The organism is Tissierella carlieri (genome assembly GCF_018917285.1).
GTDB classification, from domain to species: Bacteria; Bacillota; Clostridia; order Tissierellales; family Tissierellaceae; genus Tissierella; species Tissierella carlieri.
The window spans coordinates 1-103,761 of sequence record NZ_JAHLOH010000032.1 but is presented as its reverse complement, the minus strand read 5'-3'; the positions used below and the strand labels follow the sequence as shown (position 1 = coordinate 103,761).

The 103,761-nt window shown below is 32.5% G+C and carries 76 protein-coding genes and 1 riboswitch; of the genes, 20 read left to right on the top strand and 56 right to left on the bottom strand.

Annotation, left to right across the window (positions count from 1 at the left end):
- Positions 1–347: 347 nt before the first annotated feature.
- From kce to KQI38_RS10145, 4 genes are all read right to left on the bottom strand, one after another.
- The gene (gene kce, locus KQI38_RS10160; protein WP_094899593.1) at positions 348–1,166 is read right to left on the bottom strand and encodes a 3-keto-5-aminohexanoate cleavage enzyme; all 819 of its coding nucleotides are present in this window, start codon (positions 1,164–1,166) and stop codon (positions 348–350) included.
- A gap of 169 nt (positions 1,167–1,335) precedes the next feature.
- The gene (gene kal / locus KQI38_RS10155) at positions 1,336–1,719 is read right to left on the bottom strand and encodes a 3-aminobutyryl-CoA ammonia lyase (RefSeq protein ID WP_094899592.1); all 384 of its coding nucleotides are present in this window, start codon (positions 1,717–1,719) and stop codon (positions 1,336–1,338) included.
- An 83-nt stretch (positions 1,720–1,802) separates the two neighbouring features.
- Positions 1,803–5,324 (bottom strand): UvrD-helicase domain-containing protein, encoded by a 3,522-nt coding sequence (locus KQI38_RS10150; RefSeq protein ID WP_216558990.1) that lies wholly within the window; start codon positions 5,322–5,324, stop codon positions 1,803–1,805.
- The gene (locus KQI38_RS10145; protein ID WP_216558987.1) at positions 5,314–8,016 is read right to left on the bottom strand and encodes a PD-(D/E)XK nuclease family protein; all 2,703 of its coding nucleotides are present in this window, start codon (positions 8,014–8,016) and stop codon (positions 5,314–5,316) included. The genes KQI38_RS10150 and KQI38_RS10145 overlap by 11 nt, the downstream gene beginning before the upstream one ends.
- A 237-nt stretch (positions 8,017–8,253) precedes the next feature.
- On the opposite strand from KQI38_RS10145, the gene KQI38_RS10140 reads away from it, so the two are divergent.
- The 3 genes from KQI38_RS10140 to KQI38_RS10130 are packed head-to-tail and all read left to right on the top strand — an operon-like array spanning position 8,254 to position 12,343.
- Positions 8,254–8,967, top strand: coding sequence for an ABC transporter ATP-binding protein (locus KQI38_RS10140; RefSeq protein WP_235601217.1), 714 nt, complete (start codon positions 8,254–8,256; stop codon positions 8,965–8,967).
- Positions 8,968–11,052, top strand: coding sequence for a COG1361 S-layer family protein (locus KQI38_RS10135; RefSeq protein ID WP_094899589.1), 2,085 nt, complete (start codon positions 8,968–8,970; stop codon positions 11,050–11,052).
- Positions 11,045–12,343 (top strand): ABC transporter permease, encoded by a 1,299-nt coding sequence (locus KQI38_RS10130; protein WP_216558984.1) that lies wholly within the window; start codon positions 11,045–11,047, stop codon positions 12,341–12,343. Before KQI38_RS10135 ends, KQI38_RS10130 begins: the two co-directional genes overlap by 8 nt.
- A gap of 78 nt (positions 12,344–12,421) precedes the next feature.
- Here KQI38_RS10130 and KQI38_RS10125 read toward each other — a convergent pair whose 3' ends face one another.
- From KQI38_RS10125 to murJ (KQI38_RS10080), 10 genes are all read right to left on the bottom strand, one after another.
- On the bottom strand, positions 12,422–12,766 hold the full coding sequence (locus tag KQI38_RS10125) for an FMN-binding protein (protein WP_094899587.1): 345 nt from the start codon (positions 12,764–12,766) through the stop codon (positions 12,422–12,424).
- A 223-nt stretch (positions 12,767–12,989) separates the two neighbouring features.
- Complete coding sequence (locus KQI38_RS10120) at positions 12,990–14,915, bottom strand: S-layer homology domain-containing protein (protein WP_216558981.1); 1,926 nt, start codon at positions 14,913–14,915, stop codon at positions 12,990–12,992.
- Positions 14,916–15,176: 261 nt separating this feature from the next.
- On the bottom strand, positions 15,177–16,772 hold the full coding sequence (locus KQI38_RS10115; protein WP_216558978.1) for a CTP synthase: 1,596 nt from the start codon (positions 16,770–16,772) through the stop codon (positions 15,177–15,179).
- A 189-nt stretch (positions 16,773–16,961) separates the two neighbouring features.
- Positions 16,962–17,543: a LysM peptidoglycan-binding domain-containing protein gene (locus KQI38_RS10110; protein WP_094899585.1), complete on the bottom strand. Its 582-nt coding sequence runs from the start codon at positions 17,541–17,543 to the stop codon at positions 16,962–16,964.
- A 119-nt stretch (positions 17,544–17,662) separates the two neighbouring features.
- Entirely contained in the window at positions 17,663–19,015 is a 1,353-nt protein-coding gene (locus KQI38_RS10105) for an amidohydrolase (protein ID WP_216558975.1), read from the bottom strand.
- The gene (locus KQI38_RS10100) at positions 19,005–20,132 is read right to left on the bottom strand and encodes a M20/M25/M40 family metallo-hydrolase (protein WP_094899584.1); all 1,128 of its coding nucleotides are present in this window, start codon (positions 20,130–20,132) and stop codon (positions 19,005–19,007) included. The genes KQI38_RS10105 and KQI38_RS10100 overlap by 11 nt, the downstream gene beginning before the upstream one ends.
- Before the next feature lie 44 nt (positions 20,133–20,176).
- Positions 20,177–20,845 (bottom strand): hypothetical protein, encoded by a 669-nt coding sequence (locus KQI38_RS10095; protein WP_216558972.1) that lies wholly within the window; start codon positions 20,843–20,845, stop codon positions 20,177–20,179.
- 20 nt (positions 20,846–20,865) lie between these two features.
- Positions 20,866–21,576: a DUF5058 family protein gene (locus KQI38_RS10090; RefSeq protein WP_094899582.1), complete on the bottom strand. Its 711-nt coding sequence runs from the start codon at positions 21,574–21,576 to the stop codon at positions 20,866–20,868.
- A 440-nt stretch (positions 21,577–22,016) separates the two neighbouring features.
- Positions 22,017–23,300 (bottom strand): hypothetical protein, encoded by a 1,284-nt coding sequence (locus KQI38_RS10085; RefSeq protein WP_094899581.1) that lies wholly within the window; start codon positions 23,298–23,300, stop codon positions 22,017–22,019.
- 143 nt (positions 23,301–23,443) lie between these two features.
- The gene (gene murJ, locus KQI38_RS10080) at positions 23,444–24,961 is read right to left on the bottom strand and encodes a murein biosynthesis integral membrane protein MurJ (RefSeq protein ID WP_216558969.1); all 1,518 of its coding nucleotides are present in this window, start codon (positions 24,959–24,961) and stop codon (positions 23,444–23,446) included.
- Positions 24,962–25,084: 123 nt separating this feature from the next.
- On the opposite strand from murJ (KQI38_RS10080), the gene KQI38_RS10075 reads away from it, so the two are divergent.
- The 13 genes from KQI38_RS10075 (at position 25,085) to KQI38_RS10015 (ending at position 40,777) form a co-directional block, all read left to right on the top strand.
- The gene (locus tag KQI38_RS10075; RefSeq protein WP_094899579.1) at positions 25,085–26,575 is read left to right on the top strand and encodes a spore germination protein; all 1,491 of its coding nucleotides are present in this window, start codon (positions 25,085–25,087) and stop codon (positions 26,573–26,575) included.
- Positions 26,568–27,719, top strand: coding sequence for a Ger(x)C family spore germination protein (locus KQI38_RS10070; protein ID WP_216558965.1), 1,152 nt, complete (start codon positions 26,568–26,570; stop codon positions 27,717–27,719). Before KQI38_RS10075 ends, KQI38_RS10070 begins: the two co-directional genes overlap by 8 nt.
- A gap of 30 nt (positions 27,720–27,749) precedes the next feature.
- Entirely contained in the window at positions 27,750–28,826 is a 1,077-nt protein-coding gene (locus KQI38_RS10065) for a GerAB/ArcD/ProY family transporter (protein WP_094899577.1), read from the top strand.
- 242 nt (positions 28,827–29,068) lie between these two features.
- Entirely contained in the window at positions 29,069–30,703 is a 1,635-nt protein-coding gene (locus tag KQI38_RS10060) for a peptide ABC transporter substrate-binding protein (RefSeq protein ID WP_094899576.1), read from the top strand.
- A 107-nt stretch (positions 30,704–30,810) separates the two neighbouring features.
- On the top strand, positions 30,811–31,740 hold the full coding sequence (locus tag KQI38_RS10055; RefSeq protein WP_216558963.1) for an ABC transporter permease: 930 nt from the start codon (positions 30,811–30,813) through the stop codon (positions 31,738–31,740).
- Positions 31,740–32,675: an ABC transporter permease gene (locus KQI38_RS10050; protein WP_216558960.1), complete on the top strand. Its 936-nt coding sequence runs from the start codon at positions 31,740–31,742 to the stop codon at positions 32,673–32,675. Before KQI38_RS10055 ends, KQI38_RS10050 begins: the two co-directional genes overlap by 1 nt.
- Before the next feature lie 14 nt (positions 32,676–32,689).
- Positions 32,690–33,694 carry an ABC transporter ATP-binding protein gene (locus KQI38_RS10045; RefSeq protein ID WP_216558956.1) on the top strand — a complete coding sequence of 335 codons (1,005 nt, stop codon included), beginning with the start codon at positions 32,690–32,692 and terminating at the stop codon, positions 33,692–33,694.
- Positions 33,694–34,686 carry an ABC transporter ATP-binding protein gene (locus KQI38_RS10040; RefSeq protein WP_216558953.1) on the top strand — a complete coding sequence of 331 codons (993 nt, stop codon included), beginning with the start codon at positions 33,694–33,696 and terminating at the stop codon, positions 34,684–34,686. The genes KQI38_RS10045 and KQI38_RS10040 overlap by 1 nt, the downstream gene beginning before the upstream one ends.
- 296 nt (positions 34,687–34,982) lie before the next feature.
- Entirely contained in the window at positions 34,983–36,800 is a 1,818-nt protein-coding gene (locus KQI38_RS10035; protein WP_216558950.1) for a peptide ABC transporter substrate-binding protein, read from the top strand.
- Positions 36,801–36,915: 115 nt separating this feature from the next.
- Complete coding sequence (locus tag KQI38_RS10030; RefSeq protein ID WP_094899571.1) at positions 36,916–37,845, top strand: ABC transporter permease; 930 nt, start codon at positions 36,916–36,918, stop codon at positions 37,843–37,845.
- A complete protein-coding gene (locus tag KQI38_RS10025; protein WP_094899570.1) occupies positions 37,845–38,801 on the top strand; it encodes an ABC transporter permease in 957 nt (318 codons plus the stop codon). The genes KQI38_RS10030 and KQI38_RS10025 overlap by 1 nt, the downstream gene beginning before the upstream one ends.
- Before the next feature lie 12 nt (positions 38,802–38,813).
- Complete coding sequence (locus tag KQI38_RS10020; RefSeq protein ID WP_216558947.1) at positions 38,814–39,815, top strand: ABC transporter ATP-binding protein; 1,002 nt, start codon at positions 38,814–38,816, stop codon at positions 39,813–39,815.
- On the top strand, positions 39,815–40,777 hold the full coding sequence (locus KQI38_RS10015; protein WP_216558944.1) for an ABC transporter ATP-binding protein: 963 nt from the start codon (positions 39,815–39,817) through the stop codon (positions 40,775–40,777). Before KQI38_RS10020 ends, KQI38_RS10015 begins: the two co-directional genes overlap by 1 nt.
- Before the next feature lie 149 nt (positions 40,778–40,926).
- On the opposite strand, the gene murJ (KQI38_RS10010) is transcribed toward KQI38_RS10015, so the two are convergent.
- The 8 genes from murJ (KQI38_RS10010) to KQI38_RS09975 all read right to left on the bottom strand — a co-directional run bounded on the left by murJ (KQI38_RS10010) (position 40,927) and on the right by KQI38_RS09975 (position 50,714).
- Positions 40,927–42,456 carry a murein biosynthesis integral membrane protein MurJ gene (murJ, locus tag KQI38_RS10010; RefSeq protein WP_216558941.1) on the bottom strand — a complete coding sequence of 510 codons (1,530 nt, stop codon included), beginning with the start codon at positions 42,454–42,456 and terminating at the stop codon, positions 40,927–40,929.
- Positions 42,449–44,485, bottom strand: coding sequence for a sensor domain-containing protein (locus KQI38_RS10005; RefSeq protein WP_216558938.1), 2,037 nt, complete (start codon positions 44,483–44,485; stop codon positions 42,449–42,451). The genes murJ (KQI38_RS10010) and KQI38_RS10005 overlap by 8 nt, the downstream gene beginning before the upstream one ends.
- A gap of 469 nt (positions 44,486–44,954) precedes the next feature.
- On the bottom strand, positions 44,955–45,827 hold the full coding sequence (locus tag KQI38_RS10000) for a protease complex subunit PrcB family protein (protein WP_216558935.1): 873 nt from the start codon (positions 45,825–45,827) through the stop codon (positions 44,955–44,957).
- Positions 45,828–46,104: 277 nt separating this feature from the next.
- Positions 46,105–46,815, bottom strand: coding sequence for an ABC transporter ATP-binding protein (locus tag KQI38_RS09995; protein ID WP_216558932.1), 711 nt, complete (start codon positions 46,813–46,815; stop codon positions 46,105–46,107).
- A complete protein-coding gene (locus KQI38_RS09990; RefSeq protein ID WP_094899563.1) occupies positions 46,815–47,582 on the bottom strand; it encodes an ABC transporter ATP-binding protein in 768 nt (255 codons plus the stop codon). The genes KQI38_RS09995 and KQI38_RS09990 overlap by 1 nt, the downstream gene beginning before the upstream one ends.
- Positions 47,569–48,633 (bottom strand): branched-chain amino acid ABC transporter permease, encoded by a 1,065-nt coding sequence (locus KQI38_RS09985; protein WP_216558929.1) that lies wholly within the window; start codon positions 48,631–48,633, stop codon positions 47,569–47,571. The genes KQI38_RS09990 and KQI38_RS09985 overlap by 14 nt, the downstream gene beginning before the upstream one ends.
- Positions 48,634–48,636: 3 nt before the next feature.
- Positions 48,637–49,530 carry a branched-chain amino acid ABC transporter permease gene (locus tag KQI38_RS09980; RefSeq protein ID WP_094899562.1) on the bottom strand — a complete coding sequence of 298 codons (894 nt, stop codon included), beginning with the start codon at positions 49,528–49,530 and terminating at the stop codon, positions 48,637–48,639.
- A gap of 23 nt (positions 49,531–49,553) precedes the next feature.
- Positions 49,554–50,714 carry an ABC transporter substrate-binding protein gene (locus KQI38_RS09975; protein WP_094899561.1) on the bottom strand — a complete coding sequence of 387 codons (1,161 nt, stop codon included), beginning with the start codon at positions 50,712–50,714 and terminating at the stop codon, positions 49,554–49,556.
- A 401-nt stretch (positions 50,715–51,115) separates the two neighbouring features.
- Between KQI38_RS09975 and KQI38_RS09970 the strand changes: the two genes are divergently transcribed.
- A complete protein-coding gene (locus tag KQI38_RS09970; protein WP_216558926.1) occupies positions 51,116–53,197 on the top strand; it encodes a methyl-accepting chemotaxis protein in 2,082 nt (693 codons plus the stop codon).
- 109 nt (positions 53,198–53,306) lie between these two features.
- On the opposite strand, the gene KQI38_RS09965 is transcribed toward KQI38_RS09970, so the two are convergent.
- The 11 genes from KQI38_RS09965 to KQI38_RS09915 form a co-directional block, all read right to left on the bottom strand.
- Positions 53,307–54,935: an amidohydrolase gene (locus tag KQI38_RS09965; RefSeq protein ID WP_201259664.1), complete on the bottom strand. Its 1,629-nt coding sequence runs from the start codon at positions 54,933–54,935 to the stop codon at positions 53,307–53,309.
- A 91-nt stretch (positions 54,936–55,026) separates the two neighbouring features.
- Entirely contained in the window at positions 55,027–56,373 is a 1,347-nt protein-coding gene (gene allB / locus KQI38_RS09960) for an allantoinase AllB (RefSeq protein WP_216558924.1), read from the bottom strand.
- Positions 56,374–56,411: 38 nt separating this feature from the next.
- The gene (locus KQI38_RS09955) at positions 56,412–57,752 is read right to left on the bottom strand and encodes an NCS1 family transporter (protein ID WP_216558921.1); all 1,341 of its coding nucleotides are present in this window, start codon (positions 57,750–57,752) and stop codon (positions 56,412–56,414) included.
- Between the two features lie 299 nt (positions 57,753–58,051).
- Positions 58,052–59,266 carry a pyridoxal-phosphate-dependent aminotransferase family protein gene (locus KQI38_RS09950; RefSeq protein WP_246565751.1) on the bottom strand — a complete coding sequence of 405 codons (1,215 nt, stop codon included), beginning with the start codon at positions 59,264–59,266 and terminating at the stop codon, positions 58,052–58,054.
- 13 nt (positions 59,267–59,279) lie between these two features.
- Positions 59,280–59,438: a hypothetical protein gene (locus KQI38_RS09945; RefSeq protein WP_158220005.1), complete on the bottom strand. Its 159-nt coding sequence runs from the start codon at positions 59,436–59,438 to the stop codon at positions 59,280–59,282.
- Between the two features lie 385 nt (positions 59,439–59,823).
- A complete protein-coding gene (locus tag KQI38_RS09940) occupies positions 59,824–61,188 on the bottom strand; it encodes an NCS1 family transporter (protein WP_094899557.1) in 1,365 nt (454 codons plus the stop codon).
- A gap of 15 nt (positions 61,189–61,203) precedes the next feature.
- Positions 61,204–62,562 (bottom strand): allantoinase AllB, encoded by a 1,359-nt coding sequence (allB, locus tag KQI38_RS09935; protein WP_216558918.1) that lies wholly within the window; start codon positions 62,560–62,562, stop codon positions 61,204–61,206.
- Positions 62,563–62,819: 257 nt separating this feature from the next.
- The gene (gene allC, locus KQI38_RS09930; protein ID WP_216558914.1) at positions 62,820–64,058 is read right to left on the bottom strand and encodes an allantoate deiminase; all 1,239 of its coding nucleotides are present in this window, start codon (positions 64,056–64,058) and stop codon (positions 62,820–62,822) included.
- Positions 64,059–64,256: 198 nt separating this feature from the next.
- The gene (locus KQI38_RS09925; RefSeq protein ID WP_216558911.1) at positions 64,257–65,396 is read right to left on the bottom strand and encodes a pyridoxal-phosphate-dependent aminotransferase family protein; all 1,140 of its coding nucleotides are present in this window, start codon (positions 65,394–65,396) and stop codon (positions 64,257–64,259) included.
- A 28-nt stretch (positions 65,397–65,424) separates the two neighbouring features.
- Positions 65,425–65,772 carry a cupin domain-containing protein gene (locus tag KQI38_RS09920; RefSeq protein WP_094899553.1) on the bottom strand — a complete coding sequence of 116 codons (348 nt, stop codon included), beginning with the start codon at positions 65,770–65,772 and terminating at the stop codon, positions 65,425–65,427.
- Between the two features lie 172 nt (positions 65,773–65,944).
- On the bottom strand, positions 65,945–67,183 hold the full coding sequence (locus KQI38_RS09915) for a dicarboxylate/amino acid:cation symporter (protein ID WP_216558908.1): 1,239 nt from the start codon (positions 67,181–67,183) through the stop codon (positions 65,945–65,947).
- A gap of 191 nt (positions 67,184–67,374) precedes the next feature.
- Between KQI38_RS09915 and allE the strand changes: the two genes are divergently transcribed.
- Positions 67,375–68,139 (top strand): (S)-ureidoglycine aminohydrolase, encoded by a 765-nt coding sequence (gene allE, locus KQI38_RS09910; protein WP_216558905.1) that lies wholly within the window; start codon positions 67,375–67,377, stop codon positions 68,137–68,139.
- A gap of 56 nt (positions 68,140–68,195) precedes the next feature.
- Here allE and KQI38_RS09905 read toward each other — a convergent pair whose 3' ends face one another.
- The 4 genes from KQI38_RS09905 to KQI38_RS09890 all read right to left on the bottom strand — a co-directional run bounded on the left by KQI38_RS09905 (position 68,196) and on the right by KQI38_RS09890 (position 74,356).
- Positions 68,196–69,851 (bottom strand): PucR family transcriptional regulator, encoded by a 1,656-nt coding sequence (locus KQI38_RS09905; RefSeq protein ID WP_094899550.1) that lies wholly within the window; start codon positions 69,849–69,851, stop codon positions 68,196–68,198.
- 13 nt (positions 69,852–69,864) lie between these two features.
- Positions 69,865–71,520, bottom strand: coding sequence for a M20/M25/M40 family metallo-hydrolase (locus tag KQI38_RS09900; RefSeq protein WP_246565749.1), 1,656 nt, complete (start codon positions 71,518–71,520; stop codon positions 69,865–69,867).
- Between the two features lie 13 nt (positions 71,521–71,533).
- Complete coding sequence (locus tag KQI38_RS09895; protein WP_158220004.1) at positions 71,534–72,385, bottom strand: transposase; 852 nt, start codon at positions 72,383–72,385, stop codon at positions 71,534–71,536.
- A 144-nt stretch (positions 72,386–72,529) separates the two neighbouring features.
- Positions 72,530–74,356: a 5'-nucleotidase C-terminal domain-containing protein gene (locus KQI38_RS09890; protein ID WP_216558902.1), complete on the bottom strand. Its 1,827-nt coding sequence runs from the start codon at positions 74,354–74,356 to the stop codon at positions 72,530–72,532.
- Between the two features lie 198 nt (positions 74,357–74,554).
- Positions 74,555–74,639, top strand: a riboswitch (cyclic di-GMP riboswitch).
- Between the two features lie 153 nt (positions 74,640–74,792).
- Here KQI38_RS09890 and KQI38_RS09885 point away from each other — a divergent pair.
- Complete coding sequence (locus KQI38_RS09885) at positions 74,793–76,493, top strand: MSCRAMM family protein (RefSeq protein ID WP_216558899.1); 1,701 nt, start codon at positions 74,793–74,795, stop codon at positions 76,491–76,493.
- 42 nt (positions 76,494–76,535) lie between these two features.
- On the opposite strand, the gene KQI38_RS09880 is transcribed toward KQI38_RS09885, so the two are convergent.
- The 18 genes from KQI38_RS09880 to KQI38_RS22620 form a co-directional block, all read right to left on the bottom strand.
- On the bottom strand, positions 76,536–78,539 hold the full coding sequence (locus tag KQI38_RS09880) for a methyl-accepting chemotaxis protein (protein WP_216558896.1): 2,004 nt from the start codon (positions 78,537–78,539) through the stop codon (positions 76,536–76,538).
- 246 nt (positions 78,540–78,785) lie between these two features.
- Positions 78,786–80,846: a 5'-nucleotidase C-terminal domain-containing protein gene (locus KQI38_RS09875; protein WP_216558893.1), complete on the bottom strand. Its 2,061-nt coding sequence runs from the start codon at positions 80,844–80,846 to the stop codon at positions 78,786–78,788.
- A gap of 317 nt (positions 80,847–81,163) precedes the next feature.
- A complete protein-coding gene (locus tag KQI38_RS09870; protein ID WP_216558890.1) occupies positions 81,164–83,167 on the bottom strand; it encodes a methyl-accepting chemotaxis protein in 2,004 nt (667 codons plus the stop codon).
- Positions 83,168–83,366: 199 nt separating this feature from the next.
- Positions 83,367–84,530, bottom strand: coding sequence for a MalY/PatB family protein (locus tag KQI38_RS09865; RefSeq protein WP_216558888.1), 1,164 nt, complete (start codon positions 84,528–84,530; stop codon positions 83,367–83,369).
- A gap of 32 nt (positions 84,531–84,562) precedes the next feature.
- Positions 84,563–85,510, bottom strand: a complete 948-nt coding sequence (locus KQI38_RS09860; RefSeq protein WP_216558885.1) for an ABC transporter ATP-binding protein — start codon at positions 85,508–85,510, stop codon at positions 84,563–84,565.
- A gap of 2 nt (positions 85,511–85,512) precedes the next feature.
- Positions 85,513–87,177 carry an ABC transporter permease gene (locus KQI38_RS09855; RefSeq protein WP_338114460.1) on the bottom strand — a complete coding sequence of 555 codons (1,665 nt, stop codon included), beginning with the start codon at positions 87,175–87,177 and terminating at the stop codon, positions 85,513–85,515.
- The gene (locus KQI38_RS09850) at positions 87,167–88,249 is read right to left on the bottom strand and encodes an extracellular solute-binding protein (RefSeq protein WP_201259660.1); all 1,083 of its coding nucleotides are present in this window, start codon (positions 88,247–88,249) and stop codon (positions 87,167–87,169) included. Before KQI38_RS09850 ends, KQI38_RS09855 begins: the two co-directional genes overlap by 11 nt.
- Before the next feature lie 307 nt (positions 88,250–88,556).
- Entirely contained in the window at positions 88,557–89,522 is a 966-nt protein-coding gene (locus KQI38_RS09845; RefSeq protein WP_216558880.1) for a PepSY domain-containing protein, read from the bottom strand.
- Positions 89,523–89,688: 166 nt separating this feature from the next.
- Positions 89,689–90,381: a PepSY domain-containing protein gene (locus KQI38_RS09840; RefSeq protein ID WP_216558877.1), complete on the bottom strand. Its 693-nt coding sequence runs from the start codon at positions 90,379–90,381 to the stop codon at positions 89,689–89,691.
- A complete protein-coding gene (locus KQI38_RS09835; protein WP_216558874.1) occupies positions 90,378–92,288 on the bottom strand; it encodes a helix-turn-helix domain-containing protein in 1,911 nt (636 codons plus the stop codon). Before KQI38_RS09835 ends, KQI38_RS09840 begins: the two co-directional genes overlap by 4 nt.
- 147 nt (positions 92,289–92,435) lie before the next feature.
- The gene (locus KQI38_RS09830) at positions 92,436–93,587 is read right to left on the bottom strand and encodes an amidohydrolase family protein (protein WP_216558871.1); all 1,152 of its coding nucleotides are present in this window, start codon (positions 93,585–93,587) and stop codon (positions 92,436–92,438) included.
- Positions 93,578–94,729: an amidohydrolase family protein gene (locus KQI38_RS09825; protein ID WP_216558868.1), complete on the bottom strand. Its 1,152-nt coding sequence runs from the start codon at positions 94,727–94,729 to the stop codon at positions 93,578–93,580. Before KQI38_RS09825 ends, KQI38_RS09830 begins: the two co-directional genes overlap by 10 nt.
- A 13-nt stretch (positions 94,730–94,742) precedes the next feature.
- Positions 94,743–96,131: a M14 family zinc carboxypeptidase gene (locus tag KQI38_RS09820; protein ID WP_216558865.1), complete on the bottom strand. Its 1,389-nt coding sequence runs from the start codon at positions 96,129–96,131 to the stop codon at positions 94,743–94,745.
- Positions 96,132–96,200: 69 nt separating this feature from the next.
- Positions 96,201–97,799: an ABC transporter substrate-binding protein gene (locus KQI38_RS09815; RefSeq protein ID WP_216558862.1), complete on the bottom strand. Its 1,599-nt coding sequence runs from the start codon at positions 97,797–97,799 to the stop codon at positions 96,201–96,203.
- A gap of 19 nt (positions 97,800–97,818) precedes the next feature.
- Positions 97,819–98,808 carry an oligopeptide/dipeptide ABC transporter ATP-binding protein gene (locus KQI38_RS09810; protein WP_216558859.1) on the bottom strand — a complete coding sequence of 330 codons (990 nt, stop codon included), beginning with the start codon at positions 98,806–98,808 and terminating at the stop codon, positions 97,819–97,821.
- Positions 98,809–99,777 (bottom strand): ABC transporter ATP-binding protein, encoded by a 969-nt coding sequence (locus KQI38_RS09805; RefSeq protein ID WP_094899532.1) that lies wholly within the window; start codon positions 99,775–99,777, stop codon positions 98,809–98,811.
- A gap of 2 nt (positions 99,778–99,779) precedes the next feature.
- The gene (locus tag KQI38_RS09800) at positions 99,780–100,637 is read right to left on the bottom strand and encodes an ABC transporter permease (protein WP_216558856.1); all 858 of its coding nucleotides are present in this window, start codon (positions 100,635–100,637) and stop codon (positions 99,780–99,782) included.
- Positions 100,638–100,649: 12 nt separating this feature from the next.
- Positions 100,650–101,612, bottom strand: coding sequence for an ABC transporter permease (locus tag KQI38_RS22620; protein WP_216558853.1), 963 nt, complete (start codon positions 101,610–101,612; stop codon positions 100,650–100,652).
- Positions 101,613–101,856: 244 nt separating this feature from the next.
- Here KQI38_RS22620 and KQI38_RS09790 point away from each other — a divergent pair, with 244 nt between their 5' ends.
- Positions 101,857–102,453, top strand: coding sequence for a TetR/AcrR family transcriptional regulator (locus KQI38_RS09790; RefSeq protein WP_094899530.1), 597 nt, complete (start codon positions 101,857–101,859; stop codon positions 102,451–102,453).
- A gap of 78 nt (positions 102,454–102,531) precedes the next feature.
- Here the strand turns inward: KQI38_RS09790 and KQI38_RS09785 are convergent.
- Positions 102,532–103,761 (bottom strand): hypothetical protein (locus tag KQI38_RS09785; RefSeq protein WP_216558849.1); only part of this gene is annotated, 1,230 nt, incomplete at its 5' end.

The following is a 103,761-nucleotide window of genomic DNA, read 5'->3' as shown; positions in this document are numbered from 1 at the left end:
ATATTATACTATATATACTAAATAGATATAGTTAATTTAATAATTTCACTTTATAAAAAATATAGTGAATAAATAGTTATATTAAACTATCTATTCACTATTAATTATACTATATTTAAATTAAAGAGATTGCTTGAAATGTACTCATATCACACCACCTCCTTTCTTTTATGAAATGAGATGGTATCACACCCTGCATATCGATTGCCTTGCCCTAATAATATCATAGAAGATATTTATCTTTCAATATTAATTAAATAAAAATAAGTATCAAAATCAGTACAGCCTTAACCCTTAGCATATTGATTAACTAAAACGGCCACTAATTTTGATACTTACTCAATTATCTATCTCTTCTTTAATCCTAATATTTCTCTTGCTTCATCTGGAGTAGCTATTTCTCTACCTAGTTCTTTAGCTATTCTTACAACCTTTTCAACTAATTCACCATTTGACTTAGCTAATACTCCCTTTTCTATATATACATTATCTTCAAAACCTACTCTAACATGTCCACCCATAGTAATGGCAACTGCTGCTAATGGGAATTCATGTCTACCTATTCCTGCTACAGTCCAAGTAGATCCTGCTGGAATACTATCTACCATAAATGATAAGTCTCTAACAGTTGCAGCCATTTGCACGCCTAATACAAAATCAAAGTGCATTGGCTCTTTTATGAAGCCTTGCTTAGCATATTTGATTGCATAGTCAACCATACCTTTATCAAATACTTCTACCTCTGGCTTAACTCCTCTTTCAATCATAAGTCTGCCAAAGTTTTTAATAGTATTTTCAGTATTTACAAATACTTCATCCCCGCCAAAGTTACAAGTACCACAATCTAAAGTTGCCATTTCTGGCCCTAGCTCTGTTGGTTGAAGTCTTTCTTCATCAGTCATACCAACTGCTCCACCTGTAGAAGGTTGGATAATAACATCAGGACATCTCTTATAGATTTCATCCATACAAGCTTTAAATCTAGATTTATCTTGAGTTGGAGTACCATCATCTTCTCTAACATGAAGGTGAATTATACTTGCTCCAGCCTTATATGCTGCTTCTGCTTCTCTACCAATTTCCTCTACAGTATAAGGAACAGCTGGATTGTGCTCCTTAGTTACTTCTGCACCGCAAATAGCAGCAGTGATAATTAATTTTTCCATATAAACGCCCCCCTATTATTCAATTAACAATTCACAATGCACGATGCACAATTAAATTCTCAGATTCTTCGCCTATTTTGTTTATCTAGTGATAAGATAATTGTCACACTGAATAAAACATTTGGATTTTAATCTTTTCAATTGTGAATTGTGAACTGTGCATTGTGCATTACTTCCTTATCTTATCCTTTGGAACTACGCAAGTTCCCTCTGCTCTACAAACTACTACCGGTTCTTCTAGTACATCACAAGCTGATGGACTAATATCTGGTCTAGGTATTATAACCTTTCTAGCCTCAAATACCATTTTTCTAGAAGTATTCCCTACCTTTACAATTTCTCCTACTGCCTCGATATAATCTCCTGCATATACTGGAGCTGTAAACTCTACCTTGTCATAAGCTACAAATAGTCCTTCATCCCCGTCATGTCTAATAAGTAATTCTGTAGCTACATCTCCAAATAACGCCAACATTCTAGCACCGTCTACTAAATTCCCACCATAATGAGCATCTTGAGTACTCATTCTAAGTCTAATCATTGCCTTTTCCATAATGTCCCCTCCATTGCTTATGTATTTGGATTTATTATATCATATTGATAATATAGTAACAAGATATTGAATCTATACTCTTATTAAATTAATACCTTACCATATATATCAATTACTCTATCATTAAATGTTGAATAAAACAATAAATTATCTACTTTTATATTTTTATCTCTCATAATCTCTTCAAATAATATTTTATAACCCTCTAATTGTGAAGTATAGTCTCTCCTCAGCTTTCTATCCATGTCTTTACTAAAGCAAATATCTGTCTTATAATCAACGATTGTCCAGTTATCATTCTCAGACTGAATTACCAAATCCATTGTTCCATTAATAAGTATGGTTTTATTACCTTTCTCTGCAAGTTTAGTCTCATCTTTAAATAAAAAGCTTAATATCCTATTTAAAGCAGCTTCGTTCTTCTCATCTATTGCTATGGTGAAGGATAATTCAGGAAATACTTTTTTTGCATTTCTAAAAAGTTCTAAGATATCTTCATTGTTTATAAAATTATTTAATATTTTTCTGGCATATTTGTAAATCCTTCTTTTAATTATATCCCTAGCCTCTTTGTTTCCTTTTTCAATTGCAATATTAAGTATTTCTTCAACTCTATTATTAGCAATAGAATAGAATAATCCAATATTTGTTTTATTAATTTCTAAATTGTCCATACCTTCATTAATTGATATATCTAAAGCATAATCAATAATATCTTCACTAACATTATTTAATTTATTACTTTTATTAATTAGAATTTCTATGGCTCTATGTATAATACTGCCATATATCTTCCCCCTAGGCCCCATAACTTTCGGTTTTAATATTCTAGTATTTCTAAGTCTAGGGCTTATATATTTTTTTCTTCTCCTCTCGTAGCCAGATTCTCTAACATCATCTCTCGCTAATTCAAACTGGGATGGAGTAACTTTTAAATAGCTAGGATTAGATATCTCTTTTATTACTCTTGAATCCTTAGTAATATCTAATTCTCTTTTCTTTTCTTCAGATATCATTAAATCTTCTATTTTAGTTTCTATTTCATTTTCTAGCTTTATTTCCTTATTTATATTTTTAGATAGAGGATATAAGAAACTTCTCTCATCAATAGCATCAGCTACAATCAATACTGATTTTCCCCTAGTAGCTGCTACATATAAAATCCTATCAACTTCTGCTTCCATAAAGAGTTTTTCTTTCTCTTTTCTTTCCATTTCCTTTGGTCCAAGGATATTATGGCTTCCTGCATAAACTATGAATCCAATACTTCTATTATTCTCATCCTTTTGAACATAGTGAGTACTAGAAGAAATAGTTCTTTTTTTGTGTGCACCAACTAGTATAACTATATTAGCTTCCAACCCCTTTGATTTATGAATATTCATTATTCTTACAGCATTTTCTGCTTCTTCTTTACTTACAGGCAATTCATAATTTACCTTAGCTCTTATTAAATTCTTTAATTCTTCTCTTATTTCATATATACTGCCACAGTTTTTCGACTTTAAAATTTCTATAGTTTGCCTAAGAGCAGAATCTGCATCTCTTCTTTCCAACCTCTCATATTGTCTATGAATATCATAAACACCAATCTGACTCTCTACAACTTTTTCAATAAAGGCTATTGGGCTAAGTCCTCTTGATAAATCAACAATTTCATTCATATGGGTAAATGCCTTTTTAACGCTCAGGTGTTTAATTTCATCAATCTTATTTTTTAAGAAAATAAATTGTGATAAATTTTTATTATCCTCCATAAACAATTCTATAGTTTCTAAATCTAAATAAAAGGAATTTCTCAGAGCTGATACTATTTTTATGTTATCTCTATAATCAACTAAGGAATCTATCAAAATAAATAGATTCAGAACCTCTCTAGTGTCTCCAAGGTTTTTCTCTCCTGCCAATACAGCAGATATCCCTCTATCCTTCAATGATTTAAGATAAAATCCAGTTTCCTCATTGGTCTTTGTGAGGATCATTATATCTCCTTCTTTTACTTTTCTATTGATATTATAATAATCCTTCTCCCCATCTATTATTTCTTCTTTTCTTTTTCTAACTTTTTCAGTAATATAGTAATTCCTTAAGATATCTCCTACAATATTAGCTACATATTCTTGATCTTCCTTTTCTGGATAATTGTATTTATAAATTCCTCTTACTGTTCGTTCTTCTAAATTCTCGTTATTCCATAAGCTCAATATACCTGTGAATCCAGCCTGCACATCAGTAGAATATTCGTCAAATCCGAAGCTAATATTATCTTTATTCCTAAATGTAGATTCCACCCAGTTACATATATCATCAGATGACCTAAAATTAATATCTAAGTGTATTACCTCTCCATTATTTGATATTATTTCTTTTACTTGATTATATATTGTAATATCTGCTCTTCTAAATCTATATATAGACTGTTTGGGATCACCTACTACAAATAGAGAACCTGCCACGGGCTTACAATCCTGCCACCGCCTTACACCATTATACTCCGTTTCCTTATCAGTTAAGTGAAGTACTAATTCAGCCTGCATAGGATCTGTATCTTGAAACTCATCTATATAGAAGTACTTATATTTATTTTTAAAATGTTTTCTAGCTGTTGAAGATTCCCTAATTAATTTAGAAGCCCTATACAATAACTCATTGAAGGTAAGTTTCCCTTGATATCTTTCTTTTTTATAATCTACAGCCATATTGATAAACTCTGTGCAATAATTATATACCATAGCATTTAGTTTATAATATATACCATAAATTCCTTCGATTAAATTCTTATATTCATGAGCATTATCTAAGTTCCAGTACTTTTTAGCAATGATTTTTTCAAATATCACTTCTATATCAAACTCTTCCTTACCATATTCCTTTAGAATACTATCTAGATAATTTATTAGACTTTGTTTTTCTTCTAATATGGAGCGAAACAGTTTCGCTAGATTAGAATTATTCTTAAAAGGCTCTATATTTAAATACCCATAATCCTTCTTTATATCTTCAAATTCCTTTTCGATTTCCTCAAATTTATAATCATCATCTTCATAGCCACTAAATCTAATGTCTGGATTTTCAAGAGCTAAAATTGCCTTACTTCTCAATTCTTTATAATCAATATTTACCTTTGACAGTAAATCTATAATCATTTTATATTCTTCTTCTCTATCCCTTAAAAACCTATACCATATTTCATTATGAAACTCTTCATCATCTTCTATTATTTGGTAATCCGGAGTGATGTCAGCATCAAAGGGCATTTCTCTTAAAATTAACTCACAAAAGGAGTGTATGGTTCCGATAAATATCTTATCTACGGCTTTGAGCCTTTGAATTATTTCTGGATTAGTTTCTCCTTTAAGATATTCCAGAGCCTTTAATTGAATCCTTTCTGCTAATTCAGTTGCCGCTGCTTTAGTAAATGTAATTGCTACTAAATTAGCAGGATTTATTTCTGATGTAATAATATGATTGATAATCCGTTGCACAATTATAGTGGTCTTCCCTGCACCGGCTCCCGCTTCTAAAATATAATTTTTATCAAAGATGTTTATTATTTCTTCTCTCTTTTTCATTTCTTCTCTTATTAGTCCCTCTTTATTTACCATATCCTCCCTCCTCTTCTACTTTAGTTAACCCCTTGTCCACCATACATATAGGACTATAATCGCAATATCTGCATATACCCTCTGAATCAAATATTACTTGAGATTGTTCCTCTAATATATCCATATCTAATAAAGTCTTTATTCTATTTTCTATTACATTTATAAATTCTTCACTGAAATCCAAATCAATAATCCCATTCTTTTCATGACCTTCAAATATATAAGTAAATTTGCATACTTCTGGTCTTAAAGATATATCTTTTTTAGATTCTAATATTTTCTCTAATGTTTTTTTATAAATATAATACTGAAGTTTTTGTGTTTTTGAATAATCGTAGTCTTTATTTTTACCTCTACCTGTGGAAAACCTTAATCTTTTTTCAAAGTTATCCATACTTCCTGTTTTATAATCCACAATTCTGAATACATTCTTATCTATATTATTTATATCCACCCTGTCTATAGATCCTGATATATCTAATTCTAATCCCATAATATCTATCCTCTGTTTAGGAAGTACACCAAATATTTTATTATTCTTCCTTCTTTTATCTCCAAAGGATAATTCATTTACCAGTACTGTCCATTCACTATCATTATCTGCAATATCTATTATATTTCCACATGCATTTATTAAATTTTGTTTTTCTCTTAGATATACCTCTTGAAGCAGACAGACATTATCTCTCGCTGATTCAATACACTGTTTCTCCACTAATTCCACTATTTTCTCTTTAGTCTGTTCTTCTTCATTTAAATTAAAATAACTATCTAATACTTCATGTACTATGATGCCCTTTGTTTTTCCATCAAGCCATCTATCAACTCTGATATCTGCATCTTCTTTAGGACTTAAGCCCATTATATTTTTAAGATAAAATTTCCTAGGGCATTCAGCCAAGGTCTCCAGTGAGGTTGCAGATTTAACCATATCTCTCCCTTGAATTACTCTTTTCTTCTCCTCATATTTCTCCTGTTTTCTTTCTCCCATTATATCCTTTAACTCATTATATATTTGAGATGGCGATTGTACTTTTATGTTGACCGTATCGAAGTTTGAATAACCTATGGATATGTTCTCAAAATCAGCCGTTAATAATTCTCTTACCTTATATTTTTTATATTCATAATTATCATTTGCAAAGGAAATCTTGTCAGATATTTTAGTTCTGATCGTATCAAGCAGAATAGGTGATTCTACTGCCTTATTAGATAAGCTAGTACTATCTAACCCTATTAAATAAAGATTCTTTCTTCCCGTATATCCTGCACTTTTAAGACTTGTAATAAATATACTTCCCGGCTGAGGTTGGGATCTAAGTATCTTACTTTGTTTAATATAGGATAGAACTATATCAAAATACTCATGCCTACTAACTTCCATATTAATATCTCCAATTTTATCCAGAATTTCTAAGACTACTTGTTTCGCAGCTCCATCATATTTATTTACATTCTTTACATACCTTGTTATTAAACTCATAAACTTTGGAATACATTGATCAAATCTAATATAATCATCTCTTGGTATAGCTTCAAATATCCCCCTAAAAAATTCTCTTAGCCAGATTCTTTTCTCTGCTTGAAATTTATTTAAATTCTTATCTCTTTCTATGGCTATATTAGTATCATCTTCTAATTTTAATACTCTATCATAGTTTTTCTTTAAGGATACAATCTTACATTCTACTAGTTCCTCATACATTTCAGGAGCAGAAAATTTATCTATTTTAATGTCATCATTGATAAAAATAGGTTTTATTTCCTTCACATTATAATAATTTACAGCCCATGTAAAAATAGTATTTATAAATCTATAAACACTGCTGAATTCAATATCTAAACCCCCACCAAAGTTTCCAGGTATTCCATGTATGTCCAATTCAATATTAATTAAATTGACATATTTACTATTGGTATATGCTATAACTACTTCATCAAGCGGGATTATTTTTCTCTTGATGTCCTCTAAAATAATCCCTATTTCTTCCTTTGTTCCATAGCCTTCATAAAACTTAATATTTTTATTTTCAAATTCTGTCTTCCCTGAATTCTCTTTATAATAATAATTCTTTGGACGGCCTTCAACTGATTTAACAGGCATTTTAATCCTTGTACAATTTTTGAATTTCTTAAATAGTATTTCTTCTGCATTATTAAATTCAATATTAGATGCTATAGCTATTTTCTTTTCCCGATATAGATTTATATTTGATGAATTTGATGCTTCAATAATTATGTCACAGTAGTCTACAGCATTTAATTTCTTTAGTCTGGCTTTGTATTCCATATATATTTTGTCTAGATTCTTTACTTCTGGAAAATGTTCTAATCCACTGTATTTTAACTCCATTATTACCTTATATACTTCTTCAGCAGTTTTTGAATCTATTAGATTTGATCTGAAGAAAAAACTGTCCGAATCTAACTTAGATAAATCCTTAAGTATGCCTATGATCAAATTGTTTCCTAGAATATCGTCAATTATCAATTTATTGTTATTTGCAATATATTCTTCACACATCTCAAAAGCTAAACCCTTTAGGGTCACTGTCCTAAGATTTATAGAAGGATAGCCATCTCTAGCCATCTTATTTACGATTTGCATTCCTATGGTTCTTGTTGGAACTATAAATATCTTTTCATCTAAAATATTTTCTTTACAAAATTCCCTTAATTCTATAAGTTTCATACCCTCACCCTCTTTTATCTTCTTATGGTATATAAATATTCGACATAAAAAATAAAAATCCTTTAATTTAACAAAAATATAGACTCCTAAAAGTCAACTTTAGCCATATATGCGCCTTCACCGCTTCTTACAAAACTGTAAGATAGATATATAAACTTTAATAATATTGTAACTATTTAATAAACTATATTATGGTAAAATGGAATTAGCAATAATTACATGGGGGTGAACTAATTTTTGGAGGATCTAATTGTATTAAGCAATTTAAGAAAGGTATATAGAATGGGAGATGAAAAAATTATTGCCCTTGATAATGTATCTCTGTCCATTAAAAAAGAAGAATTTATATGTTTACTTGGCACATCTGGATCTGGTAAGTCTACATTATTGAACATGATGGCAGGTTTGGAAAAACCCACAAAGGGTGAAATCACCATAGGTAAATATCCAATACACAAGATGAATGAAAGAGATGTAACTAAATTTCGTCAGAAATATGTGGGCTTTGTATTTCAATCCTATAATCTAATCCCTACTCTTTCAGCTTTAGAAAATGTAAGTCTAGGTCTTACTTTCCAAGGCATACCAAAAGCTAATAGAGAGAAAATGGCAAAACAAATGTTAATTGATGTAGGACTAGAAAAGAGACTTCACCATAAACCTTCCGAGATGAGTGGTGGACAGCAGCAAAGGGTAAGTATTGCAAGAGCATTTGTAGGTAAGCCACAAATAGTATTTGCTGATGAGCCTACAGGAAATCTAGATACAAGAACTACACTTGAGATTATGAATCTAATCACTGGAATGGCTTACGAATTTAAACAAACCCTAATTATAGTAACTCACGACGTAGAGATCGCTGATTATGCACATAGGGTAGTATATCTAAGGGATGGACATATAGAAAAGATTACAGAAAATGAAAACATAATAAAGGGGGCAGTAAATTAGATGAAAAGAGTTTTAAGTATTTTTTTAGCAGTATTATTAGTTATACTTCAAGTACCAAATATAGGATTTGCCTATGGTGAAGGAAATCCTAATTTAGTAATCAGTAATTCAAATACCTATACTGCAAAGGCAGGAGAAACTGTCTCTGTATCAGTGAAACTTACAAATACTGGAAATGGTTATGCAACTAATATTTCTGGAAGCTTAAGTGGTGAATCCACTGGAGTAGTCTATATCGATGGCTCTTCACATGATAGTATCAGAAATCTTAGGGATGGCAGTACAGGAACCTTATCTTTTAGAGTAAAAGTAGATGAATCAGCTGATGGTAAAAATTATTCATTACCACTAAATATAACTTATTATAGTGAAGAATATGGGTGGCCTGGAGAAGAAGGATATGTACCACCACAGAAATTCACATTAACAGAAAATATCAACATCAGAGTGGCACAAGATAAGACTTCACCGCAATTAGTAGTCAATAGAGTAGATATCATGCCTTCTTCTACTGTTAATGCAGGGGAAACTATTGCCGTAGGCTTTGAGATAGGAAATATAGGCAGTGCCATTGCAAAGGATCTAAGAGTAACTCTAGAAGGTCTAACCAATGAAGGATTTACATTAGCAAACGGTGTAAACTATAAGACAGTTCAATCTCTAGAAGCTGGTAAGAAAACCTATATATATTTTGAATTGAAGTCTTCAAAAACATTAGCAGGCGGAAGTTATGAGCTAAAATTAGACTTATCCTATAAAGATGTAAAAAATCAAGCTATACAAGATAAAAGTAACTTCTTTATAACTGTTGCTGGAAATAAAGGTCAATCTTCTAATCTAATAATAGAGAACTTAGTTTCCCCTACAGGCTCCATTGGCCAAAATAAAGAAGTAGATATAAGTTTTGATATAAGAAATCAAGGGCAAGCAGATGCAAAGAATGTGGTCATCACAGCTAGCAGTGAAGACCAAAGTGGAGTAGTACCTAAAACAGTAAGCACTATAAAACTTAATTCCTTAGCTAAGGGTGCTACAGAAAAAGTTAATTTTAAATTTTTAACTACAAAAGCCTCTGAAACTAAAAACTACCCTATTAAAATCACAGTAAAATATGTAGATGATTTAGGAAAAGAAGATACAGTTGAACAATTCGTAGGTGTATTTGTAGTAGCACCAGAAACTGGAGATTCTACTAAGGGCAAACCAAAGTTAATCATAGATAAATATAGTTTCGAGCCACAACTTGTTAAAGCTGGAGAAAATTTTGAGATGACTCTTTCCTTCTATAATACTTCTAGCAACAAGGCTGTAAAAAACATAAAAATATTTTTAACAGCAGAATCTGGTGCTACCAAGGATACTGAAAAGGCTGGTAACTCTGCATTTACACCAGTAGATAGCTCAAATACTTTCTATATCGACTCTATACCACCTAAAGGTAGAGTTGAAAAAACTATTACTATGTTTACTGTACCAGATGCCATTGCAAAGACTCATACTATAACAGCAAACTTTGAATATGAAGATAGTGAAGGTACTGAATTAAAAGATATTGAGTTAATTGGAGTTCCTGTAGTCCAACAATCAAGACTAGAAACTGCAGAATTACAGCTTTATCCTGATGCAATGGTAGGTCAGCCACTTCCAGTATCATTGGAGTTCTATAATACCGGTAAAGTTACTCTATACAATATGATGGTTAAATTAGAAGGAGATTTCCAAACTGAAAACGGAAGCTATTATGTTGGTAATTTCGATAGTGGTAGTAGTGAATTTTTTGAAGGAATGGTAATACCATCTCAGCCTGGTGAATTAACAGGTGCTGTACTATTTACCTACGAAGACTCCACAGGTCAAAAACAAGAACTAAGAAAAGAATTTACACTAAATGTAACAGAAATGCCTCCAATGGAGGAATTCCCTGGTGAAATGCCAACTCCAGATGATATGAAACCTGGTGGGATCAAGGGAATTCTCAAATCTAAATGGCTATGGATTAGTTTAATAATCATAGGAGCTGGAGTAGGAGGTTTTATTTTCTACAAGAAAAAGAAAAAAGAAAAGGAAATGGCCCTAGATGAGTAATTTAGACTTATTTAGAATGGGAATAAAAAATCTGTGGAGAAGAAAACTAAGAACCTTTCTTACAGTCCTTGGAGTAATCATAGGAGCTAGCTCCATCATAGTAATGCTTAGCCTTGGCTTTGGAATGAGTAAATCCTTTGAGGAGCAAATAGCTCAATGGGGCAGCTTGACTACTATAAATGTTCAAAAGAGTTGGGTAGAACAGCCTGGACAAAAGCAAGCAGTCTTAGATGACAAAGCTGTAGCCTCATTTAAATTAATACCTAATGTTGCAGCTGTAAGTCCAATGCTAGAAGCCTATGGTTCCATAATTAATGGGAGATACCTATCCAATGCTCCTATTAGAGGAATAGATCCTGATTCTATGGAAGCCTTTGGATTCGAAGTAGCAGAAGGCAGACTCCTAAGTAAAAATGATGAGTTAACAGTAGTATTTGGCGGGCGAATGAAAGATAGTTTCTATGAACCGAAGTCAAGGGTTTGGAGAGAACCAAAAATAAACCTTATGAAGGATAGAATGACCCTTACCTTAGACCCAAATTATGGTTGGTCTAGTCCTGGAGAGAAGAAACCAAGCTATAAAGAATATAAAATTAAGGTTGCAGGTGTATTAACTGAGGGTGATTGGCAAACAGGATATGGAATCTATATGCCTATTACAGAAGTTCAAAAACTTCTAAAAGAAAAAGAAAAAGCTGAAAATCAAAAACCTCAGCCAGGCAGAAAAAAAGAAACTGGATACAATAAAGTAGATGTTAAAGTCAACGATATGAAAAATGTTCAGGAAGTTCAAAAACAAATCAAAGAAATGGGATATGAAGCCTATAGTTTGAACGATGAGCTAGAATCCATGAAAAAACAAGCTGCAGTAATCCAAGCTGTACTAGGCGGTATCGGTGCAGTATCACTTTTAGTAGCAGCTATAGGTATTACAAATACCATGGTAATGAGCATATATGAAAGAACTAAAGAAATTGGAGTAATGAAGGTAATAGGTGCTTCCCTTAAGGATATAAAGAGACTATTCTTATTTGAATCGGCACTTATAGGCCTTACGGGAGGTGTTTTTGGAGTAGGATTTTCCTATTTGATATCCTTCCTTATAAATAAATTTAGTGGACAATTTGGTCAGGCTATAGGTGCATATGGAGCTACAAAGATATCTATAATCCCAATATGGTTAATCTTTGCTGCCATGGCATTCTCAGCCCTTATAGGAATAATGTCAGGATACTTCCCAGCTAGACGTGCTATGAATTTATCCGCATTGGAAGCTATAAGAACAGAATAGACTAAAAAAGAGACTAATTAGTCTCCCTTTGTAAAATGCTGCTTTCATATATAAAAGCAGCATTTTTTATTCTATTTATTATTTTGCACCTTCAAGTGCAGCCTTTACAGCTTCTATAATACCGTTACTAGTATTAGTAGCTCCTGATACTGTATCAACCTCCGTTGAATTTTTCTCTACTATACTTGCAGGTACTTGTTCTATTGCAGGCTCACAGATTCCTTCTGTCTCTTCATGAGATAATACCTCTACATTTGCAATCTTTCCATCCTTTACTTCTACTGAAACTGTGATATCTCCATTATTTCCCTGTCCAGTACCTTCATATGTACTATCATTATATACTGGAGCCTTTTCACCACAGCCAACTAGAGTAAGCATCATAGCTAAAACTAGAGCAACTGCCAATATTGACTTCTTCATCTTCTCTACCCCCTTTTTTGCATATTTAGCATATCTTAAGATATGCCAGACATATATCATTATATAACAAATTATGAAAAATTTCCATTTTCTTTTAAGTATAATAAGAAAAAGCCTCCAAGAGAAGCATTAGGAGTCGATTTCTTGGAACTCCTATCCACTATAAAAAATAGTCCATTGGTTTAAACTTACAACCCAATGGACTATTTTAATTAGTTTAATATTATCTCAATTGTATAGTATTTGCTATAAATGAAGAACCATCATAGCTACCAATTACATTTATCCTATCTCCTCTTCGTAAATCTGAAAAAGATATTGACCTTAGGTTTCTATCAGCAACTACTACATCTGATTTAACATAGACAGTTATTTCATCACCATATTTTGAACCATCTAAATCAAAATATTCAATTATTAATGTTATATCTCCAGTTCTGGAATTTATATAATCAATCTTACCTATTACAGTGGCCTCTAATCCTCTAGAATCTGCCTCTATTTCAGTAATCTCATCACCTTCAGTAACTACTTCAACATAGAATCCAGTCCTTAAGTCTAGAGAATTAGTAATCTTTTTATCTACTCTAATATATACATCTTTACCAAGAATATAAGTTTCTTCCTTCTTAGTATCTTGGTTTAAGATTACAAGTTCAGTATTTTGATGAAGTACAGTAGTCATCTTAACTATAAGACCCTTAATGTTTTTCTTAACTACTTTTGCCTCTATATCTGTAGCTACATCGTATTCAGCTATGATATGGGCTTCATCTTTTACCTTTAAATCCTCTGGTTTTGTCACTCTATTATTCCTAGTTATATAAGTTTTACTATTAATTAAAAATTTATATGTGTTATCTTTAGAATCAACTATAGTGATATTATATTCTTTATCTTTACTATCTTTAACAGGAGTTATTTCCTTTATGATACCTTCTACCTTCTTTTCTTTACTCTCAGCTTCAATATCATATATTACTCCATTTTTAACCTTTAACTCTACTAAATCTCCTTCTTTTAAATTCTTTAAATATGCAGACTTACCATCTAAATATATATCTGCATTTTTATCTACAGTAAGATCTTTAGATACAGTTTTCTTGTTCTCTGTATATTCAACAGTCATTTTAGATGTAGTAGAGTTTAAATATTTTATTTTACCTGATATTTCTTCTTCAAGGGATGTTGCTTTAACTGATATAAGTTCTTTAGTCCCCTTCTTAATACTCAACTCTACTTCTTGCCCCTCGGCCAATCCAAGATAAGTAGTTGCCTTTCCATCTACAGTTATAGATGTGTTATTCATTACTTGATAAGCAACTTCTCCACCATTAGTATCTTCTACCATTAGGAATTTATATACTCCTACATCTGAAATCTTTATCATTACAGTTCTTAATGTCTCAGTCTCATTCTTCGGCGTTTCGGGAGTTGTAGGAGTTGTTGGAGTTGTAGGATTGCCTTTCATATAATCATAAGCTGTGGACATCATCTTAGCCATTACAGCTCTTGTCAGTTGAGTATTAGGACCAAATGTACCATCTCCCTGTCCCTTAGGATCTAATACTCCAGCATCTATTAAAACAGATACATATTTAGTTTGAATAGCAGACATACTCATTACATCTTTATAAGTCAATGATACTATTTGTTTGTTTTTAGCAGTATCTTCTAAACCCATAGCTTTAACTAAATATTCACATGTATTTATTTTACTAATTGGCTTTTTGATTTGTCCATTCTTGGAGATAGTTCTCAGTTGTGATTCTGTAATTATATTTTTATATAAAGCAATAGCTAGTCCTTCCTTAGCCCAATCTTCTATCTTAAGTTCATTCAATAACGCATTATAAGCATAGGAAGCATTAGTTTTCTCTGTTGTTGTAGGATTAGTTAATCTTGCCATCAGCGACATAGCTGCATCAAAGTTTAATATACCTTTAGGTGCATCAGGCAAAAATTTTCCATCACCTGTTCCAGCTATATATCCTAAGCTTGCCATTTCTTCAATATAAGTATAAGCCCAATGACTAGCAGATACGTCTTTAAATCTAGGTGCTGCACCATAGCTTGGGATAGATGATACTAATATTGCTGAAGCTAAAATTGTAGTAACTCCCTTTTTCCAGCCTTTTCTAATTTTCACATATAGCCCCCCTTTAATCAATTCACAATTTACAATTCACAGTTCACAATTGTTTAAGTCTAGCTATTGGGTCTTTTGTCCGACCTGTGGTCGCTTTTTTAATTGTGCATTTAAGCAGGGTACCAAAATTGTGATTTTCAATTTTGTGTACATCGCTTAGCTACTGATATTTGCCCCGCAGGGTATAATTCGGTAGTCCTTTAGGGTTTGTTCACCTAGTGCATTGTGAATTGTGCATTTGTTTTCATTTTGAATTGTGCATTATTTTATCGCTGCTTTAATAAATTCTCTAAACAATGGATGAGCTTTCGTTGGTCTAGACTTAAATTCTGGATGATATTGAACTGCTACAAACCAAGGATGATCTTTTAATTCAATCATCTCAACTAATCTTTCATCAGGAGATACTCCAGCTATAACAAGTCCTTCTTCCTCTAGCTTATCCCTATATTCATTATTAAACTCATATCTATGCCTATGTCTTTCATATATAATTTCATCATTATATATTTCAAAAGCCTTAGTGTCCTCTTTAATCTTACATGGATATAAACCTAATCTCATGGTTCCGCCAAGAGTATCTATATCCTTTTGCTCTGGCATCAAATCTATTACTGGATAATCGGTGCTTGAATTAAGTTCAGAGCTGTGAGCTCCTTTGAGATTTGCTACATTTCTAGCAAATTCTATAACAGCTAACTGCATACCTAAACATATGCCTAAATAAGGAATCTTATTTTCTCTTGCATATTTAATAGCTGATATCTTACCTTCTACTCCCCTATCACCAAATCCACCTGGAACTAAAATTCCATCTACATCAGACAATAACTCATTACAATTATCATTGTTTATTTCCTCAGCATGTATCCACTTAATCTCAACTTCCACATTATTTGCTATGGCACCATGATTTAAGGACTCGGATACAGAAATATAAGCATCTTTTAATTCAACATATTTACCTACTAAAGCAATTTTCACCTTACCTTGTGGATTATTTACTCTATCAACGATTTCATTCCACTCAGATAAATCTAGTTCTCCGCATTTTAAATTAAGATGATCTATGACTAATTGCGGAAGACCTTCTCTCTCTAACATTAGAGGAATCTCATATATAGTAGAAGCATCGCTATTTTCGATGACTTCTGATGGAGCTAAGTCACAGAATAAAGCAATTTTCTCTCTCAAATCCCTAGCTAGAGGAACCTCTGTCCTACAAATAAGTACATCAGGCTGAATACCAAGGCCTCTAAGCTCCTTCACGCTATGTTGTGTAGGCTTAGTCTTTAACTCTCCTGCCTTAGATAAAAACGGTACTAGAGTTACATGGATATACATTACATTTTCTTTGCCTACATCATATTTTATTTGTCTAATAGCTTCCAAAAAAGGTAAGGATTCTATATCTCCTACAGTTCCACCTATCTCAGTAATTACAATATCTACATCTCTTTCCTTAGATGCTCTTATAATTCTTTCTTTGATTTCATTTGTAATATGAGGAATTACCTGAACAGTTCTACCGTTGTATTCCCCCTTTCTCTCTTTGTTAAGTACAGACCAATAGATCTTACCAGAAGTTACCGAACTATATTTACTCAAATTTACATCAATAAATCTCTCATAATGACCTAAATCTAAATCTGTTTCTGCACCATCGTCGGTAACAAACACTTCGCCATGTTGATAAGGGCTCATAGTCCCTGGATCAACATTTATATATGGATCAAATTTTTGAATAGTAACCTTAAGTCCTCTGCTCTTTAAAAGCTGCCCTAAACTAGCAGCTGTAATACCTTTACCTAAGGATGAAACTACTCCACCTGTAACGAATATATACTTAGTGGACACTTTAACAAAACCTCCTCAAAATAACTCTTTCAATTATATTCTATCCTATTAGTTTATCTTATATAAAAAAATATGTCAATTATTTAGATGGTTACAAAAAGGTGAATAAAACAGACAAAGGGATATTCTCAACATCAGTTTTGAGAATATCCCTAGCTTATATCATCTAATTAATTTTTAGATTTTAGATTAAGGTATGCAAATTACCTGACCTATTTGTAGGCTATTTGGATTCACAGTTGGATTAGCACGTTGAATAGCATCTACTGTAGTGTTAAATCTTTGTGCAAGAGTAAAGAAAGTATCTCCAGCTCTAACTGTATAGGCAAATGTTCCTGGAGGACAGGTTGTAGTCGGAGCACAATTTACACCAAGTGCAGTCCATGTCATTCTACCCACTATTCCATCAGGTACAAGATTTCTACTTCTTTGGAATGCTATAACGGCTGCCTGTGTTCCAGTGCCGAAAATACCATCTATAGCTCCTGGATTAAATCCTGCGTTCCTTAGAAGTTCTTGAAGTTGTGCTACAGAAGCTCCTCTACTGCCAATACTTAAAGTAGGACAGCTAGATATAGGTGGCGGTGGAGCAGCTGTTGGTACACAAATTACTTGACCAATAAACAATCTATTTGGATCCACCCCAGGGTTAGCTGCTATTAAAGCATTAAGAGATATTCCAAAGGTTCTAGCTATTTGGAAGAATGTATCTCCTGCTTTTATAATATATGGTGTTGATCCTATAGGGCATGTTATTTGATTAATCTCCATGGTTTAACCTCCCTTATTTGAATTATAACTCAATATATTATATTCAAATAAAAACGATAGGTTCCAAATGAGAAGGAAATGAGTCTAATAATAAGGAAAACTCCTTTTAAAATGTAAATCTATTTATCTAAAAACTCCTTTTTTATGATCTTATCATTTGAATCCATAAAACTAAGGTATTCTTCTTTTGTCATAGCGGGAACAAAATCTTTAAGGATATTCTTAGCTTCTTTTGCATTATCAAAGAGCAAATCTATTATGGTTAAAGCTAATGCCTTAGCTGGCTCCAGATAGAGGTACTCCTCATCAACTATACAATATTCTTTTGAATGAAGTTCTCCCCTTATGCCACCGAACATAGGATGTAAAGTCGGCATAATATGGGATACATCACCTAAATCAAAGGAGCCTGTAAAATCTCCTCCTTGTATTATATCATCTTGGGGAATTCCAAGACTTAACAGATTCTTAAATAATATCACTTCCATATTTTGATGTTTTAGCATTGGCAAATATCCTGGTAATTCCTTGATTTCAATATTTGCACCTACAGCCATGGCTCCAGCAATCAATGACCTATTAACCTTTTCATTGGCATCTATCATTGCTTGTACGGTTCTCGCTCTTGTATATGATTCCATTCGCACATCTGCTGGTACTACATTTACAATGTCTCCACCCTTTGTTATGATTGGATGAATCCTTACTTTATCACTATCTAGGAATGTCTCTTTTTGAGCATTAATATTATTCATGGCTAATAATGCTGCATTCAGTGCATTTACTCCTTTGTGCTGAGCATTACCTGCATGAGCCTCTCTACCAATAAACCTAACATCCTTTCCAATAAATCCGTTACTTACTGGACCAACCAATACCTTTTTATCTCCTGTATCTAGAACATGAAACATAATGGAAATATCAACATCATCAAAGGTGCCATTTCTTATTAATTCTTGTTTTCCCCCAAAATATTTGATAATTCCTTTTTCCTTAAGTTTATTTCTGTAATCCAGTTCTACAAATTCTTCTGCAGGTGTTGCAATAAAATCAATTTTGCCATCTAATTCCTTATATACATCTGACTTTATAAGTCCAATTGCCACAGCCAACATTCCTGCAATCTGTATGTTATGTCCGCAAGTGTGTGAAGCTCCTGAATCTAAAGCATCTTGATGACCATTACAAACTATACCATCTAGTTCACCTAAAACTGCAATCTTTGGGCCAGATTTATCTTCATTTATTTGAGCTTTGCAACCGGTATAGGCAATATTATCAACTACATTAAGATTTAATTCATTCTTGAAAAATTCTTTAACAAGTTTTGTAGTTTCAAATTCCTTATAGCCAAGTTCTGGATTTTGATAAATCTTTCTACCTATATCGAAAATCAAGTTTCGATTTTCCTCAATGGCAGAAATTACTTTAGATTTCATTTTTTCTTTTTCAATGCCCATTTTACTGTTCATCCTTTTTTATATATCTAATAATCGCCTCTGTTGTTTTAAATAGCTCATCAATCTCTAAATACTCATCAACAGTATGCACCTTATACATTCCAACTCCAATAATAATTGAATTAAATCCTTGTTTAGCAAATATATTGCTATCTGATCCTCCTCCAATCACCTTAAGTTCAGCAGGGACATTAATTTCTTCATATATTTTAGAGAATTCTTTGGCAAAACTCAAATCATCCTTTGGTTTCAATACCGGATAATCACATTTATAGTCAAATTTATATATTCCGCCTAATTTTTCGACTGCATCTTCACATATCTTTTTATAGGATTCAATAATTTCTAGAATTCTTTCTTCTGAATGACTTCTTACCTCCCCAGTAACTCTACACATATCCGGAACTACATTTGAAGGGAATTCAGAGCTTATTGTGGAAATATTTGATGTAGTCAAATCATCTATTCTGCCTATATCCATACGAGATAAAGCATAAGACGCAAGGCTAATAGCATTTATACCCTTTTCAGGCTCTATTCCGGCATGGGCTTTTCTACCTTGAAAATTAATTTCAATATCATACTTACTTGGAGCAGAATGTGCAATAATTCCAGCAGCTCCAGCATTATCTACAACTACCATATTTTTTGAAGGCATCATGTCTTTAGGAACTTTTTCCCAATTAAAATGTTTTGCACCAAGCATACCTACTTCTTCACAAGGTGTTAAAACAACATAAATGTCTTTGTGTGATATCTTCTCTTCTTTAATAGTCCTTAAAACTTCTATAATGCTCGCTATTCCGCCTTTATCATCTCCACCTAATGTAGTAGTTCCATTAGTTCTAATAATATTATCTTCTATTATTGGCTCTACATCTAAATTAGGTTCTATTACATCCATATGGGCAGCAAGTGTAATTCCATCACCTTCTATGTCACCAGAAAACTTAGCTATGATTGAAGGTGAGTCTCCACCATATTGTAAATATCCTTCATCCAAGTATATTGATGCCCCCATTCCCTCTAGCAGTTCAACAAGATAGCTTGCATACTTTCCTTCTTTTTTTGAAGGTGAATGAATCTTTAACATCTCAACTAGGTTGTTTAATAATCTTTCTTTATTCAAGACTATGACCTCCTAATATTTATTTATTAGTAACTTACTTAGATTTATTTATTATCTATTTGCTTACTTAATTGATTTTTAGCAAACGCAATTGTTGAAAATACTGCTACTAAAGTAACTATAAATGATGGCTGACCTGGAATAAAAGCTACAATTTTTGTCATTATGAAAGCAATTGTAAGAGCAAACGCACCAGTTTTTGGTGACTTTATTGCAAATTGAGCAAAAACTCCACCAAATAATGCAGGAATAATTAGCGATAACATTTTCATAAAGGATTCAGGCAATGCAGATAAAACAGTTTGCCCAGCAAATACAGCTAATAATAAAAATACAATTCCAACCCATATAGAAACTCCGATTCCTATAGTTCCCATAATTGCTCCTTCATCAGTACCAGATTTATAACCTGATCCTTCTAAAGCTGATACTGCTGCTGGTATTCTCATGTTTACCAAATTCCCTGATAGAAATCCCATATATAATCCAGCTCTACCTACAATGGGAAAATAACTAATAGGTTCACTAAAATAAAAAGCTCCCGAAACCGATATCTGAGAAATTGCTCCAGCTATAATTGCTCCAAGTCCAGGATTAAATCCAAATCCCCAAGTCATAACTGCTGGAGGAAGGAAACTTACAACAAGCCCAAGAAGCATAGTAAATCTACCAATCTTTGTAATATCTTTAATATATTCATCATAAATGTTCATCTATATAGTCCTCCTATACTCTAAAATGTTAAAGTTCCAATAATTGCTCCTCCAAACATTGCAATTGTTAGAGCCCATTCTTTTAACCAAGTGAATTTCTTTTCTCCTAACTTCAAACAAATAATCATAATAATTAGACCTGAAATTGCTGAAACCGTTATATCTGGATTTGTCTTAACTTTTAAATAATTACCCACATTAAAATAGGCAAAAGATCCAAGCATAGCACCTACACTCACTGCTGGCAATAATGCCTTTCTTCCGCTAGTTAACAGGTTATTTACCTTATCCATTCTATGTGCAAATAAATATACAAATATTATCCATCCAATTGATCCTAATGCCATTGTCCATAAAGCATTTGTAAATACAACAGGAGTCATATTAGTAGAAAGTTCTGATCCTAAGGCTTGAGCCCCAAAATTAGCTGCCATTGCCTCAAAGTTAGATCCACCAATTATACTTAATCTAAATGCAGATACAGGGGATCCCATAGTAACTAATAAGGCTAATAGACTTCCCACAACTCCTAGTGCTGGACCTACACTGCCAATAGCACTTGTTTTAATACCTTTTTTTATCCTAGAATGATCCATTCCCATATCTAAACCAGCTTTAATTGATTTTCTAGTTATTAATACAGATTGGATTAATATAATGGATATACCAATTATTGATACAATCCACATAATAGGGTGATTTGCATAAAATAAATGATTTGTTTGTCCCATCTTTTACCTCCACCTTTTCATTAATTGTAGAATTACTTAATTTAAATCATATCTTAATTTTTAGAAATACTCTTTGACACATTTAAATATTCCAAACTACTATAATTCAGTATCAATTTTATAAAATTTCTGTATTCATTGTTAGCAAAATTGGTTAATCAATTAAATCTTCATTTAATATATTATGTTTCTTATCACTTCCTTTTATAATATTTAACAACTCTTTAGTTTGGAAAATGAAAATGTTTTTTCATAGGAGTATTCTATAAAATATAAGCTACTAATGAAAAACCAAGTGATAATTATTTATCATTCGTGTCCTAAATAGGTCCTTAATTGTCTAAATTGTATTACATTTTTTTATAATTGTCAATAATCCTTTATATTTCTTACATTATAAAAACTCTAATCAATAAAATAATTAGAGTTTTAAATATATCCTATGGCTTTAGCTTGATTTTAATCTTACGACGGGGTCTACCAGCACCTAATGAATTCTCCAAGTTTGATTCCTCACCGTATCCCTTATCTATGATATTTTTTAGAATACGATTCGCACTACGTTCACTTATAGAAAGGATTTCAGAGAGTTCTTGACTTGTAAATTCATCTCTACCTAACTTATTTATTACACCATTAATTTTTTCAATATATTGGTAACTAATTCCAATTTCTTTAGATAATTGTAGAGTTTTTTTATCTGCTAAATTTTTGTATTTAATTTGACTTTCTCTAAGAATTGGACCTACTACGTTTTCTCCATCATAAAAATAAATATTACCTTGTTTTTCAGAAATACTCTTCCTTAAGGCATTTCTTGCATTTATTTCAGATTGATAAAGAGTTACACCTTCACCTATTCCTATGCCAAGTATAATATTATTTAACTTACAATTATTTACTATCTTAGATAAAGAATTTATATTCTCTCGGCTCAATAAGGCACCTTTATTCGATATAATAAGATATTCATTTGTATTAATAGTCTGCATCATTCCTTCAATCTCTTTAGAATACATTAGAATTTCTTCTTCTAATTGAAACTGTCCCTCTATACTATTATAAAGTTCACCATTCTTCTCAACTACTTGAATAACCTGTATTTGAGTTACACGTTCATTCATATTTTTTAATCTGATACTATTCTTTAATTCAGTAAATCGATTTTTAATATCAATATTCGTTGCTTGTATTCTATAAACAGGAATATCATGATTTTTTAAATAATTATATATATATCCAAAAGATGTAAAGATACAATCAATTTGTTTCTCCTCATACTTTTCTAGATAATATTTTATATAGTCCTCTTCATTCTTAGAAGGTAAATATTTTTGAATATCATAACTTTTGACTTCTATATTAAACTCATTAAATACATCAAGTAAATCTTTTTCCTCAATTATATCTAAAGCAATTCTTGCATTTTTAATATCTTTCCAATCCATACGAAATTCGCACATAGCTTTAATAATACCTATTATACCTCTTTCTGTATATACGACTGGCTGTTCAAATCTTATTTGTGAAGAAAGCTCCGAATAAACACCTATTCCAGTCAAAAATATACCATCTATTCCAGTATCAATATTTCTTGCTATTTCTATAAGTTTTTTTATTTCATCTTCGGCATATTTAATAAATTCTATATTCTTTTCCTCTTGAGATAGAACTTTATATATTTTCTCTACTGAATCCGAAGCTCCCATTATAGCAATTCTCATCCTTCTGTATCCTCCCAAATGAATTTATCTAGTATATAAAAAGGAAATTAAAATCTATCAATTAGATGTTTTCTAAAGCTTATTCTAACATAGATATTATAAAAGTACCATTAAGAGATATTTTATAGAACATATCCTAAATTTTAATAATATAAGGTCATGGGTTCCAAAACTTTACATACCAATATATATAAACCTAATCCAACTGCAATGGAAAGTCCTACGGTAATTACATTGTATAAAAAAACATTATCTAGAGATGTTGCAAAGGCTCCATAGGTAAGGAGTATACCAGTTGTCATAATAACTGCTGCAACTGAAAACTTTACTAATATTCCTCTAATATCTTTTCTTTCTGTAAATTGTAGCCTTCGATTTAAATCATATATTCCTATTATCGAGGATAATATAACAGAAGCACTAGTTCCTAATGCTATACCACTTGCTCCCATAATTGGAGCTAAAGTTAAATCTATAATTATATTCACCACAAGAGCCAAAATACTAATAACAACTGGAGTCTTCATATCGTGTATTGAATAATATGCTCTAGTAATTAAAGGTATAAGTGCCATACTTGTAAGCCCCATAGCATAATATCCTAATGCAGCAGCCGTAAAAAATGATGCCTCCGCATTAAAAGCCCCTCTTTCAAAAACTATCTTGACTATTGGCTCTGCCATTGTCATTAATATAATAGATACTGGGATTGCTATCTTTAATAAAACAACTATTCCATGGTTTATTCCTGCCTTCAGATTTTCTATGTCTTTTTTACTATGGCTCTCGGATAAAACTGGGAATATAACTGTAACTATTGCTGTTATAAATAAACCTAAAAATAAATTGACTATCTCATTGGCATAGCTTAATTCTGCAATACTACCAATTGGAAGTGTAGAAGCTATTGCATTATCTATTGAATTATTCAACTCGTTAACTCCTACCCCTATTAATATAGGCAATAAAAATTTAACCACCTTTAATAAATATTTATCCTTTAGATCCAGTTTCCATGCATATTTATAACCATGCTTTTCCATTGTCCTTAGGAGAATATATATCTGAGAGATAACTGCTATAATTCCAGCTATCATAAGTCCTGTTAAATTAAATTTCTCTGCAAAGAATATTAAATAAATAATATACACTAATACATTGGAAACTCCTCCCTTTGCACCTGCCCTAAAAGCATGATCTGCCTGTAAAAATCCTCCTCCTATTGACCTTATCCATGACACCATTATAATAGGTAAACCCACTCTATATAAAAAAATGGTTTTTTCTAGTTCTACTCCTTTAAATCCTGGACCAAATATCATGATTATCTTTGGCGCTAATAAATATCCCATGATAATAAGGATAAACGAAAGTATTACTGTAACATTTACTAAATTATTAGTATATTCTATTCTTCTTTTCTCTCCGTGTTTTTCTTGTATTTCTTGTAGTACAGGTATAATAGCTACAATTAATCCATCCCCTACTATCTTTGTAATTAACATAATAGTACTTAAAGCCAATAAATATGAATCCATTTTATAGTTTACTCCAATTTTTGATGCAGTAAGAATATCTTTAATGAATAACAATATCTTAGTTACTATTCCAAAATAGATAATATATAATGTACTGCTTTTCATAGTGCCTATGTTTTTCATATCTTTCACCCTTGCTGTTATATATTAAATTTTTTTTCTTGCTAATTATAGCATATTTACCCCTTATTAGGTAAAACTAATTAGAACTGATTTTAATATTTTTGTTATAAGGGTGTAATAATTATGAATAGTTTTGAAAAATACCATCTGTCTTCTTCTATGGATGAAAATATAAATACAATAAAAGAAATATTTAAAGACGATGATACCCTCAGACTAAGAAAATTTGAAAATAGGAATGACCATAGTGTGGAATGCTGTATTCTTTTCATTGATGGTATGGTAGATGACAATATTATAAATGAAAGTATAATTAAACCTATTACTAATAGCATTATTGAATCCTCTAAACTAGATTTAGTGGATTATTTACAAAGCCAAGTTATAATTTCACCTCAATGTGAAAAAACCACTAGTGTCTTAAATCTTATTAACGCAATTATAGATGGAGATACTATATTATTTTTACAAAACTTCTCAGAAGGAATTATTATTGGAAGCAAAGGATGGAGAACTCGTGCTATCCAAGAACCTACTGTAGAAAAGGTACTCCGTGGTCCAAGGGAAGGTTTTACTGAGTCTCTGATTATAAATCTGTCTTTAATTAGAAGGAAAGCTAGAACAAATAATTTAAAATTTAAATTTATGACCCTTGGAGAAATAACATATACAAAGCTTTGTATATGTTATATTGAGGGTCTGGCCAGCGAAGAAATTTTATCTACCTTATATTCTCAGCTCAATAATATTAGTATAGACGGTGTTTTAGATGTAAAGTATATTCAAGAATATATTGATAAGCAACCATTTTCTTTATTTGAAACTACCTCTACAACTGAAAAGCCTGATGTAGCTATGGCAAAATTATTAGAGGGAAGAATACTGCTTTTCGTGGATGGTTCCCCCGTAGTTATGACTCTGCCTTTTCTTTTTATTGAGGTTTTTCAATCTGGTGATGATTATTATTTAAGCTATTACTTTTCCTCTATAAATAGAATTATTCGTTTATTAGGTTTTATTTTAACCATAAGTATACCTGCTATATATCTAGCCTTAGTTACTTATCATCAAGAAATGATCCCTACACCTCTAATTATGAGTATATATGCTTCTAGGTTAGGAGTACCTTTGCCTACTGTTTTTGAACTTATTGGGTTATTAATCGTATTCGAAATACTTCGTGAAGCAGGAACTCGTATGCCTGCTTATATTGGCGAGGCTTTAAGTATTGTAGGTGCTTTAGTTCTTGGTTCAGCAGCTGTAGATGCAAGATTTGTAAGTGCTCCTATTGTAATTGTAGTTGGACTATCAGGTATTACTAGTCTTATAACTCCTGCCCTTGGAGCAGCTTCACTCTTTATTAAAATAGCCCTAATCTTACTTTCAGCAGTACTTGGATTATATGGTTACATAGTAGGAATGGCATTTGTCCTCATTCATTTACTAAAACTTAAATCTTTTGGTATACCATTTATGACGAATTTGACTACTTTCAATATGCAAGCTCTGAAGGACACAGGTGTTAGAGCACCTAGATGGTATATGATATTTAGGCCTGAACATATTGCAGATAAAGACCCTATCCGAAGCAATGGAGGTAAAAAAAATGAATAAAGTTTTTCTGTTTACGTTATTTATACTTTTAATTGCAGTTTTAACTACAGGATGCTGGAACTACAGGGAAATCGAAAAATTGGCTCTTATATCAGGTATGGCCATTGATAAAGTCAGTTCAGGTAAAGGATACGAAATGACAGCAGAAGTAATAGATATATCTGCATCTATTAGAGAGCCAAAATTTGACTCTATAAGAATGCAATCATATGGAGAAAGTGTTTTTGAATGTGTAAGAAATATGATTAACATCTCTGCTAAGCCTCCATATTGGAGCCATGCCACTACTGTGATAATTAGTGAAGATGTAGCTAAAGATGGTATTATTCCTATTTTAGACTGGATAGTAAGAGATGCTGAGCCTAGACTTACTTTATATCTCCTAATTTCAAAAACTCCCACTGCGAAGGAGATACTAAGTTTACAAAGTTTATCTACCAAAATACGATCCTTTGAAATAGAAAACATGATTACTTCAAACAACAGATTATCTCAAGTTCCTAATGTTCTTGCTTCTGAGCTAACAAATGCTATCTCTAATAAAGGAATTAGCGCAGTAATTCCTACTGTGGATATGGTATTTAATGAAGGAAAACAAACCATGGCCTTATCTGGAGGAGCTATTTTAAATAAAGATAAATTGGCTGGATTTATGGATTTAGAAGATGTTAAATATTATCTATTTGTAAGAGACAAAATTGAAGGTGGTCTTCTTACTATTGACATAACCGATAATACTACATTAGACAATGTAACTTTAGAAATCTTCAAAAATAAGACCAAAATTACTCCTGTTATTTCTAATGATAAACTTTCTATGCATATAAAAATTAAAACAGAAGTAGCTATTGGAGAATCAGATACTCCTATAAATATTTTGAAGGAATCTAATATTCAACATATTAAATATACTGCTGAAGAATTTCTAAAAAATAATATTTCAAAACTAATAAATAATATGCAAAAAGATTTTGGATTAGATATATTTGGTTTTGGAAGTATAGTAAAGAAAAAAAATCCCAAACTTTGGAAGGAAATTGATGATAATTGGGGTGAAATCTTTAAAGATTTAGATGTAAAAATAGATGTAGACGTTCATATTAGAAGCAGTGGACATTTATCCGATATTATCAGGATGCACTAGCTTAAATTAATTCAAAGGTCGGTGAGGTTAATGAAAACAGAGAATATTTCAAACTCTCAGTTTATATCATCAATAGTTATGTTTGTTCTTGGAACTTCCCTGCTTATTAGCGGAAGCTCTGAAGCCATGGAAGATACTTGGATCTCTCTTTTAATGGCTATGTTCATGGCCATTCCCTTATCATTTATCTATGGAAAGTTAGCTCTAATTTTTCCAGGCACTGGGTTATTAGATATATTGCCAAAGGTCTATGGAAATTTTTTTGGAAAGTTTTTTATTTTCGTCTATACATTTTACTTTTTTCATCTTGGAGCTATTGACATAAGAAATGCAACTGAATATATTCAAGTAGTTTCTTTACCAGAAACCCCTCAATATATTCCAGCTATTTTTATAGGGCTTCTATCCTTATATGCTATTAATGCGGGATTTTCTGTACTAGCCACATGGACAAAATTAGTTCTGCCACTTATTGTAATAATGATTTCTGCCACTTTTATACTAGCTATTCCTCAATTTAATTATTCATATATTCAGCCAATACTATATAATGGCTGGAAGCCTGTAATAAGCAATGGATATTCCCTACTTACTTTTCCTTTTGCTGAAACTGTTGTGTTTATGGTTTTTTTGGGGACTTTAAATAATAATAAAGATACTACTAAGATTTATATCAGTGGTATCCTCATAGGTGGTTTTCTACTTCTGATCGCTACTTTTAGAAATATTCTATTACTTGGATTTCCTAACCTATATAATATTTATTTTCCTTCCCATTATGCTACTTCACTGATACACATTAATGGTTTTGTTCAAAGAATAGAAATTATTATTTCAATAAATTTATTGTTATGTAGCTTTATCAAAATAGCAGTTTGCCTATATGCTTCTTGTCTTGGAATAATTAAACTTTTTAATTTAAAAAATATTAGAAATACCTCTATTATCCTCTGTATTTTAATGATTATTTTTTCTAGGCTTATTTATAGTGATACTATGGAAATGTTTAAATTCATCAATGTATACAAATATTATGTTATACCTTTCCAATTTGTAATTCCTATATTGACGCTGATTGTAGGTTCAATGAGAAAAGGTCATTATTAATGTCTTTTTGGAAAACTATCTATTTTATTCCTCATATTGCTCTTCCCTTTATATCTTTTTCATTGCTGGACAACCATCAAATAATGATGTAATCATACTATGATAGGTTTTGACCTATCACCTTCATACTTTAGTCTCTCACCTCTTTATACCATGTATTTCCATTGATGGTTTACATAATATGTGCTAAAATTTAAAATAAAAGTTCACTACTTTACATGACTAAATAGGGAGGCAATTGAATGAACAAGAAATTTTTAATTTTAGTATCTTTACTTCTTGTAACAGTAATGGTATTTACTGCTTGTTCTAAATCAGCAGATACACCTAAAGATACTGGAAATAAACCAACGAAAAAGATTTTAAGAACAAATAATTCTAGTGAACCTGGTACATTAGACCCAGCACTAGCACAAGGTACACATGAATCTTGGGTTCTGGACCATATATTTGAGGGTCTATTTAAGCATTCTCCAGATGGTACCATGGTACCTGGCATGGCTAAAGAGTATACTTTAGCAGATGATGAAGTTACCTATACTTTTACACTCCGTGATGGTATTAAATGGTCTAATGGAGATCCTGTAACTGCTCACGACTTTGAATATTCTTGGAAACGAGCATTAGATCCAAATTTGGCAGCAGAATATGCTTATCAATTCTACTATTTAAAAGGTGGTGAAGCATATAATACAGGTGCCGGTTCAGTTGACGAAGTAGGGGTAAAGGCTCTTGATGATAAAACTTTTGAAGTAACACTAGAAGCACCTACTGCTTATTTCTTAGAGTTAACTTCTTTCTACACCTATTTCCCAGTTAACCAAAAAGTAGCAGAAGCTAATCCTAATTGGGCGAAAAGTCCTTCAACTTATGTATCTAATGGACCTTTCAAATTAACTGAATGGGTGCACAATGCAAAGATTGTTATAATGAAAAATGAAAATTATTATGATGCTGCAAATGTTAAATTAGACGGTATCGATTTTGCTATATTAGATGATGAAAATACAGCATGGCAAAAATATGAAGGTGGAGAATTTGATTTTCTAACTCCCCTACCTCAAGCAGTTGTGGCACAAATGAAAGCTCAAAATAATCCTGAGCTTGTAATAGGTGGAGACGTTGCAACTTATTATTATAATTTCAATACTAAGATTAAACCTTTTGATAATGTTAAAATTAGAAAAGCTCTAGCAATGGCTATAGACAGACAAACAATAGTTGATAAAATAGCTCAAGGCGGACAAGTCCCTGCTGAAGGTGTAGTACCTTTCGGTATGCTTGATGAAAATAACAAAGAATATAGAGATACAGCTGGTAAGCTAGTTGAGTTTAATCTAACAGAAGCTAAAAAATTATTCCAAGAAGGATTAACTGAATCTGGATATAAAGCAGAAGATTTCAGCCAATTTGCTATTCTTTACAATACTTCTGAAGGTCACAAAAAAATTGCTCAAGCAATTCAAGAAATGTGGAGAGCTAATCTAGGTATTGAAGTTCAACTTGAAAATGTAGATTTCCAAGTTAAACTTGATAGAGAAAAAGCTGGAGATTTCCAAATCTCCCGTGCAGGTTGGACTGGAGACTATGTTGACCCTATGACTTTCGTAGATCTTTGGGTAAGTAGTTCTAGCTTCAACGATGCTAAATTTAACAATGCTGAATATGATGCATTAGTAGCTAAAGCAAAATCAACTACTGATCAAGAAGTTCGTATGGAAGCTATGCGTCAAGCAGAGAAGATATTAATGGATAATATGCCAGTATTGCCAATCTATCACTATACTCAGCCATATGCTCAAAAATCATATGTGACTGATGTATTTAAACCACTTAATAGATATCCATATTTCATTTATGCAGATATGAATAAATAGATTATAAATTACGGGCGAGCAGGGCTCGCCCATACTTTATATTAGCATATATAATTTATGGAAATGAACTTTACTCGTTTATATATTCAAACAGAAAGAGGGATAAAATGGCAAAATATCTTTTAAAAAGACTTTTTATGTCACTTATCACACTTTGGGCAATTATTACTATTACCTTTTTATTGATGCACTCTGTGCCAGGTAATCCCTTTATGAAGGAAGGTAAAATGCCCAAGGTAGTTTATGAAAACTTGCAGCAAAAGTATGGTCTTGATAAGCCCAAAACAGAACAATATTTTATATATCTAGGAAAAGTTGTAAGAGGAGATTTTGGAGATTCAATGAAATCAAGGGTTGAAACTGTTAATGATATGATTAATAGAGGATTCCCAGTTTCTGCTCGTATTGGAGCGCAAGCCCTACTTATTGCATTGATATTTGGACCAGCATTAGGAGCTCTTGCAGCTCTAAATCAAAATAAATGGCCTGATTACTTTTCTATGGTCATAGCCATCTTAGGTATTTCCGTACCAAGTTTTATAATGGGTACTGTCTTTATACAGTTTATAGCTAAAAATGTTAGTTGGCTACCGATTGGAGGATGGGGTACATTTAGTCATACCATACTTCCATCTATAGCATTATCCCTTATGCCTTTAGCTTATATTGCGAGACTTATGCGTTCTAGTATGTTAGAAGTTCTAGGACAAGACTATATTAAAACAGCTAAGTCAAAGGGAATATCTAAGGCTGTCGTAGTTTTAAAACATGCCTTTAGAAATGCAATACTACCTATTATTTCTGTACTTGGTACTTTGGTTTCCAACCTTTTGGTAGGTAGCTTTGTAATTGAAAAGATATTTGGTATTCCTGGTCTTGGAATGTTCTTTGTTAACTCTATTAGTAACAGGGACTATACATTAATCATGGGTACAACTATTTTTTATTCAATCATTTTAATCATTATGCTTTTAATTGTAGATATAGCTTATATGTTTGTTGATCCACGTATCAAGCTTACTAAGGAGGGACGATAATGGAAAATCTAACAAAAGATTTATTTGAGCCTGCATCTCGTGAAGATAGAAATGTAGATAAAATCCGTCGTCCTAGCATTAAGTATTGGCCTGATGTATGGCGTAGATTAAAGCAAAACAAACTTGCCATGACTGGTCTAATTCTAATAATATCAATGGTCATAATGGCTATTGTGGGTACTAAGATCAACGGATTTAAATATTATGAACAAGATTATTCACTAATTAACATGAAGCCTGACAGTGTTCACTGGTTCGGTACTGATGAGCTTGGTCGAGATTTATTTACAAGAGTTTGGTACGGAGCAAGATATTCCTTATTTATAGGTATTGCTGCTGCTTTTATAGATTTTGTCCTTGGAGTATTATATGGAGGAATTTCAGGAATGGCTTCTCGTCGCGTAGATGCTGTTATGATGCGTATTGCAGAAATCATCTATAGTATACCATATCTATTGGTAGTAATCCTATTATCTGTTGTATTTTCTAAGGCTGGATCGGGTAGTAGTATATTTGTAATGATTTTAGCTATGACCCTAACTAGTTGGGTGCCTATGGCAATATTAGTTAGAGGACAGGTACTGCAGCTAAAAGAATCTGAATATGCTTTAGCTGCTGAATCCTTAGGTGCTGCTAAATCTTGGATATTAAAGAAACATATTATACCAAATACCTTAGGACCTATTTTAGTAAACATTACTTTGGCTATTCCTCAAGCAATATTTGCTGAGGCAACCCTTAGTTTCTTGGGTCTAGGTCTTCAACCACCTAAATCAAGTCTAGGATCTTTAGCTAATGATGGTTTAGCAGGTCTTGCAGTAGGAAATGCTTATCAAATTTTAATACCTGCTATATTTATTTCTCTTATTATGTTTGCCTTTAATGTACTCGGCGATGGACTTCGTGATGCATTAGATCCAAGGCTTCGTAAATAGAAAGAGGTGAAAAAATGGATAAAATTCTAGACGTTAGAAATTTACAAATATCTTTTAAAACTTTTTTTGGAGAGGTTGAAGCCGTTCGTGATATTAGCTTCCATGTAGGCAAGAAAGAAACAGTGGCTATAGTTGGAGAATCTGGATGTGGTAAATCTGTTACTGCTAACTCCATAATGCAGCTACTTCCTATGCCTCCTGCTTTTTTCAAAGGTGGAGAAATAATATTTAAAGGTGAAAATCTTTTAGATAAAACCGAAAAGGAAATGCAACGCATTCGTGGAAATGAAATATCTATGGTATTCCAGGATCCTATGACATCTCTAAACCCTACTATGAAGATAGGGGATCAAATAGTGGAAGGGCTAGTGAAACATAGAGGTTTGACTAAAGCAGAAGCAAAAAAAATAGCTATTGAGATGTTAAACCTAGTTGCAGTACCTCAACCAGAGAAAAGAATTAATCAATATCCTCACGAATTTTCTGGTGGTATGAGGCAAAGGGTAATGATAGCTTTGGCTATGGCATGCAATCCACAGCTTCTTATAGCCGATGAGCCTACTACTGCCCTCGATGTTACTGTGCAAGCACAAATATTAGATTTAATGAAAAAAATACAAGATCAGTTTGATATGTCAATTATATTAATTACTCATGACCTTGGCGTTGTGGCAGATATGAGTGATAGGGTTGTTGTAATGTATGCAGGGCAAATCTTAGAACAAGGAACTCGTGACGAAATATTTAAAGACCCTAAACATCCTTATACTAGAAAGTTACTCGCTTCAGTTCCTCGTTTAGATATGAAGAAAGATGAACCTCTTCATTCTATTGATGGTACACCACCAGATTTATATATACCACCAAAGGGATGTGCTTTCTATGACCGTTGTAATATTGCTATGAAAATATGTAAAGATCATATGCCCGATAATACATCACATAGTGATACTCATTGTAGTCGTTGTTGGTTAAATCATCCTATGGCAGCAAGAAAAGACGAAAGGAGGGAAAAGTAATGGCAAAGCCCCTAATATCTGTGAGAAATATAAAAAAACATTTTAATGTGGGATCAGGAATGCTAAAGGCTGTAGATGGCATTAGCTTTGATATATATCCAGGAGAAACCTTTGGTCTTGTTGGAGAATCTGGTTGTGGTAAATCTACTGCTGGTAGAACTATAATAAGATTATATGAGCCAACGGAAGGTGAGCTTATATTTAACGGACAAAATGTTTATGATCTTTCAAGAAAAGAAATGCAAGAAGTTAGAAAAAACTTTCAAATGATATTCCAAGACCCCTATGCTTCCTTAAATCCAAGAATGACTGTAGAAGATATTATTGGAGAACCACTAGATATACACAATTCTTATAAAAATAATGATGAACGTAAAGATAGAATAGTGGAATTGTTGAGATTAGTAGGATTAAATGATGAGCATGCTATGCGTTTCCCTCACGAATTCTCTGGTGGACAAAGACAAAGAATAGGTATCGCAAGGGCATTAGCTTTAAATCCAAAATTCATTGTATGTGATGAACCTATCTCAGCCCTAGACGTATCTATTCAGGCTCAAGTAGTTAATCTACTAAAGGATTTACAAAATAAATTAGGTCTCACCTATTTATTTATAGCCCATGACTTATCTATGGTAAGGTATATATCCGACAGAGTTGGTGTAATGTATTTAGGCCATATGATGGAATTAGCTGATTCCGAAGAATTATATGAAAATCCTATCCATCCATATACTAAGGCTCTTCTTTCGGCAATACCAATACCAGACCCGGATATTCAAAAAAATAAAAAAAGGATTATGCTGGAAGGTGATGTCCCAAGCCCAATCAATCCAAAGCCTGGATGTAGATTTGTGGATAGATGTCCCTATGCTACAGAAAAATGTAGAAAAGAAACACCTGAATTCGAAGAAGTAAAACCAGGACATTTTGTAGCATGCCATAATTATAATTCACAATTCACAGTGCACAATTCACAATTAAAAAGATAAAAACAATTAATAATTAAAACCGAGATTCTTCACTGCGTTTAAAGCGACAGATATTGTCAACCTGATTGCAGCTAAGGGTCTCGGTTTTTTAATTGTGAATTGTGAATTGTGCATTGTCCATTGTCCATAGTTCTATTCTCTGTCTAAAATAAATATATTAATTCTAGGATGATGTAATCATATATTTTGTTATCCTATTACTCTGCTGAAATAATTATGTTGAATTTGCTGCAAGAAAGTGGTAAAATCATCTAAACAGTTTTAATTTTCATAATATTTTAAAAAGGGGGATTCAAATGAACAGAAAGTTTTTATTGTTGGTAAGCATATTACTTATCACAGCTATTATATTTACTGGCTGTGTGCCAAAAGGTGGAGATGAATCGAAGGATACTGGAAGCGCTCCAGCCACAACAGACACTTCCACGCCAGCACCTACGCCTTCTGAGCCAAAAATTTTGAAGACTAATAATTCTAGTGAGCCAGGTTCCTTAGATCCGGCTTTAGCACAAGGAACCCATGAATCTTGGGTACTTGACCATACCTTTGAAGGTCTTATGAAGGTTGACCCTGATCTTCAAGTTATTCCAGGTATGGCAAAGGACTATAAGGTAACAGATGATAATTTGACTTATACTTTCACATTACGTGATGATATTAAATGGTCAAATGGAGATCCTGTTATTGCAGAAGATTTTGAATTTGCATGGAAAAGAGCATTAAATCCAGACCTTGCTGCAGATTATGCTTATCAACTTTATTATATTAAGGGTGGGGAAGCTTATAACAGTGTTGTAAAACCTGGAACATATCCCGATCCTAATGACGAAACAAAGACGATCACACATCCAATTGATCCAAAAGAATTAGAAGGTCTAGATACAACAGGCAAGGATGAAGAAGCCATAAATGATATGGTATATGAAAAACGTCTTGCAGCTGCTTTAGAAAATGTAGCAGTTAAAGCATTAGATGAAAAGACTCTAGAAGTAACTCTCGAAGCACCTACTCCATATTTCTTAGAATTAACTGCATTCTATGCACTATATCCAGTTAATAAAAAAGTTGTTGAGGCAAATCCTGATTGGGCAAAAAATGCAGATACTCATGTATCCAATGGACCATTTACTTTAATTGAATGGGAACATAATGCAAGTATTAAGATTAGAAAAAATGCAAATTATTATGATGCAGCTAGTGTTAAACTTGATGGCGTAGATTTTGATATTATTGATGATGAAAACACTGCATGGCAAAAATATGAAGGCGGAGATTATGACTTCTTATCTCCACTACCACAAGCTGTAGTTGCACAAATGAAGGCTAACAATAATCCAGAATTAATAATTGGTGCAGAAGTCGGTACCTATTACTACAACCTTAACTCAAAGGTTAAACCATTTAATAATGTTAAGGTTAGAAAAGGATTATCTATGACCCTTGATCGTCAAACTATAGTTGATAAAATAGCTCAAGGGGGACAAATTGCAGCTGAAGGTGTAGTACCATTTGGTATGAAAGATGAAAATGGTAAGGAATACCGTGATAATGTTGGTCAACTTGTTACTTACAATGTTGAAGAAGGAAAGAAATTATTCTTAGAAGGTCTAGCTGAGGAAGGTATGAAGGTTGAAGACTTTAAAAATATGGTTATTCTTTATAATAGTTCTGAAGCTCATAAGAAAATAGCTCAAGCGGCACAAGAAATGTGGAGAGTTAATTTAGGCATTGAACTCCAACTTGAAAACGTAGATTTCCAAGTTAAACTTGATAGAGAAAAAGCTGGAGACTATCAGATCTCACGTGCTGGCTGGATTGGAGACTATATGGACCCTATCACTTTCATAGAACTATGGGAAAGTAGTTCAAGTTTCAATGATGCAAAATATAATAATCCTGAATATGATAAATTAGTAAAAATAGCTAAGACTAGTGGCGATAAAGCAGAACGTTTTGAAGCTATGAGAAAAGCTGAAAAAATAGTTATGGAAGATATGCCTGTAGTACCTGTTTACTTCTATACTCAACCATATGCACAAAAACCATATGTAACAGGTGTATATAAACCACTAGTTAACTATCCAAAACTAACTTATGCTGATATAAATAAATAATTATTTAGCTAATATTTAAAGATTTCAAAGCGACAAATTCGCTTAAATTAAAGAAGATCGGTGGGCTACACAGCCCTCTCGATTTTCTTTCTATTAACAGCAAAGGAGGGGGAATATGAAAAAGTATCTTTTAAAACGATTTATTATGTCAGTTATTACCTTATGGGCTATTATAACCATTACTTTTTTTCTAATGCACTCTATTCCTGGAAACCCCTTTAGAAAAGAGGGTAAAATGCCAGCAGCAGTTTATGAAAATCTTATGAAAAAATATGGTTTAGATAAGCCACTGTCAGAACAATATATTATATATTTGAAAAATCTTCTAAAAGGAGATTTTGGCGATTCAATGAAATCAAAGGTAGAGACTGTAAACGACATGATCCGACGAGGATTCCCTGTTTCAGCCTATTTAGGTTTAGAAGCTCTGCTTATTGCATTAGTATTTGGTCCAGCCTTAGGCGCTTTGGCAGCCTTATATCAGAATAAAATTCCAGATTATATCTCTATGATAATCGCTATTATAGGTATTTCTGTACCAAGCTTTATCATGGGTACTATACTTATCCAGTTTGTTGCAAAAAATGTAGCTTGGCTTCCTATTGGAGGCTGGGGAGAGTTTAAGCATACTTTGCTTCCTGCATTTGCATTATCTCTAATGCCCCTTGCTTATATAGCAAGACTTATGCGTTCCAGTATGCTAGAGATTTTAGGACAAGACTATATCAGAACTGCTAAGTCTAAAGGAATTTCCAAAGCTGCAGTAATCTTAAAACATGCTGTTAGGAATGCAATACTTCCTATTATATCAGTTCTTGGAACTCTAATATCTAACCTTTTAGTAGGTAGCTTTGTTATTGAAAAGATATTTGGTATTCCAGGTCTTGGAAAATTCTTTGTTCAATCTATTAATAACAGAGATTATACCCTTATAATGGGAACCACTATTTTCTATGCTATTATACTAATAGTTTTACTTCTATTTGTTGACATTGCATATATCTTTATTGATCCACGTATCAAGCTTACACAGGAGGGACGCTAATGGAAACTCAAACTAATTTAACTAAAAATTTAACTCCAGATATGTTTGAACCTGCATCCCATGAGGATAGGAATGCAGAAAAAATCAGGCGTCCCAGTATAAAATATTGGCCTGATGTATGGCGTAGATTAAAGCAAAATAAATTGGCAATGACAGGCCTTATAATAATAGTACTTATGATTTTAATGTCTATCGTAGGACCATTCATAAACGGTTTTAGTTATTTTGAACAGAACTACAACAAGATTAATTTACATCCTAATAGCACCCACTGGTTTGGTACAGACGAACTAGGAAGAGACCTATTTACAAGAACTTGGTATGGAACTAGGTATTCTCTAATAATTGGAATATTAGCTGCAGTCATAGACTTTACTGTCGGTGTATTATATGGAGGAATCTCTGGTATAGCTACAAGACGTGTAGATGCCATTATGATGCGTATTGCAGAAATTGTTTATAGCATACCTTATTTACTTATTGTAATCCTTTTATCAGTAGTCTTCGCCAATGAAGGTTCTGGTACATCTTTATTTGTACTAATATTGGCCATGACCCTTACAGACTGGGTACCAATGGCAATTTTAGTCAGGGGTCAGGTGCTTCAATTGAAAGAATCTGAATATTCATTAGCTGCTGAATCCTTAGGAGCATCAAAGGGATGGATACTCCAAAAACATATAATTCCAAATACCTTAGGCCCTATTTTAGTAAATGTAACCCTTACTATTCCTAGAGCAATATTTGCAGAGGCAACTCTTAGCTTTTTGGGTCTAGGTCTGCAAGCACCAAAATCAAGTCTAGGATCCTTAGCTAGTGATGGATTGGCAGGACTTGCGGTTGGAAATGCTTATCAAATAATTATACCAGCAATATTCATTTCTCTTATTATGTTTGCTTTTAACGTACTAGGAGATGGCCTTCGTGACTCATTAGACCCAAGACTACGTAAATAAAGAGGTGGAAAAATGGAAAAAATATTAGAAGTTAAGAATTTATCTGTGTCCTTTAAGACTTTCTTTGGAGAGGTTGAAGCCGTTCGTGATATTAGCTTTAATGTAGGTAAATCTGAAACTGTAGCTATAGTTGGAGAGTCTGGCTGTGGCAAATCTGTTACTGCTAACTCCATAATGCAGTTATTACCTATGCCACCTGCTTTCTTTAAAAATGGAGAAATAATATTTGATGGTAATAACCTATTAAAAAAATCAGATAAACAAATGCAAGCCATTCGTGGCAATGAAATTTCCATGGTATTCCAAGACCCTATGACCTCTCTAAACCCAACTATGAAAATTGGAAAACAAATCGTTGAAGGTCTTGTAAAACATCGAAAATTATCAAAGGAAGAAGCAAGAAAAAAAGCTATTGAAATGTTAAATCTAGTAGCAGTACCTCAACCAGAAAAAAGAATTAATCAATATCCCCATGAGTTCTCCGGTGGTATGAGACAAAGGGTAATGATAGCCTTAGCAATGGTATCTGCCCCTAAATTATTGATTGCTGATGAACCTACTACTGCCCTTGATGTTACTGTGCAAGCTCAAATTCTGGAACTTATGAGAGAAATACAACAAAAACTAGATATGTCTATTATTCTAATTACTCATGACCTAGGAATTGTAGCAGATATGAGTGATAGAGTAATCGTTATGTACGCAGGACAAATTGTTGAAGAAGGTACTACTGAAGAAATATTTAAAAATACTAAACACCCTTATACTAAGAAGCTTTTAGCTTCAGTTCCTCGTTTAAATATGTCTAGAGAGGAACCCCTTCACTCAATTGAAGGAACGCCACCAGATTTATATATACCGCCTAAAGGCTGCTCCTTCTATGATAGATGTGATTATGCACTGAAGGTTTGTAAAAATCATATACCTGAGTTTGATAATCATAGTGGTACACACCAAAGCCGTTGTTGGTTAAACCATCCTATGGCTAAAGTCGCTGAAGGGAGTGAAGCATAATGGCAGAACCTTTAATATCTGTAAGAAATATTAAAAAACATTTTGATGTAGGCGAGGGAATGCTAAAGGCTGTAGACGGTATTAGCTTTGATATATATCCAGGAGAAACCTTTGGTCTTGTTGGAGAGTCTGGTTGTGGTAAATCTACTGCTGGTAGAACTATAATAAGATTATATGACCCTACAGATGGAGAATTAATATTTAATGGGCAAAATATCTATGAACTTTCTAGACATAAGATGCAAGAGGTTAGAAAAAACTTTCAAATGATATTCCAAGACCCCTATGCTTCCTTAAATCCAAGAATGACTGTAGAAGAAATAGTTGCGGAACCATTAGATATCCATCATGCCTATAAAGATAAAATTGAACGTAGAGAAAGAGTAGTAGAGTTATTGAAGTTAGTAGGATTAAATGAAGAACATGCTATGCGTTTCCCTCATGAGTTCTCTGGCGGACAGAGACAAAGAATTGGAATTGCAAGAGCATTAGCTTTAAATCCAAAATTCATTGTATGTGATGAGCCTATTTCAGCTCTAGACGTATCTATTCAAGCCCAAGTAGTTAACCTATTAAAGGAATTGCAGGAAAAACTTGGTCTAACCTATATGTTTATAGCTCATGACTTATCCATGGTAAGGTATATCTCTGATAGGGTTGGTGTAATGTATTTAGGTCACATGATGGAGTTAGCAAAATCTGAAGAGCTCTATGAAAATCCTATTCATCCATATACAAGAGCATTACTTTCGGCAATACCAATACCAGATCCAGATATTCAAAGAAATAGAAAAAGGATTATGTTAGAAGGAGACGTACCAAGTCCAATCAATCCTAAAGAAGGCTGTAGATTTGTAGATAGATGTTCTTATTCCATAGACAAATGTAGAGAAGTAACTCCTACCTTTGAAGAAATAAGACCAGGGCATTTTGCAGCATGCCATAGGGCGGGAAAGATTTAGACAATGCACAATTAAAAAGATAAAAAGATTAAAACCAAGATTCTTCACTGAGTTCAGAATGACAGGTATTTGTCACCATGAGAAAAGTGAAGGATCTTGGTTTTTTCATTGTGAACTGCGTAAGTGGCCTTTGGCTATGAATTAGACTTTTATCTTTTCAGTATAATTCTTAACTCTTTCACTTTAAATAAAACACATAAAACAAAATATACTACTACTCCAACAGCTACTGATATTAGCAATAACAACATCTTCATAATCTTTGTTGTTGCTATAATAGCTCCTAGCTTGTAATATATTAAAAATACTACTAGTCCCATTACAAGTGAAGCTGCGAGGGTTTTTATAAAACAAATTAAGTATTTTGTTAAACCTATTGCTCCTATTTTCTTTCTTAGACTTAAGAATAACATAATGGTCGTTACAGTGGCTGATATACTAGTAGCTAAGGCTAAACCACTATGCGCCATAGGTTTTACAAGTATTAAATTTAATACTAAATTTATAACTACTGCTATCATCCCATTTATCATAGGAGTTTTTGTGTCTTGTAAGGAATAATATACCCTGTTTAACATTAAACGCAAAGATGAACCTATTAGTCCTACAGAATAATATATAAGAGCTTGACTGGTCATATATGTTGCCAGTTCATCAAATGCATTTCTTTGAAAAAACAGATACACTGCTGGTTCTGCCAGTACAAGTATTCCTATTGTAGCTGGTACTGTTATAATTAGGATAATATTAATTCCTTGCCCCAAGATTTCCTTTACCTTTTCATTATTATTTTGAGAAAATGCTTGAGATAACATTGGAAATATTACTGTAGTTATAGCCATAATAAATACTGCTATGACCATATCATTAATCTTTGAAGCATAGCTAAGAGCCGATATACTACCTTCTATTAGATTCGATGCAAGGGTCTTATCTATAATTACATTTATCTGTTGAACTGCTGATCCAATAAGTACTGGTAGCGTTAAAACTATTGCCTTTTTTAAATACTTATCCCTTAGATTTATTTCAAATTTATATTTATATCCCATATGATTAACTGCTGGTACCAATATTAAGAATTGGGCAAATGCAGCTATTACCGATATTATCATTAAGGTAATTACATTGGAATCCTTTGCAAAGAAAAATAAATAGATTAAAAACACAAAGTTATATGGCAACCCTGATATAGCTGGTGGTCCAAATATTTGGCTACTATGAAGTATTCCTGAAAATACACAATAAAATCCTAGGAGTATTGCTATAGGAAGTCCTATTCTATTTAGTGTCACAGCTAAATCAAATTGTTCATCTTGGAAACCTTTAGCCAATATTTTAATTACCATAGGAGAAAATATATATCCTAGTATAACTATAAGAATAGTAATTATTAATACTATATTGAAAATATTATTCAAATATTTTAGTTTACCCTTTTTCCCGTACTTTTCTCCTATTTCAGAAAATATAGGTATTAACGTAGTATTTAAGGCAGCACCTAATGTGCTCATTATAATCACTGTAGCTGTAATAGCTACGAAATAAGTATCTGTCTCCTTACCAGAACCAAATCTATTGGCTATCATGACTTCTCTAACAAATCCTAAAGCTTTTGATAATAGTGTAAATATGGAAATCATTGCTGCTGATTGCGCAAGTTCTCGTTTCTTACTCATTTATATTCACCCTTTTATTCATCATTAACATATTTTGGAATGATTCTGCATTCATAGGTTTACCGAGATAATACCCTTGACCCAAATCACATTTACTTTCTAAAAGTATTTCTTGCTGTTCCTTAGTCTCTATACCCTCTGCTATTATCTTTAGTCCTAATGTATGAGCTAGCTCTATTATGGATTTGACCACAACCTCTTCTTCACTATTCTTCTTCATAGTCTTAATGAATTCTTGATCCATTTTTACATTATGAATAGGAAGTCTCTTTAATTGTGCTAAAGAAGAATAACCTGTTCCAAAATCGTCTAGTGCTATTTCTATGCCTAATTCTTCTAATTTTGTTAAAGTATAAATACAGCCCTCTAAATTTCCCATGAAAGATGTTTCTGTAATTTCTATTGTAATTTCTTCAGGTTTTATTTTATATTCCTCTAAAAGTTTAACTATTTCATTGTCTAAACCACCTTTTATAAGAGATTTATTTGAAATATTCACCGATAACTTAAGGTATGAATATCCTTTTTCATTTAAGAGCTTCTTTTGATTAAATGCCATTTTTAAAATCAATGATGTAACATCAAATATTTGACCTGTCTCTTCTATTAAAGGTATATAATCCATTGGTGGGATATAGCCCTTTTCTGGATGATACCATCTAATTAAACATTCTGCTCCATATATTGTATTGTCTTCCATATTAATAACTGGTTGATAATGTAAAGTAAATTGCTCCTCTTCAATAGCCCTTCTTACTTGATTGATCATAAAGGTATTATCAGCTATCCTCTTACCCATTTCCGCCTCATAGAATGCATATCCGTTTTTACCTTTGCTCTTTATATTATACATTGCCATATTGGCTGATCTCATTAAATCAGAGTAATTATCTCCATTATGAGGAAAAATAGATATTCCTATACTTGCTGATATAATAAACTCCTCTTTATCAATGCACCACGGTTTCCTAATTTCCTTTAGAATATACTCTGTCTTTCTAATTATATCATCTCTATCTTCTACATTATATAGAATAATAGCATATTCATCCTCACTTAGTTTAGCTAAAATATTTCCATCTTTATTTTCTTCTTTTAATATCTTAGCCAAATGAATTAAAAAATCATCTCCTGCATCATGACCTAAAGTATCATTTATCTGTGTAAAGTTGTCTATATCTATATATAGAAAACCTAATCTGATATTGTTAAGTTTCGCATCTTTTATTAATTTACCCGCCTCATTTTTTAGCATAATCCTATTGGGAAGTCCAGTTAAGGTATCGTAGTATGCTAGTTCATTCAGCCTTCTCAAAAGTTTCTTATGGTCTGTTATATCCGTCCCAAAAGAAATTATCTGAGTCACATTTCCATCTTCATCGTATATGGGAGAGTCTGTCCATATAAGTTCAATAATTCTATTGTCCTTAGATCTCCATACATCTCCTATACTGTTCTTTATAGACCTTCCACTTTTAAGGTATTCTACTAATCCTTTTACCTTTGGCTTCTCATCCTCATATAAAAATAAGTCAATCCAAGATTCCCCTATTATCTCTTCTTCCTTATATCCTGTAACCTTTTCTCCATAAGGATTAAAACTTATTATACTACCATCTAAATTCCAAGTGAAAATTATTAATGTAGAATTTTTAAATATATTCTCAGATAATATTTGTTCTCTATTCAATTTTTCTTGAGTAGTTAGAAGCCCTTCTGTTGTAGCAGATAATTCTTCCATGCTTTTATGTAATGCAATTCCCATATCCTTAACCTTTTTTAATCTTTCATATATTGAAAAATAAATTAAAACAGTCGTTAAAAATATAAAGGTCCACCCCTTATATTTCTGAATATCCTTGTACTTACTTGTATTTCCTATAATCTTATAAAAGAATTCATCCGAAAATTGTATCCAAATAAAACTTAATATGAAATATATAATAGAAGTCCTTAGAGCTTCTTTCTTAGGTAGCAAATCTTTTAAATTTAATAAATCCTTTAAATCTCTTTTCCCAGCTCTCACCATTTATCACCCTACTATAATCTTGTATTCATAGTAATTGTACCAAAATTATTTCTTAGTGTCATCTATTATCTCATCTTGTCGAACTATTATTAAGTTTTCTGCAGTCTCACTGCACAAATTCATTTGCTCGCTCCGCCCGCATGAATTTGGTCCTAGCGGACACTCCTAATGATAAATTCTATATTAAGGTTGGCGTTCGTTGCCTTTTTGTCCAATGAGCATAGCGAATTGTAGACAAAACGGACAGCGTAGGTGCGTTTGACCTACATCAACTCACAACCTTATTCTACCCCGTAGGGTATTATTCATTGGTGTCCGTTAGGACCTATCGTTCATTGTGTTAGGTCATTTTACGCAGTCTCACTGCACAAATTCATTTGCTCGCTTCACTCGCATGAATTTGGCGTTCGTTGCGTTTGACCTACATCAATTCACTATCGTTCATTGTGTTAGGTCATAAAAAAGCAATCTATTGATTCAATAGATTGCTTTCTAGTCCTTCTACAGTAAAGACATATGGCGAAGATCCCATCAATTGATTCTTATTGATTTCTAAAGTCATGGTTTTATAAGTAATGACTTGCGGCAATATGCTGCCTTCCTTAGGTGATTTGATATTTAGAAAAACCTTGTATTCATACTTATCTCTTAGTATTTTTTCAACATCCAAGGAATATCCAGGTGTTGGAAATTGTTTAGTAATAGTTACTAATACATTGTCTGTTTCTTCTTTTACTATTATTGACTCTTCTGCATTATAAGATTGAACAATCCCAGTAATATTGAATGATATTTCCTTTAGTCCTCTCATTGCCTCCAGTACTCCTTTCAATCTTTGCAAGATTATTATGGCTTCAGCCTGAGTGAGTTTTTTATCTGGTGCAAAACTTGTATTTGAAACACCACTAATAATCTTCAAATTAAATAATATCCTTAGTAATTCTATGCTATTTTTATTCATAGTATTAATATCTTGAAAGGGAAGTTCCTGATTTTCGTATTTTATTGTATCCATAGATACTAATTTATTTCCAATAAGCTCTACTATCTCTTCTCTAGTTAGGACTTCATATATGCCAACATTATTCGTACTGGTATCTAAGCCATAATCCTTAGATAAAGAAGCTAGGGATAATTCAAAGTCCTTTTTCAAGATATATTCATCTGGATTAAATTTATCAAAACTCTCCTTTGCTAAATATGGAAAATAGTAAGCTAGAAATCCTTTTTCAATAATATCCTTAGACCAATGATTAGCTAGCTTTTCATCTATATTAGCAAAAGCAACCACATTTGTTGAAAGAATCAATATTATTAAAACTACTGATACCAACTTTTTCACATAATCATCCCCCTCGTAATCAATTGACAATTAACAATTAACAATTGAAAATCTTTAGAACAAATTAATATATTAATGTTATAATTGTTCTTTGTTAATTGTTCCCTGTTAATTGTTATTATACCCCAATAAAGTGAAAAAGTAGTTACATTATGATTACAAAAAAGATCCTTCGCTACACTCTAAATAACAAGCACTATATCTGTCATTCTGAGCAATGCGAAGAATCTTATTTTATTTCTTTAATTGTGAATTATGCACTGTGCATTGTCAATTGTCATTTTGCTTCTCCTAAATATGCAGTTTTTACTTTTTCATCATTTAATAGCTCCTGACCTGGTCCTTCAAGCACCAAGGATCCTGTCTCTAAAACATAGGCATAATCAGCTATTTCTAGAGCCTTCTTCGCATTTTGTTCAACCAATAGGATCGTATTTCCTTGGCTGTGAATTTCCTTTATGATATCAAATATATCTTTAACCAGTAATGGAGCTAATCCTAATGAGGGTTCATCTAACATTAATACCTTTGGTCTTATCATCATAGCCCTTCCTACGGCAAGCATCTGCTGTTCTCCACCAGAAAGAGTTCCTGATTTTTGCCAAGACCTTTCCTTTAATCTAGGAAATAGATCATATACCTTATCCATATCTTTCTTTATCTCAGCCATATCACGTCTTGTATAGGCCCCAAGAATCAGATTTTCTTCTACAGTAAGATTAGCAAATACCCTTCTCCCTTCAGGAGATAAAGCTATACCTTTCTTTACTATATCCATTGTCTTAAGGTTAGTTAAATCATCTCCATCATATTCTACTTTTCCATCCTCTTTTTTCACCAAATTCATAATAGCTCTTAGGGTAGAAGACTTTCCTGCTCCATTTGCACCTATTAAGGTAACTATTTTATTTTCCTCGATATTAATATTTATACCTCTTAGGGCCTTAATGCCCCCATAACTAACATGAAGATTTTTTATAGTAAGCATTATTCCACCCCCAAATAAGCTTCAATAACTCTAGAGTTGTTTTGGATCTCTCCTGGATTACCTTCTGCTATTGAAATTCCATGATCTAATACAAATATCTTTTCACAGATTCCCATAACAACTTCCATGTGATGTTCTATCAAAAATATGGTTAAGTCAAATTCATTTTTTATATCACCAATAAACTCCATTAATTCCTGAGTCTCTTGAGGATTCATTCCTGCTGCCGGCTCATCTAATAAAAGCAGCTTTGGGTCTGTTGCTAAAGCTCTAGCTATTTCTAATCGTCTTTGTTTACCATAAGGAAGAGAAAACGCTTTCTCTTCTTTCTCTTCATATAAACCTACCTTTTGAAGTAAGTATTTAGCTTTCTCCATCATCTTCCTTTCTTCTCTGTTGTAATTTGGCAATCTCAATACAGAAGAAAATATACCTGATTTAAGTCTTAAATGGTTTCCTATAAATACATTATCAAGAACTGATAGTTCTTTGAATAATCTAATGTTTTGGAAAGTACGACATATGCCAAGCTTTGCTATTTGATCTGGTCGAAGGTCGGATATTATCCCTTCACTTCCTCCAGGATTAAAAATGACTTGCCCCTCTGTTGGCTTATATACTCCTGTAACCACATTAAATACAGTAGTTTTCCCTGCCCCATTAGGTCCAATTAGTCCAACAATTTCTCCGTCTTTAATATCTGCCGTAAAGTTGTTTACTGCAATAACCCCACCAAATCTCATAGTTACATTATCAATTTTTAGCATATCTACCCCTCACTTTCCCTAGGGTGTTTTTTATAAATCCGTCCTTTTTAAATATAACTACTAACATTAGAATCAGCGAAAATACTACCATTCTAAGACCTGGTAATGCAGGTGTTGTAACAAATCCTAGATTCATAGACTCATCTAAGAATCTAAGAGCCTCCATTGCTATAGTAATTACAACTGCTGCTACAGCAGTACCATTTATATTTCCCATACCACCTAATACGACCATTAGAAGAATGTTGAAAGTAAGGGCAAATTTAAATAAGGTTGGATCTATTGTTCCCAAAGATGCTGCTAATAGGCCTCCTCCAATCCCCGCAAAAAATGAACCAATAGTAAAGCTCATTACCTTATGTTTAAATAAATTGATACCCATAGATCTAGCAGCAATCTCGTCTTCACGAATTGCTTTGAATGCTTTACCATAGCTACCTTTCATCAATAGCTTCATAAATACAATAGTAAGAATAGCTATACCCCAAGCCCATAGGAGATTAGTTCTTTGTGATACTCCAAAAAGTTCAGATACCCTCTCATTTATGAGTAATTTTGGTATTCCTTTAAGTCCTAGGGAACCATTGGTTATACTTTGAAGATTGATAATTACAACTCTAATAATCTCTGAAAATCCTAAAGTTGCAATAGCTAGATAGTCATCAGTCAATTTTAATACTGGAGCACCAATTAAAAATCCAAATAAAGCTGCCATTAATCCACCCATAATTAATGCAAAGATAAATGACATATTAAGATTTAAAAGCACTGGCATCATTGGTTTCATGTAGAAATTCATTTCCTTAGCTGCTGTAGGCATAGTAAGGATAGCCACAGTATAGGCTCCTATTGCCATAAAACCTGCATGTCCCAAAGAAAATAATCCTGTAAAACCATTAATTAGATTCATACTTAAAGCAAGTATTATATATATTGCACAAAGATTTATGATTGTAACTTGATAATTGTCTAAATAAATATTTAGAAAAAACAATCCAACTAAGGCTATTACTATTAATGATATATTAAAAAGCAATTTATTCTTCTTCATAGGCTACACCTTCTCCGCTATTTTTTCTCCCATTAAACCTGTTGGTTTAACAAGAAGTATTATAATCAGTAGTATAAAGGCAAATGCATCTCTATAGCCTGTTAGTTCAGGTAAAAATGCTATAAGGAGTATCTCACCCAGCCCTAGAATAAATCCTCCTAGAACTGCACCAGTAATATTCCCTATTCCTCCAATTACTGCTGCTATAAAGCATTTAAGTCCAGGTAATACGCCCATATGAGGCATAAGTTGAGGATATTTTATTCCCCACATAATACCACCTACAGCTGCTAAAAATGAACCTATAAAGAAAGTAGTAGATATTGTTCCATTAATATTTATTCCCATTAAGCTAGCTGCTTCGTAGTCCTTAGATAATGCTCTCATTGCCATACCAGTTCTTGTCTTTTGAATGAAGAAATTTAAACCAATCAAAAGAATTACTGTAACTATGGGGATTATAAAGTTTACAAGTGATATTGAAACTCCTCCAATATTCGCTACTTTATCAAAAATTTCAGGGGTTGGGAAGGCCTTAGGCCTCCCTCCAAATACTAATACGCCTAGGTTTTGTAATAAGAATGACGCTCCTATAGCAGATATAAGAATGGTAATTCTCGGTGAACCCCTTAAAGGTTTATAAGCAAGTCTTTCTAACATTAATCCCAAAATTCCAGTAATAACTGAGGAAAGTATAAATACTATATACCAAGGTATTGGAGTATATGCTATACCATAATAAGTCAAATATACACCTAGCATAAAAATATCTCCATGGGCAAAGTTTATAAGCCTTAATATTCCATAAACCATAGTATATCCAATAGCAATTAGAGCATAAAGACTTCCTAAGGAAATACCATTAGCCATATGTTGTGAAAATTCTTGTATGCTCATCATAATTCCTCCATTTAGTCCTTTTATTTTATTGGTTCTACTGTTGTTAAGTAAACAAACTTGCCATCTTTAACTTGATTTATGACTGCAGATTTAACAGCATCTCCATTTTCATCTAAAGTAATAACTCCAGTTGAACCTACAAAGTCCTTAGTTGCTGCAATCTTATCTCTTATAACAACTGAATCTGTTGAGCCAGCCTTTTCAATAGCATCTATAATTACCATATAAGCATCGTAACCTAGAGCTGCAAAAGCATTGGCTTCTTTACCGTATTTAGCTTTATAATCTTCTAGGAAAGTCTTAGATACCTCAGTTACAGGAGACTCTGATGTAAAGTGAGTACTATATACTGCCCCTTCTACTGCCGCTCCACCTATTTCTATAAATTCTGGAGCTTCCCAAGTATCTCCACCAAGTATAGGAGCTGTAATGCCTAAGTCTCTTGCTTGCTTAATCAATAATGCTGATTCACCATAATTTCCTGGAGCAAATATTACATCTGGATTTAATGATTTGATATTAGTAAGTTGAGCTGAGAAGTCTTGATCTCCTGTATTATAAGAAGTTTTACCAACTATAGAATCTGCAGAGCCAGTTAATTCTATAAAAGCTTGTTCAAAATATGTGGAAAGTCCTACGGAATAATCTTGCTGTACGTCTTGTATTATAGCTGCTTTCTTTGCACCTAAGTCTTTAAATGCATAGTTAGCCATAACTGTACCTTGGAATGGATCAATGAAACATACTCTAAAATAATAATCATTATTTAAAGTAACAAGTGGGTTAGTAGGTGAACAACCTACTGCTGGAATCTGTGCAGCTTTAACGATATCTCCCGCTGCCATGGATAATGAACTGCCGTAGCTACCAATGATTGCAACTACTTTGTCCTTATCAATAAGTCTTGATGCCGCATTTGCTGCTTCAACCTTATCCGATTTATTATCTACTATAACTAAGTCTACTTTTTTGCCTAATACTGTTCCCAATTTTTCATTAGCTAGCTTAATACCTTCTACTGTCATCTCTCCACCAGCTGCACTAGCACCAGTCATAGGTTCAAATACGCCTATTTTAATAACATCGCTATCTGAGCCAGATGTTTGTTTTGTGCCACATCCTGCTAATAACCCTAGCACTAAAATTGCTGACAAAATAAATAAAAATGCCTTTTTCTTCATTTAAATTCCTCCCTTTTATTTTATTAAAGGCATGAATGATTACACGCCCTAAATACATAAATAATTTAAAGTTTGCAGGAATTATTATGTCACCTTTTAATTTGAACTTGACTTAAATGGGTTTCAAAAAAGGCTTCCTTAATGTATTTAGCTTAAATAGAAGCCTTTATTATTCTATCAGTATATCACTTAGTTGTGATAAAGTCAATTGCGTAACTTTTATCAATTTTTTGAAACTATTTTATTATTTGAAAAATCTGTTATATCCTACTTGATTAATCTCTTATATCTAACTTATTTAAATTAATTATATCTATAATTGAAATTTAGTATGTGACCAACTGGAAAATATAGGGTATAATAATACTCGATATAATACATTGCCACGAGGAGTGAATAATGTGATTCAAACTAAAGACAAAACTAAGAAAAAGAAAAGAAAAAGTATTGGAACCGCTTTAATGTTAACCCTTACACTAATCATTGTTACATTCTCCGCCATTGTAGGTACTACTACATATCTCATTGCTAAAAATTCTCTAATTAATTCATCGGAAGAATTATTACTAAACAAAGCAATTGATTCTGCAAACATTGTAGAGTCAAGAATACAAATGTATATTTCTTCCATAGAGCCTCTAGGGAACTTTGAATTTTTAGGAGATCCTAGCATACCATGGGAGGAAAAATTAGAATTACTTAAAGTTGAAAAAGGTAGATTAGGGTTAACAGGTATTGGCATTGCAGATACAAGAGGAAATTTAATCTTAGACAATAATAATACCGTAGCTGTATTAAATTATGACTATTTCAAAATAGCCAATAATGGTAAATCATATTTTTCTCAACCATTCTATAATAGCCAATCTAAAAATATGGATGTAGCCATTTCCACCCCGATCAAATTTAATAACAAAATAGTAGGAGTCATCATAGCTTTTAAGGATGCAAATGAATTTTATGGTTTAGCGAGTGATATTAGAATTGGCGATACTGGCTTTGCTTATCTTTTAAACGAAGATATAGATATTGTTTCTCATCCAACTGTAGTATCTGGTGCTACCAGTGATACAACTGTGTCTAGTGCCACTAATGGCGGAATTGAAACTAAGGTTAGTTTCAACACCTTGACTGAAAGAGTATCAGCGAGTTCTAAGTCAGATGTAGAAAAGATAATAGAAAATATAGGAAAAAAAGAATCTGGAGTTGGGCAATATGAAGAAGATGGTAAAATTATTCATTTAGGATATGCACCTATTCCATCTAAAGGGTGGACAATCATCGTAAATATCACTGAAAATGAAATCTTAAAAGACTTAAATTCCTTGAAAAAAACTTTGATTACTATTGGAAGCATATTATTAATTATTGGCTTAGCTTTATCATATCTTATTAATCGTGGAATAATCGATAAAATTATTGATATGAGCAATAAAACGAAGCATTTATCAGAGCTAGATTTAACATTTACCATAGATAAAAAAGTTCTAAATAGAGAAGATGAACTTGGAATTATGGCACAGGCTATCCAAAAGGTAATCGATAGTATAAAAGGATTCGCTATTGAAACTCAGAGCTCTTCTCAGCTTGTAGCAGCATCATCTCAAGAGTTGGCTGCCATAACGGAAGAATCTTCAGCCGCCTCCACGTCTATAGCTGAATCTGCCAATAATATATCTGAAAAATCTCATGTTCAGTTACAAGAAATACTCAAAGTATCAACTGAAATGAACAATGTATTGAACCAATTTACAATTGCATTAGATGAAAGCACATTAGTAGAAAAACTTAGTAAAGAAGCCTTTGAAAATACAGATAAGGGTAAAAAAGCTGTAGATGAAGTAATAGAACAAATGGACAATATAAAAGATAGCACTAATAAAGTAAAGCTTTATCTTGAGGATATAAACAATAGCTCTAAAAAAATGGATGAAATTTTAATAGTTATCCAAAACATAGCAGAACAAACAAATTTACTTGCTCTAAATGCAGCTATAGAAGCAGCAAGGGCTGGGGAAGCCGGAAAAGGATTTTCTGTAGTAGCTGATGAAATTAGAAAACTTGCTGACCAAACTAAAGACTCTACAGATGAAATCAATGATATCATTAAAAACAATCATGATCTAATAATAGATACAAGCCGCCATATGGAATTTAGTAACGAAGAGGTAAACAAAGGGATAAAAAAAGTTAATGACACTAAAAAAACCTTTGATTATATAGCCAAGATTATTGATGATATGAATTCAGGTATGTCTAAAAGTGCAAGAGCTATAACCAATGTTGGTAGCAGTATAGATGAAGTAGTGAATTCCATTCAAACGGCAGAATCCATATCACATGAAGTAGCTGAACAAATCTATAATGTTTACTCAGCAACTGAGGAACAAATGGCATCTATGGATGAAATCACTGGATCTACAGATTCCTTAGCTAGATTAGCTGATAATCTACAAGAAATATTTAGAAATATAAAATTATAATTAATAAGTAACAAAAACGGTGCAACCTCAGCCACCTAGATTTTATAGTTATATAGAGAATCTATTTCTAACTAACTATATATGGCGGCTGGGACGGCCACCGTTTTTGTTACTTATTTTCAAATACTATTTCTCCCCCAAATATGGTAGCTACCACATCTACATCCTTTATACTATCTTCTTCTATATTAAATATATCTTTCGACAATATAACCATATCTGCAAGCTTTCCCTCTTCTAATGATCCCTTTATATTTTCTTCAAAGGAAGCATAAGCTCCTCCCATGGTATAGCCATATACTGCCTCTTCAACTGTTAACTTTTGATTTGGCAACCATCCTCCAGCAGGATTTCCCTCTAGATCTTTTCTAGTAACAGCTTCGTATATTCCCTTCAACACATTAAATGTCTCAACTGGAGAGTCGGACCCACAGGCTATAGGTACATTTCTGTCTAACATAGATTTCCAATTATATGAAGTTTTTTCCCTATCCTCTCCAACCCTATCCTTTACAATTTTCCAATCATAATCTAAAAATATAGGCTGTATATAAGCTATTGCTTTTAATTCTGAAAACTTTTCCAGAAGCTCTTCATCAGTTATCTGACAATGAACTATACCATGACGATGATCTTCTTTAGGATTCTTACTCAGAGCTTTTTCCATACTTTCAAAAGCCATATACATGGCCTTATCTCCTATGCCATGGATTGCTGTTTGCATATTATTGCTATTAGCTAAATCTACTATAGCATCTAATTCTTTTTGACTAATAGTAGTTATTCCTTTTGTATTAGTATCATCAGAGTAAGGTTCAACTAAAGCTGCGGTCCTAGCACCTAAAGAACCATCTATCAACAATTTCAAAGGTCCTATTTTAAAAAATCTATCACCCCAAGAAGTTCTATACCCTTTTTCTATAAATCCTTGCAATTCATCTATATCAGGAATTAAACACTGCTCATATATCCTCATTTTCAATTTATTTTCTTCTTTTAACTCTTGGTATGCTAATATTACTTTCTCGTAATCTCCATCTGAAAATGCACCTAAATCGTCAGTTCCAACAGAAGTAATACCACATCTATTCATATCTCTAATAGCATCTACCATCATATCTTTTATCTCTTCTATTGTAGGGCTTGGAAGATTACCGTATACTAATCCAACGGCATTTTCCCTAAATATACCTAAAGGCTCTCCCTTCTCATCTAAATCAAAATGGCCTCCATTTACTTGTGGTGTGTCTTTTGTTATATTTAATAATTCTAATGCCTTACTATTTACTACAACAATATGTCCGCATGCCCTTCCGATTAAAATAGGATGATCTAAAGATATGTTATCTAAATCATATCTTGTTGGAAATCTTTTTTCTCCCTGAAAGTAATCCTGATTCCAGCCTCTGCCATTAATCCATTCTCCTTTTTCTATACACTTCTCTTCAATAGCTCTCCTAATCCTATTACTTATGTCATCTATAGAATTAGTTCCTACAAGATCTATCCTTTTTAAAGAATGTCCATAACTTAATAAATGCATATGGCTGTCATTAAATCCAGGTACAACAACTTTGCCTTTTAAATCATAAACTATTGTATTATCTGTCTTAAGTGATATTATTTCCTGAGTCCTACCAACTTTTTGGATAATATCCTCCTTCACTGCAATGGATTCGAACATATTTCTTTCTTCATCCATAGTATAGATTTTCCCATTTATTAATATTAAGTCCACTAAATCCCCTCCTTATATAATTATATTATACTACAAAAAACTAAAATAACTTTAGATTAAGGTAACCAAAATCTAAAGTTATTTTAATATATTAAGGTCTCAAAAATTTTCCTATAGGTTCAGATACTATTTTCCCATCTTGGAATATAGTCTTTCCTCTAAGAATTGTTCGTGCAATCTTTCCTTTAAAGTTCAATCCTACAAGCGGACTTACTTTATGCATATAAAATAAATCCTCATTTTTTAAGACAAAACTTTCATTTAAGTCAACTAAAACCACATCCGCATCATATCCTATTTTTATTGCACCTTTATTTTTTATTCCAAATCTTTCTGCTGGATTTAGTGATATAAGTTTGAAAACATCTATAAGTGATAGTCCTCTATTATGATATCCTTCAGTAAGCATTACATTCATTGTAGATTGACAGCCTGATATTCCTCCCCATACCTTGAAGAAGTTGCTATCTTTCTTTAATTCAAATGGTGCTGGTGAATGATCTGAGCAAACTATATCCACATTCCCTACAAGAACATGTCCCCATAGTTTTTCTTTTGTGTCCTTTGCTCTAAGAGGTGGACAGCATTTCCCTATTGCCCCTAATCCTTCTAAATCATCTTCTGTAAATGTTAAATATTGAGAAACAGTTTCACAGGTTACATCTATACCTTTTTTTCTAGCTTCAACAACTAGCTGAACTCCTCTTGCAGTACTAATATGGGCAATATGAAGTTTACACTTTGTTTCTTCAGCAAATAATATAACTCTTTGAACAGCTTCAATTTCTGAAATCTCTGGTCTAGAGTTTAGGAAATCCCTAGGTGTAGTTTTACCTTCTTTTATAAACTTGTCTGTTAGTTTATTTGTTATGTCCCTATTTTCAGCATGCACTGATACTGGTAATCCCAGTTTAGCAGCGATTTCCATACCCTTGTATAATGTCCAATCGTCTGCACCTTCAAATTCTTCCAGACCGCTAAAACATGTAAAGGCTTTAAAGCCAACTACTCCTCTTTCTGCTAATTCTTCTAGATTTTCTAAATTATTAGGTGTTAATCCACCCCAGAAGCTATAATCAACAAGCGAATTTCTCTTAGCTGCCTCAAGTTTTAAATCAAAATTCTCTCCATTTGTTGTTACAGGTGTTGAATTAAGCGGCATATCTGTAAATGAGGTCATTCCTCCAGCTGCAAGAGAAGATGTGCCAGTAAGTAATGATTCCCAATTTGTACGACCTGGTTCATTAAAATGAACATGACAATCATAACCACCTGGCAATATATATCTCCCATGAGCATCTATTTCCTCTATGGCAATACCAGTTATTTCAGGCTTCAATTCTACTACTACCCCATCAGCTACAGCAATATCTAGTTTTTCCACTGATTCATCTGTTACTACTATACCATTACGAATGATTAAATCATATTTACTCATAATATTCTCCTCCTATATAACCTTAGATTTCTAGATTTTTACCAGTAGGTTTTTGCTGATGGCATTTTTTTCATTAAAATATAATATGTTAATGCTGTAGGTGGCAGACTTGCATACCATGATAATCTTACTTCTAATAGAGCTACAATTGCACCTACTGCAATAGCAATAATTGCTGCCCAATTTATTCCTTTAAAAGGTCCTTCTTCATTATATAAATCTGCCAAATTAATTTTTTCTTTTTTAATAAAGAAGTAATCAACTATAAGTACTGCAAATATTGGTCCTAAAAATGCTGAGTACGCTTGTACAAATAGATTAAGTCCTGCTGCTGACTCTGGACTAATTAACTTCCATGGAAATGTAGCAAATGAAAGTAATCCAACAATTATAGCAGATTTTTTGAAGGAAAGTTTAAATGTATCCATCAATACATATGAAGGAGGTAATATATTGTTCAAAACATTAGTAGTAATCTGTGCTGCTGCTATGAATATCATCGTTACAATTACTAAGAATTGATTGTCTACTGCTGACGAGAATACATCTATTGGATTAGCCATTCCAGTAGCAGTTGATACTATAAGTCCTATCATACCCATGAATATAGTTATTGGTAATATAGCTGCCCAATATATTAATCCTGTAATTGCAGGTTTTGTTCCTTGCTTGTAGTTTCTTACATAATCTCCTACATTTAAAAGTACTGTACAGTTAACTCCTGTAAACGCTGTAACTCCTCCCCAGAAAGGTAAACCCCAGGACCCTTTGAAATCTACAATTTCTGAAGATATTACTGCACCGTATTTATTTATTACACTAAAGAACATATAAGTAAGCGTTAAGAGAATAAATATTGAACCTATGTTTTCTAGCCATTTGATTCCCTTAAATCCTGTAGTTGCTAAAGCAATTTGTATTAATTGAAAAAGTATAAAAAATAACACTTGGTTTTGATACCCGAATAATGAATATGATACCATATTAATAGCTGATGCTCCTACCCATGATTGGAAGCCAAACCATATTATAGCTGGAACCCCTCTTATAAAGCCTGGAAGCTTAGAGCCTTTTATACCAAAGGCAGATCTAAGTTGAATAGTATAAGGAACACCATATTTGTGACTAAATTTACCATTAAACACTAATCCAACTGCCACAACTGTTGCTCCTATAAACATGGCTACTAATGCTTGAACAATGTTAAGTTCATGAGTCATACTTGAGCCTAAGGTAAATGTACCTATTGATACACAACCACCTAACCATGCAAACAAATAAGACCAGTTATCTAAAATACGTTCCTTTACAGGATATAAGGATTCATCCTGTCCGTCATGCCCAATACCATCTACAATAGCATTATCTAATGTACTCATTGTCCAACCCCCCAATTAATATTAACTTCAACAAAAGCATATAAAATTTTACGCACAGCTTATGAGATCCTATTTCCTCCTTTTTTATTTTACTTATGAACATTATATTATTTTTAACAATCTTTTGTTTATCCTTTATAGATAAAAGAATTCTTCCAATTTATCCCATTAGTGCAAAGGGAATTTTTGACAATAAAATAATCAAGTTTTTTACTGTTTAATACTGAGAAAGCCTCGAGAAAAAATAAGTATCATTTATGGTGCCAGGCACCATAAATGATACTTATTTTTTCTTAATTCTATCTTTTCTCCTCATATACATCTAAAGCTGCTTGTAAGGCTTCTCCTCTATTTACAATAGCCCCATTTCTAATTAAAGAAGTTTCCAAAGCAGAAAGTACTTTTAGTATATTTTCCTTACGACTGCTATATCCCATGGAACCTATCCTCCATATCTTACCTGATAAAGAGCCAAAGGCTGCTGCTATCTCCACCCCAAAATCTTCTATCATTCTCTCACGAATTTCATCCTCTTTGATTCCTTCTGGTACATATACGCATGTTACTGTCGGCAATTTATTTACCTTATCACCAAATATATGAAGTCCCATAGCTTCTATACCTGCTACCAGTGCTTTCTCATTTAATGCATGACGGGCAATTCTAGCCTCAAGTCCTTCCTCTTTGATTATTCTAAGTCCTTCCCTTAAGGCATATAGCATAGAAGTTGACTCTGTATGATGATTTAGTCTAGTTGGACTCCAATATTCTTGTATTTGGCTTAAATCTAGGTAATTTGAACTTATCATCCTGTCATTATAAGAATCTATCTGTAATCCTTGCTCAACTTTTTTCCTTTCACTTAATATCTTTTCTACTCTTTTATTATATGTTAAAGGTGCCATCCCTGTAGGTACTGATAAGCACTTTTGTGTTCCAGTAATGACAGCGTCTATATTCCAGTCATCAGTCTTAAATTCTGTACCTGTCAAAGTAGCTACTGCATCGACTACTAACAGAATGTCATTTTCACGACAAAATTTACCTAGCTCTTCTAAGGGCTGCATACGGCCTGTTGAGGTTTCTCCATGAACTACTGCTACTACCTTAGGATTTACTTTTATTATTTCATTTTTCAAATCTTCAAACTCATAGGTTTTACCCCATTGGATTTCTGTCGTATATACGTCTCCTCCAGCTCTTCTAGATAGCTCTGTCATAAGATGACCAAATCTACCGAATATGGGGATATAAACCTTATCATTAGGCTCTATTATACTTGAAATTACAGCCTCTATTCCTGCCCTAGCAGTTCCATCTACTGGAAAAGCTTGATGATTTTCAGTTTGGAATATATATCTAGTTAATTCCATTGTTTCATCCATTATTTGTAAGAAATTAGGATCATATTGACCTAATATTGGTGCACTCATAATCCTTAACACTCTTGGTTCTGCTTCTGCAGGACCAGGTGTCATTATAGTTCTTTGTGGTATTACCAACTCTTTATACATATAGATTCCTCCCTTAATATTTAGAAACATCTCCTAACAATATCTCTCTGAATGTACCACTTTTATATCCCATTTTTATTAGTCCCATTGCTGAGCTTAATACAGCATGTTTAGCCTCCATAATAAAGCTTACACAAGTTTCCTTAGCTATTTTGCTAAGTTTTTCTTCCATTAATAAACTGAAATCGTAGAATCAAAAATTTTAGCATCTTCCAAATTAAAGATTTCTGTGGATAATTCATCACCTGTCTTTAATCTATCCACTAATTTATCTACAACTTCTCCTCATATACACATATTAAATAAAGAAATAGCCTTATCTTTACCCTTATTTCCATTATTCTATAAAATGCAGCTAAATTACCTATCAAATGTTGATAAAGAAATCATATCTCTTATATCCTAAGTGGATAATAACTTATATAAAAAGCCCCATCCTAAGTAGATTACTTAAGATGAAGCTTTTATGGTTTTGTTAAGTGTTAATTAGATATCTTCGAAAAAGTAAGCAACTCTGAAAAATCAAAGCTGAATGATTTCATCTATAACAATTACATTTATTCGAAAATAGTTCCTTTTCTAAATGGAGCAGCTTTCTTCATATTTTTCATTAGGAAATAATATAATAGCCCTGTTGGTAATAAACTTGCATACCATGATATTTGAACAAAGAATAAGGATACTATTGAACCAGCGATTATTGCTATAACTCCAGCCCAGTTGATTCCTTTAAAAGCTCCATCTGCATTATAATAATCGTTCAAGTTTAATTTTTTCTTTCTAATGATGAAGTAATCTACTACAAGTACTGCAAATATAGGTCCTAAGAATGCTGAATATATTTGAACGAATAATGACAATCCACCTGCAGATTCTGGTCTTACTAACAACCATGGGAATGTACATATAGACAAAATCCCAACTAAAATTGCAGATTTCTTATAAGATAAATGGAATGTATCCATAAGTACATAAACAGGAGGAACTATATTATTTAGTACATTTGTTGTAACTTGTGCAAATGCAACAAACATAAGTGTCATAATTGTTAGAAACTGATTATCCATAGCAGTTGAAAATACAGCCACTGGATCATTATTACCTGTAGCTCCAGAAACCATAAGTCCAATTAATCCCATAAATAATGTAGCTGGAAGAATAGATAACCAATAAAGACTTCCTGTCATAGCTGGCTTAGTTTCTCTTTTTAACTCTCTGGAATAGTCAGACCCATTTAAAATCATTGTTGAATAAATTCCTAAAAATGCAGTAGTTCCACCCCAGAATGGCAGTCCCCATGTACCTTTAATATTAGTTATAGTAGCCGCTACCTCCACTCCATATTTTGTATATACAGTATAAAACATATAACCAAGAATTCCTAATATAAAGACTACAGATATATTTTCCAACCATTTAATTCCGTGAAATCCGTTGATTGCTAGAATAACTTGTAATGCAGTGAAAAGAACAAATACTATCGGCAAATTATCAAATCCTGTTAAGGTTTTTAAGCTTACATTTATAGCTCCAGCACCTACCCAAGATTGAAATCCAAACCAAACAATTGCAGGTATTCCTCTAAGGAAACCTGGTATTTTAACTCCACGGAAACCAAAAGAACTCCTAGCTTGAACAGTAAAAGGTATCCCATATTTATGCCCTGCAGACCCTGATAATACAAGTGCTATAGCTATAACAGAACATCCAATTGCCATAGCAAGAATTGCTTGAGTTAAATTTAAAACTCCAATCAAACTAGCTCCCATGGAAAAAGTTCCTATGGAAACACATCCTCCTAAGAAAGCTGCTAGATAAGAAAGATTATCCATTATTCTTTCTTTCGTAGGTAATAGTTCTGGCTTAGCTCTGTCAATATATACTTGATCTATCTCGGTCATTTTATTCTCCATTGTAGTCATCCTATTTCCTCCATCCTAATTTTCTTTTTTCACTAATTGACCATAACCTTTTTTACCAACTACATTATTTTCTTCTGCTACAACTTCTCCTCTTAAAATAGTGCAAACTGGTAACCCTTTTCCTTTTAATCCTACAAATGCTGAGATTTTGTTAACATATTGTAGAGACTCTGGTGTAATCTCCCATTCCTTTTCTGGATCTAGAATTACTAGATCTGCATCAAAGCCTACTTCAATTGCACCTTTTCTTCCATATAATCTAAAAGCCTTAGCCGGTCCTTCACTTAATGTACGTGCTAATATGGTTGGAGAATATCCTCTCTTAACAACTCCTTCGCTAAATGTAACTTGCATTACATTTTGAATACCACTGATTCCACCCCATGCACCAAATATTCCATGAGTATCTTCATCTTTTTCTTCAAGGGCACAAGGAGAATGATCTGAACTAACACAGCTTAAAGTTCCATTATCTACATATTCCCACATCTTTTCAACAGCCTCTGCCTCTCTTAATGGTGGAGCACATTTAAACAAGCTACCATTCTTCACAACATCATCTCTATTAAAAGTTAAATAATGGCTGCAAGTCTCCCCTGTAACATCTATACCTTCTTGCTGTGCTTCTTGAATAACCTCTGCAACTGCTGGATGACTTACATGACAAATATGAACCTTTGCCCCTACTTCCTTTGCTAAATCAATAATATTTTTAGTAGCCATCACTTCAGCTATTAGAGGACGAGAGTCTAGGAAGTCTTCCCATGTTTGTTTCTCTTTTCTCTTCGCTCTTCCTTCTTCCCATTTAATAATTGAATAGTCTTCGCAATGGAATCCTGCCCTTGCATCAGCAGTTTTTAATATTTCAAGAGCCTCTCTCACTTGTCCCATAGTAAGTGAAACATAATCTGGAGATACTGGTCCAATAAAGGATTTAAATGCCACACATCCTCTTCTATCTAGCTCAACTAAGGAATTTAAATTATAGTCTACTAGACCTCCCCAAAAGCAATAATCTACATAAGCATTTGGCGAAACAGTATTGTATTTATCGTCAAAAATCTTGCCATTAGTTAATGCTGGTTCATTCTGTAAAGGCATATCTATAACAGTAGTTATTCCACCAACAGCTGCTGCCGCTGTACCATGGGCATAATCTTCTCTCCATGTATATCCAGGATCATTTAGATGAGCATGGGTATCTATGGCTCCTGGGAATACGTATTTACTATCTGCATCGATAACCTTTTTAGCTTCTATATCAGATTCTGGTGCTACTATTGCTGCTATTTTTCCATCTTTCACACAAATATCAGCCTTATAAATTCTTTGTGATGTAACCACTTGACTATTTTTTACAATTAAATCAAACATTCTCTCCCCTCTTTCTTAGAGTATTAGATAATTATTAAATATATATTTATGACTTAATAACATTATATTATTTTTAACAAAGTTAGGGTTTATCCTATATGGATAAAAAAATTTTATCGATTTATCCCATTAATTTAAAGCCAATCTTTATCAAAAATTAGATAAAGTCTTAATACTTCACTCTAAAAGAAAATAACTTTCCTTTTAACTCTAGGACTAAAAAGAAAGTTATTTTAGTATAATTTTATTTAATATTATTATTTATATGCTAAATTATATAAAGTTTCTATTAAAACTTTAATACCTTCTACCAAATCCTTTGCTTCTGTAAATTCAGCTGGATTATGGCTAATACCTTTATGGCTTGGTACAAATATTAATGCTGTTGGTATATGCTCTGCAAATATTTGAGAATCATGACCTGCTCCGCTATGCATTAGCTTATAATTTATAGCCTTTGCTTCACATTGCTCTTTTATAGTATTAACAAGATTAGAATCCATAGCCACTGGTTCTCCATCCATATAGTTATTTATACTAATTTTCAAATCCAACTTTACAGCGATATCTTTAAGTTTTTCTATTACTTCATCTGTAAACTTAATCATTACATCTTTGTTTGTATGTCTTACATCTAGTGAAAATATTACCTTGCCCGGTACAACATTTGTAGTATTTGGTACTACTTCTACTTTACCTACAGTAGCCACTAATGGATCTCCATAATTTACAGCAAGGTCCATTATTTCTGAAATCATTCTGCTTGTTCCATTCATTGCATCTCTTCTATATCCCATAGGAGTTGTGCCTGCGTGATTAGCCTCACCTTCAACTTCTATCATATATCTTTTTTGTCCCACTATATGCTCTACTATTCCTATTGATTTTTTTTCTATTTCAAGTACTCCGCCTTGCTCTATATGAAGCTCGATAAAAGCTTTTAAATCTTCTCTAATTTTACTGTTTTTAAAGTCAAAGCCTGCATTATGCATAGCCTCGATGAATCCTACTCCATCTTCGTCTTTTAACTCAGCTACTGTTTCTCTATTAACTGAACCTATTATATTTTTTGAGCCCCAAAATGTAAATGGAAACCGACTTCCTTCCTCTTCTGCCATAGCTACTACTTCTATATTTCTGATTGGTTGCCCGTAGGTATCTCTTAGATATTCCATCGCAACAATTCCACCTATTATACCTAACTGACCATCTAGTTTTCCTCCATTTACTACTGTATCTATATGAGAACCTGTCAATATGGTTTCATCCTTAAAAGTACTTCCTTCTAGTCTGGCGAAAAGATTACCTACTTCATCAGAGTAAGCTATAAATCCTTTTCCTTTTAATAGTTGTTTCAGTGCTTCCTGAGTTTGTTTCCAAACATCTGTATATAATAATCTAGTGATACCGCCCTCTGAACTCTGTCCCATTTTACTTAGCCATTCAATAAAATCAGTAGTTTCATTCTCCAGATCTAACGGCTTTATAGTATCCATTTTTGACACTTCCTTTCGTAAAAAATTTGTGAAAAATCTATCTTAATACTCTATTACTAATATATTACCTTTACTAAACTAATTCATTATCTATTGTGGATAAAAGAATTACTGAAACTTATCAAAATTATATAAAACATTAAAAGAATATCGTCCTATGGCTTACCACCATAAGACGATACTCCAAACTCCAACCTTTTATCTTAAATTCCCTAATAAAGTACCTACGCCTTTACCAACTTCGATTTCAATCCCACATCTTATTAAAGTTCTTTCAATAGCTCCCATAACTGACACTAGATAGTGTTCATCTATATTACCCATATGTCCAAATCTGAACATTTTACCTGCATAAGCTGCAAGTCCTCCTGCTACTACAGCACCTTCTTCTGCCAATATCTTTCTGAACTCTACATCATTTATCCCATCCATATACAACACATTTGATAAAGTAACTGCTCTATGTTCTTTATCTGCAAGAATAGTAAATCCCAGAGCTTCAAGAGCTGCTTGTGTAGCCTTTGCATACTTAATATGTCTTTGGTATCTATTTTCAATACCTTCTTTTTTAATTATATTTACAGATTCCTTTAAAGCCCAAATAAGGTTTACTGCTGGTGTAGCAAAGTATTTTGAAGGATCCTCCATTATTGGTATCCACTTTTCAAAGTCAATATAATAATCTGGAATCATGCCAAATGATTTTCTTCTAGCTAATGCTTTTTCACTTGCCCAAAGTATAGCTAATCCTGGGCATACTCCAAATGCTTTCTGTGACCCTGTTAAAAGAACATCTATATTCATAGAATTTAATTTCTCTGGCTCTCCTGCTGTAGCACAAACTCCATCTACAATATATAAAGTTTCTGGGAACTTCTTCATCATCTCTCCGATTTCTGCTACTGGAGCAGCAACTCCTGTTGAAGTATCTACATGAGTTACAGTCATAGCATGGTAATGTTTTTGTGACAGTTTCTTTTCAATGTCTGAAACTGGTACTATTTGTCCCCATTCAGATTGAATCACATCTACATTAATACCTCTTCTTTCACAGATTTCAATAAATCTGTTACCAAAGAATCCATGAGATACAATAAGTATATTGTCTCCAAATCTCATAGTATTAGCTATTGACATTTCCATTGACATAGTACCTGTACCAGCTATTACAAAAACTTGACCTGTTGCATCCCATAATTCCATCATATCATTTAGCAACTCTTTATAATCTTTTATAAAGTTTGGGTCACCAAAAGCAACTGTTTCCCTACCCATTTCATCTTGAATACTTCTTACTACAGGTGTTGGACCTGGTATTGCTACTAATTTTTGTACCATAACTATATACCTCCTAATATTTTATAAATTAATTGTATAGAATTAACATAATATATTCTAAATCTTCTTCTCCTGCTGATTCAATTGAGTGGGATTCACCATCTCTACAGATAGCTAAATCTCCTGGTTCAAGTATTGTTTCTACACCATTCTCATTATATAATGCCTTACCTTTTAATATAAAATATGCTTCCTGATCTCCTTCATGAGTATGATATCCAATAGAATTACCTGGCTTTATAATTGATTTCCCATAGAGCCTTCCTTTACCTAAAAAATCTTCCATCTCAAAGAAATTCACTACAGTTACATGACCTTTTCCACCTTTAAGTCCATCGATTACTTCTATATTATAATCCTTAGATCTTCTTATCATTTCTGCACCTCTCTAATTTTATTTTATATTTCATACCTAATATCATTATATATCTTAATGCTCTCTTATATTGGAAAATATAAATGGCATTAATTATCCATTAAGGATAAACAATGACAAAGAACCCCTTATCACAACCCATATGGATTATTACTCAGGGTTCTCTAAAAACCTATTGTGTATTAGAACTGGTAATTACTTTTTTACCATTAAATATATCATAATCAAGCTCTTTTTCGTCAACTGCTATTATCATGGCAACTAAGGCATCACAATCTACGTTTAATACAGTTCTAAACATCCCTGAGAACCAATCTATACCAGCTAGTAATGCAATACTTTCTGGCGGCAATCCCATTGCCGGTAGAACTGTTGCAAGAGCAACCAAACCACCACCTGGCACTACAACTGTTCCTAAACAAGCTAAAGTTGATAATACTACTATCTTAACTAATTCAGCTATTGACATTTCCATACCAAAAAATTGTGCTAACGTAACACAAGCTAATGATAGATAAAGTGATAATCCATTACTATTAAGGGCCATTCCCAGAGGATTAACTAATCTAGAAATTCTCTTACTTACTCCAAGCTTAATCTCGCTATCTTCCATTTTAGTTGGAAGAGTAATAGCAGAAGAAGTCGTAGTGAAAGCAACAACCGTCATCTTCCAAAGATGTTTAGCTAACCTCATAGGGCTAACCTTGGCATATGCAGCAGAAATGAGGATTAAGAATATCATATAAATAACGGTTCCTATAGCCATACTACCTAAAAACTTAGCTAGTGGAATAATTACTTTAACGCCTATAGATCCAGTAACCCATGCTAATAATGCAAAAATTCCAATCGGTGCAAGGTTCATTACCATTTTAACAACATTTAAAATTGCCACATTGAAATGTCTAATAAAATTGAGAACTACATTATCCTTATCCTGTTTTCCAATTACACTTAATGATAAACCAAATAAAATCGAGAATATAATTGCTTGTATCATATTTGCCTTAGCCATAGCATCGATAATATTAGTAGGGAAGAAACCTACTATCATTTCAGATAATGTTTGCTGAGAGGCAGTTATAGTTGTAGTTCCCATATCCATATTCAGTCCTGCCCCTGGTTTAACTATGTATCCGAGTCCTATGCCGAGAGCTGCTGCCAATGCAGTTAGCCCCATAAACCAAGCAAATATTTTGCCTCCTAATTTCCCAAGTTCTTTAGGGTCTAAGCTTCCCACTGCTTCAATAACTGCACCCATTATTAGAACCACCACTGACATTTGAATTAAACGAAGAAAAATATCTCCGACTACTTTTATTGGACCAATAGCTGGACCTATGATTAGCCCCGCTGCCATTCCAAGAATCATTGCAATCATAATCTTGTTTGTCATATTTAGCTTCTTCATAATATCGCCTCCCAATGTTTGTTATTTATCTAACTTTACGACACATCTCTATTCTACATCTTTATCACAGTCCATCAAGGATAAAAAGCTGTATTATTTTTATCAACAATGGATAAAGGTTTTTGCCCCAATAAATTTCATAATATATATATGATATAATTAATGTAAATTGATTGAAAGGAGAATTAATTATGGGTTATCGTAATGATTTATTAAGTAGTAGATCAATTATAAGACATGGTAGCTATGCTCTTATTACACCAGAAGGACTTGTTAATAATATTATTCCACATTTTGAAAAGTGTAGAATTAGTGTGGTTGCATCTCCAAAACTAGGTGCTAGTTTTGTTCAATATCTAATTAATATGGAAGCTGGAGGAAGAAATACTAAGGGCTTCGGAGGGGATGGTATTGAAACTTTCGTATATGTAGTAGAAGGAAGCCTAGATGTTATCGTTGATGGAACTAAATATGAGTTAACTGAAGGCGGATATGTATATACACCGCCAAGTCTCACCATGATTATTGAAAATAATTCAAAGGAAGGTACAAAATTTGTACTTTATAAGCAAAGATATATTCCTGCCGATGGTATAAAAGAACCATGGGTTGTAAGCAATAATGTTAAAAACCTAGAAGCAATATTTTATGATGATATGGAAGACGTAACTTTAATAGACTTACTACCAACAGATTTATCCTTTGATATGAATTTCCATATTTTAACCTTCCAGCCTGGTGGCTCTCATCCATTCATTGAAACTCACGTTCAAGAACATGGAGCATATTTACTGTCTGGTGAAGGTATGTATAACTTAGATAATAATTGGGTATCAGTGAAAAAAGGTGATTTCATATGGATGGGACCTTATGTACAACAAGCTACTTACGCTATAGGATATGAACCTTTTTCATATGTTTACTCTAAAGACTGTAACAGAGATCCTGAAATATAATATAACTAGATATTAACAGCATAAACTAAAGTAGCTTCCACAATGTGGAAGCTACCTTAGTTTATTATACGAAGAATCTTGAGTCCTACTTCGATTTCAAGCATATTTGCCCTGTTCTCTATATCTAAATTAGTTAATTCCTTTATTCTATTTAGTCTATATAATACCGTTTTATAATGAACAAATAATTCTTCAGCAGTTTTTACTGCATTTAGATTGCAGTGTAAATACTTTTCCAAAGTATCTATAAGTTCATTATTCTTATCTTTATCATACTCTTTAAGTATCCATAAAGATGGATGAACAAATTTCTTCAAATCATCCCTATTTTCATATCTGCATAAAAGCTTATATATTCCTAATTCTTCAAAGGTAGTGATGAAATCCTTTCCAAATATCCTATATCCAAAATTTACTGCATCCTTAGCCTCAGAATAAGACTTACCTATTTCTAAAGGATTTTCTGCTAATCCACCAATTCCTATGGATACCTCAATATTTCCTATTTCATCTGAGATTACTCTTTTGAGTTCCTGTCCAAATTCTTTAATTGCATTATATGAACTTCTTAAATTAGCTCCTTTTTCTATAGGCCACAACATTATTATATAATCACCTTTATTTATAGAGATATAATCTGTAGTATAATAATAAGATACTCTATCTATACGTTTTTTTATTTTATCCATCAATAGATGTAATCCTTCAGTTAAGTTTTTCTTATTATTAATATATTTTTCATATTGACTAATATTTAAGAGAGTGACTATAAATGATCTTTTTAAATTCCAGCCAAATAAATTGCCTCTATCATAGATGCTTTGTATAGAATCTATTCTTTCATTTATCAAATCATCCATTAAATCACCTTTATATTTTAGCTCAACTTCTGTGACTGCTACATCTTTTAACATCTCCAATTTCAATGTAGTTGCAGCACTCTCTAAGGCAATAAAGTCTAATTCCTCCATTATTCTGTTTTTCTCAAGTACACCTAAATATCCTCTTATTTCATTTAACACTTGAATCGGCTCTATTATCATAGTATATATAGTATCATTTGTATTTGGTATTTTCATCTTTAATCCATAAACCGGATAATCCTTTTCTACTAAGCCCTTAATATTATCATCAATTATATCTATATCTTTATATTTAGGATCATTCCAAGCTATTGGAGTTAATTCATTGTTTAATATTATTACTGGATTTTCAACTAAATCTCCAAGGGTTTCTGCAACAGCTGATATCCCCTTCATTTTAAGTGATAGCTTGGTAAATTTTTCGTGGCAATCCTTATAATAATTTAATCTATTGACCTGATCATTAAATATTTCTCCCATGACTGGGTAAGTAATATCAATATATTTTGTATCTCCTGATATTTCAATGATTGGAAAATCTAGTTGATTTCCTAAATCTATTATTTCATCAGGTATAGTAGTTAAAAATCTAGAGGTTTTTATTATTAATGCAGCGGCTTTTTTTTCTGCCAATTCTGTCACTAAGATTTTTTGTGCCTCGATATTTTTGTCAATTGAGTAAAAGCTAGATAAGAGAAGTTCTCCACCTTTAATCCAGTTAGCTATATCTGGCCTCTCTATTATTGTAATACCTTCTACATAAGTATTCTTATTCTCGACTGTTCCTGCCACTAATTTTGCATTCTTAAAACAAGGCATCTTCATTAATCTGCTAAGTAGTATGCCCATGACGCACCTCTCTTTAATCTAATAATCTCTTAATTGTATTATAAGTTATATTAGTCATATTTTCAAAAGTATATCTCATATGAAGTCTTTCTGTTATTTTATGTCCATCTTTTCCATAGGTCCCAATATTAACTACTGGCACATCTACCTCCAATATTTCATCTATAGGATGATTGTATTTAGATCCCCAAGCAGGCATATTGTTTTCCAGCACCTTGAGACTTTCTCTACTATCACTCATCCCCATAAAACTCATATCTGAAATAAATGGATAGAACATTTTTGTTACTATAGGTTTATCAGAGTAGTCTTGTACAAATTTTATAGATTCTTCTACAGAAGACATTAGAGCCTTTTCCCTTAGGCTTTCTCCCAGCATCTCTATTCTAGCACAAAATGTTGATGAGAAATAAATTATTATTGCAGGAGATTTATCTACTGCCCATTTCCAAGCTTCCTCTACTACTGTTACGCTGAATTTTCTTAAATCCATAGCTGGATTTTTTTCATTTAATTCCTTAGCAAAATTATGAATATATATTTTAAATCTATCTCCATGTATAGTAGCTAATTCATTATAAAACTCATCCCAAGTATATACTCTAGTCTCCCAAGGCAGCTCTGTATATACATGCCCTCCTATTTCACAGAATCTCTTGTATGAATGGTTTAAATACTCAATAACATTATCAAAAGCTTCTACAGCCTTTCCCTTAACCTTGTTCATTACGTCTTCAGGACTCATTCTGTGTACAAAGAAATTATAATATGAATAAGCAGAAATTGCTGTTTGAACCGTATAGATATCTTTGAAGTCAGACTGTTTCAATGATATAGGAGGAATAGTAACTTCTCCCCCTGCTTCATCACATAAATCTGGGTTTAAATCCATTAATCTAGTTATCTCAGCTACTATTAAATTAGGATCTAGACCTCCAAATGCTTGTCCTACATGAGTTTCTTTTCCCGTAACATAAAAGGATGGTAACATTTTACCTATGGTCCCGTAATATACATATCTATTTTCATCTTTTTCATGGTATGGCGTAGAATAATCCGCATTTATAGCTGATATATATTCTAGATTATATTTTTCCTTCCATTCCTTCAATATCTTCAGGCATGATATTGCACCATGAGAGTTATCTTCCTCATCACACTCCGCCATGGCTATAATATTTCCATCCAATTCTTCTGGATGTTCAGAAAAATATTTGATTAGATACATATGAGAAGCTACCCCAGCTTTCATATCTAATCCACCTCTGCCAAACATATACTCACCAGAATCTATATCCTTGTTTACATCATCACCTAGATTCAGCTTTTTCAATAGTTCTGGCAATATATCCGGGTTAAATGCATGCTCCTTTATTGAGCCAAAATCATCTACACCTACTGTATCAAAATGTCCCATAAGTAATAGAGTCCTTCTAGATTCTCCCTTTGTTCCTCTTACCATTGCTATTACATTATATCTTTCAATCTCATCATTTTCTGTTTGCTGCATAAGTAGATACTCTGGATTATCTTTAAAATATGATAACTCGTCATAAAATTCCATTATCTTTTTTGCACACTCTTTTTCACCAGAAGTTTTAACTATACTAGGCACTCTGATAAGATCTTCCGTTATCTTTTTCACTTCATCATAACAGCTCAAATACATTAAATATCCCTCCTTATTTAGTTCCAAACAATATCTTTCTTATTGCCCCACCTGTAATATTTATATTTTTACTTATTTCATCTGTCGTATATCCATGTCGTAATGCCTCATAAGCATACTCCTGCTTATATTTCACCAAATATCTTTTTCTGGAACCCTCCTTAATTAATTCGTAATCTGACCCTATTTTACAAACTGATTTTAATATGTCATCAAGAGAAATTGTTTTTTGGAACTTATTCTCTTTATTTAATGCTTCCTTAAATTCTCCATTACCTATAAATTCTGCCTGTTCAAATTCTTCTTTTAGTATTTTATAATCCTCTGGAGGTTCATCCATCAATTCCTCATACTTTTTTATGGCTTGCAGCCTATCTACTGAAAACATCTCTAATAATTCTTCAATATTTATTAAATTACCTACATTCATTCTATAAAACACATCTGAACTCCATTTATACTTAGTCATGGAGTTACAGATACTAGCATATACTGGGTTATTATGTATATATCTTATTAATCTTATAAGATATGACTCATTTTGAACTAAAATGCTCCTATATCTCCCTTCAAATGGAGAGCCCGTTCTTCCTTTTTTCTTATTATAATATTTAGCATATCTAGTATTTATTCTATGCATTATCCGACTTATAGAAATGTTGTGGGTTTTTATGACAAAATGATAGTGATTGTCCATTATAGTATAAGCTAATAAGTAAAAATCAAATATCTCTTTTATTTCACCTATAATCTTCAATAGTTCTATTTTATCTTCATTTTCCTCAAAAATAAAAGCCTTATTATTTCCTCTATGAATAATATGATATATTGCACCGTAATATTCTATCCTCGGCTTTCTCCCCACAATACTCCCTCCTACAATAATATTATATTATATATTCAACAAAAATTTCTAAAATCCTCTATTTTTATTAATAAAATTTAAAATAAGTAACAAAAACGGTGCCTGGCACCGTTTTTGTTACTTATTATCTTTATAAACTATTTTTTAAGGAACTAATATTACTTGATTTGGGAAGATTAGGTGTGGATTTTTTAAATTATTGTATTCTGCTAACTTTTCCCAAGTAGTATTAAATTGTTTAGCTATTTTCCATAAAACATCTCCAGCTTTTACTACATATTTTTGTGGAGCTAAAACTGGTTTTACTTCTGGCTGTGGTGCTGGCTCTGGAGTTGGTACTGGTGCAGGAGCTGGTGTCTCCACTGCTGGCACTTCTGGAGTAGGAGCTGGCTCTTCTACTACTGGAGCTTCTGCTGCTACTTCTGCTAAATAGTCTACTTCTACTGGTGTAATTACTTTAGCTTCTTTTATAGCTTCTACTAATACATCTCTAATCGGTATATAAGTATTTACTATATTCTTAGCCTTTGAGAAATCATATTTATCTCCACCTGTTATAAGGAAGTCATTTGTAACTACTGTGTAATATGCTTCCATATCAATAGGTGTACCATCTTCAAGACTAATCTTTGTAATTCTATTTTCGAATTCTGCATTTTTATCAAATTCTACTATAAGACCTGCAAATTGTCCGTTTCCTACTTCTGGATTATATATACCATGATCTATAGCTTTCTTTAAATCTGCCCCTGTCATTTCTAAAGTTACTAATTCATTATCAAATGGCATAATTTCATACATATCTCCCATTGTGATAGCACCTTTTTCTAGAGTTCTTCTAAGTCCTCCACCATTTTGGATAGCTACTTGAACTCCAGCTTTTTCCTTCATAACTTCTGATGACCATCTTCCTAATAAAGTAACATTATCTTCTTTACTATTATGTGTGAAAGCTTCTGCTGCTTCACCAATTACTTCACCTAATATTGGTCCAGCTTCTAATTCAAATTTTTCAAATAACTTTTGTCCTTCTGGGTCTGCTACAATATCAGCAGCCTTACTAGCTAAGTCGTCATATTTCGGCTCTATGCCTACTACTTTATTATCTTTATCTAATTCTATAGATAGTATTGCAAGTCCACGACCATTTTTATATCCTTGTACCACTGGAACATCTTTTACCTTACCTGCTACAGTTAGATGGCTATGACCAGAAATTATTCCATCTATTCCTTCTATATCGGCAAGTTTTGTTGCATTTCCTGTAATTTCTTTAGTTTCTTTATCTTGTGCAGAGTCAAGATGTGTAAGAGCTATTATAACGTCTGGTGTACCTTCTTCCGCCTTACCTTCTTGTAAATATTTAACCCAAGTCTTTGCTGCTTCTACTGGGTCAGTAAATTCTAATCCTTCTACATGCTCAGCTTTTGTAAGAGTGCTTGTATCTGGGTGAGCTAACCCTAAGAATGCTATTTTGATATTACCTTTTTCCACAATTTTATAAGGTTTTGCCCACTCTACTGGCTTACCAGTTTTTTTATCTACAATATTAGTAGCTAAAAAATCAAAGCCTCCGTCTTCTGCCCAACCCTTCATATGTTCTGCTCCCCAATCAAGCTCATGGTTACCTACTGCTGAAGCAACTACTCCCATAGCCTTCATCATAGCAGATACAGGAGCACCATAAGTAAGATTTGATATAGCTGTACCTTGATAGAGATCCCCAGCAGATACAAATACTGTATTAGGATTTTGCTCTAAAAGTTTTTTGGAGTAACCTATCATTTTGGCCATACCAATATCTTTACCTAAATCCTTTACATTACCATGAAAATCGTTAAAGGAAACAATGTCCACAGTTACCTTTGCTATTTCTTCAGCAAATGCTGCTGGTGCTGCTCCCATCATTATACCTAATACTAGGGCTAATGATAAAAACAAGCTAACGATTCTTTTGTTTCTAAACTTCATACATAAACCCCCTTAAATTTTACTTAGTGTAATCATACCCATTACACTTTATATATAACTTATTCTACATACTTTTCGTAAATCCTCCTTGTTTTTGAAATTTTATCCAAAATATCAAAAATAATTCTTTTTTAACAACTTTATGTTTTAACTTAATAGTTGTTGGTATAATATATATAAATAAAATTATATAATTGAACATAATAAAGGCAAACCCACCGAAAGGTGGGGACGCAAAGCTTGAAGTCTAATACCATATGGTAATGATTGTTCAGCTGCTATGTTAGTAAAACATAGCAGCTTTCTGCATTTTTGGACAGCTATAGAAATATTACTATAATAATAGTTTTTGTTTCAATTTTATAGCATAGAAGGGGATTCAGCATACTATAGCTATAATAATTATATTTCCATATTTATGAAAGGAGTGAAAAAAATGAAGAAATACAGTAAATTGTTCATCGTTTTCTTACTGGTACTAAGTTTAGCAGTATCAATAATACCAAATATCAGCTTTGCTGATTCTGGAACTGACTACCCAGGAAATGACTCAGGTTTTGATTTCAAAATTGATCCACCAGAAAGTACAATAATCTATTTTGATAAGGATGGAAATAAAATCCATGACACTAACTCCATATATTGGATAGAATTCACTTTATCAGATGATGGAAAGTATTTAAGCTTTGAGGCTAACAATGTATCGATTGATGCTTTAGCAGTGAAGGGTGGAAATGGTTATAGACTATATGAAAATTTAGGCAGCAGCAGATCTGGTTTTAGATCCCCAGATAATAATGGAGGTAATATACCAGAAATATCCCATTACTCTTTTAACATTATTATAGACATACCAGAAGAACCATGGATAGGCAAAGTTAAGGTAATCAAGACAGTTACAGATCCAAATAATATTCAATCACCAGAAGGTATAAGTTTCACCCTTATAGGACCAAACGGATATGAAAAAACCAAAGAAACTGATGATGAAGGAATCATTGAGTTTACAGAATTAGAAGAAGGTCAATACACCTTAACAGAGGATATTCCAGATGGATATTTAAGTAGTATCGGCAATGGAAAAACAATAATTCTTCCCGATGATGCCGATGAGGATTATATAGCTGAAATTGAAGTAGAAAACAGAAAAATTCCTGATGAATCAGATCCAAAAGGTAAAATAACTATTAAAAAACTTGTTATAGATCCTGAAGATAATATTATAGAAGATGGAACTGAGTTTGAATTTGAGATATATATCCTTAATGAATCAGAAGCATGGACATTATTAGATACTGTTACAATAGTAGGTAACAGCTCGGTAACAGTGGATGGCTTGAATCCTGGTGAATATATGATTAAAGAAATTGATATCCCTAATGGATACACTTTAACATCAGATAATAATTTAGAAGTTTCTATATTAGAAGATGTAGAAGCTAATGTAGATTTTACTAACCAAAAGGATAATGAAACTCCTCCAAAATGGAAAGGAACAATAGAAGTAATTAAAAATGTAGTAGATACAAGAAATGCTACACCAGGTTTAAGTGGATTTGCCTTCAGACTTTACAAGACAAATGAATCTATAGAAGAGTTCATATCCGAGCAGACAACTGGATCAACGGGAATTGTCTTCTTCTCTGATCTGGGGGAAGGTTTCTATAAACTATATGAATTAGATAGAGCTGGATATATTAAAGGAATGAGTAATTCTGGACTTTCATTAGTATTGAATAGAGAAACTACTAATGAAGATAGGCTACTCAAAGTGAATATTACAAATATAGCAGATTATCCAGAAGAAGATGACGACGATGACGATAATCCACCACCGGATGAAGATGATGATACTCCCCCGCCAGATGAAGAGGAAACTATAGAAGAGGAAATTCCTGAAGCTATACCTAAAACACCTGAAGAAGAAGTAATTATTGAAGAAGAAATTCCTGAAGCTGCACCTGAAATAAAAATAGAATCAGAAGAAATCCTTCCTGAAGAGGAAATAGAAATTGTAGAATCAGTTCCATTAGCAGCACCATCTCTACCTGCAACAGGAACAACATCAGAGTATATTTTTTATGGATTTGGTGGTCTATTGTTAGCTATAGGTCAATTTATAAGAAGAAAAAAATAAGATAAGTTAAGGAGCTAGGTAAAACTACCTAGCTCCTCCCTATTAAAACTTAACCTGAGAAACTATTTCTTCTAACTTATCAGATATATCTTTATTCTTCTCAATTATTCCACTTATATCATTTATTGCCTCTACAATATTCATATTCTTCTCAGCAATATTTGTAGTGGCTACAGTTGACTCTTCTACAGTAATAGAGACTTCCTTAATAGCTATAGATATTTCATTTACAGTTGCTGCAAGTTCTTCTGCTGTTGCACTAAGATCTGAGATTATATTATTTAAGTGAGATCCATCTTCCCTATATTGACTTACTGCATCTACCATTAACTCATAATCCTTAGTTACATCTTTTTCTAAGAAATCCATTACAAGGGATATCCTTTCTATCAACTCTCCTACTGATTTTGTTATACTTTCTGTTACAGTTTGTATCTCACCTACTGTTGAATTAGAGTTCTCAGCTAATTTTCTTATTTCATCTGCTACTACTGCAAATCCCCTTCCTGATTCTCCAGCCCTTGCTGCCTCTATAGCTGCATTTAAGGATAAAAGGGATGTCTGCTCTGATATCTGTAGTATTGCATTTGACAATACATTTATTTTCTCTACTTCTTTAGATGAAACTATAGCCTTTTCTATTTCTTCTCTTGCATTAGAATATATCTCCATTGATTTATCCTTGGCATTAATGAATTGATGACTTAGCTTATCTGCCTTCACACTTATTTCATTAGATGTATTTGCACCTTCTTCTACTTTCTGAGCAAAATCTGATAATGCTCTTTCTATCTCCTGTGATGATTCATTGATAGATATAGTGGTAGCAGATGTTTCTTCCATTCCTGCAGATAATTCTTCTGTTGTAGCTGAAGTATCCTCTGCTTGTCCTAATAAGTAATGAACCTTTTCTAAGGTTTGTTCATTAACCTCATGATTTATCCTAATAGATCCATCCATATCTTTCATAAATGCCCTCAATTTTTGTATAATAAGATTAAAGGATTGATACATTTGTCCCATTTCATCTTTTCTTTTTAAGTCTTTTTCTTCAATCTCTTGAGATAGATTCAGATTGGATATATCCTCAGCAATTTCAACAGATTCTCTAATAGGCTTGGTTATAGTACTTGCCATATATAAAACTAATATAATAGATATTATAATTACAGATATTGCAGCTAATATAGTAAGTAAAATAACGCGATTAATACTGCCCATTACACTGTCTTGCGTTATAGCAACTCCTACTGTCCAATTTGATTCTTCTATATCTCCATAGAAAAAGAGTCTATCTACACCATCAAAATCCCTTATAGCCCTGTCTTTGATTTTAATTCCCGTTTTTCCTATAATATCTGCCATTTTCCCTTCTAATAGCTCATCTATCTTCTTGAAGCTGCCATCTTTATTGGGTTTAAATTCATCATTTAAATGAGTAAGTACATTTCCTTTATCATCTAATAAAAAAGCATAGGACCCATTTCCATAGTCAGCTGAAGCAATGAAATCTACTAGATAGTTAATAGATATATCTGTTCCCATTACACCCTTCATTCCACTACTAGTTTTAAACTGTTTAGAAACAGTAATTACCATATCGCCAGTTATAGCATCTATATAGGGTTCAGTGATGTAAAAATCCTGAGTTTCCATGGCACCTGTATACCAAGGTCTAGTTGTCCCATCAAAATCTGGTGATACACTTACACCAATGGGAAAATAAGTTTCTTTGTTACTATAAGTTATATAATAGGTATTGCCCGGATTATCAGCTGTTATTTTTGTCACAACTCCCCTCATATAATCCGCCTCATGATTATCATTGTATAAAATCAAATTCAATATAGATCCTAAAGTATTTTTTTGTAAAGCTATCCAACCATCAACTTCTTGTGCCGTATGGTGTGCTTCTAATATAACATTTTCATTAATTTCCTCTTCAAGTTTTTTTATAGATACTGAATAGTTAATAATTGAAATAAGTAAAATTGAGATAATACAAATTGATGTTGTAAACATTAGTAGCTTCCCTTTTAATTTCATAGACTATCTCTCCCTTAATTTAATTTTAAATATATATACCCTATATATCGGTTTATATGCTTTAATAGTTTATCAAGATACCTTGTGATGTTTTTCATAAATAAACTTCTAGCAAATCATCGAGAAAGCCTTTTCTTAAAACTCTAGGTCAAGTTCCAATTAAAATAGACTAGGATTTTTCTTATGAACCATAAAAAACTAAGCTAAATCACATGGATCTAGCTTAGTTAAATATCCTTATTTGTATTAAGGAATCAATATTACTTGATTTGGGAAGATTAAATGTGGATTTTTTAAATTATTGTATTCTGCTAACTTTTCCCAAGTGGTATTAAATTGTTTAGCTATTTTCCATAAAACATCTCCAGCTTTTACTACATATTTTTGTGGAGCTAAAACTGGTTTTACTTCTGGCTGTGGTACTGGTGCAGGAGCTGGTGTCTCTACTGCTGGTACTTCTGGAGTAGGAACTGGCTCTTCTGCTGGAGTTTCTTCAGTAGACTCTTCTATTTTAATATTATTAGCCTTTAATACTTCTTCTGGAATAAGTCCTGCATTTATCATTTCTATGGCATTAATAGCCTTAACATTTATAGTCCTTCCATCCTCTGATTTAGGAATCTCAATCTTGCCTTCTTTAACCTGTTCAATAATATAATCCCTTAATGGATGGTTGAAATCTACCCCTATAACCTCCCAGTTATTATCTACTATGGGTACTATAGTTTTATTCTCAGCTATATAATCAGCAATGTAGGATCTAAGAGACTTTGGATCTGATTCAAAATATGGCTCCCCTTTAATAATTCCCATGTTCTTTAATCCACCATATCTATAATTATTTATTGCTAATTTTAGAGTATCAGTATCTTTTACTAATTCGTCTTTAAATTTTAAATCTACAATTCTTTCACCCTCAGGTTTAGATAAATCTATCTTATAATCTACTCCCTGGAACATATCATAATTATATACTCTAATATTAGGATTAAAGCTTATGTTAATATCTCCAGGAATAAAGGTGTTATAATATGCAGCTGACCATTCCATATAGGCCTTTAATTCAGCTCCTGTAACTTCCACTCCTACTAAAGTATTTGGATATTTATATATCTCAAATATACTAGCATAGGTTAAATCTCCAGCCCTTAAATTAGATCCTGATGCAAATAATGCTGCTCCAGCAACATCTGCACCTGTTGCCTTAAGTTGCACATTATTGATAAGGTCAATCAATCCTGTGTCTCTAAGTTGAGCTTCCGGAATACCTGGAATTTCTGATGCTGGGGCAAAGTTTTCACTAGCTGTTCCAATTACTTTTGTTAAGAATTCTAATGTCTTATTATGATATTCCTTTGCATATTCTTTTAATTCTTTAGACGCTTCATACTCTTTCACTTCAATAATATCAACTGTACTATCTCCAATTATCCATTTATCATCTTTTTTTGTTAGTTCAAAATCAAATCTAACAACCTGTCTGCCTTCATTTCTAGCCGCCCCTACTAAAGTATTTCCTACTTTTTGCTTTTCCGTTACATGAGCATGTCCTGTTAATACAGCTGCTACTTTAGGGAATTTAGCTATGATCTCGTCTGCTCCGTCTCCTCCATATTCGGCAGTATATCCCATATGAGTAGATAGGATTATTAAATCTGCCCCTTCCTCTTTCATCTCTTTAATATGTTTTTCTGCTGATTCTAATGGTGATGCAAATTTTAACTCCTCTACCTTAGGTCCATCCCATCTTGGGATATTTGGATTTGTAAGTCCTAAAATTCCAACTTTTACTCCTGCTACTTCTTTAATTATATATGGCTTAGCTAAATATGAGTTATCAGCTTTATAATTTGCATTTGCAGCCAAGATTGGAAATTCTGCTTCCTCTTGAATTTTTTTAACCATTTCTAATCCAAAATTAAACTCGTGATTTCCTAATGTCATAGAATCATACTTCATAAAATTCATTACATCAATTACTGGATGCTTTAATTCTAGGTTAAAATTATACAAATCATCAGATAGTATAGTACCTTGAATAGTATCACCGTTGTCTATAAGGATTGTATTTGGATTTTCTTCTCTTACCTTTTCAACAATAGAATAAACCTTAGCCATTCCAAAGTCTTCTGTTTCCTTACCATCCTCATAGGACCAGTTATAAATATTAGCATGTAGGTCCGTGGTTCCTAAAACTGTAATCTTGATAGTCTCAGTATCAGCAAATGCAGTTGATGGAATAATAATACCCAATACCATAAATAATGCTAATAATAGACTATAGATTTTTTTGCTCCTTAAAAACATAGGTCTACCTCCTTAGATTTATTTAGTTATATAATATATTCTATATAGAATTTAATAATCCTTCTTTTTTTCCAAAATTTTCTCACAATTGATAATAGATATATTTTTCGTTGTCAACTCAGCATCTATATATATTAGAGACTAACAATAAAATAGGATGAAATGCAGGGCACGAATAATCCACATTGCCTATATCTGATGAACCTCCTGCTTCAATATTAAATAACTACACTTTTTGGTCCCAATTCCAGCTAATTTATACATTAAGGATTAAAGTCCATCAAAAGTGTAGTTATTTAGTTTATCTAGGGATTATTCTAAAACTTAACCTGAGAAACTATTTCTTCTAATTTATCAGATATCTCCTTATTCTTCTCAATTATTCCGCTTATATCATTTATTGCCTCTACAATATTCATATTCTTCTCAGCAATATTTGTAGTGGCGACAGTAGATTCCTCTACAGTAATAGAGATTTCTTTAATAGCTAAAGACATTTCATTTACAGTTGCTGCAAGTTCTTCTGCTGTTGCACTAAGATCTGAGATTATATTATTTAGGTGAGATCCATCTTCCCTATATTGACCTACTGCATCTACCATTAACTCATAATCCTTAGTTACATCTTTTTCTAAGAAATCCATTACAAGGGATATTCTTTCTATCAATTCTCCTACTGATTTTGTTATACTTTCTGTTACAGTTTGTATCTCACCCACTGTTGAATTAGAATTTTCAGCTAATTTTCTTATTTCATCTGCTACTACTGCAAATCCCCTTCCTGATTCTCCAGCCCTTGCTGCCTCTATAGCCGCATTTAAGGATAAAAGAGATGTCTGCTCTGATATCTGTAGTATTGCATTTGACAATACATTTATTTTTTCTACTTCTTTGGATGAAACTATGGCCTTTGCTATCTCTTCTCTTGCATTAGAATATATCTCCATTGACTTATCCTTAGCATTAATGAACTGATGACTTAGCTTATCTGCCTTTACACTTATTTCATTAGATGTATTCGCACCTTCCTCTACTTTTTGAGCAAAGTCTGATAATGCCTTTTCTATTTCCTGTGATGATTCATTGATAGATATTGTGGTAGCAGATGTTTCTTCCATACCTGCTGATAATTCTTCTGTTGTAGCTGAAGTATCTTCTGCTTGTCCTAATAAGTAATGAATCTTTTCTAATGTTTGTTCATTAACCTCATGATTTATCCTAATAGATCCATCCATATCTTTCATAAATATTTTTAACTTTCTGATGGTATTATCAAATGACTGATACATTTGTCCTATCTCATCTTTACGTTTCAGCTTTATTTCTTCTATACCAGTAGATAAATTTAAGTTACTTATTTCTTCAGCAATTTGCGATGAATTAATGATTGGTTTAGATATAGAACTGCCCACAGTTAAGGATAGAATACTCGTTGCCACAAGTAACAGCACAACAGTAATTAAAGTTAAATTAATGGCATGTGAAACCACCTTTAAAGTTTCCTTCTCTGATACTGCCAATCCAACCATCCAGCTAGATTCTTCGATTTCATCGAAAAAGCAAAATCTTCTGATATTATCGAAATCAGTGATTCTCTTCTCTCTTAAGGACAATTCCTTGTTTCCCATTATATCTATAAGTTTGCCACCTAATATATCTTTTATATTTATATACCCTTTATCTGCTGTTGGCTTATATTCTTCATTTAAATGAGTTATAATATTTCCTTCATCATCCATTAAAAAAGCATAGGAATCTTTCCCTAGTTCTACATTTGACACTACTTCTACTAAATAGTCTATTGCAATATCAGATCCCACAACGCCTATTACCCTGCCGCTCTTTTTAATTGCCTTTGATACTGTTATGACCATATCTCCGGTTCTAGCATCAATATCTGGCTTTGATATATATATTCCATCCATTCCAATTGCTTCCTTATACCACGTTCTTTGAGTTGCATCATAATCTGCTGGTGGTATCCATCCAGAACCTGATATGAATCTTTTATCTGGCAATCCAATATAATATGCATTTCCTAGATTATTTTCAGTTTGACTTTCTAGAAACCTATACAAATACTCTTGCTCATAGTTATTGTTATACAATATACTATTAAGCGTTTCATCCAGAGAATCTTTTTGTATTGCTATCCATTGATTTAGCTTTTGAGTAGTTAATGCTGCTATGCTGTTAGTATTAGAATTAACTACCTTTTCTAGCTCTCTGATGGAAACTGCATAATTTATTATAGATACAGAAATTATGCTAATAATAGAAATCATTAAAGTGAATAGAATTAATTTAGTTTTAATTTTCATTTTATCTTTCCTTTCTCTCTTATGATATAAGGTATATTCGACATCAATCCTCAAAATCCTCTTTATTTTTAGAAAAATTTGCAAATAATTATAAATCATACTAAATGACTAGATTTTTAATTTCGAATATAAACATCTTAATATTCTAAAAAACCTCCAATGATATCTCATTGAAGGTTCCTATTAAAACTAATATTTATTAAACTTGCTGAACAGCTTTTCTTATTCTTTTTAGCCCATCTTCCAAAACTTTTCTCGGGCAGCCTATATTTAATCTAAAAAATCCTTCTCCCCCTATACCAAAGGTTGTACCATCATTTAGTTGAACTTTACCCTTGTTTATTAGAAGTTTATCTATTTCTTCTGAGGTTTTTCCCAAAGAACTAAAATCCAACCACATCAAAAACGTTCCCTCAGGCTTGTATACCTTTACTTCAGGAATATTTTTACTTATATAATCAACTGCAAAATCGGCATTATCCTCAATATATTTAAGAACTTCACTAAACCAGCTACTTCCATATTTATAAGCAGCTTCAAAACCAACTATAGAAAGTCCATTAGTATGACCTATTCCAATATTCTCAATAATCCCATTATAAAGTTTCCTTAAATCTTCATTAGGTATAATAGCTACAGAAGCAAATAATCCTGCAATATTAAAGGTTTTACTTGGAGCCATGAAAGTTATCGTATTATTGGCAAACTCATCAGATATAGATGCTAAAGGAGTATATTTATGTCCTTTGAAAGCAAGGTCGCAGTGTATATCATCTGATACCATTATGATGTTATTTTTTATACATAAATCTCCAAAAGCTTCAAGCTCCTCTCTTTGCCATACTCTACCAACTGGATTATGAGGGTTACAAATAATTACCATCTTAGTCTTTTCATCTATCTTATTCTCTAAATCAGTAATATCAATTTCATATCTATTCCCATTATTTTTTAATGAATTTTCTTCTACTATTCTATTATTATTCTCTATAACTGAGTAAAAAGGAGGATATACAGGAGGTTGGATTATTACCTTATCTCCTTCTTTAGAAAAAGCATTTACTGAAATACTGAGGCCCGATACTACTCCAGGAGTAAATACTAACCATTCCTTCTTAATCTCCCAATTGTACCTTGTCCTTACCCATTGAATTATAGATTCATAGAAAGAGTCCGGTCTATCATCATACCCTATAATACCATGGTCTATTGTCTTTTTCATAGCTTCCAATATTTCATCTGCAACTTTAAAATCCATGTCTGCTATCCACATAGGTAATAAATCATCATTGCCTGACCACTTTATGGAATTACTAGATTTTCTATCAATTACCTCATCAAAATTATATTTTGATCTACTCATTTTTATACACCTCACCTATAAACTCTCAAATTTTATATACTAATTCTATGTTCTATTTCTATGCCAACTAAATCTCCAATCTGAAAATCGCTACTTTCCTTTCCTGATAGATTCACATCTAATGAGTGTCTATCATTAGTAATTTTATACTCTGTATGCTGTCCCATAAAAATTTTATCTTTAACTATATATTCCCTATTAATATCTTTCGTAATCTTAATATCTTCTGGTCTAATGATATAAGTCTTACCATCTTCATTTAATAAATTAGACTTTCCAACAAAAGATGCTACATATTCACTAACAGGATAAAAATAAACTTCCCTCGAAGTGCCTACTTGTACTATATTACCCTTATCCATGACAACTATCTTATCAGATAAGCAAAGTGCCTCAGACTGATCATGGGTAACAAATATCATTGTGATTTTAAACCTTCTTTGAAGTTCTTTTAATTCTTCACGCATTCTAACCCTAAGACTTGCATCTAAATTGCTTAGAGGTTCATCTAGCAGAAGAATCTTAGGATTGGTAGCCATAGATCTAGCAAGAGCAACTCTTTGCTGCTGTCCTCCACTTAAATTTCCGACTCTACTATTCTCATATCCTGCAAGTCCTACTATATCTATATACTCCTTAGCTATTTCCATTGCTTTTCTCTTTTTTTCCTTACGATAAAATCTAATGCCATAGGCTACATTTTCTATTACATTCATATGAGGAAAAAGAGCATAGCTTTGAAAAACAGTAGAGATTGGTCTTTTCTCTGGTGGAAGATTAGTAATATTTCCTCTATCTAACAAGATTTCTCCACTATCTGGTTTTAAAAATCCCCCTAATAAATTCAAGGTAGTAGTTTTACCACATCCTGAAGGTCCCAATATAGTTATAAACTCTCCCTCTTTTACATCTAAATTAAAATTCTTAACTCCATTTTCTTTATCAAAAAGCTTAGTTAAATTTTTCAATTGTAAAAACATAGCTACACTCTCTCCTTACTTAATAGTCTCATAGCAATCAAATTGACTGAAACAGTTATAATGATTAGTAGACTAGCCATTACTGCTCCTAAGCCATATTGACCATTTGAAATATCCTTAAACATCTCAATACTAGCTACAACATTTCTTGGCGACACTAAGAAAATTATAGCTCCTACTGTAGTCATGCAGGCTGTAAATGTATTGATAAAGCTAGTAAGGAATGTGGATTTTAATAAAGGCAGTATAATACTTAAAAATATTCTAAATCTTGATGCTCCTAAATCTCTAGCTGCATCTTCAATCTTTTTATCAATCGTTGTAAAAGCAGCATTGGCAGCTTTGTTTGAAACCGATATATGTCTAAAGGTACAATTTAGTATTACTATAGCGAAAGTGCCTGTCAATAATAAAGGTTCTTTATTGAAAGCCACAATATAACCTAGTCCAAAAAATATTCCAGGAATAATATATGGTAGAGATGAAATAAATTCTATATTTTTCATCATAGGAATATTTCTTCTATGGGTATAGTATGATAATAAAATCCCTATTATTGAAGAAATAATACCAGAGGTTACAGAAAGAACAATACTCCTATATAAGGATGGCAAATACATAAATCTGACTTTTTCAAAATGTGCTAAAGTAAATACCAACTTACCAGATGAATTTGTAGATATGGCAGATAGAAATATATTACCGTATTTTAAAATCATTAAGATAAAAAATACTCCTGTTACTAAGCCAAGTATAAACCTAAATCCAATTGGTAAGCTAAATTCATAATTATCTCCTCCAACAGCTTTAGTTCCATCAGATAAATTGTCTAATTTAGCCATATTTTTGCGATAAAAATAAAATGCAATTACGGCTGGTGGTATAAGGAGCACAGATATCGCTGCACCTTTTCCTAAGTCTGCTGCTGAAAATATAGTCATATATGCTTCTGTAGCCAATACCTTATACTTTCCTCCTATAATAATTGGAGTACCAAAATCAGCTAAATTCATAGTAAACTGTAAAAATAAAACAGACATAATGCCAGGAAAAATACTAGGTAAAATCACATGTAACAAAGTTTCCATAGGTGTAGCACCTAAATCTCTAGATGCTAGTATTTGTCTCAAATCAATTGAATTTAATGTAGAAATAAGCATCATAGATGCAAGAGATATTTGTCCTATAGTTTGAAGCAAAACAATTCCTTGCCAGCCATAGGGGTTAACACTAAGTCCTAGTAAATTATGGGTTATAATTCCTCTACGACCAAAGAGCATAATCAATGCCAAAGCAGAAACAAATGGAGGAGATATCATAGTAATCATCAAAGATCGATGGATTATCTTTTTCAACTTTCCTCTTTGTAAAAAAGTATAGATCGCAATGCATAATGCAAAAAAAGTCCCAAGTATTGAAGATAAGGTTGAGACAAATAGGCTATTTCTTATTAATTTAAGATTTTGAGTGTTCAATAAATTTTTATAATTATTAAATGAGAAAACTCCATTTCGATATACAGATGTTGATATAACCATTACAATTGGATATAAGATAAAGACGAGTAAACTTATAATTACTGCAAATAAAATTAATTTATCTATTATATAGTCAAAAGAAAGAGTTGAAAATTCAACTCTTCCTTTTTTATCTTTACTATTTATCACCAACTAGAGCTCCCCATCTTTCAAGAATTGTATCTCTGTCTTTGCCCATTAATTCTAAATCAAAATCTATAAGTTTACTCTTATCTAATCCACTCATTAATTCTGGAGCATCTACATCATCTCTGGCCATGATTCTAGCATCTGCTTCTCTAAGTATTGTTTGTCCTTCTTGTGACAAGTACCAATCTATAAATACCTTTGCAGCCTCTAGGTTTTCTGTAGCTTTAAATATTCCTATTGGTGCAGGAGTCCATGGAATTAAATCTTCTGGATAAACTACGCTAGTTGGATTAGTATCTCCAGCAGCAAAAGTGCCACCAGTAATAGCAACAACACCTATTGCAAATTCACCAGCTGCTACCTTTTCAAGTGGCTCTCCACCACCCTTTGCGTAGAATTGAATATTTTCGTCAAGTCGTTTGAAATAATCCCAAGCCTTTTCTTCTCCCCAAGCTTGAATAAGTCCACTGACTATAGCATAGTTAGTCCCTGATATTGCAGGGTTAGCCATCATTACTTCATCTTTATATTTTGGATCAGCTAAATCTTCCCAAGTCTTAGGAGCTTCAAGGCCTTTTTCTTTAAGAAGATCATTATTTACAATAAATCCAGCTGGAACTAATGCTAATCCAGAGAAATATCCATCTTTATCACAATATTGAGGATTTATAGCAGATACTTCTGGTGATTTATATGCTTCTAAATATCCTGCATCTCTAGCATTTAAATAACTATCGACTCCACCGCCAAACCAAATATCAGCAGTAGTCTTTCCATTTTCTGCTTGCAGCTTTGCAAGAGCTGAACCGGTTGACATACTTAACCATTCAATCTTTATACCTGTTTTTTCAGTAAAAGCATCAAATGAATTTTCAGCACCGCCATAAGCCACTAAAACTTCTAAAGTAGTTCCTTCAAATGGTTTATCATTTACAACTTCATCATCTTTTTTCTCAGTATCTTCACCAACTACTGGAGTTGTATTAGGATCTTCTATAGCTTCTTTCTTAGAACAGCCTGTAAATGTAAAAACCATAGCAAGTATTAACAACATTGCTATTATTCTCTTCATCGTATTTCCCCCTTGTACAAAATTTGTCAAAATTAGTCTATCATTCTGGTATATTGAAGTCAAATTAGGTTTATCTATAAGACTCTATCTAACTATAGATATATTTTATACAATGTGATAACTATAAGATTTATTTGTCAACCTAACTAACTCATATATTAAGGGTTAAACCTCAATCAAATCTTATAAAGATAAAAAATAGAAATTTCCATTCGTTATAAAAAATACCCCTAGGGGATTTAAGTCCTCTAGGGGTTCTATTAGGGGAATTTATACAAAAATTCTGCACAAACAAATATTGTATTTATTATTTTCCATCTCTTTCAAATTTTAATATTGCTCCAGTTGTGGCATGAATCTCTATTTCATATTCATAATCCTTATTATACATTTCAATTTCATATTTTGGTGGATTATCATCCTTCTCAAATTCAATATCTTCAACTTTTGCATCTCTACCAATTTTATCTAAAGCAATTTTTATTGCTTCTTTCTCTGTAATATACTTTACATCGACTACTGGCTTTTTATCTTTATTTATTTTATCAGAGTTTCCTTTTATTTTATACTCATGCCCACAATATTCATCTTTATCATCTTTATCTTTTATTTCCTTTGTTAAATCAAATACCTCTTTAGTTTCTGCATTAATCTTCATTAAATACTTATATTTAGAGGTTTTAACTTCTATTAAATAATGGGGAACTTTCTTTTCTAATTCAATTTCAAAGCCTGTTATAAATGCTTTTTCATCCTTTACCTCTTTTAATGCAATCATTTTAGCTTCATATTTTGAAATAAATCTTCCATTATTGGTTTTAATCTTATATTCTTTATCTTTAATCTTATCTACATGAACATCTTTAATCTCTCCAGTAGTTCCATGAACTTTTACCTTATATATTTTATAAATCTTAGGATTATTTATGGTAGTTATTTCAATAAGATAATGAGGGTCATCATAAGTTAATGCAATCTCATAATCTGTAACTTCTGATTTCTTCTTATCAACCTTTTTCATTGCAATTTCTATGGCTTTTTCCAGACCAATATATCTTTCACTTTTCACCTTATCTTCAGCTTTCTTATCTACTATCTTCTTGTCTTGAATTTTCTTAACTACTCCTTTGTTATTTAAAGCCTTAGTAGTAGAAACTTTAACACCCTTACTTGCCTCTGCCAATAAATTAGATGGGATAATAGGAGTTGTTAAGGATATAATTAATGCTCCTGCTAAAATAGGCAATGTTTTTTTAATTGTTTTCTTTGTCATGAAAATCATCTCCTTATCTTTTTCTTAATTCTATTTCTTAATTTCATTCTATGATTTTTCATGACTATCAACAAGTTCAAATACTATCAAAAACCTTCTTTTTTAGATATCCAACATGTATAGAATCCTTGTGTTTGCTTTTTGTATATCTAGTATTTGCAACGTTTCAATCGTCAATCTCATCTTTTTCAAAATCTATTACTGCACCAGTTATAGCATGAATTTCTATTTCGTATTCATAATTTCCTAACACAATTTCTAGATTATATTTTGGTGGATTGTCATCAATATCTGATTCTATTTTAATTAATTTTGCCCCTGATCCTACTTTATCTAATCCAATCTTTGTTGCCTCATCTGTGGATATATATTTAGAATTCACTATTGCTTTTTCTTCTTTTGATTTATCTTTTTTATCCTTCTTATCCTTCTTATCTTTTTTGTCCTTTTTATCCTTTTTATCTTTATTAGGCTTATCTTTATTTGGCTTGTCCTTGTTAGTTGATTTATCACTCTTAGGCTTTTCTTCTTTTGAAGGTTTATTTTCTTTTGGCGGATTATTATCTGCCACTTCTGTTTTACTCTTTGGATCATCCTTTGAATTATCATCTGAACTATTGCTTCCAATTTCTTCAAGCTGTTCTTCTTCAATAGATTCAGCTTTATTTTCTCCTAACTCTTTACCTTGTTCTTCTGGTTTTTTCACTATATCTCCCGAGTTTTTATCAACTACTGTTGGAGTGTCTTGATTTACAATGCTCTTATCCATTGTTGTCAGCTTGATTGTAGTGGCTATAAGACCTATGGATAAAATTATTACTAATATTATAAGTATTTTTACTATAGTATTTGTTTTCAATTGGACAACTCCTCCTTTCGTAGCTTTCTAAATTCCTCAGTAGTCATACCAACCTTCTTCTTAAACAAAGTATAAAAATATCTGTTGTCATAATACCCTACTGCTTCAGAAATATCTTTGGCAGTATTATCTGTATTGATTAGCAACTCCTTAGCCTTATCTATCCTGCAGCTAATAATATAATCATTAAGAGTGACTCCCTTTTCAGACCTAAAAATTTGTCTAATATATCCTAATGATAAATTTACTTCCTCAGCTATTTCATCTACAGAAAAATCTTGTCTAGTAAAGTTGTTCAATACATACTCATCTATTTTGTCCGCAATAGAATCCTTATTTACAGAAGCAGCAACTTTACTATTTTCTATTTCATTATATAATATTACTTGATTTTCACCAATAGACATAGCATATTGAACCGCCAATATAGCATACCTATGACTAAACTTAATACTATCAAGGCTATTGACAACAGTTCCTATTCCTATGGAAACCGTTATATCTAAGTCCTCTACTATAAGTCCCTGTAAATTAACCAATTCCTCCATGATATTCTCCATTTTACCATCATCAAAATCATCTTCATTGATTATACAACTTATGGAATTTGAAGAAGTAATAGCTGCCACCCATTTGACATTTATTTCCATAATATCAAGTACTTTTTCTAAAAGGTCTAAAGAAGAATTGGAATCATCAGCTATAATAGCTAAGGTTAAAAATTTCTCTTTGGAAAAACCTAGAATCTTTTCAGCAGAATCATTATAGTTTCCATTAAATATCCTAGATACATGAGATCTTACATTCTTTAGTATAAGACTATTATAAGCCTCTCCTAAGAAGGTATATTCATCTACGCCAACTACATTATCTATAGAGGGATCTTTCCTCATATTTTTTATGAGTTTATCCAAAGGCTCATAAATCCTCTTAGCTGAAAAAATGCTGACCAATAGACTAATAAACATTGCAATAATGAAAAATAAAGCAATTACTCTGTTTATCTGGGTAGTCTCAGCCTTTATTAGAGAATAAGGTACTATACTAATAAATACGAATCCTATATTCTCAGCCTTTTTAAAGGTTATAAAGGATTTTTCTCCTAGGTATTCTCCTGTGAATCCATCTTCATCATTTGGATTATTAGCTATACTTCTGTAAATATCACTTCTAGGTAAAGGCTTAGCAAAACCTGTACCTTGTGAACCTGATATAATCTTACCTCCACTGTTTGCAATCAGCATAATTTCCTTTCTATTAGCTGTATTCAATAAACTAGACAATTTATTTTGATCTATATTAACTATTATCCCTGAATCAAGTTTACCATCTTCATTATTTGCTGCATATACAATAGAAATATAATCCTTATTATATTTAGTCCCGTAGATACTATAGGAGGTCTTTCTTGGAAAGAATACTTCATTTTTATATGAGTTATAATGCTTTTCAAAGTCATTAAACAGTTCTACAGAAGATTTATCATAGAAAGTCTCTATGGATTGAGGAGGATAGATATTAGATATAATCAAATTAGCCTTCTTATTTATTATATATACAGAGTCAACCAAATCATCTTTAAATGCAGCATTGTCTATGATCTTAGATGCTATTTTAATATCTTCTTCATATATATCTGCTCCTTGTAGAGTCCTCCTTATATCTTCATCTCTAGACCATAGGACATAAAAATCTCCGTAGATATTTGTCAAAGCATAATAGGCAGTATTGTAGGACTGCCTCATTAAATCTCTTTGGGATTCATTGGTCTTAGCCTTAGTTCTGGAGGACACAAAATAGGATACAACAGCCATTAGAATACTTGTAAGTAAAATAGAGGTTATTAAATATGAAATTATCAATCTAACTAGCAATTTATTATTCGTCAGTAATTTTTTAAAATTCATATCACACTTCCTAAAAATATTGATGATTTAATTATATTCTTAATGACTAAGTAAATCAAATAATATATCTAAGCCAGAGGCGGGGGAATCCTCTGGCTTAAATATATTACTCTGTTATAACAAGCTTATTTTCAGTTTCGAACTTTCCTATTGGTTGTAAACAACCTTTCCGTTGATTATTGTATATACTACAGCGGCATTAGTATCTAATGCTGGAGTACCTTTGAAGATAACTAAATCGGCGTCTTTACCCTTTTCAATTGACCCTACTCTATCATCAACTCCAATTATTTTAGCTGGATTTATAGTAAGCATATTGATTACTCTTTCTATATCTCCTCCAAATCTAACTACTTCTCCAGCTTGAACAAAGATTACATCGGGATTTAATATAGGTCCATCTGTCATTATTGAACATAGAACTCCTCTTTTATCTAATTCTATAAGGCTGAATATATCAATTTTTCCACATTCACCAGGTAAAAGCAACACTCCTATAGGTCCGTAAATAACTCCTTTACAACCTGAATTTACAATATCATCATAATAGTCACTAGCACCCCATGCATGATCTAAGGTAAAATCTATATTAAATTCCTTAGCAACTCTTATAGTAGTCAACATATCAAATTGCTCACAATGGACTTTTAATGGAATCTCTTTTCTAAGAACCCTACATACATTTTCTAGTCCTAAATCAAAAGGAGGTTCCTTTGACTTATCATCCTTTGCAGCTTCTTTTTTCTTCATATATTCTTGACCTTTAATTAAGGTTTCTCTCATTACATTAGCAATTCCCATGCGAGTCATGGGCATTTGGTTTCTTTTTCCATAGACCCCTTTAGGATTTCCTCCGAGGGCCATTTTTAAAGCTATTGGATTTTTAATACACATATCTTCTATACTGTGTCCATAGGATTTGACAGCACACACAAGTCCACCTACTACATTACCACTCCCAGGAGCAATAGCAGAAGTAGTAATTCCTGATCTAATAGCCCTCTCAAACATATTTGATTTTGTATCTATAGAATAAACTGCTTCAACTTCAGGAGTAGAATTCTTAGTCATTTCATTCAAATCCTGATCGCTCATATCTGTACCAAATCCTCCTATATGACTATGGGCATCTACTATACCTGGAGTTACAACAAGACCATCAGCATCTATTACATCTTCTGCATCCCATTCTAAATCTTCTCCCACATCCACAATTTTTCCAGCTTCTATCACAATATAACCCTTTTCAATAACCCTATTGGCAGAAGTATATATTTTAGCATTCCTTATTACCAGCATGATTCAACCCTCCTAGTATTTAGGATATTTTCTCCATTGATAAATGCAGCTTCAACTCTAGCTGTATAAGTTTCTATAGGATTTTCTGTCCATATAATAATATCCGCATCCTTACCCATTTCTATAGACCCTATTCTATCGTCTACACCAAGAATCTTAGCTGGAATAGAAGTAATCATCCTAAGTACATCATTACTCTTTAAACCATACTTATAACATAATATAGCATTCCACAATAAGGATTCCTTCCCTGATGAAACATTATCACCACAGGAGCTAATAGCAATATCTACTCCATTTTCCATAAGTTTTTTTATTCCTTCTAAGTCTACTTTACTATTTACGGAGGACATAGCATTAGTTAAATCTCCCAAAATCACACTAAATTTATTTCCAATAATATTTCCAGTATTTTCATTTACACCAAAAGCACCTGTAAAAACAATATCTATAGGAAAATCCTTTAATGCTAATTCCACAGCATCCATTTCAGATTTAGTATTACAGTTTACAAATAACGGAACTTCTCTATTTATTAATTTTTGCAGAGCATCAGACTTAGAATCATAATCTTTATTATCATTATTCCTATAATCCAAAGCCTTTATAATTGCTTGTTTTAAAAGTGCAAAGGCACCCATCCTAGTCATAGGACAAGTATTGCGAGTACCATATACCTTTTTTGTCTCTGTAGCTACAGAGGATACCATTCCTATCTTTTCTTTCACCAGCATTTCATAAGGATGTTTTCCATAAGTCTTAAATACTGCTGCATATCCTCCTAAAACATTGGAAGTAGAAGGTGTGATAGCTGCACTAGTTACTCCATATTCAAAAACTCTTTGAAACAGCATGCTATCCTGATCAAAAGAATAAACCACATTCATATCTGGAGTAATAGGGTCTGAAGCTTCCTTTAAGTCATCATCTCCCCATCCAGGCCCTTTACATCCCCATATATTGAGAGATTCTATAAATCCTGGAAATATTACCTTTCCTCTAGCATCAAATATTTCAATGTCATTAGAAACTTCAATTGAATGTCTAATATCTTTGATATGGCTACCATCTATTAAAATATCTACATCTTCTAATATATTTCCCTTTCCGTCATGAACAGTTCCACCTCTAATAAGAATCATCAGTTTATCCCCCTTAGTTTCTGTTTAAATAATCTGCTACTAATAGACCACATTCAAGCTGAATACTCACAAGTTTCTTAATAGGTACAACCTCATAATCAATTTCTTTTTCTAATAATTCACTTAGTTCCTTTAATCTCTCTTCTGCATTGTTAAAGGCTTTTTGTAAAATTAATTTCTTTTCAGAATCATCTTCATTATCTTTTTCCATCTTTAACAGTTCAATTTCATTAGCCCTAACTAATAAACCATAGGACAACATTTTATAGAATTTAGAGATTAATAAATTATCGAATTTTTCAGCCACAGTAGCTATCTTAGCAAAATCTGGATTTTCATTGACCATTTTCTTAGTGGCTTCATTACTTTCATCATTATCAGTAAAAGCTTCCAATGCCAATCTAAAAGGATTTTTTTTATCCATATACTGAATTCCACTATTTAACGTTTCTTTAATAAAAATATCTGCTTCTTGACTAAATTCCATGCTCTTCAAAACTGCATCTTTTCTAGTTATATCAGATGGTGATAAATCATTTATTCTTTTATCATAAAAATATGGCAGCTCCGTTAGAAGGGTAAAAGCTCCGCAAACTTCCTTAGCATAGTCTGCACTACAGGTTCCTACCTTAATTACACTCTCAGGATTAGAAATACCATACTTCTCCAAATAATCATAGTTTTGGCGAATACCTAAATCTTGATAAATTGCAGGATCAAAGGCTACACAATAGGGAGCTTCTGGTTCTCCTAAATTAAGAGGAATACCCTGTTTTTTAGCAGCATTTCTCATATCATCATAAATCTCTCTAGTTTCTCTGGATATATACCAGTAAACGCCTCCAAAGCCTGCATTGTGTAAGGAATATATGAACTTTGGTTTGATTTTATCAATCAGGTCCATCATAGCCTTAGTTTCAGGAATAGTATCATGAAAATGTAAGTTCTTATAATCTATGGGGAAAGTCCAATCAACCTGCTGATGACCTGCTGGTCTAAAGAAGTTTCTTGCATAATTATATAAAGTAAAAGGTCCTTTGAACCAGTTTTCATTAAGTTTTGTACCATCTGCATCCCATGATTTAACTATATACCAAGTATAGTCTAGTTCATCCCTTAGATCCTTGTTTTCAGCAAGTTCTCTTGTAAAATATTCAAGCATCATTGCTCCTATAGGTTCATTTGGATGAGGACATCCAAACATAAGAGCATTATTAGAGCCATTACCTATTTTTAGACAATACAATGGATGGTTATCTCTAGTTCTACCCATCTCAAATAATTCTACTATCTCTGGAAATTCTTCAGCTAATTTTTTACTACTAGCATCCATCTCCTCTACAGTTAAAAATTCCTTATATTCAGGTATATTATTTATTACATCATCAAATATCTTTTTCATTGTTTAACCTCCTAATGGAGGCTAATTACATATCTTTAAGATATGCAATTAGCCTTTTAAATTAATAGACTATTTTAAGTCAGTAAATGTATATTCTGCCCATCCCCATTTTCCAGCACCATCTATTGGTAGATTAATAAATTGAACATTATTAGCATCATATCCAGCAAATGCTACTATTGGAATATAAGGAAGATCTTCAGCAAGTATTGCTTGAGCTTTTTTATAATATTCGGCTCTCTTAGCTTGATCACCAGTAGAGGCTCCTTGAACTAACAAATCATCAAATTCTTTATTACTGTATTCACCATAGTTGCTTCCTACACCTGTACCAAAACGTTTCTGTAAAGCAGCTGGATCTGGTCCCATAAATCCACCTTGTAACTCAAGCATAAAATCCCTCTGTGTCCCAACTTTATCAAACCAAGCATTATACTCATGAACTTGAACCTTTAATTCTATACCAGCTTTAGCTAAAGTTGATTCCATTAGCTTAGCCGCATCAGGATATCCTGAGCCTTCAAATACATCTATAGTAAGGCCTCTTACATAGAAACCATTGGCATCTTTTTTGTATCCAGCATCTTCTAAAATCTTTATGGCTTCTTCAATATTGAATCTAGGAGATGTTTCTTCACTATTTGAAACCCATTCAATTAACGAAGGATACATATTATATTCTGGTTTTTGTACTCCGTTATAGATTTTTTGAGATATCTCTTCTTTATTGATGGCAGTTGCTATAGCTTTTCTTAAATTCACATCCTGTAAGGTCTTATCCTTTAAATTAAATATAATCCTCATAGGAGATGGATATTCATTTAAGGCCAATCTAATATTGCCATTTGCCTCCATTTCTGCTACATTTGCTGATGGCACATTTTCATACACATCTATATCACCGTTTAACAATGCTTGGACAGCAGTGGCATCATCAGGAATAATGGAAAATATTATCTTATCTAGCTTTGGGGCACCTTCATGATAGTTAGGGTTGGGAATCAAAGTAATACTTTCCCCTTGTTTGAACTCTGAGAATTTAAATGGTCCGGAACCTATAGGATTCTTGGAGGCTGGGTTCTCTTCCCATGGTTGTCCATTATTATATACATGCTCTGGTAATATGAAAGTAGCATACCAACCTAAATCAGCAATGAAGGAAACATCTGCCTGATTCATATTAAACACAACAGTATAATCGTCTGGAGTATCAATAGAATCAACTATGGATAATCTTGAACTTATATAATAGGATTCATTAGCTTTTATTGTGTCAAAGGTATATTTCACATCCTCGCTAGTTACATTTTCACCATCATGCCATTTCACATCTTTTCTTAAGTAAAAAGTAATTGCCTTTCCATCCTCACTTACATCCCACTTAGTAGCTAAATCAGGTATAATTTGTTTACTAGCATCTAGCTTAACAAGCCTATTATATATATTCTGTACAATAGGATAGGCATTGTCATCTGGTAAAGTATCTGGGTTAAAAGACATTGGATCTCCAGAAGCTCTTACTATTAATACCTTTTCTTTTCCCGGCTTGCTTTCTCCACCTTTTTCACCTTCAGACGGAGTATTAGTTGTAGTCTTAGGGGTACATCCTATTACCATTACAGTGACTAGAACTAAAGCTATGATTGTTAAAAATAACTTTCTCTTCATATTAACCCTCCTTGTCAAATTAGTCTAATCTATCACAAGCTACCATATGACCTGGCCAAACTTCATAGGTAGAAGGATATTTTTTGAAACACTCATCAGTAGCCTTAAAACATCTTGGTGCAAAATAACAGCCTGGTCCTGGATTAACAGGTGTAGGTGGCTCTCCTTCAATATTTATCTTATTCATAATCTCTTCTGGATCAATAGAGCCGCAGTTTGAAATCAAAGTTTGAGTATATGGGTGCCTTGGATCTTTAACCACAGTATCACTATCCCCATATTCAACAACTTTTCCCAAATACATAACTGCTACCTTATCAGAAATATATCTAGTTAAAGCAATATCATGGCTAATAAAAATAACAGCAGCATTTTTCTCCTTACTTAGCTTCAGCAGCATATTTATGATTTCAGATCTTACAGATACATCTAACATAGAAACAGGTTCATCAGCTATTATAAACTTAGGGTTAAGAAGCATGGCACGTAAAATAGATATCCTTTGCAATTGTCCTCCTGATAATTCATGGGGATATCTTTTCATAATATCCTCTGCAGGCCGTAATCCTCCAGACTCTAAAGTTTCTAAACAAATTTTTCTTCTTTCATCTAATGTCTTTCCAATAGAATGGATATCTAAAGGCCTCATTAAAATCTTTTCAATAGTATCTCTAGGCGTAAAAGAGTCATAGGGATTTTGAAATACAATTTGTACCAATCTTCTAAAATCCTTGGGATTGTTTTTCATAAGTTCCCCTGTTGATATATCATCAATGAGTACGTCTCCTTTAGTAGGGTTTTCAAGTCTAGCAAGAATTCTACCTAAAGTAGATTTTCCACATCCAGACTCTCCAATAACTCCAAGTACCTCTCCCTTTTCTAGCTCCAAAGACACACCATCAACAGCCTTTACCCACTGTTTTCCCTTTACCCCTCCTTTAAAGCCTCTCTTTAGGGGATACCACATAGATACATCATCAACTTTTATATAGGAACTTTTCTTTTCCATCTATTCCTCACCTCCATATAGATGACAGCTTAAATTTCTTCCATCCTTCATTTCTAACTTGGCAGGCTTGTCCCTTCTGCACTTATCCGTTACATATTTACAACGTGGAGCAAAGACGCATCCATCATATAATTTAGATAAATCTGGTAAAAATCCACCTATTCCCTCTAATTTTAGTTTATCTCCCTTAAGTGAAGGAAAAGAAGATAATAAACCTTTGGTATATGGATGTAATGGTTCCTTTAGAACATCTTTTACATATCCTATTTCCATGAGTTCTCCGGCATACATAATGGCTACCTTATTGCAAGATGTGGCCACTACAGACATATCATGAGTGATCATAATCCTAGTCATATCTAAATCCTTCTCCATCTTTAGCACTTCATCAAGTATTTGCCCCTGAGTTACAACATCTAGAGCAGTAGTAGCTTCATCCATTACCAATAACTTTGGATTATGAATAAGGCTTATGGCAATAGAAACTCTTTGAAGCATACCTCCCGATAATTCGTGGGGATATAGATTATATACTCTTCCAGATAAATTAACTAATTCAAGCAAACTGGAAATTCTATCGAATATCTCTTTTTTAGTAGCCTTAGGATGGTGAACCTTATAAATATCCTCTACTTGAGTACCTATTCTATGAACTGGTGATAGAGAATTCATAGATTTTTGAAAAACTACAGATAATTCATTCCATCTAATCTTTTTAAGTTCCTCTTCAGATAATTTAGTTAAATCACGTCCTATAAATTCAGCAACTCCTGAAATCTTCGTACTTCTATCGGGCAAAAGTCTAAGCAAAGCCATAGCTAAAGTAGACTTTCCTGAACCCGATTCACCAACAATACCTAAAGAATCCCCTTTATGAATCTTGAAACTTATATCTTTTACAGCATATACACTTTTATGTTTATTTACATAGGTAACGTTAAAATTCTTTAAATCTAATATACTTTCCATCCTTAAACACCCCTTTTAGTCATATGCTTAGGATTAAGTACATGGTTTAATCCATCTCCTAAGAGATAAAATATAGTTACTGTAATTACAATAGCTACTCCAGCATAAGTTGCCACCCACCATGCACTGGTAATATAAGGTTTCCCTTCATATATCATTTGTCCCCAACTAATAGTATTAGGATCTCCAAGCCCTAGAAAGCTAAGGCCTGCTTCTGTTAATATAGCATTTGACATTCCAACTGTTGTATTAGCTATAACAGGGAATATACCATTTGGAATAATATATTTAAATAGTATCTGGCTTTTAGTCTCACCCATGGCAATAGCAGCCTTAACGAAAGTTCTTTCTCTCAATGATAATGCCTGGGCTCTCATAAGCTTTGCATTACTTGGCCAAGTAGTAAATCCTATTACAATCATTACATTGATAATACTATTACCAAACAAAGCAATAATAAGGAGTATTAAAAAGAATGTAGGAAGCATCATAAATATATTTATAATCTCAGATACAATCTGATCTATTTTCCCGCCAAAGAAACCTGCAATCCCTCCAATTAAAATTCCTAGTATTCCAGAAATAAGAGCTGAAATAACAGCTACTTTAAGGGAGGTTCTGGTCCCATATATAATCATACTGTAAACATCTTGACCCATTTTATTGGTCCCGAGTATATGACCGTTTTCTCCAACTTTATTTAATATATCTCCTCCAAAATAATATGGATCCTGACTTGAAATAAATGGTGCAAATATAACAATTACTAAAAGGAAAATAATTCCTAAGACTCCAAACATAAGCTGTTTATCATTTATAATAACTTTCTTAGCTCTATCAATAACCTTCTTTATATTCATCATGAACCCTCCTTAGTACCTAATTCTTGGGTCGAATACTGCGTATACAATATCTACAATCATCATTACAACTGCAACTGAAATTGACATTACAAGATATATTCCCATTAGAGTAGGATAGTCTCTCTGGGTAATAGCTGTAAGTACCAATCTACCAGTGCCAGGCCATGCAAAAACAGTTTCTATGAGAGCTACTCCAGTAATTAGATAAGCCATAGATATACCAAAAATTGTAATGGTAGGTAAAATAGCATTTCTAAAAATATATTTATTAAATATCTTTTTCTCACTCATACCCGTAGCCCTTAAGGTAAGAATAAAATCCTCATTGGTGACCTGTAAAATAGAAGACTTTGCAATTCTAAAATAAAGAGGAATCTCAACCAATAAAAGTGTACCTACAGGAAGTATCATATGTTTCATTACATCCATCACATAAGCCATTCCAGTATAAGAAGCTCTAGGGTCTGTCATTCCATAGGTAGGAAGTAGTTTTAAAACAGATGAAAATATGATAATGAGCATTAGCCCTAGCCAAAAGGAAGGCATAGAATTTAGTATATAAGAAAAACCTGAAAAAATAACATCAATAATTGACCCCTCTTTTCTTGCTGCTACAATCCCCATTAATGTACCTATTATAAGGGATAGTATGCCTGAAGTTAAAACTAGTAAAATAGTTGCAGAAAGCTTTTCAGAAATCATTTCCGTTACGGGCCTGTTGTAAATAATAGATGTTCCCAAATCACCAGTTAAAGCGGTTTTTAAATAAACAACAAATTGAGTAGGTAACGGCTTGTCCAACCCATATTTTTGTTCTAATGCAGCTCGCAGTGCCGGATCATCAGTTTCTTTTCCCATAAGAGTCTTTATAGGATCCCCAGGGGCTAATCTAATAATTATAAAATTAATAGAAAAAACTATAAGAATCGTTAGTAGCCCCGTCAAAATTCTCTTTCCTATGTATTTTTTCACCTAACTCCCTCCCATTTCTTTTGTAATGTAACGCTTTAATGTTCAATGGTGAACCTGTTCACCTCTAAAATGTTATTAACACAATAACATAATAAAGTCTTTATGTCAATTATTTTTTTGAAAATTTTTTCTTTTCTAAGTTTTTAGATTCCCTAAAGAATTTAGTAATTTTACTTTTTTTTTCCTAATAATTTGCTATAATGTTAGTTAAACAATAAAGTTTTATTTATTAAAGGAGGAAAACATGCCTAAGCAAACGTTTTTTAACTTACCTTCTGATAAAAAAGAAAAAATAACTCTTGCGGCTTATGAAATATTTACTAACGAAGAATATGAAAAGGTGAGCATTAGGAGCATAACAGGTAAGGCTGAAATTTCAATAGGTAGCTTTTATAAATATTTTGATGATAAAGATGACCTTTATTTATATCTATTAAGTAATATTGAAAAAAAAATATATGCTAAAGAAAAAGAAAAGACAGGATATTTTCTAATGAATAGCGAAGTTATTCCTATCGAAGAAATATGTACTCCAGAGGAAATAGAATTTAATCGTACCTGGTACAGAGCACCCATAGAAGTTATGATGAAATTTTACTTTGGCAAGTACAGCAAAGAATTAAATAGCAATGTAATGGACGAGCTAGTGGAACTTAAAAACTCTGGCAAGCTAAAAGACTCTGTAGACATAGATTTTATTTTCCATATCTATGCAACTTCAATGTTTAATATATTAATATATTTTCGTGATAACAATATAACGGATGTAAATGAAAAACTTAAAATGAAGATAAATTATTATACTGAACTATTTCTTAAAGGAATTTTAAAAACGGAGTAGAGAACAATTAATTGTCCTCTACTCCGTTTTACTTTACATTTTTTGTTATAGTCCTATTTTGTCATATAAATCTATATTTTATTTTGCATATAACTTAATACCTGTTGTATCAAAGTATTGTAGCAATTCTGGTAATACATCAACTGATACTTTTTCACCGTCCTCAGTGATAAAAGTGTTATTGTTAAGCTTAATATAAACTGGATTGTTCGAGTTATACCACTCTACTAGCTTAGCTTGTGCTCTTGGGTTATTATTTAGGTAATCTGTATCAAAAGCCTCATCACCTATAATAACTGCACTAACTGGAAGGTCTTCTATATCTCCTACTAATGTTATCTTTCCTTTGGCTACTTCTGTTAATGTAGCTCCATCTTCACCTGTAAATATTACTTCTATTTGCAAGTTTGACGCTACTACTCCCTCATGTGCTCTATATGTTGCTTTATATAATCCTGGCTCAACCTCTGTCATTTCATTTCCAAGCCTATTAGCTGAAGGTCCAAATGGAAGCATTATTCTATAATATGCTTTACCTCCTGCTGGTGCATTAAAGCTTATTTCTAAGGTTTCATCACTTCTAAGCTCAGTATTTTCAGTTGGCTGGAGATTTGTAATTCTTGCTGGTTCTGGATCAACAGGTCCTTCACCTGCTATTATCTTAACTTTTCCTTCTGCCATTTGTGTTATTTCGTATCCATATTCATTTCTATATACTACTTCAATCAATAAATTTTCTGCTCCTGTTTCTTCTGGCACCGTCCAAGTTCCAGTATATAATCCATCTTCTTCTGTCATTGGTATTCCTATTTCATTGCTTTGTAACCCAAATGGAACCATTATTCTAAAATATCCTTGCCCTCCTGTAGGTGCATTGAAGCTAACTCTTAATACATCCCCTGCTCCAAGTTCTATATCTTCTGATGGCTGGATATTTGTAATAGTTGGTGACTCTAACTCTACTAATACAGTTCTTACAACTGTAGTTACATTTCCTGCTCCATCAGTTGCTTTTACAGTAATAGTATTTTCACCTTGGTCTAGCATCAATCTTTCATGGAAACTATTAGATTCATCTACTAATATCTCTTTATCATTTATCTCTAATTTCGCTAAACCAATATTGTCGGTTACAGTACCTATTACATGAACTGATTCTTCTTTTATCTTAGCATTGTCTAACGGTTTTTCTACTGTTAAAACTGGTGCTAATTTATCTTTTATTACCACTACTGATGCTGATGGTTCTGTTTCTATTCCATTCAACTCAGCTGTTACCTTAATTGTATTTCTTTCTTCTGGTATAGG

Excerpts from the sequence above, each read along its gene's own strand:
- kce (WP_094899593.1), bottom strand. The coding sequence starts at position 1,166 with ATGGAAAAATTAATTATCACTGCTGCTATTTGCGGTGCAGAAGTAACT.
- kal (WP_094899592.1), bottom strand. The coding sequence starts at position 1,719 with ATGGAAAAGGCAATGATTAGACTTAGAATGAGTACTCAAGATGCTCAT.
- KQI38_RS10150 (WP_216558990.1), bottom strand. The coding sequence starts at position 5,324 with ATGGTAAATAAAGAGGGACTAATAAGAGAAGAAATGAAAAAGAGAGAA.
- KQI38_RS10145 (WP_216558987.1), bottom strand. The coding sequence starts at position 8,016 with ATGAAACTTATAGAATTAAGGGAATTTTGTAAAGAAAATATTTTAGAT.
- KQI38_RS10135 (WP_094899589.1), top strand. The coding sequence starts at position 8,968 with ATGAAAAGAGTTTTAAGTATTTTTTTAGCAGTATTATTAGTTATACTT.
- KQI38_RS10130 (WP_216558984.1), top strand. The coding sequence starts at position 11,045 with ATGAGTAATTTAGACTTATTTAGAATGGGAATAAAAAATCTGTGGAGA.
- KQI38_RS10125 (WP_094899587.1), bottom strand. The coding sequence starts at position 12,766 with ATGAAGAAGTCAATATTGGCAGTTGCTCTAGTTTTAGCTATGATGCTT.
- KQI38_RS10110 (WP_094899585.1), bottom strand. The coding sequence starts at position 17,543 with ATGGAGATTAATCAAATAACATGCCCTATAGGATCAACACCATATATT.
- KQI38_RS10105 (WP_216558975.1), bottom strand. The coding sequence starts at position 19,015 with ATGAACAGTAAAATGGGCATTGAAAAAGAAAAAATGAAATCTAAAGTA.
- KQI38_RS10095 (WP_216558972.1), bottom strand. The coding sequence starts at position 20,845 with ATGAACATTTATGATGAATATATTAAAGATATTACAAAGATTGGTAGA.
- KQI38_RS10090 (WP_094899582.1), bottom strand. The coding sequence starts at position 21,576 with ATGGGACAAACAAATCATTTATTTTATGCAAATCACCCTATTATGTGG.
- KQI38_RS10085 (WP_094899581.1), bottom strand. The coding sequence starts at position 23,300 with ATGAGAATTGCTATAATGGGAGCTTCGGATTCAGTAGAGAAAATATAT.
- murJ (WP_216558969.1), bottom strand. The coding sequence starts at position 24,961 with ATGAAAAACATAGGCACTATGAAAAGCAGTACATTATATATTATCTAT.
- KQI38_RS10075 (WP_094899579.1), top strand. The coding sequence starts at position 25,085 with ATGAATAGTTTTGAAAAATACCATCTGTCTTCTTCTATGGATGAAAAT.
- KQI38_RS10070 (WP_216558965.1), top strand. The coding sequence starts at position 26,568 with ATGAATAAAGTTTTTCTGTTTACGTTATTTATACTTTTAATTGCAGTT.
- KQI38_RS10065 (WP_094899577.1), top strand. The coding sequence starts at position 27,750 with ATGAAAACAGAGAATATTTCAAACTCTCAGTTTATATCATCAATAGTT.
- KQI38_RS10060 (WP_094899576.1), top strand. The coding sequence starts at position 29,069 with ATGAACAAGAAATTTTTAATTTTAGTATCTTTACTTCTTGTAACAGTA.
- KQI38_RS10055 (WP_216558963.1), top strand. The coding sequence starts at position 30,811 with ATGGCAAAATATCTTTTAAAAAGACTTTTTATGTCACTTATCACACTT.
- KQI38_RS10050 (WP_216558960.1), top strand. The coding sequence starts at position 31,740 with ATGGAAAATCTAACAAAAGATTTATTTGAGCCTGCATCTCGTGAAGAT.
- KQI38_RS10045 (WP_216558956.1), top strand. The coding sequence starts at position 32,690 with ATGGATAAAATTCTAGACGTTAGAAATTTACAAATATCTTTTAAAACT.
- KQI38_RS10040 (WP_216558953.1), top strand. The coding sequence starts at position 33,694 with ATGGCAAAGCCCCTAATATCTGTGAGAAATATAAAAAAACATTTTAAT.
- KQI38_RS10035 (WP_216558950.1), top strand. The coding sequence starts at position 34,983 with ATGAACAGAAAGTTTTTATTGTTGGTAAGCATATTACTTATCACAGCT.
- KQI38_RS10030 (WP_094899571.1), top strand. The coding sequence starts at position 36,916 with ATGAAAAAGTATCTTTTAAAACGATTTATTATGTCAGTTATTACCTTA.
- KQI38_RS10025 (WP_094899570.1), top strand. The coding sequence starts at position 37,845 with ATGGAAACTCAAACTAATTTAACTAAAAATTTAACTCCAGATATGTTT.
- KQI38_RS10020 (WP_216558947.1), top strand. The coding sequence starts at position 38,814 with ATGGAAAAAATATTAGAAGTTAAGAATTTATCTGTGTCCTTTAAGACT.
- KQI38_RS10015 (WP_216558944.1), top strand. The coding sequence starts at position 39,815 with ATGGCAGAACCTTTAATATCTGTAAGAAATATTAAAAAACATTTTGAT.
- murJ (WP_216558941.1), bottom strand. The coding sequence starts at position 42,456 with ATGAGTAAGAAACGAGAACTTGCGCAATCAGCAGCAATGATTTCCATA.
- KQI38_RS10005 (WP_216558938.1), bottom strand. The coding sequence starts at position 44,485 with ATGGTGAGAGCTGGGAAAAGAGATTTAAAGGATTTATTAAATTTAAAA.
- KQI38_RS09995 (WP_216558932.1), bottom strand. The coding sequence starts at position 46,815 with ATGCTTACTATAAAAAATCTTCATGTTAGTTATGGGGGCATTAAGGCC.
- KQI38_RS09990 (WP_094899563.1), bottom strand. The coding sequence starts at position 47,582 with ATGCTAAAAATTGATAATGTAACTATGAGATTTGGTGGGGTTATTGCA.
- KQI38_RS09985 (WP_216558929.1), bottom strand. The coding sequence starts at position 48,633 with ATGAAGAAGAATAAATTGCTTTTTAATATATCATTAATAGTAATAGCC.
- KQI38_RS09980 (WP_094899562.1), bottom strand. The coding sequence starts at position 49,530 with ATGAGCATACAAGAATTTTCACAACATATGGCTAATGGTATTTCCTTA.
- KQI38_RS09975 (WP_094899561.1), bottom strand. The coding sequence starts at position 50,714 with ATGAAGAAAAAGGCATTTTTATTTATTTTGTCAGCAATTTTAGTGCTA.
- allB (WP_216558924.1), bottom strand. The coding sequence starts at position 56,373 with ATGAGTAAATATGATTTAATCATTCGTAATGGTATAGTAGTAACAGAT.
- KQI38_RS09955 (WP_216558921.1), bottom strand. The coding sequence starts at position 57,752 with ATGAGTACATTAGATAATGCTATTGTAGATGGTATTGGGCATGACGGA.
- KQI38_RS09950 (WP_246565751.1), bottom strand. The coding sequence starts at position 59,266 with ATGTATAAAGAGTTGGTAATACCACAAAGAACTATAATGACACCTGGT.
- KQI38_RS09945 (WP_158220005.1), bottom strand. The coding sequence starts at position 59,438 with ATGGAAGAAAAACTTAGCAAAATAGCTAAGGAAACTTGTGTAAGCTTT.
- KQI38_RS09940 (WP_094899557.1), bottom strand. The coding sequence starts at position 61,188 with ATGACTACAATGGAGAATAAAATGACCGAGATAGATCAAGTATATATT.
- allB (WP_216558918.1), bottom strand. The coding sequence starts at position 62,562 with ATGTTTGATTTAATTGTAAAAAATAGTCAAGTGGTTACATCACAAAGA.
- allC (WP_216558914.1), bottom strand. The coding sequence starts at position 64,058 with ATGGATACTATAAAGCCGTTAGATCTGGAGAATGAAACTACTGATTTT.
- KQI38_RS09925 (WP_216558911.1), bottom strand. The coding sequence starts at position 65,396 with ATGGTACAAAAATTAGTAGCAATACCAGGTCCAACACCTGTAGTAAGA.
- KQI38_RS09920 (WP_094899553.1), bottom strand. The coding sequence starts at position 65,772 with ATGATAAGAAGATCTAAGGATTATAATATAGAAGTAATCGATGGACTT.
- KQI38_RS09915 (WP_216558908.1), bottom strand. The coding sequence starts at position 67,183 with ATGAAGAAGCTAAATATGACAAACAAGATTATGATTGCAATGATTCTT.
- allE (WP_216558905.1), top strand. The coding sequence starts at position 67,375 with ATGGGTTATCGTAATGATTTATTAAGTAGTAGATCAATTATAAGACAT.
- KQI38_RS09905 (WP_094899550.1), bottom strand. The coding sequence starts at position 69,851 with ATGGGCATACTACTTAGCAGATTAATGAAGATGCCTTGTTTTAAGAAT.
- KQI38_RS09900 (WP_246565749.1), bottom strand. The coding sequence starts at position 71,520 with ATGTATTTGAGCTGTTATGATGAAGTGAAAAAGATAACGGAAGATCTT.
- KQI38_RS09890 (WP_216558902.1), bottom strand. The coding sequence starts at position 74,356 with ATGAAGTTTAGAAACAAAAGAATCGTTAGCTTGTTTTTATCATTAGCC.
- KQI38_RS09885 (WP_216558899.1), top strand. The coding sequence starts at position 74,793 with ATGAAGAAATACAGTAAATTGTTCATCGTTTTCTTACTGGTACTAAGT.
- KQI38_RS09880 (WP_216558896.1), bottom strand. The coding sequence starts at position 78,539 with ATGAAATTAAAAGGGAAGCTACTAATGTTTACAACATCAATTTGTATT.
- KQI38_RS09875 (WP_216558893.1), bottom strand. The coding sequence starts at position 80,846 with ATGTTTTTAAGGAGCAAAAAAATCTATAGTCTATTATTAGCATTATTT.
- KQI38_RS09870 (WP_216558890.1), bottom strand. The coding sequence starts at position 83,167 with ATGAAAATTAAAACTAAATTAATTCTATTCACTTTAATGATTTCTATT.
- KQI38_RS09865 (WP_216558888.1), bottom strand. The coding sequence starts at position 84,530 with ATGAGTAGATCAAAATATAATTTTGATGAGGTAATTGATAGAAAATCT.
- KQI38_RS09860 (WP_216558885.1), bottom strand. The coding sequence starts at position 85,510 with ATGTTTTTACAATTGAAAAATTTAACTAAGCTTTTTGATAAAGAAAAT.
- KQI38_RS09850 (WP_201259660.1), bottom strand. The coding sequence starts at position 88,249 with ATGAAGAGAATAATAGCAATGTTGTTAATACTTGCTATGGTTTTTACA.
- KQI38_RS09845 (WP_216558880.1), bottom strand. The coding sequence starts at position 89,522 with ATGACAAAGAAAACAATTAAAAAAACATTGCCTATTTTAGCAGGAGCA.
- KQI38_RS09835 (WP_216558874.1), bottom strand. The coding sequence starts at position 92,288 with ATGAATTTTAAAAAATTACTGACGAATAATAAATTGCTAGTTAGATTG.
- KQI38_RS09830 (WP_216558871.1), bottom strand. The coding sequence starts at position 93,587 with ATGCTGGTAATAAGGAATGCTAAAATATATACTTCTGCCAATAGGGTT.
- KQI38_RS09825 (WP_216558868.1), bottom strand. The coding sequence starts at position 94,729 with ATGATTCTTATTAGAGGTGGAACTGTTCATGACGGAAAGGGAAATATA.
- KQI38_RS09820 (WP_216558865.1), bottom strand. The coding sequence starts at position 96,131 with ATGAAAAAGATATTTGATGATGTAATAAATAATATACCTGAATATAAG.
- KQI38_RS09815 (WP_216558862.1), bottom strand. The coding sequence starts at position 97,799 with ATGAAGAGAAAGTTATTTTTAACAATCATAGCTTTAGTTCTAGTCACT.
- KQI38_RS09810 (WP_216558859.1), bottom strand. The coding sequence starts at position 98,808 with ATGGAAAAGAAAAGTTCCTATATAAAAGTTGATGATGTATCTATGTGG.
- KQI38_RS09805 (WP_094899532.1), bottom strand. The coding sequence starts at position 99,777 with ATGGAAAGTATATTAGATTTAAAGAATTTTAACGTTACCTATGTAAAT.
- KQI38_RS09800 (WP_216558856.1), bottom strand. The coding sequence starts at position 100,637 with ATGAATATAAAGAAGGTTATTGATAGAGCTAAGAAAGTTATTATAAAT.
- KQI38_RS09790 (WP_094899530.1), top strand. The coding sequence starts at position 101,857 with ATGCCTAAGCAAACGTTTTTTAACTTACCTTCTGATAAAAAAGAAAAA.